We start from the raw sequence: 91,812 nt of genomic DNA on the forward strand, positions 1-91,812 counted from the left end.
TCATTCAAACATTCCTCTTAAGCTAAGTGAAGTGAGACCATTGTAAAACCTCCAAAACTTAGACTGGGCAATGCAACCCGGAAAAATTTACAGGTGGGACTTTCCTTTCACTGTCATTTCGTTACTGTCTTATTACACCTAAAGCATAGGAGTAATGCAGATGGGGGTACAAGGATCTAAGGTACTAATCTGGCATGCCCTATAGTCCTAGTACTCAATCACATTGCGCGTTCCCCAATGCTGTTTTTGTAGCGTGTCCATCGCCTGTCGAGTAGCTGCCATTAGTGCCTTGACCTCGCTAGCAGGAAAGATGGGTTTGTCCAGCACCACTTTGACTGATTGGTATTGAGGAATATGCTGAATTAACGCTAAATCATGGGATTGGGCGATGTGGCTTTGCAAGGCAGGGGGAATGGTGAGACGGGTCAATTGCTCCTGTTGGGGACAGATCATCATGGGTACAATCGGAGCTTGGGCCTTTAAAGCGAGAACTGCAAAGCCTGGATGAAAGTCTGCCAAGGGGGCTGCAAAATCATTCTGAAAAATATAGCGTTCACCTTCAGGGAAAATCCCCAGCAAGGCTCCACGGGCTAGAACAGCTAGGGCTTGTTTAAAGGAACTGGGCTTCACCGGACCCTCCACCTCCATCAGCACCATGCCTGTTCGTCGAATCAGCCAATGGGTAAGGGGTAGATCCTGCATATAGGCTGCAGTCACCCAGGAGATATAGCGAGGAATTGCCACGCTGACAATCGACGGATCAATATTAGAGCGGTGGTTGCACACCAGAATACCTGCCCCAGTGGATAAATGCTCTAAGCCAATCACCTCAATGTCGATCTGACGGCGAATCCAGGGTGCTAACAGCCACCGGCAACCGTGATAAAACCGCTGTTGGGATGCAGTGGTCATGAGGATGCTGTGACAATCTCTTCTTTTGCAGCCCACTGACCGATATCTTGGCGTTGGATTGCAGCGGCCATTAAGTCTGCAAACTTATCGGGCGTGCAGGCAAAGGCGGGAATACCTAGAGCGGCAAATTTAGCAGCATTGCTATGGTCAAAATAAGGGGCACCATCATCACTCAGGGCCAATAGGGTCACCATCTGCACCCCTGAACTGACCAGGGAAGCAACACGTTTCAGCATGGCTGTCCGATTGCCCCCTTCATACAAATCGCTAATCAGAACTAAGATCGTTTCTTCCGGTCTGCGGATCAGACCCTGACAGTAGTTCAAAGCGCGGTTGATATCCGTGCCGCCACCAAGTTGGGTACCAAACAACACATCCACTGGATCTTGCAGCAGGTCCGTTAAATCGACAATGGCCGTGTCGAAAACGACCAGCTGGGTTTTGACCGCAGGGAGAGACGCCAAGACGGCCGCAAAGATACTGGCATAGACCACCGAGGTAGCCATTGAACCACTCTGATCCACACAGAGCACAATATCGCGGAGGGCTGAGCGTTTGCGACCAAAGCCAATCCGGGTTTCAGGAATAATCGTCCGATACTCTGGCTGATAATGGCGCAGGTTAGCCTGAATCGTCCGGTGCCAGTCAATTTCATGATGGCGTGGGCGGCGATTCCGAATCGACCGATTTAAACTGCCCTGGACAGCCTGCTGCATGGGGTTAGACAGCTGGCGAATCAAGTCCTCCACCACCTGCTGCACGACCAGCCGAGCCGTCTCTTTGGTCTTGCTGGGCATTACCTGACTGAGGGATAGCAGATTGGCCACTAAATGAACATCGGGCTCAACCGCAGCGAGCATTTCTGGCTCTAACAGCATCTGCTGTAGGTTCAGCCGTTCCAGGGCATCCTGCTGCATGACCCGGACAATAGCGCTGGGAAAGTAACTGCGGATATCGCCCAGCCAGCGGGCCACTTTGGGGGATGAGCTTCCTAAGCCACCGGAGCGTTTGCCTTGGGATTCGTACAGGGCAGCTAAGGTTTGGTCCATCGCCATATCTTGGGATTCAAGGGTTAACCCACTCCCCGCACTAATGCCATCTGCCTCGCCACCCCCAAGGATCAGCCGCCATCGACGCTGGCGTTCGGAACTATTCTGGGATTCTGTCATAACTGCCTATTTCCAGAAGGAGACGATCTGGTTTATTCAGAAGAAGAGGGGACTAGCGTTGGGATAACATCAGCAGGGGGAGCAGCCTGGGAGTATAAGGGGTCTGAAGAAACAATGTTATGGTCGGCATTGACCCAGACGAGCTGCACATCGGTAACTTGATGGTCTTGTAAGGTTACGAGCGAGAAGTTGCGCTGTAGTCCTTGCTCGGTTTTGATAATTCGAGGGACACAGGCGGCATTGAGATAGACCGTGCCTGCTGCATCTACACAAAGTCGCTTGCGCTGGACGGTTTTAGTATGGCGCAAGTTGTGGTGCATATGGCCGAAGGTGACGAGGGGGACGCGTTTGCCGGTGGTTCTGGTGGTTGCGATCGCATCTCGCAAATCCGGGTCGCCAAAATCTCCACCCAGCTGCTTCCAATCCTTCCCACAGGGATCTTCTGCCTGGTCTCCTAACCCGGTCGGGCCATTATGTCCCAGAAAAATAATCGTATCTGCAGAGGCTTGGGCCGCAGCCTGAGCAATCCGTGCGGTAGATTCTTCAAAATTCTTGACGCCAAACCGATCGCGATAAAATCCAGCACAGCGCCAGTCGGGGCCACCCCAGCTAAAGGGCCGCCCACCCACGACGCTGAGATCAAGCTGGGGAAAGGTGCGGTGGGAATAGCCCACATGAGCCTCTGCGAGTAAGTCCATTTGCAACGAGACCCAATCTTCCTGGGTGCGATCATAGGGACAATGTTTTGTGCCCCACGGTGTGGCAGTATACCAGGCATCATGGTTCCCGAAAGATGCGGCATAGGGTAGTTCTAGAGTGGAGACCGCTTGCACCACCTCCACCGCTTCATTGCCAAAATCCCCCACAAATAGCACTAAATCGACGCCAAGCTGTGCCAACGCCTTTGGATCCTCTGCATCCCAAGCGCCATGGATATCGCCAATCACAGCGATTTTGAGCGATGGAGAACAAGCGGGAGGAGTAGAGAGAGGCTCAGTCATTCATGTTTCGCTAGTCTTGGATATATTCTTGGTCCTGGGCCAAAGCCATTTCGGCCCGGATAAACTCGCGACCTAAATAAGCAGCATGATCCAGTTTGGTTACCAAACAGGTCTTTGGTTCTTCAAAAATAGCAATACAGAGTTCTTTGGCCGTTTTGGCTCGGAACTGGGCATCGGGTTTGCGCTCTACCTTGCCATGACAGGCTAGAGGTTCTCCTGTGTCAGGATCAACTGCTAAGCCCTTCTCATTAATGTCATTGGCATAATGATCGGCACAAATGGCTGGGGCTTGCCGATCCAGGTAAATCAAAAAATAGCCCCCCGGATCTAAAGCAATAAAGCGCTGGGATAACTGGTCATTAATGGCAGCTTGATCACTAACAATGGTGTTCATGAACTAAAAACGTCGAGTGGGTAGGATGCAACTCCAAGATCCAGTCTAGTACGCAAACTTTAATTCAGGGAAAAGCATCGCTAGTGTTTGGCCCGTAAGGCCATCATGCCAGAATAGACCAGCCCTTTTTTAATATTTAGGGTGAGGTGAGTCCCATCTCGAATCATCCGCGTGGCATTTTCAACGCCGACAATCACTGGAATGCGCAGTCTCAGACCTAATACAGCGGCATGACTGTCCATTCCGCCCACTTCCGTGATAATCCCTGCGGCCTTCCGAATGGCATCCACATGGCGGGCATCCGTCTTCGTGGCCACTAGAATATCACCCCGATTGAATTCCTTAATACTATTGGGCGTGGTGACAACGCGGGCCAGACCACTGACAGAGCCTTGACCGATGCCCATTCCCTTACCCATCACAGCAGTGACTACTTCTACCTTGATAAAGTCGGTAGAGCCCGCAACTCCCTGTAAAGTCCCAGCTGTGATCACGACTAGATCGCCTTCTTCGACGAGTTCTTTTTCCTGAGCAACATTCAAAGAGGCTTGTAGGGTTTCGTCAATGGACGGCAAATTGAGGACGAGTAAAGGCTGCACCCCCCAAACCATTTGTAATTGGCGGGCGACTTCCACATGGGGGGTAACCGCCAGGATGGGAATATTAGGCCGATACTTGGAGACATTCCGTCCCGTGGAGCCAGTTTTGGTAAAGGTGAGAACTGCTTTGGCTTTGAGTTGAGTGGCAATATGACCGACTGCTTGACTAATCGCATTGGGAATGGCAGTTTCTGAGGTATCGAGCGCCGTACTATTTTCCAGGCTTTGCTCACGGTCGATGCGTTCAGCAATTTTGGCCATGGTGGCAACGGCTTCCACGGGATAGTTACCGACCGCCGCTTCATTGGAGAGCATTACAGCATCGGTGCCATCCAAGATGGCATTAGCGACGTCTGACACCTCTGCCCGCGTGGGTCGGGGGGAGTTGACCATGCTGTCCAACATTTGCGTGGCCGTAATCACGGGGATGCCTAAACGATTGGCCGTGGCAATCAGCCGCTTTTGTAGAATTGGGACATCCTCTGCTGGCAGCTCCACCCCTAAATCGCCTCGGGCAATCATAACCCCGTCACAGAGACTTAAGATGTCCTCCATCTGCGTGATGGCTTCATGTTTTTCGATTTTGGCGATGACGGGAATCGATTTACCTGCGTTGGCAATAATTTCTTTGATCTCGATCACGTCTTCAGGATTACGCACAAAACTCAGGGCAATCCAATCCACGCCATGCGTAAGACCAAATTGCAGATCTTCTCGGTCTTTGTCGGTTAGTGCCTTGACAGATAAATAGACGCCTGGAAAGTTAACACCTTTGGAATCCGAGAGCTTACCGCCAACCACCACCCGACAATGCAGGGTTTTAGAGGCTAAATCAACGTCCTCTACAACCATCTCTACGCGACCATCGTCTAAGAGAATAGTGGCGCCAACGGAGACTTCCTCTGCGAGCTTGGCATAGGTAACCATACTGCTCGTCTGCGTTCCCGGAATCGTCTGGCTGGTCAGCGCAAAGGGATCTCCTTTTTGGAGCATGATCGGGCCATCTGCAAATTTGCCTAGACGAATTTTAGGCCCCTGCAAATCCTGAAGGATGGCAACGGGCTGGTTCATCTCGTAAGAGAGTTGCCGGATCAGGCGAATGGAACGCAAATGATCGTCGTGGGTGCCGTGGGAAAAGTTGAGTCGCAGGGTGGTGGCTCCCGCTTCAATCACCGCCCGTAGCATATCTGGCTTGGCAATGGCTGGCCCTACGGTGGCCACAATTTTGGTACGACGATTGGACTCAGGCAAGGACATGTATCAATTTCAAAAAATAGTCTAGGCAGTTAAGATAAACAGTCAATAGGGTTGACCATCAACTTAACAGTTTAGGCTGAGACGTTACGCCAAGCGAATTTTTGGCTGAATTCCTATAGAACAATCAGACGGAGATTAGGGTGAAGTTAACGACGCGAGGGCACTATAGTGTGAAGGCGTTGCTCGATTTGAGTTTGCAGCCCAATTTTGGACCCGCATCGGTGAATGCCATTGCTAAGCGACAGTCTCTCCCGGCGCCCTATCTGGAAAAGCTCTTGATTGAGTTACGACAAGCGGGGTTGGTCCGCTCAGTTCGGGGTTCGAAAGGGGGATATCAGTTAGACCGTTCTCCGGGACAAATTTCTCTGGGGCAAATTTTAGAGGCGGTGGGTGAAACGATTGAACCGTTGGTGGACCAATCGACGCCCCCCCAACTCGCAGAAGATTGGGTGACGCAAACGCTGTGGAAGCGCCTCCACCAAAAACTCAAGGAATCCCTCTACAGCATTTCTCTAGAAGATCTTTACTACGATGCTCGTAGTTGGCAAGCTGCCCAAGGCGCTGAAACGAGTTTTGTGGTTTAAGGAGTGAATCACAAGCTGGCGGTTGGACCAGTATGACGAGAATTTAGGACTTATACAGATGCCGATTCAACGACTATCCTTTAGACATCTGGTGTGATAGTCGCCAGAATCACTAGATCTTGATAATCATAAGAAGGATCACCTGGACTACGGCGTCCCAGCTCAAAAAGAAAAATAACTTGATTGTCTGCAATGGTGACCCTTCCATTGGCATCGATATACCCTTGGGTAATGGTGGCAATCGGTAACTGACCGCCAAAGGGTGTGATGTTAGGCAGTGAATCTCCATTCTGTAGGGTTAAAACACGCTCAGAATTACTATCTGATGATGCAGAAATATTTCCTGTTCTACCAGGACATGTCCCATTAGTATTCCCATTCTCGTCTAATGTTGATGGTGTTGAGCTACCGTCCACCGATAGTTGAGTTCCGGGGGCAACTGAGATATTCGTCTGGGATCCTAATGGTGCAACGGTAGACAGAGAAGCCTGGCTGACAAGTTGTTGCCTTAGGGTGAGGCTATAACTTGCTAAAGTCTGAAGAGGATCTCCCCCTGAACCACAAGTTATTTCACTGCCTAAAACCTGAACATCCAGTGTCGATGGTTCCAAGATGGTTACAGGGGTATCGTCTGAGGGGGGACTACCTGTAGGGATGCCACCTGTAGAGGTGCCACCTGTAGAGGTGCCGCCTGTAGAGGTGCCGCCTGTAGAAGTACTACCTGAAGGAGCAAAACTTTTAGAATTACGGGTTGCAACCGTAGTGCTTGCAGTGTAAGAATCTGAGCCTTGAATGGGAAGATCGTAAACACCTGCATGGAATAGTTGAGCAATTTTGCCAGTGGAGTCAACACACGCTCCAAAACCAAGATTGCCATTCGCAGTCCAATCGGCATTGGGACAATCCGGGGAAACGCTACTCGCTTGGATTGAATCAATCAGTGGTTCATGGCTCCAGTTTGCGGAGTCTGAAGGATCTGAATAGGTTCCATCGTTATTGTACTTAGGTCCCCATCTGAAAATGACTCTGGGGCCTACCCACAAGTCATTAGGCGAAGGGGCTGTGTAGTATACGACTGACTGTTGGCTGTCAGGTATATCTGACATTTTTAGTACGAGGACTGGCTCAGCCCCAGTGGGTAAATTGGTCGTAAAGTTTGGAGGCTCTGGCTCTTGGTCTGCATCGAAAACGATTCTGTCCGCATGGCGAATTTCGGTGGCAATGAACTCTAAAGACCGATTCAACTCGACCCGTCGTTCATTTTGGGCATTGGCGACCTGACTGGAGCGAAAGATGGAGACTAGGCCGAAGCCGCCCAAGGCCACCACCCCCAGAGTAATGGCGGCAGCGACGAGCACTTCAGGTAGCGTAAAGCCTTGCGAGGAAGGCTTTCGATCAATAATCTGTTGTCTTAATAATTGATTTACCACTTTTTTATATATTCTGAATAAGATTTTCTATCGAGATGAATGTCAGTTAGATGGTAAGTTGAGCGCTGTCGTTCAAGTTATTAAATAGGTTTAGTTAATGTTTTTTTGAAATATTCATTTTTAATCTTAGAAAAGAGTTTAGCTTACTCTGAAATAATAGGGAAAGTGATCAAGGCTGGGACACAAGTACTGTTAGAAAAAACTCTTGATAGGTCACGGATGTTTCTATCAAGAGGCATAACAATCTTTGGCCTCTGGTTGGTTCGCTGTTGGTGGATAGGCCCCTCTGAATTCACCTGTTCTAATAATGCCAATGCCAGCGGCAATCGCGATACAACGCATCCCTTGAGATTGATCGGGATGATAAAACACTAAGACATTACTGGAAGCAGTCGATCCTTTCAGGGAAAATTCGATAGGGGTGTTGTTTGCAGCGATGAGATCAACCGCATTGGGGTTTGTGCCGCCACCCAATTGTGTCAAATCTCGCGCGCCTGTCGGCAAGCAACTTGGAGGAGTGGCTGTGATAGAAGAACTGCTAATCGTCAGGCTGCATTGTTGGCTGGTGCGAATGGCGGTTGCTTGGCCTTCCTTGAGGGCTCCCTCTACTTGTCTGGAGACGTCTTCTATTCTTTTGTTGTTGACCCAGCTAAAAAAACTAGGCGCTGATAGGGCAGCCAATATACCTACAATGACTACTATTGCTAAGACTTCAGGCAATGAAAATCCGAAGTTTTTGCGTTGATATTGGGATAATGTCATAGCGTTCGCTGGTCAGTTCAAACAATTAACTAAGGACACTCAAGTGATTTATCAGGAATGACCTTAGTTTGAACGATGGCAATGGGAATACTATCAGCAGAGACGACCTCATATTCTAAGCTCAGTACATTGAAAGGAGCATCAGAGGAAAGCGTTGGAGTACGTGTAAGGGTATACGGACGATTGCCAATAACGCTTAGTTTGTCGGTATCCACTGGTGCATTTTGCTCAATTCTGGCTTGCAGGAGAGCGGCATATCCCGAGGTGTTATCCAGTGTTTGACACGCTGGTAAGTTAACGTCTTCTCCTAAACCCAAGCGCTTCGCTTCAAACCTTACCCGTTCTATATCTTCTTGGATCCAGGTTGTTGCTTCACTCAGTTCTTGACCTTTTACTTTGAAGGCAGTTGCAGTCACTAACGCTTGCATGGCAGTGCTAATAAAGCCAGTAATTACTAAGAGGCCGACTAAGACTTCTACTAAAGTAAATCCAGTGTGTTGAGGTTGATGTAAATTGGGTTTGGTTATCATGAAATTTGTAAACTGTGAGAACATATCATCCGTCCAGCTTTTTATTGAAGTATATTTTAGAATGTCTGAGTTTTAATTAGAGTTATTGATCAACAAAAACAATCTGGAATATTTTATTGCTAATTAACAGAACGCTCGTTGGTTATCCATGCTTGAATTGGACTTATTTGTGGTGGATAAAGTACGTCTATAGGTGCATTACTCCATTTACGCGAACTTGCTGGTTTGATTTCTTGTACATTATCTAGAACTGGTGTTCTCACGGTTCCGGTTCCACTATCCGACCAGCTCTCAACCCAAAAAACGCTTGTATTGAAGATTTCACGGCTATCATTATTGGTGCCACATATATTAGAGGTAGTCGGCATTAGGCCGCTTGCAGAATTCCGGACAGTATGGGACGGTGCATGGATAAAGACATTACATAAAACAGTACCTTTATCTAACAGAATATCTCCACTACCTTGGCCATAAATTTTAACTTGAAATTCTTGGCAATTTTCTGCGGAACCTCCGCAACGAATTACAGTATTTTGTAAATTAATATCTCCACCTACCCATAGCTCAACGTTTTGACTTGCATTAACATCTATAAAACTGATTGAACTATTATTGGGATTTCCTAGGCCATTAGGATTAAAAGATTTAGATATACTGCTGTTCACTTGAATATTGCTATTTGTTGAATCTCTTAGAGGTAAAGAAGGACCAGCGGGAGGTAGTGGTGGGTCAGGGATCGAAAGACTTAAGTTCTTAGTAAAGTGGTTATTTTGAGATTGTGCAGTGATGGAGCTACTGCAAGATCCAACAACGTCTGTGTTTATGGGGCCAACATCAGCATTATCCGCAACCCATAGACCTGCAAGAGGGACTTCTTCTACTGGAAACTCTACTTCCAATTCAGAAATTGATTCGCTGGGTTGGCCTGCGTTAACCCGTCCTTGAACTCGGAGTATGGAGTTTTGATCATCATAGGTTAGCAATCGATATTCGCCTTGACTAGGTTCGCTAGGATTAATATCCTGCCATTCTCTGTTCGCAATGCTGACGATCTCAGATGTTCGATTAATCCCACATTCAGCCAAGATGTTACGAATGTTGTTGGGTAACGCCCAGCTTTCAATAGAGTTGCCACTATCTGGACAAGTACCATCAGGATTTCTAGTGGGGGGAGTATTCAGATCTGTTGTACAGGCAGGATGATTTGCGATCGCACGATGCTGATTCATCAAAGCTCGGATTTCATTGACCCCGGTTTCGGCAGCGTTGAGGCTTTTGGCGGTATCTTTTTGTGCGATCGCACTGACTTGACTATCTTGCGATCGCAATAACAGAGTCAAACCCACCAATAGAATGATCAATCCCATGCCCATCGCGACGGGTAGAGCAAATCCAGCTTGGCCTCTACGGCATTTCAGCGAATATTCAATCCATCGATTCATAGTTGATGGTCTCAACGAAAACACAAATGTAAAGTGATCTGTATAGATAATGCGCGATTAGATTTGTATTAAGACTATACCGAATTTTTGTATGTAATTTAAGTACTTCTTCCCATGACAATCAGTAATATTTAATTATGAATACTGCCGCGATTCCTCAATGCTATGTTTATAGACCTTGATCAGACTATAGAACATATACACTGTCATTTTTGGGAATCTAGCGAATTTTTGTCGACGCTCAGATAAAAATTATATTCAGTGATCTAGATCACACTGGCAGGTGATTTCGATTTCTACACTGGGTTCAAAGAACGAGAGCTAGGAGTGGACTTCAGACCTATCCTGAACCACTGTCTTCTTTATCTTTAAAAGATTCAATAGTGTGTTGCTTGGGTGTTAGCGCAGACTAGGAATTAAGGCTTATTAACAATAAATACTCGTAATCCTGAATTTCTTCAAAGTTATTGGAAGATTAGGGATATTGTATTGCCGTATTAATTATAGTCGGCAATATTTTTTGCAACTTACTATTTTGTTTTGTCTATTTTTTAACCATTAATGCTTGATTAGTATTTTTCTCTTACCAGAAGTTTGTTGCTATTTTTGTCTGTTTTAGCGTCTAAGAAGTAGAACTTGTAAGATTTCCGCGATATCACTGAGGTGAGCCAGGAAGATTTTATATAGAGTGATGGTTGGGGATAGAAAAGCTTTGTAGCAATATCTACCAGACCTGTGTTTGTCGATCGGTGCTTGGGAGCAACTGAGGCGAACATTGGGCTCAGTCAAGGGACAGTTTTTGTTGGATCTTGGCGGGCTTTCGCTTGGCCAATTTTGACGCCACAAACCTCTATGTTATATCGCCATTTCAGTGATCAATTTTGTTGAAGTTGCGTCCATCCTAAGGATCAAGAAGAGAGTTTATCCCATGCGTCGAAACACCCTATCTTTTGTATTTTATAATCGCCTGATTCGGTATCAACACACAGCAAATCTAAATGCTGGTATGTCATTAATTGAAATTTTGGTTGTGGTTGCATTGACAGCAATGTTGGCTGCATTTGCAGCCCCAGCCATCACCTTTGGTACCAATCCACTGAGAGATACATCGAATCGGATGGCCGCCAATTTCAAGTTAGCAAGGGCCAAAGCGATGGCAAAGACCGCTGCCTATCGGATTCGCCCCCTATCCGTTGGTCAAGTCGTTATCGAGCATGCTAATAACTGCAACGAAACCACCTGGACCACAGCCTCAGAATTTGTAACAGAGGATCTGACCTTCGATACACCGACCGAAGTGATTTCAGCACAGGTAGATGGTTCGGGTGTAGCTAATACGGGCTGGAATGTGTGCTTTAACAGTAGAGGCCGAGCGAATCAAACATTAGAACTGACCTTCCAAGATACAAATACCAATCAACAACGAACCTTAGAGATTTTTGTGGGGGGAAATGTTGACCTTAGTGAGATTAGTTGACACAGGTACAGAGAAAAACTCATGAATTGTGAAACAGGTTAACGTTATGAGCACTAGAGCTAACAGTAAGATTTACAACCATCTTTTAGGTAGGGTACAGCCTAAGAAGAAAAGCGAACAAGGACTCACTTTAGTTGAAGCAGTAGTCTCTATATTGATCTTTTTTATTGCCCTAGCTGGTATTGTTCCCATCTCTCTAAACTATTCTCTGGCTGCTATTAGAAATGAGCAACGAACTGGGGCAATTGCCATGTCCCAACAGATTTTGGACGAATTGCGTCAAGTTGATGCTTCCACTTTGCCGGATGGTAATACGACTTTAACAACGTTGCCTTCTGGAGAATCATTAACTGATGTTCCATTGATGGGTAAAGAATACAGCTCCCAAATTACTTACTGTCAAACTTCTAGTGCTAGTTACTGTGATGCAAATTCAAGACATATCAAAATCGAGGTGCTTAGGGATGGTCAATCAATTTATGAAGTTGAGACTGTCTACACGAAGTTCGAATAAGGGATTCACCTTAGTTGAGCTGCTGGTAACTACGCTGATCTCATCGATTATTTTGGGAGCATCGTTGTCTCTGATTGTTGACCAACGTAAACAGTTTGTCACCGATCAAAATCGGACCCAAGCTAGTCAGAACCTAAGAACGGGTATGGACTTAGTTGGGACTGATGTGAAATTAGCAGGCGAGCGCTTAGAAGAGGATTTTGAGCAACCTGCTGTGGTGTTGATTGATGAGAGCCATAGCAATAACACATCAGATGCAGATGAACTGGTGGTACAGCGAAAACTCATCCCGGAAAAACTAGGTGTTTGCGCAGATGTAGCAGCTGGTGCTTCTAGCATCACAGTATCCATTGCTTCAGGCTCCGATCTATGTACTTTTTCTAGTAATGAAACACCGACAGCGGATGAATATACAGATCTGCTCAATATTTTCCGAGACTACCGTTGTGAGGAGGATGGAACTGCAGGCTGTGCAAGAACGACAGCCCCGGGAGCAGGGAATTGTGATGATGAATGCACTTGGGCTTATATTTATAATCCCAATACTAACTCGGGTGAATTCTTTCAGTATGCCTTTGAAGATGTAGATAGTACCGATCCTGAATTGAACCGCATTTATCTGGGGGGCTCTTCAACCTTAGCCTCAAATTACCCCGCTGCTGACAACCCAGAAATTTATCTGCTAGAGGAACGGGAGTACAGATTGAATGGTGAGGTCCTTGAGCTGGTCATTAATCGTCAAAATAGTGAACCACTGCGCTTGATTAATGAAGTCCAAGACTTTGAAGTAACCGTTCAAGCGTCGGGGGCATCTAATTCTTCCTTTAACCCTGATGGTGTGCCCACCACAGCGCTTAATTGGCGTGACATTGAGCATATCGAAGTGGAATTAAAAACCAATAACCCTGCTACATCTGATTTGATTGAACTTTCAGAAGATAAGCGCACATTATCCTCCAAATTTTTCCCACGTAATATTATCTCCAAATAATTTGCAGCTATGAAACGCCAGCCTAAATATTTCCAAAAGTCCTTATTCCATCTTTATCTGCGGTTGCAGCGACAACAGCAGGTGGAGGGAGGCTACAGTTTAGTGGTCACTGTTGCCATGCTGCTGATCCTATCTACGCTACTGATCAGTGCCGCCATCATTAGCAAGGTGGATACTGTGAGCACAACCGCTTCCGCCAAAAGTAATATTGGTTTCTATGCTGCTGAAGCAGGACTGAATATACGGGCACAGGAAATTAGGAGAGAATTTGAGGGCTATAACCGTCCTTCCGGGACTTCACCTACTTCATGGCAAGACTGCGTGAATGGCACAACAGGTGCGCAAGGAACACTCGACTTTGGGTGTGATGAAGAACCTTTCCAGGGACAACAAGTCTGGACTTACGTTGAAGAATTTCCGAATAACCCAAGACCAACTATCGTTGCCGATGGGCCTTTTGCAGGGCTATCGGCCCAGGAATATATTTATGATGTGGTATCCGTTGCCACTGACCGAGATACGCTTACTAATGAAACATCACCGTCTACCATTTTGGGCATGAGATTCAAAAGCCGTTTAGTCCCACTGTTTCAGTTTGCGGCTTTTTATGAGCAAGATATGGATTTTGCCGTTCCGCCCAGTATGACTGTTAATGGTAGAGTCCATAGCAATAACGATTTATATTTGGATGCCAGTAGCAGCGGCACCTTCTCAATTAATGGCCAAGTCACTTCAGTTGGGAAGCTCTACCGGGGTGAAAAAATTGATGATGATTGCAGTGGTATTGTCCGAATCGATGATGGATCAGGTTATCGGACCTTAGGATGTAGTGGTAGCAGGCAAGAGTATACTCAAAGCGATGTTGAATCAGATTGGAATGGCAATATCAATGTTGGCATTGACAAATTAACTGTTCCAGAACCCGATCAGTTTGATGCACAAGCTGGCAAACTTTATTGGGACAAAGCTGATTTGAGAGTAGCCCTTGTTTTAGACTCGGGTGGTGATCCAACTGGCATCGAGGTGCAAGACGTAGATGGCTCTTCCAACAGCACAGCTACAACCGATTTACGGAGCTGTAGTGCTGATGGTGTTACCACAACATTGCAAAATGAAAACGGTAGTGATGCTAACTATGAAGCCAACGATACCCAAGTCAAAATAACGAACGGCACAGGGAGCCAGTTTAGCACTGGTGATGTTGTAGTTGTAGGTGATGATATTGACAGCAATGTTATTACTTCTGTCACAACTGCAGGTAGCCCTGATCGACTCGATTTTAAGAGGCAGCTTGGACATAGCTATCAATCTGCTTTTCCGAGTGCTGGCGACACTGTTCGTAAAGCTGTTGTTTCCACTTCTGATACCTTCTATAACTATCGTGAAAAAGAGGGTAGCTCTGGTACAGAGCAAGGTAGATATATCCGCATGTTAGATATCAACATGGAAGCCCTGTTCGACTGCGTACAGTCAGAAAGCTTGATGGGGTCTACCAATCTGGATGATGATACCGATGGTGGACTCGTTTGGTTCTTTACAGTCAAAGGACCAGACTCTAATACAGATGTGACGGCTAGCGGTAGTCCCAACAACTATGGTGTTCGGATGTACAATGCTGGGACATTAGCATCTACAATATCTGGAGCCCCTACCATTCAAGGGTTGACTGTGGTTTCCGATCAAGCTATTTACACTCGGGGCGACTATAACCGCTTCAACAAAAAACCGGCTGCCATACTGGGTGATACGATTAATGTCCTTTCCGACGCCTGGAAAATGGACGATTCTAATGGTCGTATTTATAACCCTTTGACAAATATCCCTGGCCCCGAGGACAGTACTTCTTTTGATGTCATTGTAGGTGCTCTTCGCCAAGCAAGTTCAACTACGATTAATGCTGCCTTTTTGGCTGGGATTGATATTTCTGGCGGTGTGAATCAAGGCGGGCAAGATGGTGGGTGGAGTTCTTCTGGTGGTGGATGGAACAACTATCCTCGTTTTCACGAAACATGGTCTGGGGCTACCTTAACTTATAGAGGGTCAATGGTGACTTTGGGATCACCTCGACGTGTGAATGGTAGCTTTTGTGGTAGTCAGTCCATTAACTCTAGTTGCAACATCTACACTCCTCCAACTCGTAACTGGGATTACGATACGGATTACGATAATGCTGCAAACTTACCTCCGTTAACCCCCCAAGCAGTTTATCTAGAGCAAGAGTTGTTCCAACGTGAATTTGATGTCTCTTTCTCAAATAGTGGAAAGCAATATATTGCAACCTTACCCACCATTCAGCCAAGCTTTACGTTTTAAGTATTGCTAATAAGAAGTTCAACTGGAATTCCTGAATAAACTAGGAAGCGAGAGTTAGAGATAAATCTAGCTCTTGCTTTTTTATGATTGGCATGACTAAAACTATATAAAGATTAGGATAACTTGTTTATCAAACGAGTTGAGCTTGTAAATATCCTGCTGACAGTCGTCTAGTTTTTAGTAAATTCATAGGAGTCAAAACTCTAGACAGTTAATACTAATTCCTCATGAGAATGTTTTTTTATCTCGATGAATTGACAAATTTTCAATGTTTTTGAAAACCTATATAGGTCATTTATATGGGAAATTCATATTAGTAAAAAATCTATAATATTTACAGTGCACTCAGCTTGTAAATTTTTAATTTAACTGAAATTAGATTTTACACAAGCATTAGTCGAAATATTTCATCAACGCAGGATCTAAACTGAAGATCCATAGAAAAGAAAGGCTCGGAGTATTGATCAAAAAACTATTCTTTTGTCAAAATCACATTAATAATGTAAGTTGATAGTTAGTTAAGCTTGACTTAAATATATATATTTTTCCTCTTTAAGAACCGATCATATAAAACAAAAAATGTGCGAGATCGAGTTGGTTCTAATGCTGAAAACTAGCTAAGAGAACTCTCTTATACAAATTTCGTATAGAGTATAAACTACTTGATCTACTGAATTAACGGGTTTGAAGTGCCTTTACAGATTAATACAGGTCATCTTACTGAGTAATGTTGATTTAGAAGCTGAGTTTGATAGTAGTAAACCTAAATGTTTTAACTCTGCAATCTAGCTGAGATACAACAAACTTTTCGACCGAATTATGGGCCTCTATCCTACTATAGGCATAATGGTAAAGCCATTGACTATAGGATTTAGCAAGAATAGTAACGTAGACCAATATACATTGGCAACTTAGGAACATATCGCCGTTGCAATTCAGTATTTTAACTTCAGAAATCTTGACTAGTCTTACTTTCAGATATCAAGTTTTCGATTCCAAACTTTATGCATCTGCAAAGATGACATGCTCCCCGGCAACTTCAGCCAGCCTGCTGTCTGATCTGCATAAATCTTTTCACCTGTGCAAGCTAAGTATCTATTTAATTAGCATCTGAATCAGGAATATTTGAGTTTCAATTCTTACTAGTATACAGACATAATTTTGCTACTTCAAGTAGCAGAACCGACATGTAGATAGGCTCTCTTCATTATTTTTTTATGAATTCCTTATGTCTGCTATATAATTAAAAGCTGCATATGCTTTTAGTCCAATTTTTACATAACAAAGAATCGATGAAGTACTTGTAGATAAAAGTCTTCATCGATTCTTTGGCTATGCCCTTTGTCTAGAGAGGCCGAAGCCACTTAGCGAATAGGCTTGAGAAAGTTTTGGAGATTTTGAGAGAGCTTATCTTAGGAATTACCTAACGAACTGAGTTAACCAATTGTAGAAGTTACCATAGTGATTGTAGCTGTTGCTACTGCTGTTGTTATTAGGGTTGCTATTGCTGCTGCAGTTGGTCCTATGGCCGCCATAGTTACTGCAGTTGTTGCCACTATTGTTGCTATTTCGGTTATTTCCGTTATTTCGGTTATTTCGGTTATTTCGGTTATTTCGGTTATTTCGGTTATTTCGGTTATTTCGGTTATTTCGGTTATTTCCGTTATTTCGGTTATTTCGGTTATTTCGGTTATTTCGGTTATTTCCGTTACTTTGGTTGTTTCCGCTACTTTGGGTGCTGTTTGAAGATGTTGTCGAAGTTGTAGGCGTTGTCGAAGTTGTAGGCGTTGTCGAAGTTGTAGGCGTTGTCGAAGTTGTGGGTGTTGTAGGTGCTGTTGCACTGGCAATAGTAGTTGTACCCAAAGAAGTATCTACGCCCATGGCAATTGTACCCCCTCTAAAAATTTCAACCTCTGCTTGCTTATTACTATTTGCTAGCGTGAGTTTAAGATTTTTATTAGCACTTCCTCGGCTATCAAAACAAACACTCCAATCAGCATTATGGGAACCACTATTTTCAGTTGCTTCTGTGATTGATACCCCATCATTAAGGGTTAAATCTTCACCAACGAAACTTGATGCTGTTGTCCAATCCCCAGACGCTGCATTACAAGAATTTGCCTTTTCAATAATCATCTCAGTGCTTGAGCTAGAGATAGGTTTGACACGATAGGCAGCGGTTTGAAACATCGCCTTAGAACGAGCCATTTTTAAATTTGCTGACACACGAGAGGCAGAATCTCGAACAGAATTTTGTCCAAATGAGGCGATAGTTGGGAAAGAGATAGCAGCTAAAAAACCCGTGATAGCAACGACCGTCATGACCTCAAGCATACTAATGCCTGCTTCATTGTTAGAGAGAGCAATACGAGAATAGGTTTTATGGAGATAGGTGTGGTGGTTCATGACGGTTAATCAATAGTTAATTACAAAACTTGCAGGTAGTTCTATATAAATTATTGACAGATATCTGGTGCAATCTTACATTTTTTGCAAAATTATTTTTCAGTATAAAAAAGGATGCCAACCTTAAAAAAATATGATGGATATCCATTTGAAATTTATGAATTTCTGTCTAACTTATGTATATGAATAGATTATTTTTTGTCTAACTTATGTATATGAATAAACTTCTCTCCTCAGCGTATTGCCAAGCTAGCTTGTATTTTTCAGCCCTAAAGGGCTGGTATAAGAATGTAGGTATCAAGAAACATTCCAGCATGGTTGCGATCACCCCTCTAGCAAAAAAAACAACTTATTTGCATTAATGCTCACTATCCCTACGATTCAGCCCAGGGCTGTTTCAAGTTCGCCAGAGCTAATTCAAAAGTGCTGAAAATTCGTTAGTCGCAAAAGTACTTGTGAAGATCGATGTACGCAAGAATAGTAGCTCCAGATTTTCTCTCAGGAATTTGAAACAGCCCTGACGATTCAGCCCAACTTCTCCTTGTAAAGGGGAACAGATAAAGTAAAACCATAGCAGAGGGTGAGTTTCAGGGAAACCTAGACCCACCCTCCGCTTCATCCGTTCCACACGGCTCCCCAACCAACACAATCCCCTCCCAAAAGGGGATAGGTGTAGGAATCATATATAGCGGTTCTTTCTCAAGTGAGGTAGAGCGTGGCAACTGCAATGAATATATAGCAAAGGTTCTAAGACCCTTTACTGTATTTCATCTGTCTGGGAACCGCTATAGTCTCAAAGATAATCTGTTCAGGGAAAGAGAATAGCTGCTCACTTTATCCCCTATCAACCTCATCTAATAAGAACTAGCCCGTCAACTGCGACAACATATGCCCCCCAGTGAAGTCATTTTGTGGCAGCATCGGAAACAAAAACAAATGGGTGGCTACGACTTTGATCGGCAACGACCCATTGACGCTTACATCGTAGACTTTTACTGCAAATTTCTGATGTTGGCGATAGAAATCGATGGTAGCAGCCATGACAACCCAACAGCCCAGCAGAACGATCACCTCCGTCAAGCCCGGCTCGAATCTCTAGGCATCAGATTCCTCAGATTTCGTGAAGCGCAAGTGTACCACCAAGCACCAACCGTCATCCAAACCTGGATAACCCATCATCCCCTTTGATACATCCCCTCCCAGAAGGGGCGAAGTGGGTTCAAGACCGATCACAAATGCACATCAAGCCACTGCTCCAATTCCGCCATCTCCGCAAACTCCAATAGTGCTTCACCCAATGCCTCTAGCTGCTCTAGAGACAGCGTTTCAATTTGCACTTGCGTCTGCTCAGGAATTGTACCCAAACGGTGAGTCAGCAATCTCAACACCAACAGCCGTTCTCCTTCCTGTCGTCCTTCCTGTCGTCCTTTTTGTAGCCCTTTTTGTAGCCCTTCTTCTAGAATATCCTGGTAAATCACTGATTCCCGCATCACGTCCTCCCGAAACAACCGCTGAATCACATCCTTCTTGAATTTTAACCCAGCCAAAATCTGGATATAGCTAGACACCTCAGCTTGTTGCGCTGGCCCCAACTCATCAACACGCTGCACTACACGCTGCAACAATCCCTCCGCATTCAGCGCAGATGTTAGCGGGGCAAACGGCAGTAATGCCGGATCACTCAAAAACAACTCAGGAGGCTCTTGCCACAAACGGATCACCTGGTACTGATGCTGGGTCTGCTCCACCCTAAAAGCAGACTCAATTACAGTCCCAGCAGAAGGTGGCAGCAACAAGATCACCACTTGGGTAATCGGCAGCCGATACAGTCGATACAACCTCACCCAATAATCCAGCATCCGCAGCGGTAGAGGGGGCTGAGAGTCCAGCTTGGTTTGGAACTCCAGGTGAAGAATGCGCCCTTGCACTCGCAAAAAGGTGACCGCATCCGCCCGAATGGGTTCAATACTTAGTTCTGTTTTGAGCACCTCAACCTGTTTCAGAGATTCTCCTAAAATCCAACTCGCAAAGCGATCAGGATGTTTTTCGCACAGGAGCTTACACAGGTTGTCAAAAGACATAGAAGAAAGTAGTCAGGATACAAACTTAGCCCACCCTCCAAAATACACCGATACCATCCCCTTCTAGACAAGGTGCCTGTGCGAGAACCATTGGAAATTTAGAGAATGTCAGACAAATCCAGCTCAAAGTCAGATAACACATCCTCTCCCAACAAAACGGCAGGCGAAATTAGCACTTCCGGTAATTGCCCAAGACGATAAATTTCTACCTGCTGACCTTGCGGATCAATCAGCCAGCCCAACCGAGCCCCACTAGCCATGTACTCCTGCATCTTTTCTTGTAGCTTGGTCAAACTATCGCTCGGAGAACGGAGTTCTACAACAAAATCAGGGCATAAGGGCAGAAACTTTTGGCGTTCCGCCAGCGTAAGAGCTTGCCAGCGTTCCAGTGTGAGCCAGGAAGCATCTGGAGAACGATCCGCCCCATTGGGGAGCTTAAAGCCGCCAGAAGAATCGAAAGCAATACCCAGTTTACATCTCTGATTCCATTGATATAGTTGGCCAGCAATAGATAAGTTTCGACGACTAGTTTCACCACCCGCAGGGGACATAATAATCAAAGCTCCTGCGGCGTTACGTTCAAATCGGTAGTCGCGATGATGCTGACATAGTTCAAAAAACTGGTCATCAGTCATCTGGATAAAAGGGGCTAAGTCAAGCGTGATAGCGTCCATCGTTTTTACTATCCGGGGCTTTGGGCAATTAGTAAATAAAAGCGGTTCAGGTGCTTGTGCCAGAGGAAATTACAGAGATTACCAGTAAGACGAGTAGAAAAGTGAAAAAGCTCTACAGTTCCGCAACCAACGCTACTGCTGCCTCTGTAACCAGAGTCCTAGGCCATTTCTGACTACAATTAGCAAACTAGCTGCCGTGATCACATCGACTTTTGTAAGCAACCGATCCAGGTGGGTCAAGACTTGCCATTCTAAAATAGTTGGACGCTTAAGAACTCGATGATGTCATTTTGGAAAGGCATTGGTATGGTGGATGTTAACTGGAGTTGCCTTAATCATAACAAAGCCATGTTTCAGCAGCCTCTCAATACCATCCACCACAAGGCATCGGAGTCTGTGCAGTGAGCGACGGGTCCATTTCTAGAATCACTGGCTTGGCAATGGGGCAAACACAGAGGCAATCAGACCGATTAACGCGTCTGAGTCTGTGATTATTTCTGACGGTGCGATGGTTTTCGACCAGCCTTTAGCCATCGCAGTTCTATTGAGTGCTGCCATCCTCGATTTCGCAATTGGCGATCCGTGGGGATGTCCTCATCCTGTACAAGCTATGGGGTGGGTGATTCAGCGATATACCAAAGGGGCATTGCGGTGGTGGCATCAACCGTGGCAATTGCGCTTAGCTGGACTCCATCTAACCTTTGCGTTAGTTTGTAGCGTTGGCCTGGGTAGCTGGTTATTGCTCTACGGTCTGAATCAGTGGGTTTGGCCGATCAGTTTGGGGACTGAAGTCGTATTGTTAGCCAGTTGTTTTGCGGGGCGAAGTCTCCGGGATGCAACAGATGATGTCCTTAGACCGCTAGCCGTAGGGGATATGATGGTGGCGCGATCGCGTCTACGCCGATACGTGGGTCGAGACACAGATACCCTCGCCGAGCAGGATATTTTGCGTGCCCTTCTCGAAACCGTGGCAGAAAATGCGACTGATGGCGTGATGGCTCCTTTGTTTTATGCTTTGGTCGGCATTGCTATTCCTGGTGTAGGGCCTGTTCCCTTGGCCTTATCCTATAAAGCGGTCAGTACCCTAGATTCCATGATTGGGTATCGAGAATCTCCCTATACCGATCTGGGTTGGTTTAGTGCCCGGTTAGAGGATCTGCTCACCTGGCTTCCCTGTCGGTTGACGGTTCTGACAGTAGGGCTATTATCCGGCAAACTCAAATCCATTTTGATCTTGGGCTGGCGAGATGCGAGGAAAGATCCGAGCCCTAATTCCGGGTGGAGTGAATGTGCCTATGCTGCCATTCTGGGTGTACAACTAGGTGGGAATAATTGGTATCGAGGAGTTGCCAAGTTCAAACCCTTATTGGGTAATCCGATTCACCGCATTATTCCCCAACATGTTGAGGTAGCAATCCGGCTGACACGCAATTGTTTTTTGATCTGGTTGGGGTTGACCCTAGCAACTGCTTTGCTCCTTCTACCTATCCCCAAACTCACGTAATTGGATGACTACACTGGGGTATTTCAGGGATGACTAATGCAAACTCCCAAGCAGGGTGAGTACTTCATCGATTCCCACATTGTGATCGACAAACGAAAACATGTGACAAAAGCGGATTTTGCCGTCTAAAGCCACAATATATTGAGCAGGTAACGGGGCAAGGGCTTGTCCTGCCCCATAGTTGCGGAAGCTCTTACAGGTCGGATCATATAAAAAGGGATAAGGCAGGTCTAAGTCAGAGACAATTTGCTCACTCTGCACGTGATCCGTACTCGAGATCATCAGTAGCTCTGCCCCTCGATCTACTATCTCTGAGTAGCGCTGTTTTAAGTCTTGAATATGGGGATAGCAAAAGGGGCAAAAGAGTTTTTCGGTAAAGATACGAGTAAAGGCGAGAAAGACGGGCTGCTGTCCGCGATAGTCGGAGAGTTTGACTAGGTCGCCTCCGACCTGGGGCAGCTCAAAGTCTGGCGCAGGCCGTCCGACAGCAGGCTCCCCTTGACCTGGCAGGGGCACAAAGTTATCTATATAGCATCGATTAAAGAACCCTGAACTTTGAGTCATTGGTCACTGTAATTCAATAGCCAAATGCAAGTGCATATTACCAATGAGTGTACGTTAGTATGCATTAGCCCCGATAGATTAGCTAGAAACCTGGATCAACCTTAGGTCTAAGTGCTATATTCATAGACGCAATGGCGGGCGTAGCCAAGTGGTTAAGGCAGTGGATTGTGGTTCCACCATTCGTGGGTTCGAGTCCCATCGTCCGCCCTGAACGCTAGTATTAATCAAGGTGCCGTGTTTTTGAATGCCCGGCTTACCGTTAATTATTGACACGCTAGGTAATAGTCTGCCAGACGGGTTAAAGGCAGACTCTGAACGTGAAGTGGGCTGAAATAATCCTCATCGGAGCAAAGCAGATGACAACGTGTGATTATGAACCCGGATTAGATGGAATTCCAGCAGCCCAATCTCGCATTAGCTATGTGGACGGTCAGACGGGGCAACTTGAGTATCGTGGCATTCCCATTACCGACCTCGCCCAGCATAGTAATTTCCTCGAAACCGCCTTTTTACTGATTTGGGGGCATCTACCGAACCCTGAAGATTTTGAGGCATTTCAGTACGAAGTGCTGCACCATCGCCGGATTAAATATCGGCTAGTGGATATGATGAAATGCTTCCCTGAGCGCGGTCATCCCTTGGATGCAGTTCAAGCGGCAGTGGCTGCTTTAGGGTTATATCATTCTCGGCGAGCCTTTAATGATCCAGCCTATATTCGTCGAGCTGTAGTACGACTGCTGGCCAAGATCCCGACAGCAGTGGCCGCCTTTGAGCATATTCGTCAGGGCAATGATCCCTTGCGATCGCGGGATGATCTAAATTACACCGCTAATTTTTTGTATCTACTTGATGAGCAGGAACCTGATGCCAAAAAGGCACATATTTTTGATCAGTGTTTGATTCTCCACGCCGAACACACGATGAATGCCTCCACATTTTCTGCCAGAGTCACTGCATCCACGCTCACGGATCCCTATGCCGTCGTGGCTTCGGCCATGGGCACCTTGGGGGGGCGGTTACATGGGGGCGCCAATGAAGAGGTGATGCAGATGCTCACGGATATTGGCTCTGTGGAGAATGTGAAACCCTACCTCGATCAGCAATTAGCCGCAGGTCGGCGAATCATGGGGTTTGGTCATCGGATTTATAAGGTCAAAGATCCACGAGCCCGGATTATGCAAGGTTTGGCAGAACAGTTATCCGAGAATTATGGCTGCGATCGCTACTACGGTATTGCCCTAGCACTGGAGCAAGCGATGGAAGAACGACTGGGCGATCGTCAAATTCATGCCAATGTGGAATTCTATTCTGGGTTAATCTTTAGACAATTGGGATTTCCTGCCGATATCTTTACGTCCATTTTTGCCATTGCTCGGGTCGCCGGATGGCTGGCCCACTGGAAAGAACAGCTCGATGCCAACCGGATCTACCGTCCCTCGCAAATCTATATAGGACAACATGATCAACCCTATATTCCTGTGGTGGATCGGTAGCTCCTTAGTTTCAGGAGAGAAGGATGAGCCCAAAAACGCAACGACGCACGTTTCTAGCTAGTAGCCTCGCAGCTGCAGGAGGCCTGTTGGGTAGCTTAATGCTGCATCAGGATCGCCGCTCTGCGTCCCGACCTGAGCCATCCCCACCTAAAAATTCACCCCTACCGAAACGAGTGTTGGGAAAAACAGGTGTGAAGTTGCCGATTTTAGGTCTAGGGGGCGCTGGCCAAACGCCCTTGTCTCAACCGGGGTCTGAAAAGCAAGCCGTAGAGATGATTCAGGAAGCCTGGAACTTAGGGATTCGCTATTTTGATACGGCAGCCAGTTATGGCCCTAGTGAAGATTACTTAGGCAAAGTGCTGCCGCAGTATCGTTCTCATCTGTTCTTGGCGAGTAAGACCGCGAGGCGCGATCGCGATGGGGCATGGCAAGAATTAGAGCGTTCCCTTAATCGTCTCAATACGGATCATCTCGATCTTTGGCAACTGCATCACGTTTCTTTTGCCGATGAGATTGACACTATTTTTAGTGCTAATGGTGCCATTAAAGCCATTGAAGAAGCCAAATCCCAAGGCATTATCAAATTTGCAGGGATTACCGGTCACCATGAACCGAAGATTATCATCGACGGTTTAAACCGCTACGCCTTTGATACCACGTTGATTCCAGTCAATGCCGCAGATGTGCACCATCCTCGCCCGTTTATTTCCTCGGTGTTGCCCGTCGCTCGTCAACAGCAAATTGGTGTAATTGCCATGAAGGTGCCAGCCTATGGCAAGCTGTTGCGCCCTGGGGTGTTGTCGGGAATGTCGGAAGCGATGGGTTATTCCTTATCGCAACCTGGGGTGCACACCTGTATCATTGCCGCCGAAACGGTGGAACAACTCACGGCTAATGTGCAAACAGCACAAGCATTTCAAGCATTAGATGCGACAACCCTGGCCAACATCGAAAAACGAACCCAATCCACTTGGGAAGATCATTCTTTCTTCCGGGCATGGGCTTGACGCAGAGGATTTTGGCAAGTCTGCCACTGACCGTTGGGGACAGTGATTTGGCAAGGATATACTGGTGATCAATTATCCTGCCATCCTGCAAATATAGCGGGTTTATCCATGGCATCATCCCCAGATGACTTTCAAGATCCTCAACAACAAGTACTGACAGAGTTGCGAGAATTAAAACAAGACGTTGAGCAATTTAATCAGAAATTCGATAACTATCAAAAAACTACCCAATGGGTTGTGCAGCTGGCGTTTAGTTTGATTACGGCTGCAACGGTGATAGTCATTGTTTCAACGGTGCTGGGTAAGTAGTCTCGCTATTTGGTTGTCGAACGCTTTGTGCTGCTGATTGATGTGATCTCGCGTCCAAACTTTGATTTAGCGTATGGGCTTCACAGTAAACGAACTACACTCAGCTCGCCAACACTTGCTTGACACTGTTGTTGATTACTTCTTAGCAAAGCCAGGAATTGAAGCCCTGTATCTGCAAGGTTCTGTGGCAGCAGATTCAGCCGATGAATACTCGGATATTGATTTGCGGGTTGTGGTGCAACCCGATGCATATCTGCAATATCTTTCAGAGCGATTTGCAGCCCCTATGCAGTGGGGAGAGTGGCTGTATAACGAATGGGCCAACCGAGCTTGGGTCTGTGTTTCACACTTCAAGCCTTTCAACAAAATTGATGTTTTGTATTTTCAACCGCATGAGCTGCAGCCTTCTCCCTGGTTTTTGCTCCCCACACAAGTGATCTATGATCCCAAATCTTTGCTCAGAGAGGTCATGCAAGCATCTCTGGGATTAACCTTTACCTGGAATATCCAAGAAGTGGATCGACTCATCAGCAAGGGGTTAGCTTACGCTGAAGAAGGATATCGTCGCATTATGCGGGAGGAACTGTTTTATGCCCAGTCTCTCCTTGACAGCTTTAGAGCAATTCTGATGCAGTTTGATGATATGTGTCGCCAGTCTCCTTCGGCCGCATCGCCTGCCGCTCATTTTGAGCAACAGGGTAGTCAAGCGTGTATTCAAAGCTTGAATCACTCCTACACATCATTAGATAAGCATTTACTGCTTCAAGCTTTAAGCGAGTTGCTACAATTTTATTATAATCAGGTTGCCCAAATCCACAACACATTAGCATTACAGCGAGATATGCAAACTGATTTATTTTGGATTTATACCATCCTTGAATTATGCAAAGAGCATATTGAAGTGTGAAGTAACTACAAGAAAAATCTAGCTGTGATTGAGTATTATGATTTCCTGTATTTTCTGTAGTCTTTCTTGTTCTCGACTTAAAATTCAAAATTGAGTGAAATTAATGTCCCTTCAACAGTGAGCTTATGTCTGCTGCCGCTATCACTACAATTGTGAAAATGGTTGAATCCCTGCCTGATCAAGTGCAGGAAAAAGTCATAGAGCATATTCGAGAGTTCATTGCTGAGTTGGAAGAGGAACATCTGTGGGATACCTCTTTCCAGCAAACACAGGATAATTTAATCGCAGCAGCTCAAAAAGCGAAACAAGAAATTGCAGCAGGTCAATCAACGCCAATGGATTTCGAAAAGTTGTGAAATCTGCAACTTTGCCCTCTTTTTGGTCTAAATATAGAGAACTAAACAGTTCAGCAAAGGCAGGGGCACGGAAAGCCTATCAGTTGTGGGTAAAGAATCCGTTTCATCCATCCCTACATTTCAAATGTATCAACGGCCAGGAAAATATTTGGGCTGTACGAGTAACACGAAGTTATCGTGCACTTGGCGTTTGGGAAGGTGATACAGTGACATGGTTTTGGATCGGAAACCATGATGATTATGAGCAATTCTATTCATAATGCTCTAGCTTCGTGAAGGTTGGCATCGGCAATCATCCTTGCCAGGCTTTGGATTTATCATTCTACCTACGGTTTGGCAGCAGCTCATGTCTGGGGAAATCTATGGATTGAGCGACCTGCGATCGCACACCTTGCTCAATGGGCACCCTAACAATGATCGAGATCGCTATCGTGGACTAAGGTACGACACACCAGCCTTCTCAGCCTTTGCCTAGACTTTAGGCAACCGACAATACCTCAAAAATCATGATCTCACTCAAACTGATGTTGCCGCTAGTTGTAGGCACACTCGCGACCCTATGGGGATTCCCCACTTGGGCAGGCACTATTGATCAGAATTCTGATATCCAACGCACCCCTGCTCAAGCTCTGGGCGGCGAAGTCACCCCCTCCATTACGCTATTTCCTCCAGTGGAGCAGCCAGCGGCCTCCCAAACACCAGACCTCAATTTGCAAGTCTCCGGGAAATCTCCCTTAGTGACCACCGCTAACCCTGACCTTTGGGAATCTGAATTGCTAGACGAGCAACGACGGAGCGATCCAGGCTTTTTTACGATTACCGCTGATTAGCCCAAGTGTTAGACCACCACCGTTGGCGCCCCTTAACAGCGACTTAAAACCGTCGGTTGTTCATGCAGGGATAACGTTGGCAGAGTGCCGATCATCTCTGACATATAGCTCTCTTCTTCCTCATAGAGGGTGAGGGTTTCGGGTTGGCAGCGCGTAATCTTAACAATGATTTCGAGCGCATTTTCACGGACTAAATCTTCTACATAGCCCGACTGATACGCTTCGGCCTCTTCAACGCTGGTAAAAGGACCAAAATAATATTGGCATTCAGGAATGGTGGTTTGAATATGCACCCACCAATACATAAAAGCATTTCTGAAAGAAGACATAAAAAACCTCATTATGAATTGATATTGATTTTTAAAAGTGGGTTCTTTAAATTTCATCGATACTGAACGATGTCTCTGCCCAATGAAACACTTCATTCAGCTGTTCCAAGGTAATTAATCCGTACTGCCATAAAATGACGGGCAACGGACCTTGTTGTTGATGGCATGACTTCAGGGCAATATCAATGGATGCTGTGGATATACCCAAATCTTGTGTGAGAAATTCAATGAGTTTTTGCGATCGCTGGGGTATCATTGCTAACACCTAAACACGCCTAATGTCGGCCCATTGCATTTGAGAAACGGCATGCGTTCACTGAGCATTGCTGACTCATGAAAGCTGTAGAATGTCGTCTTCAACATCGAGATTATCGCTGAATATAACGCAGCCTACCCCTTAAACATGAGGAAAGTGTGAGGACCGCCTGATTCCGTTCGTTATATTGCGCCGTTATCTTGCGGCCAATCCCATAAATTTGAGGGAAACGGGCTTAGTCAAAGACAGGTACTGTCTCAGGTAGGGGCTGATTATCTTGCTCCGCCTGGCGTTTGGGTTGCAAATATAAATTTTCGATCAACACGCCCCCCGCCGCGATCCAAGGAGGGGTAATTAAAGCACCGATAATGCCTAACACTTGGGTGCCGCCTAAGACCGCCAAGAGTTGATAGAGCGGCGGGACATTTACAGATGGACTCACCACTAATGGATCGAGGACATAGGTTTCTAGATTTTGGATCACCACAAACAGCAAGAGCACCCACAACGCCGTCCAGCCGCCTTGAGCGACGGCAAATAATAACGCTGGGATGGCTCCCAAAACCGGTCCAAAAAAAGGAATGAGATTGGTTAATCCTGCGATCGCACCCAACCCTAAGGCCACCTCCGTAATCCCAATCAGCTTTAAGCCAATACTGACCGTCGTACCTAAGATCAGGGACACCAGCAACCGCCCTTGAATATAGGCTCCCATACGCTGACTGACAGGATGAACTTGATCGGCAAGGCGCTGCTCCCACGGCTGGGGGAATAACACCACTAATCCGTGGAGCAGCCGTTGTGAATCCGACAACATATAAGCGGAGAGAATAAGTGCGAGCAGTAAATTGAAAACGCCCCCTAATAAGCCTTTGGTGAGATCAACGGACTGCAAAATCAGCTTTTGACTGGATCGGAATGTCCAAGCCGTCAGGGCTTGCAAATCGAAGACTTGATTGATCATCCCTAGGTCTTCCGGCTTGCTGATGCCCAGTTGCAGAATCGTATCTTCTAGCGATGTCGTCAGCACTTCTAAATATCCTGGCAGAGCATTGAAGATGCGCTGAATTTGTTCCGTGACCGTTGGCCCGATCACTAAGGTGAGCGTAATAGCGACGCCAATCAGACCTCCATAAACCGCTAGTACAGCTAGCCATCGCGGCAGCCGTAATGCCTCCACCCGCTGAATCATAGGGGCTAAGGTCGAGGCCAAGACGATAGCAATCATCAGCACCACTACTAAGTTCTGTAATTGCCACAGCAGTAGCAGTCCCAGGCTGATGGCTCCCACTCTGATCAAACTGGCCAAAGAAAGGGAGGTGGATGCATCAGATGGCTTCATGTCAAAGCAGAGAAGGAATAAAAAGACAAAGCTACAGCTGCCAGCCTAATACATCCGCAATTTGATTGGGGAGTTGCAACGGGTCAAAGGGTTTAGGGATGGTCGCTAAAACACCTAATTCCTTGTAGCGATTCTGATCCACCGTTTGAACTTTGGCCGTCAGTAGTAGGACAGGAATTTGTTGAGTATGGGGATTGGCTTGAAGTTTTTGGTAGGTGGTGGCTCCATCCATATCCGGCATCATCACATCTAACAGAATCACATCAGGTTGCGCTTGCTCTGCTTTGAGTAACCCCTCAGCCCCTGAACTGGCTGTGACCACTTGCCAATGTTTAATGGTTTCCAACGCAATCTGGACAACTTCTTGAATATAGTGTTCGTTGTCAATTACCAGGATACATTTTGCTGTCATAGACTACGTCTCACTTGCGCTAAACATATCTTGAGCATGAATGGGGAGTGTGAATGTAAACGTGCTACCTTTCCCGAGCTGACTTTCCACCCAAATTTGGCCACCATGTTGCTGAACAATACTATGGCAAATAGCCAGCCCTAATCCAGTACCCTCATGGTTGCGAGCGTCAGAAGAATCCGCCTGCTGAAAGCGCTCAAAGATCGTGTCGATTTTATCGGCGGGAATGCCGCGCCCTTGATCCTCAACCTGAATACACACTTGCAGCGGTTTTTCAGCAGCAGAACGAGCGGGTGTCGCCTCGGCCAAGGTACAGCTGGGCGGCTGACTACTCCGATGGGCCGTAAGCCACACGGTTCCGCCAGCATGGGAAAATTTAATGGCATTACTCAGTAAATTGGTCAAAGTCTGGACGATGCGATCACCATCTACATCCGCCAAAATCGGCAAGGGTTGCACAGCAATATTGACCTGCATTTGACGAGCCATACCCTGCATAGTGTCGGCAGCTTGAGTCATTAAATCCGCAATATTGCATGGGTGTTTGGTCATACTGACTTGGCCCGATTCAATTCGTTCCACATCCAGAATGTCGTTAATTAAGCGGACTAATCGGTCCGTGCTATCTGCCGCAATATTAATCAGCCGCTGACTTTTATCAGGTTGGGCTGCTAACAAGCCGCTCGCGAGCATCCGCAGTGACCCATGAATCGAGGTGAGCGGTGTGCGTAATTCGTGGCTCACCACGGAAATAAACTCATTCTTCATCCGTTCGACCACTTGGCGATCGCTAATATCTTTGAAAGTGATCACAGCACCAACAATTTGAGTCTGCTCCCGGATCGGCGTACTGACATATTCGACCGGAAACAGCGATCCATCCCGTCGTCGAAAGTGATCCGTAATAAACCGATGGGTCGCACCAGAGGTTAAGGAGTCTAGAAAAGGAGCGGGAATCTGGGGCAGTTGAGGCTCTAAAATCAGCTCTATCGGTTGACCAATAAGCGCGTTGATCGTATATCCCAACAGTTTTGCAGCCGCTGGATTCACAAAGGTAATTTGAGTCTCTAGATTTAGACCACAGAGCCCTTCTCCCATCGAATTCAAAATTAATTCGTTTTGGCGCGTCAGCTGCATCAACGAGGATTGGGCTTCCACCCGTTCCGTAATGTCCCGCAGAATCGCCGTAAAGACTTGTTCTGTTCCCAACTGCAATTTCGAAATCGAGGCTTCTACCGTAAAGCAAGTGCCATCTCGCCGTTTGGCCAAAATCGGTTGCCGTTCACTCCGATGGCGGGCGAGCATATCAGCCTGTTCATAGGTTTGCATATAGCGCTGATGGGTCTGTAGAAATTCCGGAGGCAGCAAGACCTCTAAGGATTGCCCTAAGATCTCGTCACGGCGATAGCCAAACATTTTTTCCGCTCCCTGATTAAACAGGGTAATGGTTTGGGACGCATCCACGGAAATAATTGCATCTTCCGCAATTTCTAAAATGCCAGAGAATCGCTTTTGGGATTGCTGCAATGCTGCTTCTGCCTGCTGACGGGTGTGCAGTTCAGCTCGCAACTGTTGATTGGCCGTGCGCAGCGCAGCCGTCCGTTCAGAGACTCGCTGCTCTAAGTTATATTTCGCTTCTTGCAGCACCACTTCCACTTGCTCGCGTTCGGTCAGTTCAGATTGCAGTTGGCAATAGAGCTGTGATTGCTGAATAGCGATGGCCAGGTGTGTAGCCAGTCGACTGAGGAGTTTGATTTCTAAAGATTCCCAAGGACGGGGACTACGACAATGATGGGCCATCAACAGTCCCCATACCTGATTCTCCAGGATAATGGGCACCACCAAATTGGCCTGGATTTGGAATTGAATGAGTAGTTCCAAATGACAGGGGGTCAGGTTAGCGGTGTAGATATTCTCAATGGCACTCGCGTGGAGTTGGTCGGGAGAGCCGCCGTAAATATCTGGGAAGCAAGGATCTCGGATTTGGGTGCCCAGAATGGAGGGCCACTGATCCGTATCCACAGATTCCACCAAGACGATGCCATTCCAGTTTTTTTCTAGCTTAAAGATCAGAACGCGATCGGTCTCTAGAAGGTGGCGAACCTCAGCAACGGTGGTATTGAGAATGGTGTGCAGGTCTAATGATTGACGAATGCGGGCTGCGATCGCACTCAGTAACTGCTCATGCTCTATTTGCTGTTGGAGTGCGAGTGCTGATTGCTGCTGTTCCGTAATATCAATGCCTGTCCCAATCACCCATTGGACGGTATCGCTTTGTTTAACCACCGAATGCGACCAAGCGATCAGGCGGTCACCGGTTTTTGTCCGCCAGCCGTGTTGATGCTGGTAGGGTATCTGGTGAGTGAGCAACTGCTGGAACATCGATTGGACCTGTTCTTGCTCCTCTGGCACCAGCAATACCTGCCACAGGCAACGCGATTGGACCTCCGCAAAGGTATACCCAGACACCCGCTCACACGCTTGGTTAAACCCCACAATCCGCCCCTGGATATCCATTACCACCACTAAGGCTGGCAAGGTATTCAAGAGGGTGGTCATCCACTCCTGTTGGTCGGGCAACAGATGCGGGGCACACTCACGTTCAATGGTCATCGATCTGCCTCCTGATGCACGTCCATGGCTGAGACTGCTGATCGGCTCTTTTGTAGAGTTCAGATAGGGTTCCTCCGGCTTGAGGATACTGGACAACGCCCATGGTTAACGCAATGGGGACCGCTTCTCCAGACGGCTGACGGTAGGTCTGGCAACTCTGGCCAAGATGCTGGATATGATGGGTCGCTTCGGCCGCTTGCACACCATACAGTCCCATGAAAAACTCATTACTACTCCAGCGCGCCACCACTGCTTCATCCCCACAGCCCTGATGCAATTCATGCCCCACATAACGGAGGATGGCATCGCCTATCCCCAAGCTATAGTCATCGTTAATTTGCCGTAAATTCGTGACTTTTACTAGGGCTAAACAGAGGGGTTGCTGTAGCTCCTGCGCCCGTTTCATCTGATGTTCGAGCATCGGTACCGCAGGTTGCCGTTTATAGGCTTTGGTTAAGGTATCCATCTGCCAGAACTGCTGAGATAACTGCATACGCTCCAGGCGATTGACGAGGCGAACCACCAGTTCTGGTCCAATGACCGGCTTACTCACAAAATCATCTGCCCCCAAGGCAAAAATCTGGTTGACGATCTCTGCTTCGGTGTGAGCGGTCAGAAAAATAATCGGTAGGTTATGCCAATAGGCGTCATTCCGCACCACCTGACACAGTTCCATACCGCTCACATGGGGCATTTCAATATCTAAAATCAGTAGATCGGGGGAGACGGCAACCAGCGTTTGCCAAAAGAGTCTGGCATCTGCAAGAGTACTGACCTTAAATCCCCAGGGCTCTAGCAAGGGCGGTAACATCTGTAACATCTGAGGGTCATCATCCACAATCATGATCTTGGCGGTAATCGCCTGAGTGTGCTGGAGTGCCCGATCCACCTCATGTAATACCTGCATAGGCGTGAGGGGCTTTTCGAGATAAGCTCTACCGCCCAATCGAGCCACTTCCAAACGAGAGTGCAACCCATCGGGAGGCCCATAAAATAATACGGGTATGGCGGGATGATGGTGAGCCACCGCTTGCAGAAAGGTCAAGATCTGCTGCGCGTCTCTATCGACCGCTGGATCGATCAAAATCACCTGAGGAGGCTGTTGATTGAAAACCCGTTGAGCCGTGTCTAAGTCAGCTACAGTCTGTAGTGTCCAATTCCAGTGTCTAGCTTGTTCCGTTAAGTCGGTGACCCATTTGTCATCACTGTCGATAATCAGTAAAGACGGTAGGGTAGGCATGGCCTCTGGGAGATCAGCAGAGGCAGAATAACCTGATTGATCCACGGTTTGTCTGAGGGTTGCCACCTGGTGATGGAATTGCTCGATATGCTCTGGTGCCAGAGGCTGAGGCATTTTGAGCAGTTGTTCAAGGGTCCGAGCCAGCTGGGTGCCCTCATGCAGACCAAACATTCCTAAGGCGCCCGCTAACGTATGCGCTTCCTGCTCTGCCTGCTGCTGCTGGTCAGGGTCAAGCTGGCCGGACTGGGTCTGTAGAGCAGAGCACGTTTGTTCTAGAACCTTTACTTGGTCACTGATCCGGGAGTGATACCGCTGCCAAATCGTTGCGATCGCAGCCGAGTTATCCATCTGAGGAGTCCCCTCTTCTGTTGTCAGGTCTAGTTCAGATAAAGGCTTGAGCCGATAGCCAATCCCATAGACCGTTTCAATCACATCTGGGGGTGCTTTTGCATCTCGTAATTTATGGCGGAGGCCCTTGATATGGGTTCTAACCGCCTCTTCTCCCGGCATATCCGCATAGGTCCACAGATGCTCTAACAACATCCCACAGCTAAAGACACGGCGAGGGTTACGCAGCAAGAGTTCTAACAGCGCATACTCCTTGGGCGTTAGCGCCAGCGGCTGCTGTTGATAACTGACCTGGGTAGAGCTAGGGTCGAGCTGAATATCGGCCCATTCTAAGATAGGGGTCGTATAGAGCCGACCGCGACGCAGTAAGGCCCGGATACGAGCTTCCAGCTCTTCTAGATCAAAGGGTTTCACCACATAGTCATCCGCCCCAGCATCGAGTCCCACCGCTTTATCATGGCTATTGCCCTGCCCTGTCAGGAGCAGAATGGGCATGGTATAGCCTTGATTACGCAGTTGACGACACAGCGTAATGCCATCCAGCTTGGGTAAGATGACGTCCAGCATCAGCAAATCATACTCAAACGCCTCCACCATATCGGCAGCGCTCTCACCATCGGTCGCCGTTTCCACGGCATAGCTGCACTGGGTTAGCAGCGTGATTAAGGCATCCGCCGTCGGCTGATCATCCTCAACGACAAGTATTTTCATAATCGGGCTCCTGACATCAGGTCCGATGAAATCTCTAAGGCAATGGCTACTTCAATTATCGGTAAAAATTTGCGATCTCACCATAGAGACGATTGGCGAACCCCCAAAAGCAGCCGCCTTGAGCCTCAATGGACTGTGCTCAAGACAGTCTGGTGATGTGTCCCTGAGCGAAACCGTTGGTAAGACCGCACATCGAGCAGACGTCCAATTAAGAATAAATAAGCCATGAGAAAAAGTTGATCGGCTCTCCATTACTTAGGCTAAAGCTATTGCATGAATCACAAGCTTCCCTGAGGCGATCAACCCGCGACCTGACCCCTGAGCAGAGCGTAGGAGGACCTGAAAATATTTTATCGAACCAATCGTTTCAAAAATGATCGTTAAATTGATGACTCTTTCTTGACGATATAGTACTGTTGAGGGCAAAACTTATTCCCCTATTCAGGGCACTGACTGTCGCTTGAACTGAGTTCAGGTTGCAATCAACATCAACCATTTGAATGTCTAGACTTCCTACTATTTCTGATCAGCGACTGGGTATGGTGTTACAGCAAGCTGGGCTAGTGTCAGCCCAGCAAGTGGAAGTAGCGCTGGAAGAGCAGCATCACGCTGGACGCCGGATTGGAGAAATCTTAGCGAGCCATGGATGGCTCAAGCAGGAATCAGCTGACTTTTTCGCAGAGGTATGGCCCTGGATCCAAGATCAAACTTGGCAAGAACCCCTGGGACAGTATCTTAAACAAGCCGCTCTCTTAGATGAAGCTCAAATTCAGGCTATTTTGCGAGAACAGCGACAAACACCACTCAAGTTCGGCACTTTAGTCATTTTGAAGGGATGGGTGCGAAGACAAACCGTTAACTTCTTTTTAGAGCATCTCGATCCGAAGCAAATACAGGCCATCCGTCAACGTGAGCGTGGCCGTAAAGGGGCTCTAGCGGCTGAAGCAATTCGAAGGAAGCTGCTGGAGAACAAAGTAGTCAACCCTTTCTTGCTGCTATTAACGTATCAGAAGGTACTAGAGCTAGGCGCCATTACAGCAGATGATAGCCGTGAACAAAACGAGTTGTTGCGCCTGGGTCTGGTAAGAACAGACCATCAGATACTGAGACTGGCAACGGACCTGGACCCATTGCTCCTCAACCCACAGTGGGTTGTTCAGGAACTGAACCAACGTCGCCCCTATAGCCACATCCGGCTAAAACTACTGGAGCTGAGTAAAAAATCTGAGCATCCTTACCAAGTGCTATCGGCCATCCAAGCCTGGACTGGCAACCAGGCGGATCTAACCCAAATCCTCTATCAAGTTACGGTTGAGGCGAGTGTCTTTATTGAAGCTGGAGAAGAAGCCACCCAGGTTGAAAAACTAGTTGATGATCACATTCTTCAGAACTGGGAGTCAGGGGCTGCGGCTGAACACTTGCGAGGGCTTCGCGATCGCTGGCTGAATCACCAGCGTTGTCGCCCCCAATACTTGCTGGATCTGTATGGCCGTATTTTAGAAGAGTTTGATATTCCGGCTGAAGACAGCTTAGAAGAACAGGTGTTGTTGACGCTGGGTTTGGTGACCCGTCACAACCAGACGCTGAGCATTGCCAACCTCATCTATCGACATGTCTTTAATCATCATTGGATTACTCAAGCCATCATCGATGTATTAGAGTCACAGGCAGAGGGATTAGAGTCACAGGCGCTAGAGACTTCAGAGCCGCCTAACATCAGTGACGACGAGTCCGGGACAATATCTGAGACCCAACCGTCTTATGACACAGACGACGACAGTCCTATCCCTGTCGTCAAAGAAGAAGCTGAAGACCCGTCGGTCCCAAACGTCATATCTGAGGATGAAGAAGAGGATGAAGATAGCAGCTCTTTGTCTTCACCGATAGAACTGGAGGATGCTGACGTCCTGACCACCAATAGCGAGTCAGAACAGTTCTTACTCAAGATCATGGATATCAGTAAAGAGCTATCCGAAGACGACATTACCTCCTTCTTTGCATCCCCAGCAGAATTGGAGGATGCTGACATCCTGACCACCGACAGCGAGTCAGAACAGTTCTTACTCAGGATCATCGATATCAGTAAAGAGCTATCCGAAGACGACATTACTTCCTTCATGTCCCCTCGTCTAGACATCTCAAAGGCTAGCTCGAAAGGGTCCCCCTTTGTCGGCATTCCTGAGGCCAGTGCGGCGTTGCCCGCCCAAGATTCCTTCTCGTTATCTACCCCTGCAAAACCAAAGCCACGTCGGCAAGCGCTCTGGCTAACGTTGGGAACACTGATGTTGGGGGGAGCGATCACTATTGCAGTCTTCTGGCGGCCATCCAGTGAGATGACTCCTGTAACATCTGCTCCTTCAACGCTGTCTGAAGGATCCTCAGGAACCCCTCAGTCGGGCGAGAATCTAACACCTGCAGGGAATGGGAATAGCAATACTGCGGTTAGGGCAGATCAAGCCCTGACGATAGCAACACCGTCTAGCACTCAATCAATGGCCACTCACGCATCCACATCAAGCAGCACGGTTGTGATTAGTGCCCTGGATCCAACCGTTAAGGTGCCTATTGTCACGACGGGGAGCACACAAAAACAGCTCCTCAACACCTTAGGACTCCCTACTTGGGAGCGGAAAGGATACTATCCAGGGAGTCGAGCCTTCTTTTACAAAGGGATTGTGCCTGATCGGATTGATTTAGGTTATTTAGTGCACAAGACGACGGGAAAACTGCTGCAAACGGAAATAGCCTTCGCCCAATCGGTTCCATTGGAGACCATTCAAACAACGCTACGCCAGCTTTTGCAAGGGACACTCCCTCCGTCTGTTCAAGAGCGCTTAACGCAAATTTATCAGCGACGCATTAACCAGCACACTTTTGCAGTCAAAGCCTGGAAGGGTGAAATTCATCGAAACCAAAAGGGCTGGATTTATATTGGTATTTGGGATACAGGCTTTCACTAAACACTGCTCAGAACAGTGCTTGTTGTGTGGCCTGAGCAGTATCTTCTTCAATCGCAGCGGCAGAGCGCCAACTTAAACGTCGTAGACGCGACACTCCTCAGCATTGGGGTGACCATCACAATAGCTTTCAAACTGAGAAGGCTGCGCTTGTACTTTCTGGTGGGAATATTCAGCTTGCAGTTCTTCGACAATATCCCAAGCAACGGCGCAAGCTTTAGAGCTGCTTCCTTCATTAGCGCAGGTTTCACGCGCTTGTGATAGCGCATCTTGCATACGCTTTTCCATCGCTACAGATTGCTCAAGGGTAGGATTTGGGGCTGTCTCTAAAGTAAGTGGCATTTTTAATCACATTCCTAAGTTTGGGGTCAGAGTTGAGGCTTTTTAAGTCGCATCATCACGCCGATGACTTCCCTTCTAACCTAGCGATGCTTTCCTCGTACCGACAGCAGTAGAAACCCGTAACTCCTCGGTCGGTTTATTCGCTAAAACGGACGTTAACTCCGTGATAGCACCGACCCAGTGCCCCCTAAACCATGGCCACCACTTGCTCAATCATTCGCTGGGCCTGAGATGCATAGCCCCCCCCAAATAGGTTGAAGTGATTGAGGATGTGATACAGGTTATAGAGAATTTTGCGCTGTTGATAGCCCTCGGCTAAGGGCCAAGTCTCTTGATAACCTTGATAAAAGGCTGGCGGAAAGCCGCCAAATAATTCTGTCATAGCAATGTCCACTTCTCGATCGCCATAATACGTCGCTGGATCGAGAATAATAGGTTCACCTGCCTGACTAAAGGCTGCATTGCCTGACCAAAGATCACCATGCACTAGGGATGAGGTAACCGGGTGAGCTAACAAAGCAGGGCTTTGATCCAAAAGCACGTCTCCCTGACGAAAATGGCCACCGTTCCGCTGGGCGAGCTGAAGTTGATAATGAATCCGATGTTCGGTAAAAAATTCTCCCCAGTTTGAGGTCCACGGATTGCGTTGTGGGGTATCGCCAATCGTATTGTTTTGGTGCCAGCCAAAGCCCTGATCGTGAGCTTGGCGGTGCATTGCTGCCAGTTGTTGTCCCATGGCAAACCAGGCCTGCGTGTCACCATGGCCGAAGGGAATCCATTCCAGGATGATGTAACTTTGCCCTGCGGCTGTTCCCCAACTCAGCGGTTTGGGTACCCGAATGCTCTGGGAAGCATGCATTTCCTTCAGACCTGCTGCTTCCGCTTCAAACATGGCCACTTTGCTGGCCTGATTCAGCTTGACGAAATAGGAGTGCTGACTGTCGCTGATCTGATAGGCCTGGTTGATGCTGCCGCCCCCAACAGACTTGCGATCGCAAACAACAAACTCTCGTCCCTGAACTTGACTGATATTGCGTTGAATCTCTATCCAGACTGACATGTTTCGCCTCCTCACCCTCATCAAAAAAAAAGACAACCTCAGCAGGCTGCCTTTTGGAAATGTTCGTAAATATCCTAGTCGGGGAAATCGAAATTAATCGTCATAGATGCGGCACTCTGCGGCATCAGGGTTATCGTCACAATATTGCTCAAGGGAATTTTTGTCTTGATTGTTGCCACCACGCTGATGGGAAGCTTCTGCTTGCAATTCTTCAACAGCATCCCAGGCAGCCGCACATTCACCAGACGTGGCTCCGCTGGTGTCACAGGTTTCGCGAGCTGTCTCCAACTCTTTCTCGATCTTTTCTTGAATATTGCTCATAGGTCAGTTTTCAACCACTCTTATCTATGTGTTTATCTGAGCGAACAACAGCGTTTAATGGCTGAAGTTAAGCTGTTCTAATACGTTTCTGGCTTATGCATATTAGTGTAGCCTTAACTCAGAATAGTTGACCAAGTCTAGAAATAGGGTGCCTTTTAACACTGTTTTAGGAATGTTCTAGCAGCAACCCAGCCGGATTGAACCAAAGATGGATAACAAAATGCATTTTTTGTAAATCGAGATACACATTTTTTTACAAGGTGTAGGCTGTGCTACACCCATTTATTGAAAGCGTAGCTATACTTCATGGATATCAAAGTTAGCGGAGTCTCTCATGACTACTATCTGCGACAACACAGATCAAAAAGAGTTGCTGCGTTTCTGGGTAAGAGAACTGACCCAATTGCCTCCCAACAAAGTTGATGAGATTGTAATGGCTCTGAATGAAGACGCCCCCACCCTCAATCCCATCGCATAACCCACGAAGGGGGATTGATTATTGCAGAGTAAACCGATGGCGTTAGGTCTAATGCCATTGGTTTGTTGTTACAGTTCTCAGCCTGCGTTAGTCCATTGCTCACTCTGTTAGACTGCTGGGGTTATTTAATCGGTCTTTAGCGTTGGTGTCTGCGGGTAAATCCTATCGATTACTATTGGTCTCTACACCCCTCGGCCCTCTGGGATCCGGGGTAGGAGGTGGAGTAGAGCTAACTCTTCTGAATATGCTGGATGCTCTGGCCCAGCGGGGTCATTGCATTCAGGTAGTTGCACCTCAGCAATCTCATTTACCCAACACACCAGTCATCACCGTGGCTGGCTCGCCCCAGATTCCAGCCCAAACCCAAACTCGCCAGACCCCGATTCATCTGCCTGAAAACTCAGTTCTAGCCAATATGTGGTGGCAGGTGATGACCCTACAATCCGAGTTTGATCTGATTATCAACTTTGCCTACGATTGGCTGCCCCTGTACCTAACGCCTTTTTTAGACACCCCCGTTGCCCATCTAATCAGTATGGGGTCGCTTTCGGACGCGATGGATCAAATTATTGGTCAAATAGCGGAGCAGTTCCCCCATACAATTGGTGTCCATACTCAAGCCCAGGCCAATACCTTTCCCTTTGCCCAGCACTGTCATCCTGTCGGCAACGGTTTCAATTTAGATCGCTACCAATTCACCCCTACCCCCAAAGACTACTTATGCTGGTTGGGGCGGGTTGCTCCCGAGAAAGCCTTGGAAGATGCGGTCACTGCCATCGATCAAACGGGGCAAGCTCTCAAAATTATGGGCCATATTCAAGATCAGGCCTATTTTGACCAAATTCAGGCTCAGTTCCCCCAGGCCAATATCGACTATCTAGGGTTTCTGGATACCGCAGCCATGCAAGCAGTCTTACGCTATAGCCGAGGGTTGCTCGTAACGCCTCGCTGGGTAGAAGCCTTTGGCAATGTTGTGATTGAAGCCCTGGCCTGCGGTGTTCCCGTGATTGCCTACCATCGGGGCGGTCCCGCCGAAATTGTGCAGCCAGGACAAACAGGCTGGCTGGTGGAACCCGATAGCGTCGCTGGCCTAGTAGAGGCCATTCACAAGCTGCCCGAGATCGATCGACAGACCTGTCGCCAGCAGGCCGAGCAGGAGTATTCTCTGACGGCCTTTGCTCAGCGTTTAGAGCAGTGGTTTGCTAAAATCCTGTCTCAACCCAGTACATAAATCCATGCAAGTCTGTCAGCTCCCTCCTTTTTTGCAGCCAGGCGATCACCTTTGGGTGACGCTGCCCAGTGGCACCCTCCGAGAGCGGCAGGATTTTGATCAGGGAGTTGCGGTATTGCGATCGCAACACTACACCATCCACCTGTCTCCAAACATCACCGCCCAGTGGGGCTATCTCGCCGGAACGGATCCTCAGCGCAGGCAAGCTCTGCTCGACGGCCTCAAAGGCAATTACTCCGGCATTTTTTGTGGGCGAGGCGGCTATGGCGGCGCTCGACTGTTAGAAGATTGGCAATGGCCTCCCACCCCTGCCAAATGGCTGGTGGGATTTTCCGATGTCACGGCTCTCCTCTGGGGACTCGCTACCCAGGGAATCGCCAGTGTTCACGGCCCAGTGATGACCACCTTGGCCCAGGAACCCGACTGGTCGCAGCAGCGACTGTTTGATTGGCTCGCCGGTCGTCCCATACCCGCCCTCACAGGCAAAGGCTGGGGCCAGGGCAAAGCAACCGGCATCTTATTACCCGGCAATTTAACGGTAGCGACTCATATCTTAGGAACATCTCTCTGCCCGCAGCTCGATCAGGTAATCTTAGCCTTAGAAGATGTGGGAGAAGCCCCCTATCGGCTGGATCGGATGCTGACCCAATGGCGCATGAGTGGGGTATTTAAGCAGGTAAAGGGCATTGCCCTCGGACGCTTTAGTGATTGCAAAGCCCCTGCCGGGGTGCCTAGCTTAACGGTGGAAGAGGTGCTGCAAGATCGCTTGGGGGATTTAGGTATCCCGATTGTGTCAGCGTTACCCTTTGGTCATGGTGCGCCCAACGCAGCCTTACCCGTGGGTGTCCCTGCCCAGTTAGATGGCGATCAGGGGATATTGACCGTTGGCGCTCCCTAGAGTTCAGTCCTCTAATCCGTACGCTATCGTAAAAGGTAGAGACCATAGAGACCCTAGGCATGAACGAGCTGAGGCAGGCACTGGAATTAGCGACGGAAGAAGAATTACAAGATCTGACAGATTTGCTATTTCGGCGTCGATATAATCCCCTCGATTATCTGCGAGAACCCACCCCAGGTCAGGTCCAAGCGGCCAGTCGCCAAGATTGGTTGGAGGCCATCGAAAATCGCTTTCGGTTTGTGGCTGCCGACGGATTTACAGTCTTGAAAGGTCAAACGGAAACCTTGAGCTATCGCCAAGTCCTGGTGCAAGTCAGCCGCCATTTAAAGATTAAATATTCCCCAACCCTATCCACTACCGATTTAGAAGCTGAGATCTACTTACATCTGATCAAGGAAGCTTGGCAAAAATTACCAGAAACCCAAAAGGAGCAGCTGCAACAGCGGATCCAAAAGGCTTTGGCTGAGGCTCCTGGGACGCCCTTACCCGTCAATTGCCAAACGGATTTTCGGCGATGGCTGCTGGAAGGAAGCAGCGCTTTAGCCGTATCATCAGTGTTGCGCCCCTTGCTGTTAAAGCAACTGGCGCGGCAATTTGCGGCTCAGATGGCAGTGTATCAAGTGGCTCGACAAGCAGCCCCCCAACTCGAAGGACAAATCGCTGTGCAAGCAGCACGACGCGGTATGGCTTGGAATGCAGCTCGATATGGCGTGATGCGCGGGGCGTTAACGGTGGTGAGTTCAGCCCTGTGGGTTGGCTTATTTGCAGACCTGGGTTGGCGTGCGATCGCAACCAACTACGGGCGCGTCATTCCGGTGATCTTTACCCTGGCCCAAATTCGCCTGATTCGGGGGGACGCGTCTTGGCAGTCTGTTTGAGTATGATTCGAAATGTCCACTAATCCCCATTCTTGGTTTGCTCCCTCTCACTTCATTATGTTGGCCTTACTGGGCAGCTTTGGGTTAACCCATAGCGGCTTGGCCTCCCTGCGCATGGCCGCAGAGAAAAAGTTAGGAGCCCGACTCTATCGCGTGATTTTTGCCTTAGCGAGTATCACTGCAGCCGTGATTGTAATCGGCTATTTTCTCAAGCATCGTTACGATGGGGTGCTGCTCTGGCAGCTACAGGGCACCCCTGGCTTGAAAAGCTTGGTTTGGGCTTTGTCAGCAATTTCCTTTATTTTTCTCTATCCCGCTACGTTTAACCTGCTCGAAATTGCGGCGATCCAAAAGCCCCAGGTCCATCTCTACGAAACGGGCATTATTCGCATCTGTCGCCATCCCCAAATGGTAGGCCAGGTGATTTGGTGCATCGCTCATTTGCTCTGGGTCGGCACCTCCTTTACCCTAGCCACCTGTTTGGGATTGATTGGCTATCATCTCTTTGGAGTTTGGCATGGCGATCAGCGCTTAGCCAAACGCTATGGAGAGGCCTTTGCCGCGGTCAAGGCCCGCACCTCCATCGTTCCGTTTCTGGCCATTGCCCAAGGCAAACAGACCTTCCAGCTTCAAGAGTTTTTAAAGCCTGCCTATGTCGGGGTGGCTGGCTTTGTTTGGCTATTTTGGATTGCTCATCCCTTAATGATGCGTGCAGCATTCAACGTTCGCTGGTAGCATGATCCCAGTCGTTCAAATCATCTTTCTTGAGCATGCTGCCTGCGACTAATACCCAGACTTTTAATCCAGACGTTTTGCAATCTAAAACGCCCGTTCTAGTTAGTTTTTGGGCACCTTGGTGTGGAGTCTGTCGTTGGGTGGAGCCGATGCTGATCCAGGTCCAAGCAGATTACGATTCGGCACTCAAAATTGTCACCATCAATGCCGACGAAAATTTTCCTATTGCTAGCCAATATCGACTGACGAATATTCCGAGCTTGCTGCTATTCCAGCAGGGCCGTCTAGTTCACCGAATTGACCAATTTTGCGATCGCACCGAGGCATTGAACTTGTTAGAGGCAGCTTTCAATCAGGTTGTTCCATCGCTATTGCCTGCGGGGTAACCTAACTTTACATCTCTAAGCATTCAGATGTCGAGTTCGTAATAATACCTCAAACAGTGTTTGGGTATAAGATTCGATTGGTTAATCTTAAGATTTGCGGGTCGAGGAAGGGCCTGATATTGTGTAACAATGTAAATTGTTTTACAAACTGTAAAGTTTTTTTGTATCGACAACAGCGTCAACGATGGATTCGTTATATCAATTTGCTTGGCTTATCCCTGTATTGCCACTCGGCGGTGCATTTCTCGTGGGTTTGGGGTTAATTTCCTATAACAAACAAACCAACGCCCTCCGTCAACTCAATGCGGCCTTTATTGTGTCCTTGATGGGAGCGGCGATGGTCCTCTCCTTCTCCATCTTATGGAGTCAGATTCAAGGCCATGACCCTTATCTGATGACCTTTGAATGGGCCTCAGCAGGAGCGTTTCACCTGACGATGGGTTATACCATCGATCACTTGACCTCTCTGATGTTAGTGGTGGTAACGACGGTTGCCTTCCTGGTGATGATTTATACCGATGGGTACATGGCTCATGACCCCGGTTATGTAAGGTTTTATGCATATTTAAGTCTATTTAGCTTCTCCATGTTGGGGCTCGTGGTTAGCCCAAACTTGGTACAAATTTATATTTTCTGGGAATTGGTAGGGATGTGTTCCTACCTGCTGGTGGGATTTTGGTATGACCGCAAGCCCGCCGCCAACGCCTGTCAAAAAGCATTTGTAACGAACCGAGTCGGTGACTTTGGGTTACTGCTCGGCATCTTAGGCCTGTACTGGGCCACCAATAGTTTTGAATTCGACATTATGGGAGAGCGGTTGCAGTCCCTTGTGTCGACCGGTGAACTCAGCGGAGTGGTGGCTGCCATCTTCGCTATTTTGGTGTTTATGGGACCCATGGCTAAGTCAGCCCAGTTCCCTCTCCATGTGTGGCTACCGGAAGCCATGGAAGGTCCGACTCCCATTTCTGCCCTAATTCACGCAGCGACCATGGTTGCCGCTGGTGTTTTCCTCGTGGCTCGGATGTTCCCCGTGTTCTCGGGCATCCCCACTGCCATGCAATTTATTGCCTGGACGGGCGCGATTACCGCCTTCTTAGGGGCTACGATTGCGGTGACTCAAAACGATATCAAGAAAGGTCTGGCCTACTCCACCATCTCTCAGTTGGGCTATATGGTGATGGCCATGGGCATCGGGGCCTACTCTGCAGGTCTATTTCACCTGATGACCCATGCCTACTTTAAAGCCATGCTGTTTCTCGGCTCTGGCTCCGTCATCCACGGCATGGAAGCCGTCGTCGGCCATAATCCTGCGCTGGCTCAAGATATGCGTTTGATGGGGGGCCTGCGCAAGTACATGCCCTATACCGGCATTACCTTTTTAATCGGTTGCCTAGCCATTTGCGGTATTCCGCCTTTTGCGGGGTTCTGGTCCAAAGACGAGATTCTCAGCTCTGCTTTTGCAGCCAATCCAGCCTTGTGGTTGGTGGGCTGGCTAACCGCGGGTCTAACCGCCTTCTATATGTTCCGGATGTATTTCTCCACCTTTGAAGGAGACTTCCGAGGCAATATCAATGCCTTACGTGAACAGATTGATGGCAAATCTCCGGCCCTCAACTTTGGCCCCGGTGCTATGGATCCCCGCGAATTGACTATGGTTGCCGAGCAAGAGGCTCATCACCATGACGATCACCACCATGCGGATGAACCCCATGAATCTCCAATTACCATGACCCTGCCATTGATGGTGTTGGCATTGCCCTCCATTGCCATCGGTTTGTTGGGCATGCCCTTTAATAACCGATTTGAAGCCTTTATTTATGCTCCCGGCGAAGCCAACGCGGCCCTAGAAGCAGCGGCTGAGTTTGAATGGTCCGAGTTTTTGTTGATGGCTGGAAATTCCGTCGGTATTGCTTTAATCGGCATTACTCTGGCCTCGCTGATGTACCGGACTCGGCAAGTGGATCCGGCTGCGATCGCAAATCGGTTCCCCTCCTTGTATGAGTTCTCCCTCAACAAGTGGTTTATTGATGACCTCTATGAGCGCACCATCATCAAGGGTTGTCGCCGGATTGCTCGTCAGGTTCTAGAGGTTGACTTCAAAGTTGTGGATGGCATCGTTAACTTCGCTGGGTTCCTCGCCGTATTGACTGGAGAAGGGCTGAAGTACTTAGAAAGTGGCCGTATCCAGTTCTACCTGTTCATCATCTTTATGGCAGTCTTGGGGATCTCGATTGCCACGGTCATCTAACGTCTTTTCCTGCCTTCCTCGTCGTTGCTCAATCCGTTGAATAGAGATAGCGGTTCATGAATCCAGATACATTTCCTTGGCTGTCAACCCTGATTTTCTTCCCAATTGTGGCCACCGTCGCCCTGCCCTTTATTCCGGACCCAAAGGGTAAAGGTGATCCCATTCGCTGGTATGCACTGGTGATTGGCCTGATTGATTTTGTGTTATTGATCTACGCCTTTTACACCCAGTACGACTTTGCCGAGTCTGGGCTACAAATGGTAGAGCGATATGACTGGCTTCCCCAACTCGGGGTGCAATGGTCTGTGGGGGCAGACGGCTTATCCATGCCCCTGATCTTGCTTACAGGATTTATCACCTCTTTGGCGATCCTGGCCTCTTGGCCTGTTACCTACAAGCCCAGACTCTTCTATTTCTTGATTCTGGCGATGTACGGCGGTCAAATTGCGGTGTTTGCCGTCCAAGATTTGCTGGTCTTTTTCTTAGTCTGGGAATTGGAATTAGTGCCGGTGTATCTGTTGCTCTCCATTTGGGGTGGCTACAAACGGCTTTATGCAGCGACGAAATTTATTCTCTATACCGCCATCAGCTCCCTATTTATTCTGGTGGCAGCCCTGGCAATGGCCTTCTTTGGCCCCGACCTTACCTTTGACCTGCAGTCGCTAGCAGCAAAAGATTATCCGTTAACCTTCCAGCTGCTGTGTTACACAGGCTTTCTGGTGGCCTTCGCGGTTAAGTTGCCCATCGTGCCCCTGCATACCTGGTTACCGGATGCCCACGGCGAAGCTACAGCCCCGGTCCATATGCTGTTGGCCGGAATTCTATTAAAGATGGGTGGCTATGCCTTAATTCGCATGAATGTGGAACTGCTCCCTGACGCCCATGCCTATTTTGCCCCTGCGCTAATTATTCTGGGTGTTGTCAATATTATTTACGCCGCCCTCACCTCCTTTGCCCAGCGCAATCTCAAACGCAAAATTGCCTATTCATCTATTTCCCATATGGGATTTGTCCTAATCGGAATTGCTTCCTTTACGGATTTAGGAATGAGCGGTGCCGTTTTGCAGATGGTCTCTCATGGCCTGATTGGTGCCAGTCTCTTCTTCTTAGTGGGAGCCACCTACGATCGCACCCACACTTTGATTCTGGAAGAGATGGGAGGCGTAGCCCAGAGCATGCCTAAAATCTTTGCCATGTTCACCACCTGTTCGATGGCGTCTTTAGCTCTACCTGGGATGAGCGGTTTTGTCGCTGAGCTAATGGTGTTTGTGGGACTAGCCACCAGCGATGCCTATAGCCTCACCTTCCGCGTACCGGTGGTAATTTTGGCAGGCATTGGCGTGATTCTGACGCCGATTTATCTGCTATCCATGCTGCGGGAAATCTTCTATGGACCTGAGAACAAAGAACTCACGTCCCACGAGAAACTAGTCGATGCCGAACCTCGGGAGATCTTCGTGATTGCCTGTTTGCTGGTTCCTATTATTGGTATTGGTCTCTATCCCAAAATCATTACTCAGATTTACGATGCCAAGACGACTCAGTTGGTCGCCTATATTCGTCCCTCTGTGCCTTCTATCGCCATGCGAGAAGCCGCAACAGTCGCCTCTGTCTCCGATGTTGAGCTAGACAGTCCTTACCAAGCTCCTGCAATCAAGTAGGTCATACCTCCATCGAATTGAATAGGTAACAGAATCCCCACGCTGAAACTCTCTGCGTGGGGTTGGTCTTTTTGTAGTTCTGAATCTATCCCCAAGTCTGCGAAATTTTGGACTTTTGCTAACAAGAGCAGCCCAGACAATAAGCTCTATTCATAACATGCTGATACATAAACTAAAGTAAGGGTTTCGAACAGTACAGAATAATTTGCGAACCATCGATAAATATTGCGAGTCAACTTCAGCGATATCTAAATAATCAGCTCATTTATACTACTGATATCCCAAAAGAATCTTAAGATCTGCGATTTATAAAAACCTCAGAATTCAAGATTGATAGAAAGTTAAACAAAAAGAGCTTTATTGAATTACGTAATTCTACTGCACTCTTTAGTTTTCTAAATCAGCTATAAAAGGTATAGATATGGCTTCTCAGAAATAATAAAGCAAGAACTTAGCCTGCTTGATCACTGATTTTGCTGAGTTTTTACACAAATCAAATAATTGATATCGTGATATTCGCATAATCTGATTATTCACAAAAAATCAGGTGCGACCCATATTAATAAATCAACAGACTTTCGCAGTGATTTATTAACAGATTTTTTCGTGCAACGGTTTTCAGCTACTAATCGGTGTGGCGGGCCAACCGTTGTTTAAAAGTGTGTTCCCTCTTCCTTTATGTCTTACAAACAGTACTCTATACCACTCATTGTCTTCAGTATTATGAGTGTGGGGGTAGTCTCTTCTACCGTCTCCTTAGCTCATAGTGAACCTTCAGCTCATCCACAAGCAACATCCGAATCTCAGCAAACAGCCTCCAAGACCTCTTTCCGTCCTGCTTGGTCACAAGAAATGTTGCAGGCCCACAATCAATGGCGACAGCGAACAGGCATTCCTCCTCTAACGTGGTCAGATAAATTGGCAAACCATGCCCAAGCCTGGGCCAACCATTTAGCCCATGACAATTTTAAGCTCTACCACCGTCCCAATAATCCTTATGGTGAGAACTTAACCTGGGCTGCTCACCAACAATTGTCTCCCACACAAGTCGTCAATATGTGGGGAGATGAAGTCCAGCATTATAATTACGACACCAATCAATGCTCAGCAGTCTGCGGTCATTACACTCAGCTCGTTTGGCAAAACACCACTGAAGTGGGTTGCGCCAACGTCCGGTCAGGTCATCAAGAAATTTGGGTATGCAACTATAATCCCCCCGGCAATTATCGTGGCCAAAAGCCTTATCAAGCGGTGTTCAAGTCTGATCATTCTTCAAAGCAGGCACAAAATACGGTCCAACCCGTTTTACCCACTCAACCCAGCAGAGGACTGTTGCCGCAGCATCCTCTTTAACGACGATTTCAGGGTATTTCACGGTTAATTCAACGCTTATAGTGCGCTTGTCTGAGGACCTTACTCTACGGCGTGGGCATAGATACCTAAATGAGTAGCAACCGGTCGTTCCTTCATCGGCCATTTACCATGAATCGGTGCATTTAAAAGGCTTGCCCCTGATACTGTAGAAGCCACCAGGGTGGCAGAACCCCCTCCATCAAGGTTGAGTGCAACCTCTGCTCCAAGCTGTTGAACCAATTGCTCAATCTCAGCTAAAGTCGCCCCTTCGCTATAAGTGGGCTGCTTGCCATCAACCAAGATCAGCCAGAGTGTTTGTCCAGCCTGGTCTAATGCCGCTACTGAACGAGCATAGGGTTTATCTTTCTCCAACTGTAGTGGTTTATGGGGGTCCAGAATATGACTCCCAGCAACAGCATTGAGGGTGTTAGGTGGACACTGGCCTCCTTCTATAATCTGGGCACGTTGATTGACGTCAAAACAAAGGACAGGCCATTGGGCCTGGCTGGGAGAATATTCTTGTCCTCCAGCCACAGACTGCCCCAAAACATTGACACGGTCCCCTGTTCGAGGAGCAAAATCCCAAGGGGTGTTTTCGTAAAAACGATAGAAATAGCCAGCATTCACCGCCAATTGCAGCTGATGCTTCGTCAAAAAGCTTGATGTTTGATCGGCATGAAATTCGTTCTGATCATCCGCAAGCTGCCCTGGCGTTGTCATCACTCTAATTCCCGGATGAGTCAGATCAATCTGGGCAATATGAGCGATATAAGGCCGAGGATGATGAAACACTTGTCGGCGATAGGTAATCCCTGCAAACAATTGCTTCGTCTGAGGGGTCTGGAATGGACGCTGCCATTGCGATTTGCCATAACAGAATAAAGGAGCCAATAAACTAACACTGATAGCTGCCCATCCTAAAAGTTTTAGACGTCGCATGGTTAAAGTGCAAAAATTTTCGAATCGGAACTTACGAAATCATTCATTTCGGGGCCAGAATCTGCAGCGGGCTAATTTTAGCGGGTCTGACCTACGGGGTTGCAATTTTGATTTAGCTCAATTGCAAGGAGCAACATTTGATCACGCTAGAGTGGGCTATGGTCCTGAATCTATCATAATTGGGCTGTTAGCCATTGCGACGTTCGGGGGGCTGGCCTTCTATGCCATCAGTCGGATGGTGTTTGGCGGGCTGGGACTCGCAGCAGAATCACCCACCTATCCTTACCTCATCACTTTACTGGGCTTTCTCGTCAGTGCGGGGGGCTGCTGTGCTTTTTCTCTGTGCAGGCGATGGTTACGGCTCATTGCCGCTCTGACTACAGGGGCATTATTAGGATTGTTTTATGGTGGAGTTATCCAACAGAATGATCCGCAAGCTGCTATCATCACTGCCACCATAGTTGGCGTCTTAACCGCAATCGTCAGTTACACGGTCCGATCTCGCCTAGTTCCCCTGGCTATCTTCAGTATCGGGTCCTGTGCAGCCTACGGATTTTGCTTTTTTTGTGGCACGAGAGCCAGTAGTCTTTTTAATGTCCAAAAACTTGTTGCTGGAGGTGGTTGGAGTTTGCTGTGTTTAATTTTTTGGGGACTAACCCTCAAAATTTTGGCGAATATCTTGACCGAACTCCAGGACTTCGCCCACACTTCATGGCGGGGTGCAGATTTATCCGATGCGAGCTTTGATGGTATTCAAATAGACGTAAACACAAGGACTCGCTATGGATTACCCAGCGATATCTAATTCATCATGAACCAAGACGCTTCCCAGGCCATATCATCGGGATAATAGACAAGCCAACAATGTCATTATTTACGAAGAATAATAGACGGTGCCTATCTTAATATTTGAGTCTTTTTTGTGATATGAGCTTTTGGTATGCCGATTAGTAAGCCTTACTTTCAAATACCGATTGTGGAATCAGGAGAAACGCTCTTACCGATTCCTCAAGATCTGTTTGCCTTTGAGACACCACACCCTTACGAAGTGTTAGGCGCGCCTTACGAACAGGCATCTCCCTACTTCTTACGGGAAGGCGTACTAGATGCCCTCAAAACAGCCCAAAGCCATCTACAGCAGCAGCAGCCTCACTGGCAAATCATGATCTTTGATGCCTATCGACCGATCGCAGTGCAGGCGTTTATGGTGAATTTTACCTATGCTCAAGTTTTGCAAGAGAAAGGCTGGCAAAACGAGGGTCTATCTCCGACGCAGAAAGAGGAGGCTTGGCAAGCAGTGTATGAGCTGTGGGCACCGCCCAACCAAGATCCCCAAATGCCACCCCCTCACAGTACAGGGGCTGCGGTAGACATTACGCTCTTTGATACACAGACAGAAGAACCGATATTTATGGGGTCAGAGATTGATGAATTGTCGGCGCGATCGCATCCCCACTATTTTGCCGATCTCGCCAATCATCCCCAAACCCCACCTGCCGAAAAACAGCTTGCTCAACGCGCCGATCAAAATCGCAGCATTTTATATCAGGCCATGCGACAGGCAGGCTTTCAACGCCATCAACAAGAATGGTGGCACTTTTGCTTAGGCGATCAAATGTGGGCTTGGCTCACTCAACAAGAACAGCCCCAATCGACCTACAAGGCTCGTTACGGACGCATCGAGCCTGCTTCTTAGACCCGATGCGATTGCTTTCAAGGTTAGTGGCCAATGCCCACATACTGAAAGCCCACTTCTTCCAATCGCTTGCGATCTAGGAAATTACGGCCATCGATCATCACAGGGTGATTCATAAGAGTGGCCATCCGTTTGTAATCCAGAGACTGAAAGGCTTGCCAATCCGTGACCAGCACAAGGGCATCACAATGATCGGCTAACCGCTCAGGATCTGCTTCCACACTGACATTAGACAGACCTTGACTGGACCCGCTTTGGGAGAGTAAGGGATCATACGCCTTCACTTTGGCCCCCAAACGATTCAATTCGTCGATTAGCGTTAAGGCAGGTGCATCGCGCATATCGTCGGTATCGGGTTTAAAGGTGAGGCCGAGTAGCCCCACGGTTTTCCCTTTTAAAATTTTGAGGGTTTGCTGTAATTTTTCAATCACAATCACTCGCTGACGCTGGTTGACGCTAATGGCGGCCTGCAGCAAAGTGGCTTCATAGCCATAATCGGTGGCCGTGTGTACCAACGCTGAGACATCTTTGGGGAAACAAGAGCCGCCCCAACCTAAGCCTGCTTGCAGGAATTTGCTGCCAATCCGGGAGTCTAAACCAATGCCCTTGGCGACCTGAACGACATCAGCACCGACGCGATCGCAAATATTGGCGACTTCATTGATAAAGCTGATTTTAGTAGCCAAAAAAGCATTCGCTGCATATTTCACCATTTCGGCGGAGCTGAGATCGGTCACCACCACGGGGACAGGCGGAAGGGATTGATCTTCCGCAAACTGGCGCTTGACGATCGGCTCGTACAGCTCCTGCATTTTTGCGATCGCATTGGGGTCCGCGCCGCCTAAGACAATGCGATCGGGATTAAAGGTGTCATAAACCGCAGATCCTTCCCGCAAAAATTCAGGATTACTGACCACATCAAACAAGCCTTTACTGTCTAAAGTCGACGTATCCACGGCTTGTCCCGCCTGCTTTTTGGCCTCTGCCAGACCATCTAGCACAATCATCTTCACCCAGTCGCCAGATCCAATCGGAACCGTCGACTTATTGACAATCACTTTGTAGGCTCCAGTCACATGAGAACCAATGCCTCTAGCCACTGCCTCCACATAGCGGGTATCGCTTTCGCCAGTGGGGAGTGCTGGGGTCCCCACCGCAATAAACAAAATATCGCCATGTTCGACGCCAGCTTTTAAGTCCGTCGTGAACTCAATATTTCCTGCATCAATCGATTCGCGCAAGATCTCTGATAAGCCAGGCTCAAAAATTGGAGACTGGCCAGCCTGCATGACTTTGACTTTTTCTTCGTTATTATCCACACAGATCACATGATGACCAATGCGTGCTAGACAAGCACCTGTGACAAGGCCCACATACCCTGTTCCAATCACACAGACTTTCATACTCAATAAGACTCCTTTATAACCAGCAATCAACTTAGAGATGCGTCATCATGGGGAAAAATGTCAGCCTGCTCATGGCAGCTTCTTCTTATTATTGGTCAGCTTTGCCTAAATTCGGAAATTTTGTCTACAGCCGGGCTTGAAAATCGGCAACGGTCCGCTTTAAACCCTCTGGCAAAGCAATCGTCGGTTGCCAACCTAATTCTGTTTGGGCTCGAGTAATATTAGGCTGGCGTTGCTGCGGATCATCTGCAGGCAGAGGTTTATATTCAATCGCAGTATCAGGGTTTACCATGGTTTGAACAGTTTGTGCGAGCTCCAACACTGTATATTCATCGGGATTCCCCAAGTTGACGGGACCGATACAGTTGCCGTTCATTAGCCGAATCAGCCCCTCCACTAAATCTGACACATAGCAAAAACTGCGGGTTTGTTGGCCAGACCCATAAACGGTCAAGGGAATCCCTTTTAAAGCTTGGACGATAAAGTTACTGACGACTCGCCCATCTTGTTCAAGCATCCGTGGACCATAGGTATTAAAAATTCGGGCCACTCGGATATCGACATTATTTTGACGGTGATAGTCAAAGGCAAGGGTCTCAGCAACCCGTTTGCCTTCGTCATAGCAACTGCGAATCCCAATCGGATTGACATTACCCCGATATTCTTCTGTTTGGGGATGCACTTCTGGGTCACCGTAGACCTCAGACGTGGACGCCAGCAAAAATCGAGCTTTCACACGCTTCGCCAGCCCCAGCATAATCAGCGTCCCCATCACATTGGTTTTAATCGTTTTGACAGGATTGTATTGATAGTGAACAGGGGATGCAGGACAGGCTAAATGATAAATTTGATCGACTTCTAGCCGGATAGGCTCCGTCACATCATGGCGAATGATTTCAAAATTAGGATGGTTCAACCACTGGAGAACATTCTGTTTGCGTCCCGTATAGAAGTTATCCAAGCAGATGACTTCGTGATCGGCCTCCATCAAACGGTCAATTAAATGAGATCCAATAAAACCAGCACCACCGGTAACCAATATTCTCATAATTAGAGTTTTTTACAACAAAACTAGACTGAAGACCAAAAAGGTAGCTCGTGCTTCCTCAGTGTGCCTGACAATTGGGAGCATGTCACCTTTGCAAAAGCAGAAATTTTGGGACCAAAAAATCAACATCTAGGGCAATCTAAAAATCATTTTAGTGAGACAAAATCTTGACCAGTGCTCATTCAGGTTGAATATGATAGTCACAAATCATTTCAGAGTGCTGTATTCAAGAACGGCTAGCAAGGATTTGCGAAATGAGTATATTGACTAGATTGCCAAAGTGACAGACTCCCTTGACCTTTCAGGACAATACAAATTCTATGGCACAACAACGTGATTTAAGATGAATCACTGAGCGTGAAAAAACCTAGATAGGGGTGATACAGGTCGTCGGCAGAATGATCAAGATCTTCTATCTCTAGACGCTTTAGTGCGAGTCGGCAAGGACATAACGTCTGTGGGTGGAGCGTAGTCTGAGTCCTGCAAGGCTGAATATAATCGCCGGTTCTCTAGCTGCAAAGATTTCACCTTTGTTTTTACCTGGTCTAATCGATTCGAAAATTTCTGTCGATAGACTTCAGGCAATTCTTGAACCAGATGTTCCAGCATTTGGTTGCGCTCGCTGAGGCTTTGGCAAGAACTTTGCAAGTGAGCAATTTGTGCATCTCGTTTGTCGATTTGAGTCTGATAAAACTCGATTTGGGACTCCAGCGTCATCAACTCCTGGCTGAGGGCATCTCCTGGAGGCGTAGAGCGGTTTGAGGTCACTGGCGCAACAGCACTCGCACTGGCTGGCGGAAGTGCTGCTGGGTTCGCCTTAATTAATCGATAGAGCTCCATCGACAGCTGATCAACCAGCTGATCCCGCACCCGCAACTGTTCGTTGAGTTGTGAAATTTCAGATTGGACATCATCCGGAAGATGGGTTTTGGAATAATCCACGCCTTGACAACTCCCACATAGATACATTTCAGTCTGCTGTTGAGGCAAGACTGCAGTGGTCAGCTCACCGACTCAAAGCATTGGGCTCCAAGCCTAGAATAACGGTGTTTCAACCATGAAGAATAAATATTTTCACTTTAAGTATTCCCCACTTCGATCCAAATCATAGCTTGCCCCGTGCAACTAGCCTAGCCAAATCAATCCACCGAGAATCATAAGGAGGACCACTAAGGCAACCCCAACAAGATGGCTTTCTCTTGTATCGACCTGACTTAAGTCAATCGGCTCTGGAGGATTTTGAGGTGGAGTAGGTTTAGACGCTGATAAGGGAAAGGTGCCCACGCCCATCCGCTCATTCACATCTTCTTCATTGACGTCGCTTAAATCAGGGATCTGAGTCAACCATTCTGCTTTTTTCTCGAGTTGAGGAGCTTCCAAGATATAGAGCAGTCGCTTGCTTTGTTTACGAGTTTCCCAGTGGGCATGCATCTGTAGTTTTCGACATAGACTAAGGGCCTCTTGCTGTTGCCCTGCCGCTTGGTAGGCGGTCACAAGCCACATTTGCATTTCACCGTCCAAAGGGGAATTCCGATTGACTAGGGCAATGGCTTGTAAGAGGCATTCCACAGCTTCTCGATAGCAGCCATGTTCAAAGGCGTCACGACCTTTGGTATAGGCGTTCATCATTTGCAGGTGGGTATCGACTTCGGAAGACACAGTTGATTAAGAAACAGTTGATTCAGGTAGGCCCTGCATTCTACAAACGATTACGGGCTTTTAGCAAGAGATACCGATCCACCAACTGCTCGCTAATGCTCGGGGCAGGTGCATCCAAAACCAGGACTCCCTGTTGCTGTAGTTGGGCAAAGGCCACCGAGCGCTGATGGAGTAAGTCTAAGGCAACGGCTTGTTCGTATAACCGCTGAATTTGAATATCATTGGCTTCTGATGTTAAGGCTAGAGATTGATGGGCCTGACTATCGACTAAGGGATCGCGGAAGGCAACACAGAAGGGCAAAAATCTAGGGGATAGACGAGCCATGGCGGCTAGGAGTTCGCTGGATGCGATCGCATCCACAATATCCGTCAGCAACACCACCAAAGCTCGCCGGGTATATTGACTAAGCACCCGACTGGCCACTGCCACATAGTCCGATTCCGTCATCACGGGTTCCAGGTTATATACCTGCTCTAGAATCCGAGAGAGGTAGGAGTTTCCTGATTGCGGAGGAATCCAGGTGTGAATGTCATGGTCAAATACACAGACGCCGACGCGATCGCCCCGTCGTAGCCCTGCCATCGCTAAAGACAAAGTGGCATTTAAAGCCCAATCAAACCGCTTTAGGCCCGCTACCTGAGCGGTCATCAATCGACCGCGATCCAGCAGAATAAGCAACGGCTGGTCTCGCTCAGGCTCACAGACACGCACCAGGGGATGCCCTCGACGGGCCGTGGCTTTCCAATCGATGAGTCGCAGATCATCGCCTCGATTGTACTCCTGTAATTCGGCAAATTCAGTGCCCCCTAAGGTGCGCTGACGACGACGCAAACCGCCTGCTGATTCCAAACTTAAGCGCACAGACAATAGCCGCAACCCCATCAAATCGGGATAGACATCCACCTCCGTCTCAATCGGAATTTGCCATGCTTTCCAGGCGAGTCCTTGAAGGCTGAGCAACCGTAAGGTGACGCCTTGCCATTGAAAAGCGCCCCGCTGCGGCGGGAACACATGATAGGTCACATCGGTTTCAGTGTGGGGGGCAATTTTAAGAATCAGGAGGTCCTGGTCGGCCTGAAAGTCTTGGGGATAGCTATCTCTCAGCTTTAATCGGGCTTGTCTGGCTTTACCTGGCCCCGAGCCCACAGTCACGGTTAAGTGAATTGGATTATCTCGACCAATGGATAGACGGGAGTCACACTGGCGAGTGACTTGGATGTCCCACCGTTGCGATCGCAAATAATCCACCCAGGCCACAGTCAGCACGACAATATCGAACAGCAACATGACTGCCCAGCCTAACTCAATTCCCTCGCCTGGGATCCAAGCGAGACCTAAGGGAATCAGGAGTCCTAGTCCTAACACCCAATACAGACGAGAGGTGGGTAATAAATGGGGAACGGTAGGTTGAGGGGGGCTGTTTTTTGCAGACGGCGGCGGTACCACCGGATCGGACTGCCGATGGAAGGGAGAGATAAACTCAGGTTTAGAGGCGGGGGTCATCGGGGTACAGGGACGCGGGTCAGCAAGGTCTGAATCACTTGATCCATCGATACACCGTCTAACTGGGCTTCAGGCTTAAGAATCAGGCGATGTTGGAGGAGAGGGGCTGCAATAGCCTTCACATCATCTGGGGTGACAAAATCCCGCGCCGCCAGCCAAGCATGAGCTTGGGCAGCTCGTAGCCAGCCCACCGCCGCTCGGGGTGACGCTCCGAGCATCAACTCTGTTTGTTGACGACTGGCCATCACCAGCTCTAGTAAATAATCGAGGACCTGGCCTTCTACTCGAATCCGACGCACCTGTTGCCGCGCCTCCAGCACTTGATCCACCGTTATCACAGGCTCAAGCGGCATTTGCTTTAAATCGCGAGGTTCAAAGCCACTGAGGATATTGTGAAGCATCTGTTGTTCAGCGGCTTTGCCAGGGTAGGAGACCACCAGCTTCAATAAGAAGCGGTCTAACTGAGCTTCAGGTAAGGGGTAAGTGCCTTCAAACTCCAGGGGGTTCTGGGTGGCAATCGTCCAAAACAGCTTTGACAGGGCAATGGTTTTACCATCCAGGGTGACTTGGCGCTCTTCCATTGCTTCTAGCAGGGCCGCCTGGGTTTTAGGTGGGGTGCGGTTGATTTCATCGGCCAGCAGGATTTGGGTAAAAATCGGGCCTTTGCTGAGGGTAAAGCTTTTGCTATTGAAATCAAAAATATTGGTCCCCAAAATATCGGCAGGCAAGACATCTGGGGTGAGTTGAATGCGGCGAAAATCTGCACTAATCAGCGTAGACAGCAGTTTAACAATCAGGGTCTTGGCCGTTCCTGGAACCCCTTCGAGAATCACATGTCCCTCTGCCAGCAGAGCAATCAGCAGTCCTTCGACGATGGAGTCTTGACCGATGACGATTTGGCTAAGCTGCTGTTGCAGTTGTTGAAAGGATGAGTTCAAGGGAGATCCTGCAAAATAGCGTCGGCTTGATTGACCCAAGCTAACAGCATCTGATCGGTGATCGATGGCTGGCTTGATTGTTGTAATAACTCTAATAACTCTTGGCCGTTCCGTCCAGTGACCATCGCCCATTGAGCGGCCAAGGATGCATCAGGCGGCAATGGCCCTTTGAACCCACTCATGAGGCCCAGACGCTGGGCTAAGGATTGCCGCAGATATTGACTCAGCTGAATGAGGACCAGTTCTTGTTGCTGGGCATGATTCAAAGTACCTGCTAGAGCTTGAATATATTGTTGGCTATTATCTTTGGAAGATTGTGGCAAGCGCAAGGCTAAGCCAAACCGATGATTCTGCCCCCAAATCCAAATCACGGTCAGGAAAACTAACTGGGCTGCCATAGCGGCGATCGGGGTTTGGGCGAAAAAGAACCAGAGATTCTCAGGATTGCGCCCCGCTTCGGTGGCTTGCTCTTGCTGATCTCGATGGCCATGCAACCCTTCATCCATCCAAATCGTCTCTGCCTCAGGAATCAACTGCTCCAAAAAGGGATAATTCCCCGGCTGATCCGCATAAATATTGGCCCCAATCCAAGGATAGGTGGCGAAAATCATCTGACCTTTACCCAAGGATTGTGACCACACGACACTGCCATAGTTATCCTTGAGTCTGCTTTGATCGGCTGCAGCCAGTGTTTTACGTCGAGTCGTGTCGATTCGCACTGGTCCTGCTTCACTCGTGAGATCGCTACTAAAAGGGGCCGCTGAGACCGATCCATCCCAGGTCAAGAGCAGAACGGTATTGCCTTGCTTGACCCATGATTCAACATTACCCCAGGCGAGCGATTGCGCTTGGGCTTCCTCCAAGTTGGGGGTAATCCAAATCAAGGCTTGATTCTGGCCTTGTAGCTCGGCGTAGGATTTTTGCCAGCGCTCGATGGGATGGCCTTGCTCGATCATATAGTCATACCAACTGCGATAGCCCTTATTGGAGCGACTATAGGTGGACCCCTCTTGTAGGTTAGGGGCGCTGATCACCAGCAGAATTAGCAAAACGATTGCAACTAGGATGGCCCATAACCACAGTCTCCTAGGACCTTCCCTAGGGGTAATTGGGGTGGGTGAAGATTGGGTGGTTTGGGTCATGGCTTGACCTCAGGGGGCTGCTCCAACGCTCCTTCTAAGGTCTGATAGGCTTGCTGACAGGCATGAAACGTCTCAGGAGAAACCGATGCAGCTCCATAGTAGGCGGTTTCATGGACTTGAAAGATCTGTCGCCAAGCAGCCTGTAAACGGGTGGGTTTGGCCTTCAGCACCCATTGGGATTCCAATCGGCGTAAATATTCCTGATTGGTAAAGGTGCGATCGCCATTAATCCACCCCGTTTCTTCTAAACGCAGCAGTAAGGCCATATAGAGAGCACGACAGCCTGCTGCATAATCCCCTTTTGTTTGGGCCTGCATGGCTTGCTGGAGCCAATCTTGAACGGTCGTTTGATCTGAAACTAGGGACTGTTGCAGAGCATCACTTAGGGCCACCTTGCGGGTAAACCAGCGCCGCCACCCTCGCAGCTGCTGAAATAACGCCCGGATCAACCAAAGGATGATTAAAACCGCTAAACCACGGGCAATCCAGAGGAGAAGATCGCCCCACCACGTTGGCGCACTTAATCCTGTCGATTCATTGCCCCATACCCAATTCCCCAAGCGTTGCCATTGCCACTCAACCCACTCTCCGGTTTGCCGAATTGAGTTTTCAACTTGCCAGATTGTCCGGTCAAACTGGCTCACAGTACTGATTAAAGGTATGGTAGAAGCCATAGTCCTGAATCTTAGGATAGGCACGTAGGAGAACGATCGGTTCAGCTCTCTATCTTAGGGTATGTAGGCGAGGATCAGTGTTCTGGCCTACAGTCAGACTAGCTTGACTGACGATAAGATGGGATCTATGAATCGCACCTTTTTATTTTCCAAGATTCACCACTGCACGTTAACAGAGACCAATCTCGAGTATGTGGGCAGTATTAGTATTGACCAAACCTTACTGACTGCCGCGGGCATCTTGGCCCATGAGCAAGTCCAGGTGGTCAATATGAATAATGGTGAGCGGCTGATCACGTATGCGATCCCTGCGCCTGCGGGTTCAGGGGCGGTTGAGTTAAATGGGGCCGCAGCGCGTTTGGGCACTCGTGGTGATCGGGTGATTATTATGACCTATGCTCAACTGTCTGCCGAGGAATTAGAGGGCTTCCAGCCGACGGTGGTCTTAGTCGATCAGGATAATCGGATTATGGACGACCCACTGCCCTTAGATCCGCCTCGCCCCCCCCTATGCTTAACCTGATGGTTCTGACCTAAGTAGACTGTTCTCCACCCTTCATTGGCAGTGCTGTACACCATCCATAGGTCCCACCATCATGACAACTATCTCCCTTCTGAAGCGATGATGGGATAGGAGCATGGGCGATTGATGATGGTTGGAGGGATGGGGATAAACGACATGCACAGCATGTTGATGGGTCTGGCAACCCATCATCCGAAATGCTGATATCCAGATTGCATGTTCAAAGGATGTTCTATTCCTTGCCTATCCAATACGTTGACATTCCTCTCCAGCGTAATATGGCCAATGATGGCTGACCCTGCTCCCATTGTGGCAATCAATGCTTGGGCAGAGGGGAGCGGTAAACAAAGCACTAACTCAAAATCTTCTCCGCCATACAGCGCCCATTCTAGAATTTGCTCTGAGGTTAAAGCTTGAGTGGCTTGCAAACTCTTGGGTATGGGTATGTGAGTTTGCTGGATCTCAGCCCCGACCCCACTCGCTCGACAAATTTGCAGAACCGCATCGGCCAGCCCATCACTGCTGTCCATGCCAGACACTCGCACTTCAGGAGCAATTTGCCGTAAGCACTGAATCACATCTAAACGAGGCTGTGGATGCTGATGGGCCTGCTTCAGCTCTAATTGCTCAGCCGTACTTAAGGTCTGGCCCCAGTCTGGGTTGAGTAACAGTTCCAATCCAGCCCGCGCAGCGCCGTGAACACCCGTCACCACAATTGCATCTCCGGGTTGAGCCGTCGTGCGCAAAATTTGCGCAGAGGGCAAGACCTCTCCTAACGCCGTCATACTGACGGTGACCACAGCGGAGCGACTTAAGTCACCACCAATAATGGCTGTTCCATAGGTGTTTAGGCAATCAGCAATCCCCTGATAAAGCTGGTCAAGCCAGTGGACCGATAACGTTTCAGGTAAGCCTAGACTGATGGTTAACCCTAACGGCATAGCCCCCATAGCAGCAATATCTGATAAGTTTGCAGCGGCTGCTCGCCAACCCACATCAGCGGGAGACGTGGTGCGATCGCTAAAGTGAATCCCATCCACCAACATATCCGTCGTCACCACAATGTGATGTCCTGGACGAGGTGTCAGCACCGCCGCATCATCCCCCACCTTACTGGGAGAACAAAACTGATATAGCCTCTGTAACAGCTGTTGCTCGCCTAAGTCGGCAATGGTGAGATTGGGATTGCTATGTTCCATCTGTACCTCATTAAAAAGGCTTGGAAACTGAACGCTGTTCCCAAGCCGATTAGAGTTGATACGGGTCTCAGTGCTAGACCAGGTTCTCGGCCCCTTTCGTCACCCGAGCTGATTCAATCACATCGCCTGGCTTAATTGTGCCAAGTACATCTTGACCTTCGACAACATAGCCAAAAACCGCATAGCGACCATCCAATAAATTGGAGCCAGCAGGTGTCAATTCAGGCTCGAACAATAAGAAAAAGAACTGAGAAGAACCGCCATTGGCATCGTCTCCTGGTCGAGCCATCGCCATGGTTCCATAGGAAGAGAAGGTCAAAACTGGCTCATCCAGGTAAATTCCAGCATCCTCTAGAGTTGTGCCATAAATTGGCTCAGAGTCGCCTTTAACCATTATTTCGAGGGGAATCGCCCGGTATTCTCCGGTCTTAGGATCAATAAAACCCGCATCAGGGCCATCTGGATCACCCGTCTGCACCACGTAAGACTCTTCCGCCCGTGTAAATTTGAGGCCATCGTAAAACTTACGTTGTACGAGATCGACAAAATTACCCGCCGTGACAGGGGCTGTATAGCCATCGACCACAACCGTCATGTCACCCTTGTTGGTCTTAATATCAATGGTTGCCCTTCCCTTTAATTGAGGTAGATCTTGGTATTCTTCGGGCACCTCAAAAGGAAATTCTGTGATCATCGCTTCTTCGATAATGCCCACCCGATCTGCTAGGGGCTTGCGAACCGCGTTGAATTGGTCAATATCCTTAGCAGCAACCGCATCTTCCAATTCCAATAAGGCCTGAGCAATCCGATCCAACTGTTCAGCTGCAATGGCTTGCTGATCCGGGACAACCGCTGTCAAAATATCGTCACGATGACGCTCAATCGTTCTTTTCGCTTTACCCAGTCCTTTGCGAATTTCCGGCCATCGCTTGCCTCGAATTTGAGGAGTGGTTCCCTCTACGGCATTCTGAATATCCCGAATATAGGGTTCATCGATGGGGAGGGCAAAGCGCAGAATGCTGCTGCCATCTTTGACTGCATTCGCCGTGGGCAACACCGATAGCGGCAACAATGGTGTAGACCAGGCTGGGCCAGATAGCCCCAGAGAGAATGCGAGGGTGAGCAGCACCAGGGCTGTTCTTTTCAACCAAGATTGAAGACTATACATAGATCCTAAAATTGCAACTTAAATCAAGCCAGCTCGATCGTGAGCCACCCCACGAGGCTAGGAGGGTTGAGCAATCACAACAACCTCCATCAATCTCGTCAAAACGGTCAACCATTGTTGAACAGAGTCAACAATAGAGACAATGACGCGTTTGCGAGTTTCTGCCTTGCCTTAAGGACAATAAGATTGATCGGGTAGCCTTAAATCTGCTCAACAACCTCAACAGCTTGCGGTGCGGTGAGTTCAGGCAAGATGACCTTCTCAACAACTGGCAGAAACCCTAGCCATTGGTAGGATAACTCAGCGAACTGTTCGGGACAACCACTGACAAAGAAACGAGTCGATTGAGCCGTGCGTACGTTCTGTAATTGTAAAAGTTCTAGCTCTTGTTTGGCAGCCGCAGTGATATGTACTGCTGGGTCAACCGTTTTGACATAAGCAGGCAAGACTTTCTGAATCAGATCAGACAAGTGAGGGTAATGGGTACAGCCATAGACAAGGGTATCGATTCCCTGGTGCAGCAGTGGTTTTAAGTGTTGGTAAACAATGTGAAGGGTTTGAGGGTCACGAAGGCGGTTGTGCTCGATCAGAGGCACAAATTCTGGACAAGCTTCTTGAAATACCTGAGCAGTGGTATTGACCTCTTGAATCGCGTGTGGATAGCTCTTGCTGGCCACTGTGGCAGGTGTGGCAATAACACCAATGCGTTTTCCTTGCTTCACCGCAGCTCTCGCGCCGGGCAGGATAATGCCTAAGATGGGAATATCAAACTCAGCACGCACCTCATCTAAGGCTAGGGCTGAGCTGGTATTACAGGCCATGATCGCCATCTTGATCGGTTGAGAGGTCATCCAGCGCAGAATTTGGCGCACAAAACCCAAAATCTCGGTGCGGGAACGCGTTCCATAGGGAACATTGGCAGTATCCCCAAAGTATAAAAAAGATTCCTGCGGCAGTTGCTTCTGTAATTCCTTTAGGACGGTTAAGCCCCCCACACCACTATCAAAGACACCAATAGGTAAGGGTTGGGGGGAAGATGCCCCTATATTTACACGACTTTTTTTGAGGATGCTATCTAGCTCCCCTTCGCTTTTTTTTAGCACTATGACCGTAACTCCTCACAAACACACACACAAACACACACACACTTGACTACGCATTATTGCTTAGAACATGCATTTTTGCCTAGAGGCACCTGTCAATATTACCCAAGGTCAGATAATTTAATTCCTTCTACAGAAAAATGTAACTTTTATGAGTTGTTGTTGACTGTGACTTCAATCGGATAGCAGCTGTGATCTAAGCCGTAAATGCTGAAAGCGAGTTTAAAATGCTCACTTGTTATAGAAAATATGCAGCCAATCTTAGGATAGGCAAAGGATTTTCATAATTTATCAATATTTAGGAGAAATTGGTTTGTAAATTTGGGCACATTCCCATAAAAAATGTGATGCGGTCTATGACGGACAGACCACATCACACCCGACTGGAGAAAGAGAAGGGTAACGTTAGACTTCCGTATCTACTCTGGCCAGAACGCGTTCAGCGACTTTGTCGGGGACTTCTCCTAAATGATCATCTCGCCAAATAAAGAAACCGACCCCTTGCGTTAGCGATCGCAACTCAATAATCAGGCTCTGCATCTCAGCCATGGGGAAATACGCCGAGATTTCATCCCAGCCATCCCAGCCCACTTTGCCCTCATAGCCCAAGACCTGACCTCGGTGATTACTGATTAAGCCCAACACCTTGGAGGTGAACTCTGTAGGCGTGGAGAGCGTCACGCGTTCAATGGGCTCTAACAGCACGGGTTGGCAGTTCGGTAGGCCAGACTGCATGGCAATCCGTGCTGCCTGCTTAAAGGCCTGTTCTGAGCTGTCCACAGAGTGATAAGACCCATCGATCAGCGTGACATCGATATCGACGATCGGGAAACCTAGCACCCCATGCTGGAGGAATTCGCGAACCCCCATTTCCACGCCTGGAATATACTGACGGGGTACCACACCCCCCACAATGGTTTCACTAAAGCTAAACCCTTCCCCTCTGGCTTTAGGTCTGATATCTAAACGCACATCCCCAAATTGACCATGGCCGCCGGTCTGATGTTTATAGCGACCATGACTTGAGGTTTGTTTGCGAATACTTTCTTTGTAGGGAACGTGAGGGGTATGAGTTTTAATCGGTAGCTTATGTTTGCGTTCTAGCCGATCCGTGGCAATTTGCAGATGGATATCCCCTTGTCCCCAGAGCACCATTTCGTGGGTGGTCTCTCGATGTTCCCAGCGCAAACTGGGATCTTCTTCCAGCAGCTTGCCAATCGCCGTACTGATTTTGACTTCATCCTTGCGATTCCTCGGTGCGATCGCAAGCGAATACACGGGTTCAAGCTGCTGGGCCGTGCGTAATTTCGGTGGGGCGGATCCATCCACCACCACCAGCGTATCCCCAGTATGGACGCCATCCAGACGACTGAGGGCAACGATATCTCCAGCTTCTGCTTGGGTGAGGCTTTGCTGTTGCTGCCCCAGCAGCCGATAAATGCCGCCCACCCGCATCTGGTTTAAGGTCATGCCATCGGTCAGGGTGCCTTGCCAAACGCGCACTAGGGACAGCTTGCCCCCTTGAGGCGAAAAGTAATTTTTAAGCACCTGAGCCACCAGGCGATCCGACGTCGGATTTAACGCTCGTGACTGAGCGGTATCCTTCGCGTCTGGCGCTTCTTTAACTAACGCATCTAATAGGGGTCTAACACCAAAGCTTTGCTCCGCCACACCGACAAACACGGGCACAATCAGGTCAGCACCGAGTTCTGTTTTCAGATCTTGTAAAACTTCTGATTCCGAAGGTTCAATATCTTCTAAAAGTTCTTCTAAAAGGTGATCGTCAAAATCGGCGAGCGTTTCCAACATCTCAGCATGGGCTGCCTTCTCTTGGTTCGCCAGTTCCGCCGGTAACGGCATAGGGTCAGCTGGAGAGTCGGGATGATAGTGAAAGGCTTGCTCGGACACCAGATCAATAAACCCTTGCAGGGCCTCGTTTTGGCCAATGGGATATTGATGAAGGACGAGCGGACGGCTAGACACCAGCTTGAGTGCCTCCAACACTTCACTGAAGGGAGAATTGGCACGATCCATTTTATTGATAAACACCAGATGGGGAATTTCCCAATCATCCAGGGTTTGAAACAGAGGGGCCAGCGTCAGCACTTTCTGGGGTTCAGGCTCGCACACCACCACCGCTGCATCAACGCCAACCAAACCGTTTAGAGTTTCTTGCAATAACTCGACGGAACCTGGGCAGTCTAAAAAGGTAAAAGAAAGGCCGCCATGTTCAAAACTGGCAGCCGTGACTTCGGTACTCATTTGGCGCTCCCGGGCTTCAGCTGTCGCATCCCCCACGGTATTGCCATCTTTGATTGACCCTTTACGGGTCGTTACCTCCGCGACATGGAGTACACTTTCGAGGAGTGTCGTTTTGCCACTGGAATAGGGACCCACCAGTGCAATATTACGGAAACTATTCATAGTTACCTCGTTGATGGAAGATATACTTTTGCGATCAAGCTCAGCTTGAAAAATGATAAAAATTGAAACTAGAAGGGGTAAATCTCAGTCTCATAAAGAAAGGAGTTCCCGCTTGTAGACTGCAGAGACTTGAGACGTATCTCTGGTGTAACTCAGGATCCAGGTTATGTTGGCAAAAATGCCATTTCTTTTAAGGCAGGGTTAACAACAGTGAAGTATATTGACGTTTTTGTAATCAGGAGAGATGAATGTTTAGTTTTCGCTTGCTAAGCACCAGTCTGTTGTTAATGTCAGGCTTAATGATTGTCGTTCCTGAACCCATCTATCGCCCCGCCCAAGCGGTCCCAGTGGCCCAAGCGAATAAAGACCGTCAATTATTTGAATTATTTAAGAAAGGTAAAGAGCTGGTTGATGCCAATAATCTGGACATGGCCTTACGGACCTATCAGCAAGCGGCTCAATTAGATGCCAAAAACCCGCGAATTTTTTCAGCGATTGGCTATATTCAAGCTCGGAGAAAAGATTTCACTCGAGCCATAGAAGCGTATCAAAAAGCGATCGCACTCGATGGTAAAAATGCCAATTTTCATTATGCCTTAGCCTACAGCTTGGGCAATTTAGGCCAAAATGAGCAGGCCGCCGCTGCCTATCAAAAAGTGATTGAGCTAGACCCTAAAAATGTCCGGGCCTATGAAGGTCTAGCGGTGATTCAAAGTCGCCGCCAAAAGTATGATGAAGCCTTCAAAAATTTCCAAAAAGTGATCGAAATTGACCCTAAAAATGGCGGAGCCTATAACTCGATTGGCCTAATTCACTTAAAAAGCAAGAAAGTTGCACCAGCCCTTGAGAGTTTAGAAAAAGCGGCGGAGTTATCCCCTAAAAATGGCGAAATTCAGATTAATCTCGCTTTGGCCTACGCTGCTCAAGGCAAACCGGAAGCGGGTGTAGCTGCCTTGGAGAAAGCCGTGAAGTTAGATCCGAAGAATCCTCGTGTACATTTACGAACCGGGGAGTTGCTGAAAAGCCAAGGATCTTATGATCGGGCATTGACGGCATACAAGCGAGCCTTACAAGAGGATAAGCAATTAGGCGCAGCCCATGAAGGGATTGGAGACTTGCTGATGCAGAAGGATGATGCCCTGGGGGCAGTGGTGGCCTTTCGACAAGCCGCTAAGCTCGATCAGCGCAACCCAGGCGTGTTGTACAAATTAGCAGAAGCCTTAATTGCCCGTAACCGACATCGCGAAGCGATTCCTGAGTTGCGAAAAGCCCGCCAACTTTATCAAAGTCAACAGCAAGAAGAGGGCGTAAAGAAGGTGGATGACCTACTCAAAAAGCTGTCAGCGTAAGCATAGGCCGCACAGATTAATCCCCTCTAAGGTCCTGGCAACAGCGTCAATACGCCATAGGCAGTGGGCGAGAGATAGGTTTGAGCGGCTTGCTGAACATCGGCTGCGGTTAACTGCTGAATTTGGTGAGGATATTGGAGGCCTGCGTCTAAATTATGGGCGATCGCATGATGATACCCATACCAATCGGCTCGACTAGAGGGCACCTCTGTGCCAAACAGATGTTGATTGAGCAGCTGTCGTTGTCGCTGTGCTAACTCCGGTTCAGGCGCGAGTTCCTCCTGCAACTGCTGGAGGTGGGTGACAATTGCAGCTTCCACCTGTTTAAGGTGTGCCGAGGGCAACTGAGCCGAGATCCAAAACAATCCTTGCCAGGCCTGAGTCAGGTTACTGACCGAAATCTGCTCAACTAGCTGTTGCTCTTCGCGCAAAGCCTTGACCAAGCGAGCATTTCGACTGCCGCCTAAGAGTCGAGCAATCAGATCTAAGGCATAGGTTTGCGAGAGCTGCTGGATCCCCGGTACTCGCCACAGCATCACGAGACGCGCTTGGGTTAGTTGTGGATCGCATGCCGTATGGCGAACAATTTCTGTGAAGGTCGGTTCTGGGGTAAACAGCGGTGGGGGCGGAGGCGGGGCGGTTGTCTGTGAGAATTCCTCCTCCACGGTGCGAATCATTTGGTCTGTTGGCAGATTGCCCACCACAACAGCCGTCAAATTCTCGGGATGAAACCACGATTGATGATGCTGGTGCATCTGTTCTCGGGCCAGCCCTTGCACCACCTCAGCCGGCCCCAGCACCGGACGCCGATAGGGTAAGTCCGTAAACCCTAAGGTCATAGCCTGTTGAAACAAGCGCCGACGTGCATTATCGTCGGCCCGGCGAATTTCTTCTAGAATCACTAAGCGCTCGCGCTCAAAGCTGTCAGCATCCAGGCAGGCATTGAGGGCTAAATCAATTTGCAGCGGTGCGATCTCAGCAAAATCCTGAGGTGCAACGGTCACATAAAAGCAGGTATAGTCTTGGCTGGTCACCGCATTAGTGACTCCACCGCGGGCTTCGACTTGGCGTTCAAACTCGCCTTCAGGCAGCCGCTCTGTGCCCTTAAACACCATATGCTCTAGAAAATGAGCCATGCCATTAATGGCATCGCCTTCCACGGCAGATCCGGCATTCACCCACAGACTAAAGTTAACCGCATCCACAGGTAGATGCTCGGCAATAATCGTTAACCCTTCAGGGGTCCGATGACAGGTCGGGTTTAGAGTCGCCATGTAGACAAAGACACTATGCACTCTCCTTTATTCTAGCTTTTGACGATGGCTCCGAAGTCCCCTAGCACAAGGGCGTGGTTCCGCAATAAACCCAGTAAATGTAAGCGATTCGCTCGTAAATCAGTATCTTCTGCCATCACTAAGACACTATCGTCGCCATCAAAGAATTGGCTGACGGTAGGTGCAATTGCCGCTAAACCTTGGACTAGCGTTTGATAGTCCCGTGATGCTTGAGCGGACTCCGTTTGAGGTAACAGCTGGAGTAAACCATCATAAAAGGCTTGCTCAGAGGACTGTTCAAACTGTTTTGGATTGACTAAACCTTTTGGATCGAGGACATCTGTGGCTAGCTCCCCTTTGGTTGCCAGGCGGGCGGCCCGGTTAACGGTTTCATAGATAGTGTCCAAGGTTCCGTCAGCGCGAATCGCTTGCAGAAACTGAGCGCGATCGCGGCCATCTAACACATCTACAAGCACTCGCTGAGTATGCTCGCCACTCTCGCCTAAAACGGCATTGACCAAGTCATAGTCAATATTTTGCTCATCTTGCAGTAAGCTACGGAGACGCTGACCAAAGAAGTCCCGGAGCTGTTGAACATCAGGCTGAAACTTGGCAAAGGTCTGTGCAAAGGCGGCGGTCGTTTCCGTCAGCAGCTGATCTAGGTTGAGATCTAGATTGGCCGCCCAAACAATATTGAGAATGGCGTTGGCCGCTCGACGCAGGGCAAAGGGGTCAGAAGATCCTGTCGGTATCATTCCCAGACCAAAAATACTGACCAGGGTATCCAGGCGATCGGCAATACCAACGATCTGCCCAACTAAAGTTTGCGGAAGCTGGTCATTGGCCCCTTTGGGTAGGTAATGCTCAACGATAGCGGTGGCAATTTCGGTGGATTCACCACTGGCGATCGCATATTTTTCCCCCATCACCCCCTGCAATTCGGGAAACTCGCCTACCATTTGGGTCACCAAATCAGCCTTGCAAAGCTGAGCGGCTCGCTCGACTTGCTGAGTCACCTTCTTATCGAGCTTGAGTTGTTTAGCCACTCGCAGGGCATTGGCCTGGATCCGATCCACCTTGGCCCGCACGGACCCCAAATCTTCCTGAAAGGTTACGGTTTCCAGTTTCGGTAAATAATCTGCAAGGGACATGGCCTGATCGGCTTTGTAGAAAAACTGACCATCGGCTAACCGCGCCCGAATCACCCGTTCATTTCCGGCTGAAATAATCTCTGACTTAGCTGGATCGCCATTGGAAATCGTAATGAAATGAGGTAGTAGCTTCGCTCCCTTAGGGGCCTCTACGGGAAAATAACGCTGATGGCTGACCATTTCTGTCGTAATCACTTCAGCAGGCAGTTCCAGAAATTCTGACTCAAAACCTCCCACCACGGCGGTGGGCCATTCCACCAAATAGGTCACTTCTGTCAGCAAAGCATCAGAAATCACGGCTTTGCCTTTAACGGACTTGGCGCAAGCATGAATTTGGTCTTTGATCAGAGCCTGGCGCTGGTCTGGATCGACTTGAATGGATGCCTTTTCTAGGGTGGCGACATAGTCTTGGGGATGCTTAATCGTCACCGGATCGGGATGGAGGACTCGATGGCCGGAGGAGGTGCGATCGCTGGATATCGTACCTGTTGAATTCTCCAATTTAATCGGTATAAGATGGTCGTCTAGCAACGAGACTAACCAACGAATCGGGCGGGAGAATTTTACCTCACCATCGCTCCAGCGCATAAACCGCTTGCCTTCTAGGCCAAAAATCCAGGTGGGGATTAGGTCGGCTAAAACTTCAACGGCGGGTTTACCGAGGGTAGTTTTCTGGACAAACACAAATTCGCCTTTGTCCGTATCGCGTAGTTCAAAATCTTTAATTTCAACGCCCTGTTTGCGGGCAAATCCTTCCGCCGCTTTGGTGGGTTCGCCCTCCTTAAAAGCGGCCTTGGCTGGGGGACCTTTGACTTCGACCGTTTGGTCAGGCTGCTGTTCGGGTAAGCCTTCAGCCAAGATGGCTAGGCGTCTCGGCGTGCCGTAAACCTTCAGAGACTTTGGGGTGAGCAGATGGTCTTCTAGGCTGGTGGGGATTTGCGATCGCCATTGTTCAATTGCTGACTCCACAAAGCTTGCGGGCAATTCTTCTGTACCCACTTCTAATAAAAACGTCGCCATCACCGACCCCGCTGGAAAATTGCCGAATAGATGCAGACCAAAGGTTTGCTTTCACAGTCTATCGTGGGACTAGAGCAAAATGAGTAATGCCCCTTGGATCTTGGATGATGAGCAGCATTGATGACCTTAGCTCACGGATATTGAGACACCGAGACCATGCTGACTTACTCTCTCGCAATCAGCTCGCCAGAGTGCTTTGACGTCTGGTTAACCCTCTCATGGGTCGGCTGGAGGTTTTGTCTCGCGGGGCTAGGTGTCAATTGAGCTGCAGATGTTGTAGGCCACGTTTTCAGTAAGACTTCTTGTTCAGCTCTAAATCGCTCAACATCCCCTTCACCATTAATGAAGGCAAACCAGATGACTCCTTGGTCTTGGGTGGGTAAGGCTCCCGCCAAAGCACTCACGCCATTGAGCGTGCCTGATTTAAGGACCGCGAGTTGAGGCAGCGGCCTCTCGTTATGCACCCCTTCATCTGTGCCTGTCACCGCAAAAATATCAGCAATGGTCATTTTTTGAGGATGAAGCAGGCGGGCGATCGCTTTAAACATGGCACAGGCCGCTCTGGGAGAGATACGATTATCGATACTCAGTCCAGAGCCGTTGACGAGCTGGATCTCTTGCGGGGGAACCCCTGTTTCCTGGGCAGCCATTTGAGCCACGACAGCAGCACCGCCCACTTGATCCGCCAGCATCTCTGCCATCGCATTGTTGCTGTACTGATTCATTTTCTTCAAGAGTTCGGCAACCGGAAGAGAGCGATGCCGAATCAGGGGCTTGACCTGATCGGGGCGTGTGGCTGCGGTTTGGATCCGGCCTGCGATCGCAACCTCCGGCTTAGGCGTCTCAGACGGCAAGGTTTGGTATTGCGTTTGGGCTTCCGCAGGCCAGCGCTTGTTATCAAGTCCTTGCTGTAACAGCGTTCCCGACGTCACGGGGTCGGACTCATAGTTCATATAAAACGGACCCACCACGATCACATTGCCGCTGACTTTGCGAATATTGTTTTGATTGAGCAGGTTACCGAGTGCGATCGCATCTTCCCAGACAAAAAATGGATCAGCTCTTCCCTCAATCACCAAATCTCCTTGCAGTTCGCCATTCTGAAGGGTACCGATGTAACCCATTTGGGTTTCAAACCGATGATTAGGTCCCAACTTTTTCAACACTGCTAAAGAGGTCGCCACTTTGGTCAAGGAGGCAGCTGGCAAGGGAATCGTGCCTTGATGATTGGCGAGTAGGGCGTCTTGAGTTTGAATCCACACCCCTTGACTTACCGTGGGTGCTTCTAATTGGGATAAGTACTGTTCGACCTGCGGATTAGCGACAGTTGTTGGATCGGCAAGCTCTAACTTCAGGGGAGGCGATGGCTCAGGCGTCTTCACTGCTGATGGTGCTGGCGGAGAAGCAGAGGGCTGCACCTCTGGCGTCGCACATCCGCTGATAGCGTAGCTAAGCGTGATCAAAACTAGAGCAATACGTGGGGGACAGATCATAAAGAGACAGAACTGACAGTCGGTAATATCCCACATCTTACTGATCTGTATTCCCTTAAGAATAAAACCTTACGACTTAGAAGTTACCCCCTCAGTCGTAAGGGGTCTGTTGGAGAAAAACGGAAGATTGATACGGAGGAAAGAGCTGATTGCGGTGGGGGGAGCAATCAGCTTATGGGGGATAGTGCAGGACTCCGTGTCAATCGGTTGCTGTTCTCATTGGCTAGTTGGCGATGTGAGCCGCACCATTCGGGCCACGAGTGACAACTTCGAGCGTGTCTATCGACTGTGCAGTCGTATCAAGATCTGAGTCTGTTGAGGAAATGTGGGCTGCACCTTGAGGCCCTTTGGTAACGAGGTTAGGAAATCCAGTCGCAGGGGTCTCTACTCGCACTTGAGCGTCTTGAGGAATCCGGTCTGCTTTAACCTGATGGGCTGCGCCATTGGGACCACGAGTGACCGTGACGGTTTCAGCAGCAGCAGGAATGGTAAATCCAAAGTTGTGGATGGCAAGGCTTGTTAAAACTGATAAGGCAAGGCGGGAAGTGCGTTTCATGTCTGTTCTCCAACTTCAATGATTTCAATGTACGCGGCGTGTCTGAAGCTGGAATGATTGGGATCTGGGTGATTCCCTGTGATTCCCTGAGAAAGCTATAAGGGTTTTATGAGAATCCTGAGTGGTGAGCAAAAGTCTCTGGCTTCCTGGCTATTCCAACCTATTCTGAGAACGTCATAGACTGCTGTAGCGGATCGAATTTGCCATGTATTCTTCAATGTAATGAACTAAACCCTGAGTGAGAAGTAGTGGCCTACTTCTCACTCAGGGTTTGCATAAAACATGAACCTGACAGGGGCCTTCCCGACCAAAGTGATACGGTAAAACGTTCGGTAGCTTGATAGCCCCGTGACTTCAGTCCGAGGTAAAAAAGCGACTCGGGCAGATAAATCTGCCGTGAAATATTCGCGATAAAATAGGAATGTGAAAACGTTCAAGTTCTATCAGCATAAGCGCAATCGCAAATTGCACCGCAAAATAGATGCAGCATCCAGCATCTACAATCACTGTATTGCCTTACACAAGCGCTACTATAGGCTCTTTGGCAGAAGCTTAAAGCCAACCCAATTGATGGCTCACATTGCTAAAAAGCGTCGCTGTAGCCAGTATTGGCAACAAGTTAATGCTCAAGCGATGCAAGATGTGATTCAGCGGATTGACAGAGGTTACCAGCTATTTTTCAAACATCATGGCAAAGGGGTTAGACCCCCAAACTTCAAGAAGCGAGTGAAGTATAAATCCTTCACCTTGAAGCAAAACGGGTACAAGCTTTTGGGGGATGGCCAGATCAAGATTGGCACCCAGATCTATCGATACTGGAATAGTCGCGAAATCCAAGGAACCGTCAAAACCATCACCGTCAAACGCAATCCATTCGGCGAAATATTTATCTTCGTCGTCACAGATTACATTGACGAACATCAACAACCCATGACAGGTAAAAGCGCAGGGTTTGATTTTGGCTTAAAGACATTCCTAACGGTTTCGGGTGGTTCTAGGATTGAGAGTCCCTTGTTCCTTAAGCAAGGGATCAATCAGATCGCGCTGGCCAATCGCCACCTTTCTCGTAAACAGAAGGGTTCTAAGAGACGTGAACAAGCTAGAAAACACTATGCTCGGGTTCACGAAGCCATCAAGAACAAGCGGACAGAATGGTTTTGGAAGCTAGCCCATCAGCTCACAGACCAGTATGACCATTTGTTCTTTGAGACGTTGAATTTGAAAGGAATGCAGCGGCTATGGGGTCGTAAGATTAACGATCTGGCCTTCGGTGAATTCCTGCAAATTCTAGAGTTTGTGGCCTTCAAAAAAGGCAAGACCGTGGGCTATGTAGACCAGTGGTATCCGTCGAGCAAGACGTGTAACCATTGCAAGCATGTGCTGGAGTCTTTGCCCTTGGACGTTAGGCGTTGGCGTTGTCCCAGTTGTCAGGCGGTTAATGATCGCGATGGCAATGCAGCAAACAACATCAAAGAGGCAGGATCTCTGTCTCTGGGAGTAGGTGATGTTAGACCGTCTCAGACGGCAATCGCTGCTTGAGTCCCAAATCCCCCGTACTTTAGTCGGGGGAGTGGATCAAAAAGAAAATAGACTTGCCCCTTCTCAGTTCTGGCGAAGAATACTATGGTTTCTGCTCCGTCTCTAACCACCCCCATCCGCTCTGATATCAAGGCCCTGGACCTCGTGTCCTGGCGACGGCATCTGCACCAATATCCAGAGCTAGGCTTCAAAGAGCATCTCACCGCTAAATTTGTAGCAGAGCGCTTGTCAGAGTGGGGCATTCCACACCAAGTTGGCATTGCCAAAACGGGCCTTGTTGCGACGATTACAGGAGAGCAACCAGGGCCTGTCTTAGCCATTCGCGCCGATATGGATGCATTGCCCATTCAGGAAGAGAATACGGTGCCCTATCGTTCGCGCCATGATGGCGTGATGCATGCCTGCGGTCACGATGGGCATACCGCCATTGCTCTAGGCACAGCGCGCTACTTATCTCAGCATTCTTCAGACTTTGCGGGGACGGTCAAACTGATCTTTCAACCCGCAGAAGAATCGCCAGGAGGGGCTAAACCGATGATTGAAGCAGGGGTCCTCAAAAACCCTGATGTGGACGCCATTATTGGCCTCCATCTATGGAATAACCTGCCGGTAGGGACGGTAGGGGTTAAAGCGGGTCCCCTGATGGCGGCAGTTGATTTATTTGAATGTCGTATTCAAGGCAAGGGGGGACATGGGGCCATGCCCCACCAGACCACTGATGCCGTGGTGATCAGCGCTCAGATCGTCAATGCCCTACAGACGATTGTGGCTCGCCATGTTAATCCTCTGGAGTCGGCTGTTGTGACGGTGGGACAGCTCCATGCCGGAACCGCATCCAATATTATTGCGGATTCCAGTTTTCTCAGCGGCACCGTTCGCTACTTTCAACCGGAGTTAGCCCAGCGGATTGAGTCGCAGATAGAAGCAATCTTAACGGGGATTTGCCAGAGCTGGGGAGCAACCTACGACCTCAACTATTGGCAGCTATATCCAGCGGTGATTAATGATGCTGCGATCGCAGAGCTAGTCCGCTCCGTTAGTACGGATGTAATTGAGACACCTACAGGCGTTGTGCCCACTTGCCAAACCATGGGGGGTGAGGATATGTCTTTCTTTCTACAAGAGGTGCCTGGCTGTTACTTCTTTTTAGGGTCCGCGAATGATACACGAGGGTTAGCCTATCCCCATCACCACCCTCAGTTTGATTTTGACGAAACAGCGTTAGGCATGGGCGTTGAACTATTTGTGCGCTGTGTAGAGGCCTTCTGTCGTCAGAAATAGATAAGGTTCCCATGATGACCTTCACACCCGTCAGCAGGTGCCGTCTGCAAAAATCTAGACTACAATCGCGGTAACACAGATAACATTCTAGTCGTTTCAAAAAATAAAATACCTGTGCTAATTTGAACAGAATTTTCACAATCAGTTTGTTGTAGAGGTTTATTACTTTGACTACCACTATTTCCGCGGACACAACTGTTGTTGCAACTTCAGAGCAAGTTTCCTCTGACTTGGCTGGAGAATCGGTGATTCTCAATCTCAAAACAGGGATGTACTTTGGCTTAAATGAAGTGGGAGCCAGTGTGTGGACTCTACTCCAACAACCTCGTTCCGTTCAAGAAATCTGTGACCAAATTTTGAATGAGTACGAAGTGGACTCAGAACAGTGTCAACAAGATGTTTTGAAGCTGTTGCAGGAGTTGATTGAATCTGAGTTAATTGAGATCAAAGATGCTGCCAGTGCTTAAGTTTTTTCGGTTACGGCGACGCGATCGCGCCCTCCTCAGCAAAACTTTTATCCTGCTAACGGCCATCCGATTTGGGTTATGGCTACTCCCCTTTCAAACCTTACGCAAACTGCTAGATAACATCAGCCACCCACGCCAACCTCAAGACGCTCCCCCTCCTCCCAGATCTGTAAATCGGATGACTTGGATGGTGAATACTGGTAGTCGATATATGCCCGGTCACGTTAAATGCCTGGCGCGAGCCTTGGCCACTGAGGTTTTACTTCGTCGTCACCATCACAACCCTCAACTTCGTATTGGAGTCACTAAAACGTCCTCTGGCCAATTAGAGGCCCATGCTTGGGTTGAATTAGAGGGCCAAGTCGTCATCGGCCAAGTCGATGATTTGGCAAGATTTACGCCAATGCCCGCCCTTCGCTGATTGAGAACCATGCCTAGTTTGGATTTGTTGATCAAGCTTGGCTTGTTCGTGCAACCTAATTTTTTGGAAGCTGAATACTGTGAGCAATTGCTGAGTACTGTTCGAACCACTCCAGGACAGCCCGCTCTGGTATTACCTACGAATGAACAGCACATTCTTTCCCCACAGGATGATCCAGAGCATCGCCAAACGGAACAATTGCAACTCCCTGAGGCAACCACCACTACCATCAACCAAAAACTGCATCAGCTACAGCCTACCCTGGTTAATCACTTCAACTTGTCGTTAAGTGGCATGCAACCGCTCTTGTTCTATCGCTATACCCAAGGTAGTTACTTTCGGGTTCATTGTGATAGCAGTACTCAACCCCACGCACCTCATTTCTTGCAAGCGCGTCAAATCTCCATCATCATCTTTCTTAATTCCCCAGCCAGCGATCCTCAGCCTGGCTACTATAGCGGGGGCTCACTCATCTTCTATGGGCTGATTGATCCGTCGCGATGGCAGAGTCACGGCTTTCCGTTTCCGGCTCAAGCTGGCATGTTAGTGGCCTTTCACTCTAATATTTGGCATGAAGTGCAAACTGTCCTATCTGGAGAGCGGTACACTCTCGTGAGTTGGTACATATAAAACCGACCCTTCCCTAGAACCATCTATTGCTGCTACCACTGACAAGATCTGTCACGTTGGTCGTGCATCAGCAGTTGTCTTAATCAACCGTCTTGATACCATGAGCGCAATCCTAGGTATTTATCACCGCACAACCCCCATCAATCCAGAACATCTGGGTAAAATGCTGGATAGTCTGTCACACCGCGGATCGGATGGTGTGGGTACCTGGTATCAGGGCTCTATTGGCTTGGGTCGACGACTCCTATGGACCACACCAGAATCTTTGCATGAGCGGTGTCCTTTAGTCAGTGCAGGTGGCTCACTGATTTTGACCGCCGATGCCCGACTCGACAATCGCAATCAGCTAATCACAGACCTGGACCTCGTTCAGCATGCTACTCATGAATTGTCTGACGGCGATTTAATCTTGGCCGCCTATCACCAATGGGGCGAAGCATGCCCCCAGCATTTACTCGGTGATTTTGCCTTTGCCATTTGGGATGAGTCTCACCAATCGCTGTTTTGCGCCCGTGATCACTTTGGTGTCAAACCCTTTTATTACTACTGTGTGAGCGAACACTTTGCGTTCGCGACCGAGATCAAAGCCCTACTCACACTCCCCCACATTCCGAAACGTTTAAACGAAGCCAAAGTCGCTGAACATCTTGCAAATTTAGATAGTGACCCGACGATCACCTTTTACCAAGACATCCTACGACTGCCCCCAGGGCATTCATTAACCATTCATACCTCTGGCGTAACACTCCAGTCTTATTGGCAACTGGATGCCAATATTCCAGAACTGCAACTGAAGTCTACTGAAGACTATACTCACCAATTTTTAGAGCATTTTACCGCAGCGGTCCAATGCCGCTTACGCAGCGCTTTTCCCGTGGGTTCCATGTTGAGTGGCGGCTTAGATTCTTCCTCGATTACCTGTCTGGCTCGACAGATCTTGGATACCAGCGAGCGATCGCAAGAAACATTGCATACCTTCTCCGCCAGATTCGATCGCGTGTCTGCTTGTGATGAGCGCTCGTACCAAGACGCCGTTTTAACAACAGGTCGCTATACTCCGCATCTGTTGTGGGGCGATCAACTTGGACCTTTCGCCAGTTATGACAAAGCGGTATGGCACCGTGATGCAGCCATCATGGCAGGGAACTTTCGTTTGAACTGGGGCTTATATGAAATCGCCCAACAAAAGAACGTTCGGGTGATTTTAGATGGCTGGGATGGCGACAGCACGGTTTCTCATGGCAATGAATATCTTCGGGAATTAGCGCGCTCAGGTCGTTGGTTCACCCTCGCGAGAGAAACTCAAGCCTATGGCAAACGCTACAACTTACCATGGCAAAAAGTCTTACTTAAGTGGTTTTGGCGGTATGGATTGCGTTCTGCTGTCGCCTCATTGATCAAGACCCGTCCAACGAGCACGCCGGTTGCTGACTCTCCTCAACCCAATGCCATACACCCGGATCTGCCGCTGTCACCCCAATTCGTGGGTCGGACAGGACTCGACCATAAACTCCAAACCCTCCAACTTCCTCCCCCACAAACCGAACGGGAAAGCCATTACCGCTGCATGATGGCCAATATTCACTCATCCATGTTGGAGCTTTTAGATACAGCAGGCGGTGCTTTTTCGATCGACCTGCGGTTTCCTTTCTTTGATAAGCGTCTTGTAGAATTCTGTCTATCTCTTCCACCTGATCAAAAATTACATCAAGGCTGGGGAAGATTTGTCCTGCGTAATGCGATTGGAGGCATTGTTCCTAGCAATTTACAATGGCGGCTAGACAAGACCAATATGCAACCAGGCTTTGAGTTTACCTTTAAAACCTATGAACAGTCTGCGATCCAGTCTGTTTTATTTAATCATCCAGAGACGATCGATCAGTATATTGATATTCTCGCCTTAAGGGATATATACCAACGATGGATGCAAGACCAGGCTTTTACTGCAGCAGAAGTTAACACATTATGGCGAAGTGTTTCTTTGGGCATGTGGCTGCATCAAACTCGCTTGACGTTCTAATGACACCAACAGTGCTCAATCACAGAGCATACACTCCGAATTTTTGGCTTGCATAGAGAAACGCTCAGATCCTTCAGCAATTAGCTTTTAATCGGTGATCTCCTATCGGTTTTCTGAGAAAGAAAGTAGTGCCTTGTCCCCATGCAGGAACAATAATTTCCAGTATTGTTATCTTTCACAACGTTGGATGTTGCAGGATCCAAAAACGAATATTTTGTAAAATATTTCCCATTTAGATAAGAATTGGCTATCATTGTTTTTGAATGCAGTAACTATATTCTAAAGTCAACGACATGAGTAAAAAAGCATATAGCCAGCCTAAGCTAACTAATTTTGGCAATGTTGAAGCAATTACCCTTCAAGGAAGCCTAACCAATTCTGATACACCCCGAGGAACAGTCAATACTGCTTTCCCAGCTGCAGGGTAGTCTTTCGCATCAAACGATAACTAGTCTTTGTAAAGCATTAGACAAAGTTAGCTGTACAAACGCTAACCAGATGAGTTACTCTGGTTAGTCGTTTTCGCTTTAAAGGTATACTGTAACGCGTTTTCACCCAATCAGCATAATCTACAACTCCGTCAGTAGATTATAGATATCCCTAGACTCAAGTTTTGGTAGATCAGTGCATAGAACCCCCAAGGCTAGATCACCGAAAAATTTAAATATTCTCAACACAAAGGCAAACAGCTATTCCCCTATTCATAGGGCGCTCACCGCGATGTAATCTGAGTGTCAAGTAAAGCCCATGTCTGCCACGCTTCTGTGGCAGGATAACGGTTTCAGCGTATTTTTCTATGTATTTTTATCAAGCTTATGGTCTTCGTCTTCAGTCTGAACTCTGTTTTCCAGAACTGCTAGCCATGCAAGACTCATCTGCAGATGTTGTCATTCACTTGGGTCACGTCGATCGGTCTCGATTAGCATCCACTGATTCAGGAGTGATGCGTTACATTACTGCAGATGAGGTGTCTTACTACTGGAAAGACGTGGGCGCTTTCACTGCGCGCAAGGGCAACGAAATTATCCTTGACCCAGACCCTCAAGTGGAAGAAGATCTGCTGCATTTACCTATTTTGGGCATCCTACTCGCTCTTATTCTGCACCAACGTGGCTATTTAGTGTTGCATGGCAGTGCTGTTGCCCTGGATGGCCAGGCCGCCGTATTTATCGCTGGTAAAGGATGGGGAAAATCGACCCTAGCTGCCACACTCTATGGACGGGGGCATCACTTAATCACAGATGATGTTGTGGCCATCAAGCCTAATCCTCAACGAAGTCCCAGTATCTATCCTAGTTTTCCCCAGCTCAAGTTGCTGCCAGAAGCCGCTGTGTTTGCATTAGGAGATTGTCCAGACCAGCTACCCAGACTGGCTGCCGGATATGAAAAAAGAGCTCGGCGCAATATTGAGCGATTTGCAGAGGCACCTTTACCGGTTGGCGCTATCTACCAACTAACCAAAGGTCAAGAGGTTGCAGCTCAACCGTTAGGTTTACAAGCAGCACTCCAACAGCTGATTGCCCATACCTACTTTGCTCAGGGCAGCTATCAGCTCTTGCACGGCCAACCCGGCGCCATCCATTTCCAGCAATGCATGGAGATTATTCGTCATGTTCCCATCTATCGTCTAGAGCGTCCCTATCATCTAGAATTAGTGACAGAAATAGCACAACTGGTAGAAGAGCATTTTCAGTCCTCTAGAGTGTAAGACAACAGTTTGCAAGAAGATAACCATCAGCGTACAGGGTCATGGGCTGATCTTCGAGGGTGTCAGACGATTACTCTCGCAGGAAAATTACGTTATCTGTAAGCAGGTTCCATGCAACTTCTAAGCAAATTCAAGCGGAAAATTACACAAAATATCCGATTGCTACCTGCCCTGAGACTGGTGTGGGACAGTAGTCCTCGATGGACTGTAGCCCGAGTGACCTTAGTGATCGCTCAAGGTGTTCTCCCTGTCGCTACGATTTATCTCACAAAACTTTTGATTGACGCGGTATCAACCAGTTTGACTGCAGTGGATAAAACGGCTGTTTTTCAAAACTGCTTGCCCATTCTTGTCTGTTTGGGAACGATCACCCTGTTGACGACAGCATTTTCTGCATTAGCAGAATTGGTCAATCAGGCCCATGCCCAACGCGTCACTGATTATATGCAAGGGTTGATTCATGCCAAATCAATTGGGGCTGATTTAGAACATTACGAGAACCCCAAGTACCATGACCTGTTGCAGAGAGCTCAACAGGAAGCCCCCTTTCGTCCACCGCGAATTCTGGATCGCTTAGCTCAGGTAGGGAAAAATGGAATTTCCTTAGTCGCAATGTTGGGATTACTCATTTCGTTGCACTGGAGTATTTTAGGCGTCCTTTTAGTTGTGGCGATTCCACCCGTTATTGTTAAAGTGCGCTATTCACAAGTGATGTATCGCTGGCAACGTCGGCGAACGCAGATGCAGCGACAAGGGATGTATTTAGGGTGGATGCTAACAACCGACGAGTGTGCCAAGGAAATTCGACTCTTTAATTTGGGACACTTATTTAGCCAACGTTATCAGAACATACGGCAGCAGCTTTATACAGAAACCGTGAAGATTCTGAAGCAACGATCTTTTCTGTATTTTGGGACTGAGGCTAGTGCAGGGCTGGTGATCTTAGCTATTTTCTCCTTTATTGTTTACCGAACCATTCAAGGTCATTTACAAATAGGGGATTTGGTACTTTACTCGCAAGCGTTACAGAGAGGGCAGACTAACCTTAGGGATTTGATGAAAAGTGGATCGGGCTTGTATGAAGATAATCTCTTCTTAGTCAATTTATATGAGTTTCTGAATCTCCAACCAAAGGTGGTGGATCCGGTCTGCCCGCGCCCCTTTCCTCTACCCTTTCAGTCGGGAATCGTATTTAAAAATGTTAGTTTTCAGTATGGTGCAACAACTCGTCAGGCGCTCAAGAATATTAATCTAAAAATTCGGCCGGGTGAAGTGGTGGCGTTAGTCGGTGAGAATGGATCAGGTAAAACCACTTTAATTAAGCTGCTGTGCCGTTTATACGATCCAAATTGTGGTGCGATCACGATAGATGGAGTGGATATACGGGAGTTTGCTATTGCGGATTTACGGCGTCAAATCAGCGTCATTTTTCAAGACTATGCCCAATATTATTTCACCGCCAAAGAAAATATTTGGTTAGGCAATGTAGAGTTATCTATTGAAGACGAGCGAGTGATTCGGGCTGCTCGTTTATCAGGGGCCGATCAAGTCATTCAAACCTTACCTAAAACCTATAATACGGTCCTGGGGAAGTTATTTGATGAGGGTGAAGAGCTGAGCATCGGACAGTGGCAGAAGATTGCGCTGGCGCGGGCATTTTTGAGGGATTCTCAAGTGATTGTCTTAGACGAACCCACGAGTGCGATGGATCCTAAAGCTGAATATGAAGTATTCCAGCAGTTCCGCACCCTGATTCAGGATCAGTCAGCTATTTTAATTAGCCATCGTTTATCAACCGTCAAAATGGCTGACTATATCTATGTCATGTCTCAAGGCCGCATTATTGAGGAAGGGAGTCATGAATCCTTACTCAGCTTAGACGGTGTCTATACGACGATGTTTGAAACTCAGGCCCAGAATTATCGATAACCTCGTACGGGCAACAAACTTTATGGGTGACCCCAAAAAAGTGCGCTCAGGGTTGTAAAGCTTGTTGCCAAGGTTTATCTCACCGCTTTATGGAGGGCAGTCGATTACTTGGAGGTCACTTTAGGCCGTTCTTGGGGAATCGGAATAGGTAATGCGGAGTCCAGCTTGGGAGAGACGTTCGGCCCCAACTTTTGGCCCAACATCCATACGGGCAAACCGAATAATTGATAGGCATGAAACATCGTCGCTATCACCACGCTTGGTGCTAACGGCACCCCCATACCGTTCAGGGAAAAGGCCAGTGCCGCTTCATAGGTACCTAGGTTCGCCATGGTGGTTGGCACCGTTAGCCCCAAATTCAGAATAAACAGGCAAATTAAAAGTTGGGGTAAAGACAGGACATGACCTTGTGCCATACATAGCATCTGTAGTAGCAGACATTCTGTAAACCAGTCTCCCAAATCCATCACCGCTGCATTGCGAATTTGGATCGGATTGCGAATAACAGCTAATCCAGCCTTAAACTTACGGAACCATTGACGCAGTTTAGGAAATCGTTGGCGTAAGCGTTGCAGCAGTGCCCACAGCGCGACCCCCAAGAACGGAACACCGATCAGCAAGATAATGCCCTTCTCCCACCAATCTACTTGGGGTAATCCCACAGAGACTTGCAGTGCAGACAGAACCGCTAACGTGACAAGGATGCCAACATCAAGCACTTTATCCACCAGAATGACAGCGGTGGCTTCAGCTGCGTCAATTTTACGTCCCTTGGTATCTTTCTCCTTACGCAATAGAGCAATTTTGACGGCATGTCCTGCTTGGCTGAGAACGAAATTACCAATAAACTGGCCCGATATGTAGGTATTGGCTGCTTGTGCCCAGCTCACGCCAGCTGCCCGAGGACAGAGGACCCAAAGGCGAGTCACCTGAAAGGCCATTTGCACCAAGGTGACCCCTAGCATTAGCAGCAGGGATTCCAGGCTAAATCGCTGAAAGGCGTCTAGTAGATCGCGGCCTTGGAGATTGATTTTTTGAAACAGAAAAACAAGTCCTAGCCCCATACAAAACAGCACTAAGAGGCGAACAAAGGTTTTCTTTTTCCCAAACTTCTTCATGGACTTATGGCGTACCGAGGTGTGGTATTAGAAGTTGACTGGAGGAAGAACATCTCTAAAAACTGCAGGGTTAATCTCTTCTGGCACTGATGGGTCTCAGACCCTCAGCAGCGGTCCTGTTGGCGGTACTTAACAATTCAATCTATTGCACAAAGATCGGCTGTGAGCAGCCTTATTTGTCATGCATGTAGTAGTTATTATCCCTTAGAGCGGGTATTTGTCTTGGCAACTGGGTCTGAGAAACACACGGTCAAAGGGGTAAAAACAAAGCATTTTCCGCAGAATGCTCAGTTACAAATCCGCAATCAGTAGGGATGAACTATCGCTAGTATGGACAGTGAAAATGGCATTTCCGAATCGGATATGCAACAAAATGGACCGTCACAGTAGATCGGTCAATCCATCTTTTGGTAGGAACTAGAGGGTTTATGCAGCGTCCAATTAGGGATAAGAGGCTGCCGATGTTTATCGGAATACTTGAAGTCTAAAGCATCCCTCAACTACAGTAATGTGATGCAGATCCGCCTTGATTAGTGATGCAAGTACTAGCGGTTTTATATGCTCAAATTTAGGTTTTTGCTGTTGCGGATTTCGACCCTATGACCCATCCTTCAACTTTAGTGGACTTACTGCGAGAGCGATCTCAGCAACAGTCTGATTCAAATGCCTATACTTTTTTGGCCGACGGTAAAAACGAATCCGGGACCCTCACCTACGCCACTTTGGATTTGCAAGCTCGGGCGATCGCAGCCGCAATACAGGCCTTAACCGCTCGCGGCACCAACGTTCTGGTCGTTTATCCCTACGATGCCGGACTCGAATTTGTGTCTGCCTTTTTTGGCTGTCTTTATGCCGGGGTGGTAGCCGTCACTGATAATCCGCCCCGGAAACCCGAAGCCATTGCCAAACTCCAAATCCGGGCCAAAGCCTCAGAAGCAACGGTGCTGGTTTCCACAGCCGGATTTCTAGAGCATCTGAAAAACCAGCTCAAAAAGAATCCCGATTTAGCTCCGTATTTAAATCAGTTGACCTGGTTAGCCACGGATACCGTGCCCACGGATCAAGCCTCTGCCTGGACTCAACTGGAGTTAGAGACCGATACTTTAGCCTTTCTCCAGTACACCTCGGGTTCCACCGGAGATCCCAAAGGGGTGATGGTCACCCACGGCAATATGCTCCATAACTCCAAGATGATTTATGAGAGCTTTGGCCATTCCGACCACAGTCAGGGGGTGATTTGGCTGCCTCTATTTCACGATATGGGTCTAGTGGGAGGCGTCCTTCAGCCCCTCTATGGGGGCTTCCCCGTTACCCTAATGTCGCCAATTGCCCTGATCCAAAAACCGATTTTGTGGCTGGAGGCCGTGTCTAAATATGGGGCGACCACCAGCGGCGGCCCCAACTTTGCCTACGATTTACTCTGTCAGAAGGTGAAGCCGCAGCAGCGAGATCAGCTAGATCTGAGCAAATGGGAAGTGGCTTTTTCTGGGGCAGAACCGATTAAAGCCGATACCCTGGATAAATTTGTGGACTTCTTTGGTCCCTGTGGCTTCCGCCGGGAAGCTTTTTATCCCTGCTATGGCATGGCTGAAACCACCCTCTTTATTTCTGGGGGCCTGAAGTCAGAGCCACCCATCATTCGTTATCTCGATAGTATGGCCTTGGCTGAAAATAAAGTGGTTCCTGTAGAACCAGCGTCTGATAAATCCCAGGCGATTATTGGCTGTGGCCGCATGTGGTTGGGGGATAAGGTTGCGATCGCAAATCCCGATACCCTGACAAAATGTGCAGAAAACCAAGTCGGTGAAATTTGGGTTGCCGGGGATGGCGTGGGCAAAGGGTACTGGAACAAACCCGACGTCACTGCTGAGACCTTTCAGGCCCACTTAGCCGATACGGGAGAAGGACCCTTCCTGCGGACCGGAGATCTAGGCTTTGTCCAGAATGGCGAAGTCTATATTACGGGTCGGATTAAAGACCTAATGATTATCTGGGGCCGAAACCAATATCCCCAGCTAATTGAGCAGACCGTGGAGCAGTGCCATCCTGCCCTCCGGCCCAATCATGGTGCGGCGTTTTCCATTCCCCTGAAGAGAGAAGAGCATCTGGTGATTGTCCATGAAGTGGAACGAAACTTTTTCCGTCGTCTCCCCGTCGAAGAAGTTATCGGCGCGATTCGCTTAGCGATTGGTGAAGAGCATATGGTCGAAGTCTATGCCGTCGTACTGCTCAAACCTGGTGCTATCCCCAAAACCTCCAGTGGCAAGATCCAGCGTCGAGCCTGTCGAGCCAAATTTCTAGAGAATAGCTTTCAGCCTGTTGCTGAGTGGCAGCAATCAGCAACAGGTAACATCTCTGATTTGATGAACTCTATGACTGCCCATTAACCATCGTCTAACCTTTTCCTATCTGATGTCGTGATCTTTGGTGAGTGCCAAGGACAGATTGTCTACCCAAATATCCAGTGATATGAATGCTTTCAGTCAACGCTATGGACATTGGCAGACCACAAGTCGTCAACTGTTTTTACAGCGAGCCGAGCAGCTCCTGCGGCGGTTCGAAGGTCTAATTGAGTCCCACTCCCTCGTGGGTAATACTCCGTTTATCGAGGCTCAACAGTTCCCTTGGGTTAAGCGGCTAGAAAATAACTGGTCCACCATTGCCCAAGAAATGGAGGATATTCTCCAATATCAAGATGAACTGCCTAATTTCCAAGATTTATCGCCAGATCAGTATCGTCTGACCCAAGACGATCGGTGGAAAACCTTTTTCTTCTATGCCTTTGGGGTGAAAGCGGCCCAAAACTGCGATCTCTGCCCTCAAACCAGCCAGCTGATTGAATCCATTCCAGGGATGAAAACAGCCTTCTTTTCTATCTTGCTGCCTCACAAGCATATTCCCGAGCATTGCGGGGTCTTTAAGGGAGTGATCCGGTACCATCTGGCCCTGAAAGTGCCCCAACCCGAAACCCAATGCCGCCTACGGGTGGCGGACCAAATTCGCCATTGGCAGCAGGGACAAGGTTTAGTCTTTGATGATCGATTTCCCCATGAAGTCTGGAACGATAGCAACGAGGTGCGGGTCGTCCTGATTATTGATGTGGTCCGTCCCCTGCAATTCCCCGTTTCGTTCCTTAATCAGACCCTGATTCGTTTAATTTCTTGGTCACCCTTTGTTCAGGATGCTAAAAAGCTGCAAACCCAGTGGGAACAGCGTTTAGGCGCGATTATAAAATCCCATTCATTCAATTCTGATGTCTAATCTCAGGCATTCATATTAAGGGTTCATTCATTATAGTCAACACATGATTGGAAGACAGTCCCGTGAAAGAATTTCTCGAAACTTTAATGCGTCAGCATATTGGGGGGTTGGTTTCGCGTTCGTCCCTCGTGGGCCACAAAACCTTCTTTGCCCCCCATATTTTTAGCTGGGTCCCTCTCTTAGAAAAGAACTGGCGAACCATTCGCCAAGAACTAGAACAGGTTCTCCAATATCAAGAGGCATTACCTAATTTTGAAGAATTGGTGGAGTACGATGCCGACCTCACCAAAGATACCCAGTGGAAAATGTTCGCCTTCTATGCCTATGGGATTAAGGCCGAAAAAAATTGCGATCGCTGCCCAGAAACCACCCGGCTGATCGAACAAATCCCCGGCTTAAAAACCGCCTTTTTCTCGATCTTGCTGCCTCACCAGCGCATCCCCCCCCACCGAGGTCCCTATAATGGCGTTCTCCGCTATCATCTCGGCCTGATGGTCCCAGAGGCCATAGACCAATGCGGTATTCGCGTTGGCAAGGATATTCGCCATTGGCAAGAAGGCCAAAGCCTCGTCTTCGATGATTCCTTCGAACATACGGCCTGGAACGATACGGATAATGTGCGCGTCGTCCTGTTCTTGGATGTAGTCAGACCTGTCAAATTCCCCATCTCTCTGTTGAACCAAGCCGTAATTCAGCTCTTCTCTTGGTCTCCTTATATTCAAGGTGCAGCCGCCAATCAAAAGAAATGGGACCAGCGATTGGATGCCGTATTGGCAGCCAAGGGGTCCCAATAGCATCGTGACAGATCATGGTGTACATTGGCTGGAGTGTTAATGCGCCCGATTGTTGATTTCTAAGTCCTAATTTATGAGTGCATTGAGCCAGTTTTACACCGATTTCAAAACCAAGAACCGTGAGGTTGCCCTCAAAGCCGGTGAAAATCTGTTGCGCCAATTAGAGCGCATCATTCAATCTGCGTCCCTGGTGGGAAACTCGACGTTCTTTGATCCTGCTCAGTTTGAATGGGTCAAAACCTTCGAGGATAATTGGCAGGTAATTCGCAAGGAATTAGATGAAATTCTCAAATATCGGGATGACCTCCCTAATTTCCAAGATATTTCCCCCGATCAGTACAACATCACCAATGATCAGCGCTGGAAAACTTTTTTCTTCTATGCATACGGGGTGACGGCAGAGCAAAACTGTCGTCTTTGCCCGGAAACAGCAAAATTGTTGTCCAGTATTCCCGGGGTTAAGACGGCTTTTTTCTCAATTTTGCTGCCAAAAAAGCAAATCCCACCCCATCGCGGCCCCTTTAATGGCGTTCTACGCTACCATTTGGGACTGATCATTCCCGAGGCTGCTTCAGACTGCGGGATTCGGGTGGGAGAAGACGTCCGCCATTGGCAAGAAGGCAAAAGCCTTGTGTTCGATGACTCCTTTGAGCATGAAGCCTGGAATAATACCGATGAAGTTCGGGTGGTCCTTTTTGTCGATATTGTTCGTCCCCTCAAATTCCCTGCTTCTCTACTGAATCAATTCATTATCCAGTTGATTGCCTGGTCTCCTTATATCAAAGATGCAGAGACCAATCAAAAGAAATGGGACCAGCGCTTACAAGGGCTGTTCAAATCGAAAACGAATTCATAATCCTCTAGTCAGGATGGAGTATAACGTGGCTGAAACAACCAATTGGGATGCCAAGGTCGAAGGAACCTGTCCGCCAAAGGTGGACAGTTTGGTGGGTTTACTTCGCTATCGAGCGGCGCACCAGCCTGACCATCAAGGCTTTACCTTTTTAGTCGACGGTGAAGACGAAACCCTCCATCTCACCTATGCGGAGCTGGATGCCAAGGCCCGTGCGATCGCAGCTGCGTTACAGTCTGCCTGCCAACCGGGTGATCGCGCCCTATTGGTCTATCAGCCCGGATTAGAATATGTCGCTGCCTTCTTTGGCTGCCTCTATGCAGGCGTCACGGCGGTCCCCATTTATCCCCCCCGCCCCAATCGTTCTCTGATGCGCTTGCAAAGTGTGATCGCAGACTCCCAAGCCATTTTTGCCCTGACCACCTCCCAAATCCTGTCAAAACTGGAACGACAGCTGATTGATGCGGCAGAACTCAACACGCTCAAGTGGTTAGCGACGGACAGCCTCAGCGTCACTAAACCGCGCCAAGCCTGGCAAGAGCTGCATCCCCAGGGACAAGACTTAGCCTTTCTCCAATACACCTCTGGCTCGACGGCAACTCCCAAAGGAGTGATGATCACCCATCACAACCTCTTGCAGAATCTGGCACTGATTCATCAGTGCTATGAGCATCGTTCGGATAGTCAAGGGGTCATCTGGCTGCCACCCTACCACGACATGGGCTTGATCGGCGGAATTTTGCAGCCTTTATACGGGGGATTCCCTGTGGCGCTGATGTCTCCCTTTATGTTTTTGCAGAGTCCGATTCGCTGGCTGCAAGCCATCTCTCGCTATCGAGCCACCACCAGTGGGGGACCCAATTTTGCCTATGATTTATGTTTGCGCAAGATCAAGCCAGAACAGATTGAAACCCTAGATCTCAGTTCCTGGCGGGTGGCCTTTAATGGTGCGGAACCCATCAGTGCTCAAACCCTCGAAGACTTTTCCACCAAATTTGCGCCCTGTGGATTTCGTCCGGAAGCCTTTTTTCCCTGCTATGGTCTAGCAGAGGCCACCCTGATCGTTTCAGGGGGACAGAGAAAGGCCCCACCTACTTTAAAAACCGTACAAGGTTCCGCTCTGGAACAACATCAAGTGGTCTCTGCATTGTCTAGTGACTCCGATGCCCGCACGTTAGTGGGCTGTGGGACAGCGCTAAAGGGGCAGGACATCATCATTGCTAATCCTGAAACACTTTGTCAATGCTCAGCCGAAGAAGTCGGCGAAATTTGGGTTTCTGGGGACAGCATTGCCCAAGGCTATTGGCGACAGTCGGATATGTCTGCCGAAACCTTTCAGGCTTACTTGGCCGATACGGGCGCTGGACCGTTTTTGCGAACAGGAGACTACGGTTTCCTAGCTGAGGGAGAGCTGTACGTAACGGGCCGTCTAAAGGATGTCATTATCATCAATGGTCGAAATCATTATCCTCAAGATATTGAATGGACTGTGATTCAAAGCTATCCTGGCATTCGACCCAATTGTGCGGCAGCGTTCTCGATTACGGTAGAGAGTGAAGAGCAATTGGTGGTCGTGGCGGAACTAGAGCGAAACTACATTAACCGCTATCAAAAGAACGGTAAAAAGCCCACAGCCCATCCTCCCCAAATGAAAGAGTTCGTACCAGCGACAACGCTCACGACTGACTCAGAACCCGATCGTGTAGAAAAGGAGATTCTGACGCAAATTCGCCGGGCTGTTGCCAAGGATCATGATCTACAAATTCATACACTGCTGCTGCTCAAGCCTGGTACCATTCCCAAAACCTCTAGTGGTAAGATTCAGCGGTTTACCTGTAAAGCTAAATTTTTGGACGGTGTTTTGGAAAGTGTGGCGCAGAGCGCTCCCCGTCGTTAAACGAAAAAGTCGAATCTTGGAACTTTTCACGGTAGCAATCCAGTCAAGAACTACACCCTGATTTGATGGAATCACGGTTTTATTTAGCATGAACTCGCCCTCAAATGAGCAACTTTGATCACCCTTTGTGAACATCGTCCGAGCTATAACTCCATCAAGGCAGTCAGGTCTCTTGTAAGTCATCGAGGTTCGTAGAAATTCAATGAGAGGTTAAACCCTTTCTCAGAATGGGCCAATTGATTAATCTCTACATGCCACCTTGTTGCTGCTAAATAAATCTTTTATGATGAACCGAAGTTTTAACTTAAATTCACAATTCGGTT

Annotated in this window: 83 protein-coding genes, 1 tRNA gene and 1 pseudogene; 46 read left to right on the plus strand and 39 right to left on the minus strand. The window is 48.4% G+C overall.

The features are described from left to right. Positions 1-207 precede the first annotated feature (207 nt). The 5 genes from Q0986_RS07060 to pyk form a co-directional block, all read right to left on the minus strand. On the minus strand, positions 208-912 hold the full coding sequence (locus Q0986_RS07060; protein ID WP_299406793.1) for a lysophospholipid acyltransferase family protein: 705 nt from the start codon (positions 910-912) through the stop codon (positions 208-210). Then, positions 909-2,081 carry a VWA domain-containing protein gene (locus tag Q0986_RS07065; RefSeq protein ID WP_299406797.1) on the minus strand — a complete coding sequence of 391 codons (1,173 nt, stop codon included), beginning with the start codon at positions 2,079-2,081 and terminating at the stop codon, positions 909-911. Before Q0986_RS07065 ends, Q0986_RS07060 begins: the two co-directional genes overlap by 4 nt. A 32-nt stretch (positions 2,082-2,113) precedes the next feature. Beyond that, positions 2,114-3,082, minus strand: a complete 969-nt coding sequence (locus tag Q0986_RS07070) for a TIGR04168 family protein (RefSeq protein ID WP_299406802.1) — start codon at positions 3,080-3,082, stop codon at positions 2,114-2,116. Positions 3,083-3,092: 10 nt separating this feature from the next. Continuing rightward, positions 3,093-3,476: a DUF4346 domain-containing protein gene (locus tag Q0986_RS07075; RefSeq protein WP_299406806.1), complete on the minus strand. Its 384-nt coding sequence runs from the start codon at positions 3,474-3,476 to the stop codon at positions 3,093-3,095. An 80-nt stretch (positions 3,477-3,556) separates the two neighbouring features. Then, entirely contained in the window at positions 3,557-5,332 is a 1,776-nt protein-coding gene (gene pyk / locus Q0986_RS07080) for a pyruvate kinase (RefSeq protein ID WP_299406811.1), read from the minus strand. 140 nt (positions 5,333-5,472) lie between these two features. Here pyk and Q0986_RS07085 point away from each other — a divergent pair, with 140 nt between their 5' ends. After that, complete coding sequence (locus Q0986_RS07085; RefSeq protein WP_299406814.1) at positions 5,473-5,916, plus strand: RrF2 family transcriptional regulator; 444 nt, start codon at positions 5,473-5,475, stop codon at positions 5,914-5,916. Between the two features lie 80 nt (positions 5,917-5,996). On the opposite strand, the gene Q0986_RS07090 is transcribed toward Q0986_RS07085, so the two are convergent. The 4 genes from Q0986_RS07090 to Q0986_RS07105 form a co-directional block, all read right to left on the minus strand. Next, a complete protein-coding gene (locus tag Q0986_RS07090) occupies positions 5,997-7,346 on the minus strand; it encodes a prepilin-type N-terminal cleavage/methylation domain-containing protein (protein WP_299406819.1) in 1,350 nt (449 codons plus the stop codon). 228 nt (positions 7,347-7,574) lie between these two features. Further along, complete coding sequence (locus Q0986_RS07095) at positions 7,575-8,108, minus strand: type IV pilin protein (RefSeq protein WP_299406824.1); 534 nt, start codon at positions 8,106-8,108, stop codon at positions 7,575-7,577. A gap of 29 nt (positions 8,109-8,137) precedes the next feature. Then, positions 8,138-8,638, minus strand: coding sequence for a hypothetical protein (locus tag Q0986_RS07100; RefSeq protein ID WP_299406827.1), 501 nt, complete (start codon positions 8,636-8,638; stop codon positions 8,138-8,140). A gap of 119 nt (positions 8,639-8,757) precedes the next feature. Further along, entirely contained in the window at positions 8,758-10,080 is a 1,323-nt protein-coding gene (locus tag Q0986_RS07105) for a hypothetical protein (protein WP_299406833.1), read from the minus strand. 928 nt (positions 10,081-11,008) lie between these two features. Here Q0986_RS07105 and Q0986_RS07110 point away from each other — a divergent pair. The 8 genes and pseudogenes from Q0986_RS07110 (at position 11,009) to Q0986_RS07140 (ending at position 18,969) form a co-directional block, all read left to right on the plus strand. Next, positions 11,009-11,557 carry a GspH/FimT family pseudopilin gene (locus Q0986_RS07110; protein ID WP_299406838.1) on the plus strand — a complete coding sequence of 183 codons (549 nt, stop codon included), beginning with the start codon at positions 11,009-11,011 and terminating at the stop codon, positions 11,555-11,557. A 46-nt stretch (positions 11,558-11,603) separates the two neighbouring features. Continuing rightward, positions 11,604-12,071: a type II secretion system protein gene (locus tag Q0986_RS07115; RefSeq protein ID WP_299406842.1), complete on the plus strand. Its 468-nt coding sequence runs from the start codon at positions 11,604-11,606 to the stop codon at positions 12,069-12,071. Then, positions 12,037-12,129 (plus strand): annotated as a pseudogene (locus tag Q0986_RS22910) (prepilin-type N-terminal cleavage/methylation domain-containing protein); the annotation flags it as partial. The gene Q0986_RS07115 and the pseudogene Q0986_RS22910, both read left to right, overlap by 35 nt. 6 nt (positions 12,130-12,135) lie before the next feature. After that, positions 12,136-13,062: a hypothetical protein gene (locus Q0986_RS07120; RefSeq protein WP_299406846.1), complete on the plus strand. Its 927-nt coding sequence runs from the start codon at positions 12,136-12,138 to the stop codon at positions 13,060-13,062. Between the two features lie 9 nt (positions 13,063-13,071). Continuing rightward, entirely contained in the window at positions 13,072-15,375 is a 2,304-nt protein-coding gene (locus Q0986_RS07125; RefSeq protein ID WP_299406850.1) for a hypothetical protein, read from the plus strand. A 1,461-nt stretch (positions 15,376-16,836) separates the two neighbouring features. After that, positions 16,837-17,121, plus strand: a complete 285-nt coding sequence (locus tag Q0986_RS07130; RefSeq protein ID WP_299406854.1) for a hypothetical protein — start codon at positions 16,837-16,839, stop codon at positions 17,119-17,121. Next, a complete protein-coding gene (locus Q0986_RS07135; protein WP_299406858.1) occupies positions 17,111-17,548 on the plus strand; it encodes a hypothetical protein in 438 nt (145 codons plus the stop codon). Before Q0986_RS07130 ends, Q0986_RS07135 begins: the two co-directional genes overlap by 11 nt. Before the next feature lie 1,121 nt (positions 17,549-18,669). Continuing rightward, positions 18,670-18,969 carry an endonuclease domain-containing protein gene (locus Q0986_RS07140; protein ID WP_299406863.1) on the plus strand — a complete coding sequence of 100 codons (300 nt, stop codon included), beginning with the start codon at positions 18,670-18,672 and terminating at the stop codon, positions 18,967-18,969. Positions 18,970-19,010: 41 nt separating this feature from the next. Here the strand turns inward: Q0986_RS07140 and Q0986_RS07145 are convergent, their stop codons facing one another. Continuing rightward, a complete protein-coding gene (locus Q0986_RS07145; RefSeq protein ID WP_299406866.1) occupies positions 19,011-19,862 on the minus strand; it encodes an Rpn family recombination-promoting nuclease/putative transposase in 852 nt (283 codons plus the stop codon). Between the two features lie 98 nt (positions 19,863-19,960). Beyond that, positions 19,961-20,536: a Uma2 family endonuclease gene (locus tag Q0986_RS07150; RefSeq protein ID WP_299406871.1), complete on the minus strand. Its 576-nt coding sequence runs from the start codon at positions 20,534-20,536 to the stop codon at positions 19,961-19,963. A gap of 508 nt (positions 20,537-21,044) precedes the next feature. Between Q0986_RS07150 and cbiB the strand changes: the two genes are divergently transcribed. Continuing rightward, positions 21,045-22,040, plus strand: a complete 996-nt coding sequence (gene cbiB / locus Q0986_RS07155; protein ID WP_299407128.1) for an adenosylcobinamide-phosphate synthase CbiB — start codon at positions 21,045-21,047, stop codon at positions 22,038-22,040. Positions 22,041-22,073: 33 nt separating this feature from the next. Here cbiB and Q0986_RS07160 read toward each other — a convergent pair whose 3' ends face one another. Further along, a complete protein-coding gene (locus Q0986_RS07160) occupies positions 22,074-22,604 on the minus strand; it encodes a peroxiredoxin family protein (protein WP_299406876.1) in 531 nt (176 codons plus the stop codon). A 134-nt stretch (positions 22,605-22,738) separates the two neighbouring features. Here Q0986_RS07160 and Q0986_RS07165 point away from each other — a divergent pair. The 9 genes from Q0986_RS07165 to Q0986_RS07200 all read left to right on the plus strand — a co-directional run bounded on the left by Q0986_RS07165 (position 22,739) and on the right by Q0986_RS07200 (position 27,506). Next, positions 22,739-22,811, plus strand: a tRNA-His gene (locus Q0986_RS07165). A gap of 149 nt (positions 22,812-22,960) precedes the next feature. Then, positions 22,961-24,097, plus strand: a complete 1,137-nt coding sequence (locus tag Q0986_RS07170) for a citrate synthase (protein WP_299406881.1) — start codon at positions 22,961-22,963, stop codon at positions 24,095-24,097. A 23-nt stretch (positions 24,098-24,120) separates the two neighbouring features. After that, the gene (locus tag Q0986_RS07175) at positions 24,121-25,104 is read left to right on the plus strand and encodes an aldo/keto reductase (RefSeq protein ID WP_299406886.1); all 984 of its coding nucleotides are present in this window, start codon (positions 24,121-24,123) and stop codon (positions 25,102-25,104) included. 108 nt (positions 25,105-25,212) lie between these two features. Beyond that, complete coding sequence (locus tag Q0986_RS07180; protein WP_299406891.1) at positions 25,213-25,413, plus strand: hypothetical protein; 201 nt, start codon at positions 25,213-25,215, stop codon at positions 25,411-25,413. Positions 25,414-25,528: 115 nt separating this feature from the next. After that, positions 25,529-26,320, plus strand: coding sequence for a nucleotidyltransferase domain-containing protein (locus Q0986_RS07185; protein ID WP_299406895.1), 792 nt, complete (start codon positions 25,529-25,531; stop codon positions 26,318-26,320). Positions 26,321-26,445: 125 nt separating this feature from the next. After that, the gene (locus tag Q0986_RS07190) at positions 26,446-26,676 is read left to right on the plus strand and encodes a hypothetical protein (RefSeq protein WP_299406899.1); all 231 of its coding nucleotides are present in this window, start codon (positions 26,446-26,448) and stop codon (positions 26,674-26,676) included. After that, the gene (locus Q0986_RS22915; RefSeq protein ID WP_366918537.1) at positions 26,673-26,936 is read left to right on the plus strand and encodes a hypothetical protein; all 264 of its coding nucleotides are present in this window, start codon (positions 26,673-26,675) and stop codon (positions 26,934-26,936) included. The genes Q0986_RS07190 and Q0986_RS22915 overlap by 4 nt, the downstream gene beginning before the upstream one ends. Positions 26,937-27,022: 86 nt before the next feature. Continuing rightward, positions 27,023-27,151 carry a hypothetical protein gene (locus tag Q0986_RS07195; protein ID WP_299406904.1) on the plus strand — a complete coding sequence of 43 codons (129 nt, stop codon included), beginning with the start codon at positions 27,023-27,025 and terminating at the stop codon, positions 27,149-27,151. Between the two features lie 31 nt (positions 27,152-27,182). Beyond that, on the plus strand, positions 27,183-27,506 hold the full coding sequence (locus tag Q0986_RS07200) for a hypothetical protein (protein ID WP_299406909.1): 324 nt from the start codon (positions 27,183-27,185) through the stop codon (positions 27,504-27,506). A 32-nt stretch (positions 27,507-27,538) separates the two neighbouring features. Here the strand turns inward: Q0986_RS07200 and Q0986_RS07205 are convergent, their stop codons facing one another. The 6 genes from Q0986_RS07205 to Q0986_RS07230 form a co-directional block, all read right to left on the minus strand. After that, positions 27,539-27,835 (minus strand): DUF1816 domain-containing protein, encoded by a 297-nt coding sequence (locus Q0986_RS07205; RefSeq protein WP_299406913.1) that lies wholly within the window; start codon positions 27,833-27,835, stop codon positions 27,539-27,541. A gap of 46 nt (positions 27,836-27,881) precedes the next feature. Next, a complete protein-coding gene (locus tag Q0986_RS07210; protein ID WP_299407132.1) occupies positions 27,882-28,091 on the minus strand; it encodes a DUF2949 domain-containing protein in 210 nt (69 codons plus the stop codon). Between the two features lie 235 nt (positions 28,092-28,326). Then, positions 28,327-29,433: an AI-2E family transporter gene (locus Q0986_RS07215; RefSeq protein ID WP_299406917.1), complete on the minus strand. Its 1,107-nt coding sequence runs from the start codon at positions 29,431-29,433 to the stop codon at positions 28,327-28,329. Between the two features lie 31 nt (positions 29,434-29,464). Further along, entirely contained in the window at positions 29,465-29,845 is a 381-nt protein-coding gene (locus Q0986_RS07220; RefSeq protein WP_299406921.1) for a response regulator, read from the minus strand. Positions 29,846-29,848: 3 nt separating this feature from the next. Continuing rightward, on the minus strand, positions 29,849-32,458 hold the full coding sequence (locus tag Q0986_RS07225) for a PAS domain S-box protein (RefSeq protein ID WP_299406925.1): 2,610 nt from the start codon (positions 32,456-32,458) through the stop codon (positions 29,849-29,851). Beyond that, positions 32,448-34,757 carry a response regulator gene (locus tag Q0986_RS07230; RefSeq protein ID WP_299406929.1) on the minus strand — a complete coding sequence of 770 codons (2,310 nt, stop codon included), beginning with the start codon at positions 34,755-34,757 and terminating at the stop codon, positions 32,448-32,450. Before Q0986_RS07230 ends, Q0986_RS07225 begins: the two co-directional genes overlap by 11 nt. Positions 34,758-35,257: 500 nt before the next feature. On the opposite strand from Q0986_RS07230, the gene Q0986_RS07235 reads away from it, so the two are divergent. Beyond that, entirely contained in the window at positions 35,258-37,717 is a 2,460-nt protein-coding gene (locus Q0986_RS07235; RefSeq protein ID WP_299406934.1) for a hypothetical protein, read from the plus strand. 72 nt (positions 37,718-37,789) lie between these two features. Here the strand turns inward: Q0986_RS07235 and Q0986_RS07240 are convergent, their stop codons facing one another. The 3 genes from Q0986_RS07240 to Q0986_RS07250 form a co-directional block, all read right to left on the minus strand. Beyond that, positions 37,790-38,056: a Calvin cycle protein CP12 gene (locus Q0986_RS07240; protein ID WP_299406938.1), complete on the minus strand. Its 267-nt coding sequence runs from the start codon at positions 38,054-38,056 to the stop codon at positions 37,790-37,792. A 187-nt stretch (positions 38,057-38,243) separates the two neighbouring features. Next, a complete protein-coding gene (locus Q0986_RS07245; protein ID WP_299406942.1) occupies positions 38,244-39,116 on the minus strand; it encodes a fructosamine kinase family protein in 873 nt (290 codons plus the stop codon). 93 nt (positions 39,117-39,209) lie between these two features. Continuing rightward, a complete protein-coding gene (locus Q0986_RS07250; RefSeq protein ID WP_299406947.1) occupies positions 39,210-39,437 on the minus strand; it encodes a Calvin cycle protein CP12 in 228 nt (75 codons plus the stop codon). 334 nt (positions 39,438-39,771) lie between these two features. Here Q0986_RS07250 and Q0986_RS07255 point away from each other — a divergent pair, with 334 nt between their 5' ends. From Q0986_RS07255 to Q0986_RS07295, 9 genes are all read left to right on the plus strand, one after another. After that, a complete protein-coding gene (locus tag Q0986_RS07255) occupies positions 39,772-39,915 on the plus strand; it encodes a hypothetical protein (RefSeq protein WP_299406951.1) in 144 nt (47 codons plus the stop codon). A 142-nt stretch (positions 39,916-40,057) separates the two neighbouring features. Beyond that, on the plus strand, positions 40,058-41,146 hold the full coding sequence (locus tag Q0986_RS07260) for a glycosyltransferase family 4 protein (protein WP_299406955.1): 1,089 nt from the start codon (positions 40,058-40,060) through the stop codon (positions 41,144-41,146). A 4-nt stretch (positions 41,147-41,150) separates the two neighbouring features. After that, complete coding sequence (locus Q0986_RS07265; RefSeq protein WP_299406960.1) at positions 41,151-42,044, plus strand: LD-carboxypeptidase; 894 nt, start codon at positions 41,151-41,153, stop codon at positions 42,042-42,044. A 59-nt stretch (positions 42,045-42,103) separates the two neighbouring features. After that, positions 42,104-42,922 (plus strand): hypothetical protein, encoded by an 819-nt coding sequence (locus Q0986_RS07270; RefSeq protein ID WP_299406964.1) that lies wholly within the window; start codon positions 42,104-42,106, stop codon positions 42,920-42,922. A 12-nt stretch (positions 42,923-42,934) separates the two neighbouring features. Next, positions 42,935-43,657 (plus strand): NnrU family protein, encoded by a 723-nt coding sequence (locus Q0986_RS07275; protein ID WP_299406969.1) that lies wholly within the window; start codon positions 42,935-42,937, stop codon positions 43,655-43,657. Between the two features lie 35 nt (positions 43,658-43,692). Then, a complete protein-coding gene (locus Q0986_RS07280) occupies positions 43,693-44,043 on the plus strand; it encodes a thioredoxin domain-containing protein (protein WP_299406974.1) in 351 nt (116 codons plus the stop codon). Positions 44,044-44,227: 184 nt separating this feature from the next. Beyond that, positions 44,228-46,291 carry an NAD(P)H-quinone oxidoreductase subunit 5 gene (locus Q0986_RS07285; protein ID WP_299406977.1) on the plus strand — a complete coding sequence of 688 codons (2,064 nt, stop codon included), beginning with the start codon at positions 44,228-44,230 and terminating at the stop codon, positions 46,289-46,291. Positions 46,292-46,347: 56 nt separating this feature from the next. Continuing rightward, the gene (gene ndhD1 / locus Q0986_RS07290; protein WP_299406980.1) at positions 46,348-47,952 is read left to right on the plus strand and encodes a photosynthetic/respiratory NAD(P)H-quinone oxidoreductase subunit D1; all 1,605 of its coding nucleotides are present in this window, start codon (positions 46,348-46,350) and stop codon (positions 47,950-47,952) included. Between the two features lie 678 nt (positions 47,953-48,630). Next, the gene (locus Q0986_RS07295) at positions 48,631-49,305 is read left to right on the plus strand and encodes a CAP domain-containing protein (RefSeq protein WP_299406983.1); all 675 of its coding nucleotides are present in this window, start codon (positions 48,631-48,633) and stop codon (positions 49,303-49,305) included. A 60-nt stretch (positions 49,306-49,365) separates the two neighbouring features. On the opposite strand, the gene Q0986_RS07300 is transcribed toward Q0986_RS07295, so the two are convergent. Beyond that, positions 49,366-50,244, minus strand: coding sequence for a phosphodiester glycosidase family protein (locus Q0986_RS07300; protein ID WP_299406987.1), 879 nt, complete (start codon positions 50,242-50,244; stop codon positions 49,366-49,368). On the opposite strand from Q0986_RS07300, the gene Q0986_RS07305 reads away from it, so the two are divergent. Both Q0986_RS07305 and Q0986_RS07310 read left to right on the plus strand, forming a co-directional pair. After that, the gene (locus tag Q0986_RS07305; protein WP_299406990.1) at positions 50,243-51,049 is read left to right on the plus strand and encodes a pentapeptide repeat-containing protein; all 807 of its coding nucleotides are present in this window, start codon (positions 50,243-50,245) and stop codon (positions 51,047-51,049) included. The two genes, Q0986_RS07300 and Q0986_RS07305, sit on opposite strands and share 2 nt — an antisense overlap. Before the next feature lie 135 nt (positions 51,050-51,184). Then, entirely contained in the window at positions 51,185-51,940 is a 756-nt protein-coding gene (locus Q0986_RS07310; protein ID WP_299406994.1) for a M15 family metallopeptidase, read from the plus strand. Between the two features lie 23 nt (positions 51,941-51,963). Here Q0986_RS07310 and Q0986_RS07315 read toward each other — a convergent pair whose 3' ends face one another. The 8 genes from Q0986_RS07315 to Q0986_RS07350 form a co-directional block, all read right to left on the minus strand. Beyond that, positions 51,964-53,343, minus strand: a complete 1,380-nt coding sequence (locus Q0986_RS07315; RefSeq protein WP_299406999.1) for a UDP-glucose/GDP-mannose dehydrogenase family protein — start codon at positions 53,341-53,343, stop codon at positions 51,964-51,966. A 127-nt stretch (positions 53,344-53,470) separates the two neighbouring features. Next, the gene (locus Q0986_RS07320) at positions 53,471-54,394 is read right to left on the minus strand and encodes a UDP-glucuronic acid decarboxylase family protein (protein ID WP_299407002.1); all 924 of its coding nucleotides are present in this window, start codon (positions 54,392-54,394) and stop codon (positions 53,471-53,473) included. 402 nt (positions 54,395-54,796) lie between these two features. After that, positions 54,797-55,336, minus strand: a complete 540-nt coding sequence (locus tag Q0986_RS07325; RefSeq protein WP_299407006.1) for an Npun_F5560 family protein — start codon at positions 55,334-55,336, stop codon at positions 54,797-54,799. A gap of 183 nt (positions 55,337-55,519) precedes the next feature. After that, complete coding sequence (locus Q0986_RS07330) at positions 55,520-56,053, minus strand: tetratricopeptide repeat protein (protein WP_299407010.1); 534 nt, start codon at positions 56,051-56,053, stop codon at positions 55,520-55,522. Positions 56,054-56,093: 40 nt separating this feature from the next. After that, positions 56,094-57,557 carry a DUF58 domain-containing protein gene (locus tag Q0986_RS07335; protein ID WP_299407015.1) on the minus strand — a complete coding sequence of 488 codons (1,464 nt, stop codon included), beginning with the start codon at positions 57,555-57,557 and terminating at the stop codon, positions 56,094-56,096. Continuing rightward, the gene (locus tag Q0986_RS07340) at positions 57,554-58,495 is read right to left on the minus strand and encodes a MoxR family ATPase (RefSeq protein ID WP_299407019.1); all 942 of its coding nucleotides are present in this window, start codon (positions 58,493-58,495) and stop codon (positions 57,554-57,556) included. The genes Q0986_RS07335 and Q0986_RS07340 overlap by 4 nt, the downstream gene beginning before the upstream one ends. Then, positions 58,492-59,637: a DUF4350 domain-containing protein gene (locus tag Q0986_RS07345; RefSeq protein ID WP_299407022.1), complete on the minus strand. Its 1,146-nt coding sequence runs from the start codon at positions 59,635-59,637 to the stop codon at positions 58,492-58,494. Before Q0986_RS07345 ends, Q0986_RS07340 begins: the two co-directional genes overlap by 4 nt. Further along, entirely contained in the window at positions 59,634-60,311 is a 678-nt protein-coding gene (locus Q0986_RS07350; RefSeq protein WP_299407027.1) for a DUF4129 domain-containing protein, read from the minus strand. Before Q0986_RS07350 ends, Q0986_RS07345 begins: the two co-directional genes overlap by 4 nt. A gap of 127 nt (positions 60,312-60,438) precedes the next feature. Here Q0986_RS07350 and panD point away from each other — a divergent pair, with 127 nt between their 5' ends. Next, positions 60,439-60,834 (plus strand): aspartate 1-decarboxylase, encoded by a 396-nt coding sequence (gene panD / locus Q0986_RS07355; RefSeq protein WP_299407032.1) that lies wholly within the window; start codon positions 60,439-60,441, stop codon positions 60,832-60,834. 188 nt (positions 60,835-61,022) lie between these two features. Here the strand turns inward: panD and thiL are convergent, their stop codons facing one another. The 4 genes from thiL to Q0986_RS07375 all read right to left on the minus strand — a co-directional run bounded on the left by thiL (position 61,023) and on the right by Q0986_RS07375 (position 66,728). Further along, the gene (gene thiL / locus Q0986_RS07360) at positions 61,023-62,033 is read right to left on the minus strand and encodes a thiamine-phosphate kinase (protein ID WP_299407036.1); all 1,011 of its coding nucleotides are present in this window, start codon (positions 62,031-62,033) and stop codon (positions 61,023-61,025) included. A 73-nt stretch (positions 62,034-62,106) separates the two neighbouring features. After that, on the minus strand, positions 62,107-63,201 hold the full coding sequence (locus Q0986_RS07365) for a peptidylprolyl isomerase (protein WP_299407040.1): 1,095 nt from the start codon (positions 63,199-63,201) through the stop codon (positions 62,107-62,109). A 200-nt stretch (positions 63,202-63,401) separates the two neighbouring features. Beyond that, a complete protein-coding gene (murI, locus tag Q0986_RS07370) occupies positions 63,402-64,247 on the minus strand; it encodes a glutamate racemase (RefSeq protein ID WP_299407137.1) in 846 nt (281 codons plus the stop codon). Positions 64,248-64,709: 462 nt separating this feature from the next. Continuing rightward, on the minus strand, positions 64,710-66,728 hold the full coding sequence (locus Q0986_RS07375; protein ID WP_299407045.1) for an elongation factor G: 2,019 nt from the start codon (positions 66,726-66,728) through the stop codon (positions 64,710-64,712). 248 nt (positions 66,729-66,976) lie between these two features. On the opposite strand from Q0986_RS07375, the gene Q0986_RS07380 reads away from it, so the two are divergent. Beyond that, positions 66,977-68,077, plus strand: a complete 1,101-nt coding sequence (locus tag Q0986_RS07380) for a tetratricopeptide repeat protein (protein WP_299407049.1) — start codon at positions 66,977-66,979, stop codon at positions 68,075-68,077. Positions 68,078-68,103: 26 nt separating this feature from the next. Here Q0986_RS07380 and Q0986_RS07385 read toward each other — a convergent pair whose 3' ends face one another. The 4 genes from Q0986_RS07385 to Q0986_RS07400 form a co-directional block, all read right to left on the minus strand. Next, a complete protein-coding gene (locus Q0986_RS07385) occupies positions 68,104-69,351 on the minus strand; it encodes a pitrilysin family protein (protein ID WP_299407053.1) in 1,248 nt (415 codons plus the stop codon). Between the two features lie 32 nt (positions 69,352-69,383). Beyond that, complete coding sequence (gene glyS, locus Q0986_RS07390) at positions 69,384-71,522, minus strand: glycine--tRNA ligase subunit beta (protein WP_299407056.1); 2,139 nt, start codon at positions 71,520-71,522, stop codon at positions 69,384-69,386. 164 nt (positions 71,523-71,686) lie between these two features. Next, positions 71,687-73,015 carry a D-alanyl-D-alanine carboxypeptidase gene (locus Q0986_RS07395; protein ID WP_299407060.1) on the minus strand — a complete coding sequence of 443 codons (1,329 nt, stop codon included), beginning with the start codon at positions 73,013-73,015 and terminating at the stop codon, positions 71,687-71,689. A 223-nt stretch (positions 73,016-73,238) separates the two neighbouring features. Further along, complete coding sequence (locus tag Q0986_RS07400) at positions 73,239-73,571, minus strand: hypothetical protein (RefSeq protein WP_299407065.1); 333 nt, start codon at positions 73,569-73,571, stop codon at positions 73,239-73,241. A 423-nt stretch (positions 73,572-73,994) separates the two neighbouring features. Here Q0986_RS07400 and Q0986_RS07405 point away from each other — a divergent pair, with 423 nt between their 5' ends. The 8 genes from Q0986_RS07405 to Q0986_RS07440 all read left to right on the plus strand — a co-directional run bounded on the left by Q0986_RS07405 (position 73,995) and on the right by Q0986_RS07440 (position 83,566). Continuing rightward, positions 73,995-75,110 (plus strand): transposase, encoded by a 1,116-nt coding sequence (locus Q0986_RS07405; protein ID WP_299407070.1) that lies wholly within the window; start codon positions 73,995-73,997, stop codon positions 75,108-75,110. A gap of 84 nt (positions 75,111-75,194) precedes the next feature. Continuing rightward, positions 75,195-76,391, plus strand: a complete 1,197-nt coding sequence (locus Q0986_RS07410; RefSeq protein ID WP_299407074.1) for a M20 family metallopeptidase — start codon at positions 75,195-75,197, stop codon at positions 76,389-76,391. A 161-nt stretch (positions 76,392-76,552) separates the two neighbouring features. After that, entirely contained in the window at positions 76,553-76,858 is a 306-nt protein-coding gene (locus Q0986_RS07415; RefSeq protein WP_366918539.1) for a lasso peptide biosynthesis PqqD family chaperone, read from the plus strand. Further along, a complete protein-coding gene (locus Q0986_RS07420) occupies positions 76,842-77,279 on the plus strand; it encodes a lasso peptide biosynthesis B2 protein (protein ID WP_299407083.1) in 438 nt (145 codons plus the stop codon). The genes Q0986_RS07415 and Q0986_RS07420 overlap by 17 nt, the downstream gene beginning before the upstream one ends. 48 nt (positions 77,280-77,327) lie before the next feature. After that, positions 77,328-77,909 carry a 2OG-Fe(II) oxygenase gene (locus Q0986_RS07425; RefSeq protein ID WP_299407088.1) on the plus strand — a complete coding sequence of 194 codons (582 nt, stop codon included), beginning with the start codon at positions 77,328-77,330 and terminating at the stop codon, positions 77,907-77,909. Between the two features lie 100 nt (positions 77,910-78,009). Next, positions 78,010-79,929, plus strand: a complete 1,920-nt coding sequence (locus Q0986_RS07430) for a lasso peptide isopeptide bond-forming cyclase (RefSeq protein WP_299407092.1) — start codon at positions 78,010-78,012, stop codon at positions 79,927-79,929. A gap of 796 nt (positions 79,930-80,725) precedes the next feature. Then, complete coding sequence (locus tag Q0986_RS07435) at positions 80,726-81,637, plus strand: hypothetical protein (RefSeq protein ID WP_299407095.1); 912 nt, start codon at positions 80,726-80,728, stop codon at positions 81,635-81,637. 111 nt (positions 81,638-81,748) lie between these two features. Continuing rightward, the gene (locus Q0986_RS07440; protein WP_299407100.1) at positions 81,749-83,566 is read left to right on the plus strand and encodes an ABC transporter ATP-binding protein; all 1,818 of its coding nucleotides are present in this window, start codon (positions 81,749-81,751) and stop codon (positions 83,564-83,566) included. Positions 83,567-83,670: 104 nt separating this feature from the next. Here Q0986_RS07440 and Q0986_RS07445 read toward each other — a convergent pair whose 3' ends face one another. Further along, positions 83,671-84,684 (minus strand): lysylphosphatidylglycerol synthase transmembrane domain-containing protein, encoded by a 1,014-nt coding sequence (locus tag Q0986_RS07445; protein ID WP_299407104.1) that lies wholly within the window; start codon positions 84,682-84,684, stop codon positions 83,671-83,673. Positions 84,685-85,283: 599 nt separating this feature from the next. Between Q0986_RS07445 and Q0986_RS07450 the strand changes: the two genes are divergently transcribed. The 5 genes from Q0986_RS07450 to Q0986_RS07470 all read left to right on the plus strand — a co-directional run bounded on the left by Q0986_RS07450 (position 85,284) and on the right by Q0986_RS07470 (position 91,489). Further along, positions 85,284-87,071, plus strand: coding sequence for a fatty acyl-AMP ligase (locus tag Q0986_RS07450; protein ID WP_299407109.1), 1,788 nt, complete (start codon positions 85,284-85,286; stop codon positions 87,069-87,071). An 82-nt stretch (positions 87,072-87,153) separates the two neighbouring features. Beyond that, positions 87,154-87,945 carry an aspartyl/asparaginyl beta-hydroxylase domain-containing protein gene (locus Q0986_RS07455; RefSeq protein WP_299407112.1) on the plus strand — a complete coding sequence of 264 codons (792 nt, stop codon included), beginning with the start codon at positions 87,154-87,156 and terminating at the stop codon, positions 87,943-87,945. 62 nt (positions 87,946-88,007) lie between these two features. After that, the gene (locus tag Q0986_RS07460) at positions 88,008-88,739 is read left to right on the plus strand and encodes an aspartyl/asparaginyl beta-hydroxylase domain-containing protein (protein ID WP_299407116.1); all 732 of its coding nucleotides are present in this window, start codon (positions 88,008-88,010) and stop codon (positions 88,737-88,739) included. Positions 88,740-88,812: 73 nt separating this feature from the next. Beyond that, positions 88,813-89,595 carry an aspartyl/asparaginyl beta-hydroxylase domain-containing protein gene (locus tag Q0986_RS07465; RefSeq protein WP_299407120.1) on the plus strand — a complete coding sequence of 261 codons (783 nt, stop codon included), beginning with the start codon at positions 88,813-88,815 and terminating at the stop codon, positions 89,593-89,595. Positions 89,596-89,608: 13 nt separating this feature from the next. Next, on the plus strand, positions 89,609-91,489 hold the full coding sequence (locus tag Q0986_RS07470; RefSeq protein ID WP_366918538.1) for a fatty acyl-AMP ligase: 1,881 nt from the start codon (positions 89,609-89,611) through the stop codon (positions 91,487-91,489). Positions 91,490-91,812 lie beyond the last annotated feature (323 nt).

This window comes from Acaryochloris sp. IP29b_bin.148 (assembly GCF_028285565.1).
Lineage (GTDB): Bacteria > Cyanobacteriota > Cyanobacteriia > Thermosynechococcales > Thermosynechococcaceae > Acaryochloris.

Bases quoted from the DNA above. Each gene is read 5' to 3' on its own strand.
- Q0986_RS07145 (WP_299406866.1), bottom strand. From the start codon at position 19,862: ATGTCTTTTGACAACCTGTGTAAGCTCCTGTGCGAAAAACATCCTGAT.
- Q0986_RS07445 (WP_299407104.1), bottom strand. From the start codon at position 84,684: ATGAAGAAGTTTGGGAAAAAGAAAACCTTTGTTCGCCTCTTAGTGCTG.
- Q0986_RS07190 (WP_299406899.1), top strand. From the start codon at position 26,446: ATGTCTGCTGCCGCTATCACTACAATTGTGAAAATGGTTGAATCCCTG.
- Q0986_RS07110 (WP_299406838.1), top strand. From the start codon at position 11,009: ATGCGTCGAAACACCCTATCTTTTGTATTTTATAATCGCCTGATTCGG.
- glyS (WP_299407056.1), bottom strand. From the start codon at position 71,522: ATGGCGACGTTTTTATTAGAAGTGGGTACAGAAGAATTGCCCGCAAGC.
- Q0986_RS07440 (WP_299407100.1), top strand. From the start codon at position 81,749: ATGCAACTTCTAAGCAAATTCAAGCGGAAAATTACACAAAATATCCGA.
- Q0986_RS07105 (WP_299406833.1), bottom strand. From the start codon at position 10,080: ATGAATCGATGGATTGAATATTCGCTGAAATGCCGTAGAGGCCAAGCT.
- Q0986_RS07420 (WP_299407083.1), top strand. From the start codon at position 76,842: ATGCTGCCAGTGCTTAAGTTTTTTCGGTTACGGCGACGCGATCGCGCC.
- Q0986_RS07310 (WP_299406994.1), top strand. From the start codon at position 51,185: ATGCCGATTAGTAAGCCTTACTTTCAAATACCGATTGTGGAATCAGGA.
- Q0986_RS07150 (WP_299406871.1), bottom strand. From the start codon at position 20,536: ATGGACGCTATCACGCTTGACTTAGCCCCTTTTATCCAGATGACTGAT.
- Q0986_RS07315 (WP_299406999.1), bottom strand. From the start codon at position 53,343: ATGAAAGTCTGTGTGATTGGAACAGGGTATGTGGGCCTTGTCACAGGT.
- Q0986_RS07095 (WP_299406824.1), bottom strand. From the start codon at position 8,108: ATGACATTATCCCAATATCAACGCAAAAACTTCGGATTTTCATTGCCT.
- Q0986_RS07255 (WP_299406951.1), top strand. From the start codon at position 39,772: ATGACTACTATCTGCGACAACACAGATCAAAAAGAGTTGCTGCGTTTC.
- pyk (WP_299406811.1), bottom strand. From the start codon at position 5,332: ATGTCCTTGCCTGAGTCCAATCGTCGTACCAAAATTGTGGCCACCGTA.
- Q0986_RS07180 (WP_299406891.1), top strand. From the start codon at position 25,213: ATGGCATCATCCCCAGATGACTTTCAAGATCCTCAACAACAAGTACTG.
- Q0986_RS07140 (WP_299406863.1), top strand. From the start codon at position 18,670: ATGCCCCCCAGTGAAGTCATTTTGTGGCAGCATCGGAAACAAAAACAA.
- Q0986_RS07195 (WP_299406904.1), top strand. From the start codon at position 27,023: ATGTCTGGGGAAATCTATGGATTGAGCGACCTGCGATCGCACACCTTG.
- Q0986_RS07380 (WP_299407049.1), top strand. From the start codon at position 66,977: ATGTTTAGTTTTCGCTTGCTAAGCACCAGTCTGTTGTTAATGTCAGGC.
- Q0986_RS07375 (WP_299407045.1), bottom strand. From the start codon at position 66,728: ATGAATAGTTTCCGTAATATTGCACTGGTGGGTCCCTATTCCAGTGGC.
- Q0986_RS07220 (WP_299406921.1), bottom strand. From the start codon at position 29,845: ATGACAGCAAAATGTATCCTGGTAATTGACAACGAACACTATATTCAA.
- cbiB (WP_299407128.1), top strand. From the start codon at position 21,045: ATGGTTTTCGACCAGCCTTTAGCCATCGCAGTTCTATTGAGTGCTGCC.
- Q0986_RS07275 (WP_299406969.1), top strand. From the start codon at position 42,935: ATGTCCACTAATCCCCATTCTTGGTTTGCTCCCTCTCACTTCATTATG.
- Q0986_RS07175 (WP_299406886.1), top strand. From the start codon at position 24,121: ATGAGCCCAAAAACGCAACGACGCACGTTTCTAGCTAGTAGCCTCGCA.
- Q0986_RS07305 (WP_299406990.1), top strand. From the start codon at position 50,243: ATGGTTAAAGTGCAAAAATTTTCGAATCGGAACTTACGAAATCATTCA.
- Q0986_RS07205 (WP_299406913.1), bottom strand. From the start codon at position 27,835: ATGTCTTCTTTCAGAAATGCTTTTATGTATTGGTGGGTGCATATTCAA.
- Q0986_RS07280 (WP_299406974.1), top strand. From the start codon at position 43,693: ATGCTGCCTGCGACTAATACCCAGACTTTTAATCCAGACGTTTTGCAA.
- Q0986_RS07465 (WP_299407120.1), top strand. From the start codon at position 88,813: ATGAGTGCATTGAGCCAGTTTTACACCGATTTCAAAACCAAGAACCGT.
- Q0986_RS07335 (WP_299407015.1), bottom strand. From the start codon at position 57,557: ATGACCCCCGCCTCTAAACCTGAGTTTATCTCTCCCTTCCATCGGCAG.
- Q0986_RS07270 (WP_299406964.1), top strand. From the start codon at position 42,104: ATGAACGAGCTGAGGCAGGCACTGGAATTAGCGACGGAAGAAGAATTA.
- Q0986_RS07400 (WP_299407065.1), bottom strand. From the start codon at position 73,571: ATGAAACGCACTTCCCGCCTTGCCTTATCAGTTTTAACAAGCCTTGCC.
- Q0986_RS07215 (WP_299406917.1), bottom strand. From the start codon at position 29,433: ATGAAGCCATCTGATGCATCCACCTCCCTTTCTTTGGCCAGTTTGATC.
- thiL (WP_299407036.1), bottom strand. From the start codon at position 62,033: ATGGAACATAGCAATCCCAATCTCACCATTGCCGACTTAGGCGAGCAA.
- Q0986_RS07300 (WP_299406987.1), bottom strand. From the start codon at position 50,244: ATGCGACGTCTAAAACTTTTAGGATGGGCAGCTATCAGTGTTAGTTTA.
- Q0986_RS07320 (WP_299407002.1), bottom strand. From the start codon at position 54,394: ATGAGAATATTGGTTACCGGTGGTGCTGGTTTTATTGGATCTCATTTA.
- panD (WP_299407032.1), top strand. From the start codon at position 60,439: ATGAATCGCACCTTTTTATTTTCCAAGATTCACCACTGCACGTTAACA.
- Q0986_RS07115 (WP_299406842.1), top strand. From the start codon at position 11,604: ATGAGCACTAGAGCTAACAGTAAGATTTACAACCATCTTTTAGGTAGG.
- Q0986_RS07295 (WP_299406983.1), top strand. From the start codon at position 48,631: ATGTCTTACAAACAGTACTCTATACCACTCATTGTCTTCAGTATTATG.
- Q0986_RS07240 (WP_299406938.1), bottom strand. From the start codon at position 38,056: ATGCCACTTACTTTAGAGACAGCCCCAAATCCTACCCTTGAGCAATCT.
- Q0986_RS07455 (WP_299407112.1), top strand. From the start codon at position 87,154: ATGAATGCTTTCAGTCAACGCTATGGACATTGGCAGACCACAAGTCGT.
- Q0986_RS07230 (WP_299406929.1), bottom strand. From the start codon at position 34,757: ATGAAAATACTTGTCGTTGAGGATGATCAGCCGACGGCGGATGCCTTA.
- Q0986_RS07075 (WP_299406806.1), bottom strand. From the start codon at position 3,476: ATGAACACCATTGTTAGTGATCAAGCTGCCATTAATGACCAGTTATCC.
- Q0986_RS07265 (WP_299406960.1), top strand. From the start codon at position 41,151: ATGCAAGTCTGTCAGCTCCCTCCTTTTTTGCAGCCAGGCGATCACCTT.
- Q0986_RS07245 (WP_299406942.1), bottom strand. From the start codon at position 39,116: ATGTCAGTCTGGATAGAGATTCAACGCAATATCAGTCAAGTTCAGGGA.
- Q0986_RS07210 (WP_299407132.1), bottom strand. From the start codon at position 28,091: ATGATACCCCAGCGATCGCAAAAACTCATTGAATTTCTCACACAAGAT.
- Q0986_RS07200 (WP_299406909.1), top strand. From the start codon at position 27,183: ATGATCTCACTCAAACTGATGTTGCCGCTAGTTGTAGGCACACTCGCG.
- Q0986_RS07065 (WP_299406797.1), bottom strand. From the start codon at position 2,081: ATGACAGAATCCCAGAATAGTTCCGAACGCCAGCGTCGATGGCGGCTG.
- Q0986_RS07350 (WP_299407027.1), bottom strand. From the start codon at position 60,311: ATGGCTTCTACCATACCTTTAATCAGTACTGTGAGCCAGTTTGACCGG.
- Q0986_RS07470 (WP_366918538.1), top strand. From the start codon at position 89,609: ATGGAGTATAACGTGGCTGAAACAACCAATTGGGATGCCAAGGTCGAA.
- Q0986_RS07385 (WP_299407053.1), bottom strand. From the start codon at position 69,351: ATGGCGACTCTAAACCCGACCTGTCATCGGACCCCTGAAGGGTTAACG.
- Q0986_RS07250 (WP_299406947.1), bottom strand. From the start codon at position 39,437: ATGAGCAATATTCAAGAAAAGATCGAGAAAGAGTTGGAGACAGCTCGC.
- Q0986_RS07225 (WP_299406925.1), bottom strand. From the start codon at position 32,458: ATGACCATTGAACGTGAGTGTGCCCCGCATCTGTTGCCCGACCAACAG.
- ndhD1 (WP_299406980.1), top strand. From the start codon at position 46,348: ATGAATCCAGATACATTTCCTTGGCTGTCAACCCTGATTTTCTTCCCA.
- Q0986_RS07435 (WP_299407095.1), top strand. From the start codon at position 80,726: ATGTATTTTTATCAAGCTTATGGTCTTCGTCTTCAGTCTGAACTCTGT.
- Q0986_RS07100 (WP_299406827.1), bottom strand. From the start codon at position 8,638: ATGATAACCAAACCCAATTTACATCAACCTCAACACACTGGATTTACT.
- Q0986_RS07070 (WP_299406802.1), bottom strand. From the start codon at position 3,082: ATGACTGAGCCTCTCTCTACTCCTCCCGCTTGTTCTCCATCGCTCAAA.
- Q0986_RS07285 (WP_299406977.1), top strand. From the start codon at position 44,228: ATGGATTCGTTATATCAATTTGCTTGGCTTATCCCTGTATTGCCACTC.
- Q0986_RS07160 (WP_299406876.1), bottom strand. From the start codon at position 22,604: ATGACTCAAAGTTCAGGGTTCTTTAATCGATGCTATATAGATAACTTT.
- Q0986_RS07450 (WP_299407109.1), top strand. From the start codon at position 85,284: ATGACCCATCCTTCAACTTTAGTGGACTTACTGCGAGAGCGATCTCAG.
- Q0986_RS07235 (WP_299406934.1), top strand. From the start codon at position 35,258: ATGTCTAGACTTCCTACTATTTCTGATCAGCGACTGGGTATGGTGTTA.
- Q0986_RS07410 (WP_299407074.1), top strand. From the start codon at position 75,195: ATGGTTTCTGCTCCGTCTCTAACCACCCCCATCCGCTCTGATATCAAG.
- Q0986_RS07345 (WP_299407022.1), bottom strand. From the start codon at position 59,637: ATGACCCAAACCACCCAATCTTCACCCACCCCAATTACCCCTAGGGAA.
- Q0986_RS07430 (WP_299407092.1), top strand. From the start codon at position 78,010: ATGAGCGCAATCCTAGGTATTTATCACCGCACAACCCCCATCAATCCA.
- Q0986_RS07395 (WP_299407060.1), bottom strand. From the start codon at position 73,015: ATGATCTGTCCCCCACGTATTGCTCTAGTTTTGATCACGCTTAGCTAC.
- Q0986_RS07365 (WP_299407040.1), bottom strand. From the start codon at position 63,201: ATGTATAGTCTTCAATCTTGGTTGAAAAGAACAGCCCTGGTGCTGCTC.
- Q0986_RS07060 (WP_299406793.1), bottom strand. From the start codon at position 912: ATGACCACTGCATCCCAACAGCGGTTTTATCACGGTTGCCGGTGGCTG.
- Q0986_RS07125 (WP_299406850.1), top strand. From the start codon at position 13,072: ATGAAACGCCAGCCTAAATATTTCCAAAAGTCCTTATTCCATCTTTAT.
- Q0986_RS07170 (WP_299406881.1), top strand. From the start codon at position 22,961: ATGACAACGTGTGATTATGAACCCGGATTAGATGGAATTCCAGCAGCC.